Raw genomic sequence first — 110,406 nt, 5'->3', positions numbered from 1 at the left:
GTCGGTATCGCGCGTCGGTTCCTCGGCGCAGATCAAGGCGATGAAGCAGGTCGCCGGCTCGATCAAGGGCGAGCTTGCGCAGTACCGCGAAATGGCGGCCTTCGCGCAGTTCGGCTCCGATCTCGACGCCGCGACGCAGCGCCTGTTGAATCGCGGCTCGCGCTTGACGGAACTCTTGAAGCAGCCGCAGTTCTCGCCGCTCAAGGTCGAGGAGCAGGTTGCGGTGATCTTCGCCGGCGTCAACGGCTACCTCGACAAGCTGCAGCTCAACCAGGTCGGCAAGTTCGAGCATGGCCTGCTCAGCCACATGCGCTCGGCCGGCAAGGACGTGCTCGACGGCATCCGCAAGGAGAAGGCGCTGTCGGACGATTTGCGCGCCAAGCTCAAGGCCGAGATCGACGCCTTCGCCAAGACCTTCGCTTGAACGAAGTCGAACGGGATCGGGCTTGAAGCATGGCTTCGTTAAAAGACCTTCGTAACCGTATCGCCTCGGTCAAGGCGACGCAGAAGATCACCAAGGCGATGCAGATGGTCGCCGCGGCGAAGCTGCGTCGCGCGCAGGAAGCGGCGGAAGCGGCGCGTCCCTATTCCGAGCGCATGGGCGCGGTTCTGGCCAACATCACCCAGGCGATCGGCGGTGGCGGCGATGCCCCGGCGCTGATGACCGGCACCGGCAAGGACGACGTGCATCTGCTCATCGTCTGTACCGCCGAGCGCGGCCTGTGCGGCGGCTTCAACTCGCAGATCGCGCGTCTTGCCCGCGACCACATCCGCAGGCTTCTCGCCGACGGCAAGCAGGTCAAGATCATCTGCGTCGGCAAGAAGGGCTTTGACATCCTGCGTCGCGACTATGCCTCGCTGATCCTCGAGCGGGTCGACCTGCGCGAGGTCAAGACGCTCGGCTTCGTCAACGCCGATGCGATCGCGCGCAAGGTCATCCACCTCTTCAACGACGGCAGCTTCGACATCTGCACGCTGTTCTATTCCCAGTTCAAGTCGGTGATCAGCCAGATTCCGACGGCACAGCAGATCATTCCGGCGGGGCAGGCTTCAGCCACTGCCGAGACGGACAACGGCGCCGGCGGCGCTGTCTACGAATACGAGCCGGAGCCGGGCGAAATCCTCTCCGACCTCATCCCGCGCAACATCGCGGTGCAGATCTTCCGCGCGCTGCTGGAAAACGCGGCCGGCGAGATGGGCGCCAAGATGAGCGCGATGGACAATGCGACGCGCAACGCCGGCGACATGATCAACAAGCTGTCGATCACCTACAACCGCCAGCGGCAGGCGCAGATCACCAAGGAACTGATCGAAATCATTTCGGGCGCCGAGGCGCTCTAGGCGCGCCGCGCGGGATCTCCCGGCGGGCAGCGTGAACAACGGATAGACGAGAAGGGCAAAGACGATGGCGAAAGCAGCTACCCCGAAGACCGCCGCCAAGGCGGCACCGGCCTCCAAGGCGGCACCGGCCGCGAAGGCCGCCGCTCCGGCGAAGAAGGCTGCGGCTCCGGCCAAGGCGGCGAGCGTTGCGACGAAGCGTGTCGGCGCCGCCGGCAAGGTTCGCCAGGTCATCGGCGCCGTCGTCGACGTGCAGTTCGAAGACCATCTGCCGGCCATTCTGAACGCGCTGGAAACCCAAAATGTCGGCAACCGCCTGGTGCTCGAGGTCGCCCAGCATCTCGGCGAGAACACGGTGCGCTGCATCGCCATGGACTCGACCGAAGGCCTGGTCCGCGGCCAGGACGTCTACGACACCGGCGCGCCGATCACCGTGCCGGTCGGTCCGGGCATGCTTGGCCGCATCATCAACGTCATCGGCGAACCGGTCGATGAGGAAGGCCCGGTCGACGGCATCGAAATGCGCGCCATCCACCAGCCAGCTCCGTCCTATGTCGAGCAGTCGACGGAAGCGCAGATCCTGGTCACCGGCATCAAGGTTCTCGACCTTCTGGCGCCCTACGCTCGCGGTGGCAAGATCGGCCTGTTCGGTGGCGCCGGCGTCGGCAAGACGGTGCTGATCCAGGAACTGATCAACAACGTCGCCAAGGCCCACGGCGGCTTCTCGGTGTTCGCCGGCGTTGGCGAGCGCACCCGCGAAGGCAACGATCTCTATCACGAGTTCATCGAGTCCGGCGTCAACAAGAAGGGCGGCGGCGAAGGCTCCAAGGCGGCACTGGTCTATGGCCAGATGAACGAACCGCCGGGCGCGCGTGCCCGCGTCGGCCTGACCGGCCTGACGGTCGCCGAATATTTCCGCGACCAGGGCCAGGACGTGCTGTTCTTCGTCGACAACATCTTCCGCTTCACGCAGGCGGGCTCGGAAGTGTCGGCGCTGCTCGGCCGCATTCCTTCGGCCGTGGGTTACCAGCCGACCTTGGCCACCGACATGGGCGCGCTGCAGGAACGCATCACGACGACGACCAAGGGTTCGATCACCTCGGTGCAGGCCATCTACGTTCCGGCCGACGACTTGACCGACCCGGCGCCGGCGACGTCGTTCGCCCACCTCGACGCCACGACCGTGCTCAACCGCGCGATCTCGGAAAAGGGCATCTACCCGGCCGTCGATCCGCTCGATTCCACCTCGCGCATGCTCGACCCGATGGTCGTCGGCGAAGAGCACTACCAGGTCGCCCGCCAGGTGCAGTCGATCCTGCAGCGCTACAAGTCGCTGCAGGACATCATCGCCATCCTGGGCATGGACGAGCTTTCGGAAGAGGACAAGCAGACGGTTGCCCGTGCCCGCAAGATCGAGCGCTTCCTGTCGCAGCCGTTCTTCGTCGCCGAAGTGTTCACCGGCGCGCCGGGCAAGCTGGTCGACCTCACCGACACCATCAAGGGCTTCAAGGGTCTCTGCGCCGGCGATTACGACCACCTGCCGGAAGCCGCCTTCTACATGGTCGGCGGCATCGACGAAGCGGTCGAAAAGGCGCAGCGCCTGGCGGCTGAAGCGGCATAATGAACAGCAACGGACCCGGATACGCTTCCGGCGATCGGGTCCGACTACTCCGGCTTAGCGACGAGTTCCTTTCGGATTTACCGGAGGCAGACACTGCAGCGCTGAAAACACTTGTCGGCCGGGAGTGGATTGTAGACGAATGGCACGAAACGCTTGGACAGGTGGAGATATCCAACTGCACGAGCCGGACGAGCAAGACGGCAACTATACACTCGGTGTGGGTGCCGCCCGAATGGGTTGAGCGGGTAGAATAATGGCTGAAGCTTTCAAGTTTGAACTGGTCTCGCCGGAGCGGCTGCTCGTTTCCGAGCAGGTCGAATCCGTCGTCATCCCGGGCGCCGAGGGCGAGATGACTGTCCTGGCCCAGCACGCTCCGGTCATGACCATGATCAAGCCCGGCGTCGTCACGGTGAAGACCGCGGCCGGCCAGGAAGCGCGCTACGTCGTGTTCGGCGGCTTCGCCGACATCCTGCCTTCCGGCTGCACGCTGCTCGCCGAATCGGCGGTGGCCGTCGGCGATATCGACCGCGCCGACCTCACCCGCCGTATCCAGGAGGCCAGGGAAGACGCCGCCGACGCCAAGGACGACGAGAGCCGCAGCAAGGCCGAGCAGTTCCTCAGCCAGCTCACCACGCTGGAAGCCGCGCTGCTGCCGGCCTGACGGGGCTCCCGACGATGGATTGAAAAGGCGGGGCTTGCCCCGCTTTTTTGTTTGCCCGTTCGGCTTGGAGACAAGTCCGCGCTGCTTTGCGAGAGCGTCTCGTTGTTTGCGCTGAAAACGGCGAGCCGCTCCGTCTCGTTGTCTGGCCTCAAGTCCTACGGAAACCGCTACTCGGCTGTACCGTTCTTGTCGCCGATCCCCAAGGCCGCAAAGGCAAGCACCGGGCCGCCCTGCTTGAAACAGGCGAGGTGAGTGGCGACAAATTCGACCAATCTCTGTCGTTCCGCATGGCCTTTAGCAAAGCCGGCGAGGTCGAACACGGCCGCCGCCATCTCTGCCGTCGGCAGATTGCGGCCAAAAAGGTCGTCGAGGGCGGCATCGAGCGGGTCGGTGAAGTGGCCCTCGGGCAGAGTTCTGCCGCGCGCGGCGCATGCGGCGATCCAGGCGGCGACAACCAGCGACAGATGTTCCGGCAGCAGGCCCGCCTCCAGCCGGGCAAGGGCGGAGGCAACAATGCGCTGCGGCAATTTCTGGCTGCCGTCATTGGCGATCTGCGCGGTGCGGTGGGCGAGCGCCGTGTTGGAAAAGCGCGCGGCGAGTTCGGCCGTGTAGGCGCTTGTGGCGAGCCCGGCATCTTGCGGCAGCGTTGGGATGGCCTCGGCCCAAAGCCTGTCGACGAATTGCCGGATCGCCGGATCGGCAAAGGCTCGGTCGACGGTGGCGTGGCCGCTGAGCAGGCCGAGATAGGCGATGCCCGAATGCGCGCCGTTGAGCAGCCTGAGCTTCATGTCCTCGAAGGGACCGACATCCTCGACCATGGCGACGCCGAATTTTTCCCAGGCCGGCCGGCCGGCCGGAAAGCGATCCTCGACCACCCATTGCCGGAACGGCTCGGTCATCACCGGCCAGGCGTCCTCGAGGCCGAGCTGTTGCGCGATGCGCGCCCGGTCGGCATCCGTGGTCGCCGGCACGATGCGGTCGACCATAGAAGACGGGAAGGCAACATCGTCGGCGACATAGCCGGCTAAAGCCTGGTCGCCAGCGATGGCATGGGCGTCGCGCAGCTTCGCGAACTCGATCAGCAGCCGGTGCAGCGTGGCGCCGTTGGCCGGCAGGTTGTCGCAGCAGAGCACGGTAAAGGGAGGCGTGCCGGCAGCGCGGCGGCGCGCGGCCGACTCGGCGAGAAAGCCATGCGCCGTCTTCGGCGATCCGGGGTTGGCGAGGTCGTGGACGATATCGGGATGGGCGTCGTCCAGCGTGCCATCGGCGGCACGAAGATATGCCTTTTCCGTGATGGTCAGCGTGACGATGCGAATGCGCGGATCGGTCAGCGCGGCAAGCACCGCGCCTGGGTCCTCGGGGGCGACGAGCAAGGACTGGATCGAGCCGACGACCTGCAGCTGTTCGCCCGCGCTGTCCCTGATTGCCAGCGTATAGAGCCCATCCTGCGGCGCCAGCGCATCGCGCGTGTCGGGGCTGCGCAGCGACACGCCGATAATACCCCAATCGGTTTCGTCGTCGGCCAGGCAAGCGTCGACATAGGCCGCCTGGTGGGCGCGGTGAAAGGCACCGACACCGAGATGGACGATGCCTGGCGTCACTGTAGCGCGATCGTAGCGTGGTATGGCTATGGCGCCCGGCAGCTTTGCGATCGTGGTGCTGGAAAGACGGCAGTTCATCGGCGTGTGAGTCTCCGGTCGGCGCGTCAAACCGTTAGCCTGGCAGCAACGGGACGGCAGCGGGTTACCATCCCCGCTATCCTCGCACAATGGCCGGAGTTTATGCAAAAGTCATCATACAACAGACTAATTTTTGTATGTTGACATTACATCCAAGCGATCTACCAATAGTGCAGCCTGGGAGGAGCTGAGTGGCTGCATTGACCGATCCGGACCTGCTGTTCGCGCCGGAAACGCGATCATTGGCGCGTGCCCTTTACGCGAGTGTGAAGGACCTGCCGATCGTCAGCCCGCATGGCCACACGGACCCGCGCTGGTATGCGCTCAACGAGCCGTTTCCCGATCCGGCGCAATTGCTGATCGTGCCGGATCATTACATTTTCCGCATGCTGTTCAGCCAGGGCGTGCGGCTGGAGGAGCTCGGCGTTCCGACGCTCGATGGGGCGCCGGCCGAGACCGACGGCCGGACGATCTGGCGGCGTTTCGCGGAGCATTATTATCTCTTTCGCGGCACGCCGACGCGGCTGTGGCTCGACCATGTGCTCGAGCATCTGTTCGGCATCGACGAGCCGCTCAGCCCAAACACCGCCGATCGTTGCTACGACACGATCGCGATGCTGCTGCAGCGCGACGACTATCGCCCGCGCGCGCTGTTCGAGCGCTTCAACATCGAGGCGATCGCCACCACCGAGGGTGCGCTCGACGACCTCAAATGGCACCGGATGATCCGCGACAGCGGCTGGAACGGCCGCGTCGTCACGGCCTATCGGCCGGACAGTGTGGTCGATCCCGATTTCGAAGGGTTCTCGGCCAATCTCGATCGCCTCGGCGAAATCGCCGGATGCGACACCGGCACATGGGCCGGCTATCTCGATGCGCACCGCAAGCGCCGCGCCTATTTCAAGGAATTCGGCGCGACTTCCACCGACCACGGCCATCCGACCGCCGAGACCGCCAATCTATCCGACGCGGCTGCCGAGGAGCTGTTCAACCGCATCCGCCGCGGCTCCGGCGATGAGCGCGAGCGGCGGCTGTTCCGCGCCCAGATGCTGACCGAGATGGCCAAGATGAGCCGCGACGACGGCCTGGTGATGCAGATCCATCCGGGCTCCTGGCGCAATCATTCGCCTTCTGTTTTCCAGAAGTTCGGCCGCGACAAGGGTTTCGATATCCCGACCAGGACCGATTATGTGACGGCGCTGAAGCCGCTGCTCGACTGCGTCGGGCTGGAGCGCGATCTTACGGTCATCCTGTTCACGCTGGACGAGACGAGCTACGCGCGCGAGCTGGCGCCGCTCGCCGGCGTCTATCCGGCGCTGAAGCTCGGGCCGGCCTGGTGGTTCCACGACAGCCCGGAAGGCATGCGCCGCTTCCGCGAGATGACCACCGAGACGGCCGGCTTCTACAACACCGTCGGCTTCAATGACGATACCCGCGCCTTTCCGTCGATCCCGGCGCGCCACGACGTCGCGCGCCGCGTCGACTGCGCGTTCCTGGCGCGGCTGGTCGCCGAACATCGACTGCGCGAGGAGGAGGCGCATGAGCTGGCGCGGGAGCTTGCCTACACACTTGCCAAGAAAGCGTACCGGCTTTGAGCCGGCGCCGACGATTTTTCAAGGGAGGAAGTCATGTTGCATTTTTCGAAGTTGATGGCGGCGACATTCGCCATTGGAACTCTGATGATCGGGGCGGCAAATGCCGAAACGGTCTTGCGCTCTTCGGACACGCATCCGGACGGCTATCCGACCGTCGAGGCGGTCAAATACATGGGCGATCTGATCAAGCAGCGGACGAACGGACGCTACTCGATCGAGGTCTATCATTCGGCCCAGCTCGGTGAGGAGAAGGACACGATCGAGCAGACGCAGGCCGGCGTCATCGATCTCAATCGCGTCTCCATGGGGCCGTTCAACGGCATCGTGCCGGAAACCGCCGTGCCGTCGCTGCCTTACATCTTCCGGTCGGTCGATCACATGCGCCATGTCATGGACGGGCCGGTCGGCGAGCAGATCCTGAAAGCCTTCGAGGCGCATGACCTCGTCGGCCTCGCCTTCTACGATTCCGGCGCGCGCTCCTTCTACAACACCAAGAAGGACATTACCTCGCTCGCCGACCTGAAGGGCATGAAGTTCCGCGTCATCCAGTCCGACGTGTTCGTCGACATGGTCAACGCGCTCGGCGCCAACGCCACGCCGATGGCCTATGGCGAAGTCTATTCGGCGCTGCAGACCGGCGTCATCGACGGCGCCGAGAACAACTGGCCGAGCTTCGAATCCGCCAAGCACTACGAGGTCGCCAAGCACTACACGATGGACCAGCACCAGATCGTGCCGGAGGTGCTGGTGATGTCGAAGGCGAGTTGGGACAAGCTGTCGCCCGAAGACCAGGCGATCGTCAGGCAGGCAGCCAAGGACAGCGTCGGCAAGATGCGCGAATTGTGGGACGCGCAGGAGAAGAAGTCGCGCGACATCGTCGAGAAGGCCGGCGTCAAGGTCAGCGAGATCGATAAGCAGCCGCTGATCGACGCGATGAAGCCGGTCTATGAAAAGTATCTGGCGACACCGGAGCTCAAGGACCTCGCCGCACGCATCCAGGCCGAGAAATGAGCAGGATGGACGAGACATCGGGTGGCGCGGGCATGTCCGCGCCACCTGCCAGGGCGCTGAACGCCTTCTGGCTGCGCGTCGAGCGGATGCTGGCGGCTCTCGCCCGGCTGTCGCTGTGGATCAGCGGCGCAGGGCTGACGCTGATGACGATCATCATCTTCTGGCAGGTGTTCTCGCGCTATCTGCTCAACCGCTCGCCAAGCTGGACCGAAGCCTTCTCGGTGCTGCTGATGGGCTGGTTCATCTTTCTTGGCGCCGCGGTCGGCGTGCGCGAGCGCACCCATCTCGGCTTCGACGTGCTGCTCTATTTCCTGCCGGGTTCGGCAAAGGCGGTGCTGCGCAGCATCTCCGACATCGTCGTGCTGGCGTTCGGCGCCGGCATGATCATCTACGGCGTGCAATTGGCGAGACTGACCTGGAACACGGTGATGCCTTCGCTCTCGCTGCCCGGCGGCGTCAGCTTCCTGCCGGTCATCCTGGGCGGCGCGCTCGTCTGCCTGTTTTCGCTCGAGCGACTGGCGGGACGCTTTGCCGGCCTGCCAGTCGATGCTGACCAGTATGCCACGGGCGAGGAGGGTCTTTAATGGCACTGATGGTTCTGTTCGGCGTCTTCGTCTTCCTGCTGATCATCGGCACGCCGATCGCCTTCTGCCTCGGCGTGGCGAGTTTCGCGACGATCATCGTGCTCGGCCTGCCGCCGGTGGTCGTGTTCCAGCGGCTGAATTCAGGCGTCAGCGTCTTTTCGCTGATGGCCATCCCATTCTTCATCTTCGCCGGCGACCTGATGGTGCGCGGCGGTATCGCGGCGCGCCTGGTGGCGCTCGCCGGCTCGCTGGTCGGGCATCTGCGCGGCGGGCTCGGTCAGGTCAACATAGCGGCATCGACCATGTTCGGCGGCATTTCGGGCTCGGCCGTGGCCGATGCGTCCGCCGTTGGCGGGCTGATGATCCCGCAGATGAAAGCGCGCGGCTACGGCATCGACTATGCCGTCAACATCACCTCGGTTGGCGCCATCATCGCCCTGCTGATCCCGCCGTCGCACAACATGATCATCTATTCGATCTCGGCCGGCGGCCGCATCTCGATCGCCGACCTGTTCACCGCCGGCGTCATACCAGGCCTGCTGCTGGCGCTGTCGCTGATGGTCACCGCCTACTGGGTTGCCAGCCGGCGCGGCTATCCCACCGAGCCCTTCGCCGGCTTCGGGCGCGCCTTGCAGCTGCTCGTTGCCGCCGTTCCCGGTCTTATCCTGATTGCGATCATCTTCGGCGGCGTCCGGTCCGGCATCTTCACCGCCACGGAAAGCTCCTGCATCGCCATCGTCTACGCTTTCCTGGTGACGCTCATCATCTACCGCTCGATGAGCTGGAGCGACTTCGTCGCCGCAACCACCGCGGCGGTGCGCACCACGGCGATGGTGCTGATGATCATCGGCTGCGCGGCGGCCTTCGGCTGGCTGCTCGCCTATCTCAGGGTCCCGGCGGCGCTCGTCGCGTTCCTGCAATCGGTGTCGGACAACAGGCTGGTGATCCTGCTGTTGATCAACGTCGTGCTTTTGATCCTCGGCACCTTCATGGACATGTCGCCGCTGATCATCATCACCACGCCTATCTTCCTGCCGGTGGTCATGGCCTATGGCGTCGACCCGGTGCATTTCGGCGTCATCCTGATCCTCAATCTCGGCATCGGCCTGTGCACGCCGCCGGTGGGCGCGGTGCTTTTCGTCAGCTGCGCCATCGGCCGCATCCCGATCTGGACGGCGATGCGGTCGATCTGGCCGTTCTACGGGGCGGCCTTCGCGGTGCTGATGCTTGTCACCTATGTGCCGGAAATATCACTGTGGCTGCCAAGCCTTTTCCACTAACGGGGCCTTTTCCATCAGGAGTCACTCAGGTGTCCACGGTCGCAACGGATCTCAGGATCGAACGGAAGCCGAAACTGTCGGAGACGGTGGTCGCGGCGATCCGCAAGCAGCTGTTGGCGGGCGGGATCCCGCCCGGCAACAAGCTGCCGACCGAGGGCCAGCTGACCGAGACGTTCGGGGTCAGCCGCACCGTCATCCGCGAGGCGCTGGCCAAGCTTGCCGCCGATGGCCTGGTCGAACCGCGGCAAGGCGCCGGCGTCTTCGTCAGCGAGCATATTTCCACGACCTTGGGCGTTTTGGCCGCCGACATGGGCAGCAAGGATTCGATCGCGCTCAATGTGCTCGAGGTACGGCTCGCCATCGAGATCGAATCGGCAGGCCTTGCCGCCATCCGCCGCAATGCCGCGCAGGAGGCCGCGATCCAGGAGGCTTTCTTCGAGTTCGAGCGGCTCCTGCTCGCCAGCCAGCCGACCGGCCCGGCCGATCTCGCTTTCCACCGGGCGATCGCCAGCGCCACCAACAACCCGTTCTATGTCGAGATGCTCGACGTGCTTGGACGCCGGGCCATTCCCTGCGACGTGACCTCGCCCTGGTCGACCGAGCTCGTCCAGTCGGACGACTACCAACGCGGCCTGCAGCGCGAGCATCTCGTCATCCTCGATGCGATCTCGGCCGGAGATGCCGGTGCCGCGCGCGAGGCGATGCGCGCGCATCTCACCCGCAGCCAGCAGCGCTATCGCGAGCGGCTGCAGGCACGACAGGCCTATTACGCCAAATCGGTGAAAGCCGCGGCGACCGAGTGATCATTCGAGCAAGGTAAAATGGCGAGCAAGGTAAAATGGACCACAAACACACCGAATTTTCGTCGCGCTTCGCCATCGATCCCACCGCCGCCGCAGCCATGGGCACCGACGAGCTGCGCCACCATTTCCATATCGAAGGGCTGTTCCAGTCCGATGCCGTCAGCCTGACCTACACCCATTACGACCGCATGATCGTTGGCGGCGCCATGCCGACCGATAAGATCCTGCCGCTCGAAGCGATCAAGCCGACCGGCACCGAGGCATTTCTCGACCGCCGCGAGCTGATCGCCGTCAATATCGGCGGCGCAGGAACGGTGACGGCGGATGGCCTGCCTTATGAGATGGCGGCGCGCGACATGGTCTATCTCGGCATGGGTACGAAGGAAGTCTCGTTCGCCTCGGCGGACCCGGACAAGCCGGCAAAATTCTATTTGCTGAGCGCGCCGGCGCATCAGACCTATCCCGGCCAGCTGATCCGCATCGGCGACGCCAAGCGGCTCGACCTCGGCAGCCAGGCGACCAGCAACGAACGCTCGATCTTCCAGTTCATCCATGCCGATGGCGTCAAGACGTGCCAACTCGTCGTCGGCATGACGCAACTCGCGCCCGGCTCGGTGTGGAACACCATGCCTTGCCATGTGCATGACCGGCGCATGGAAGCCTATCTCTATTTCGATCTGGCGGAGGGCCAGCGCGTCTTCCATTTCATGGGGGAGCCGGACGAGACGCGGCATATCGTCATGCGCAACGAGGAGGCGGTGCTGTCGCCCGGCTGGTCGATCCATTCCGGCGCCGGCACATCCAACTATGCCTTCATCTGGGCGATGGCAGGCGACAATGTCGACTACACCGACGTCGACCCGGTGACGATGGACCAGCTCCGGTGAGCGATCTTTCCGCCTTCAGTCTCACCGGAAAGCGCATCCTCATCACTGGCGCCAACACCGGTATCGGGCAAGGCATCGCCGTGTCGGTGGCGCGCGCCGGTGGCCTTGTCGTCGGCGTCGGCCGCTCGCCCATGGACGATACGGCACAAAAAGTCGCGGCGGCGGGCGGCAGCTTCGAGGCGGTCAAGGCCGATCTTGGCGATCCGGCCGCGGCAGCCGCCATGCTCGACCGGGTCTGGGCGCAGAGCGGCCCGCTCGACGGACTGGTCAACAATGCCGGCATCATCCGGCGCGCGGACGCGGTCGACCTTACCGAAGCCGATTGGGACGAGGTGATGGAGATCAACCTGAAGACGGTGTTTCGCCTTTGCCAGGGTTTTGCCAGGCGCGTGCTGGCGCAACCAGGGCGGCGCGGCAAGATCGTCAACGTCGCCTCGGTGCTGAGCTTCCAGGGCGGCATCCGCGTCGCCTCCTATACGGCCTCGAAACATGGCGTGCTCGGCCTCACAAGGCTGCTCGCCTGCGAGTGGGCGGCGAAAGGCATCAATGTCAACGGGATCGCGCCGGGCTATATCGAGACCAACAACACCGAAGCCCTGCGCGCCGATCCCGATCGGAGCGCCGCCATCCTCGGGCGCATCCCGGCCGGGCGTTGGGGCCAGCCCGGCGATATAGGCGACGCGGCGGTGTTCCTGCTCGCTCCAGCGTCGGACTACGTGCACGGCACGGCGATGCCGGTCGACGGCGGCTGGCTGGCGCGGTGACCGTTTCCTGCCAACTTCGAATGGAAGCCAAGCGATGACCGAGATTTTTTCCCATGCAGGCGAGAAGGCCTGGGAGCCGACGCCGGACGGCAACCGACGGCGCGTGCTGGTGCATACCGATGAACTGATGATGGTCGAGTTCGCCTTCGAAAAGGGCGGCGTCGGCGCTCTGCATTCGCATCCGCATGTGCAGGCAAGCTATGTCGCCGAGGGCCGCTTCGAGGTCACTATCGACGGCCGATCGGAGGTGCTGGAAACAGGAAGCAGCTTCATCGTGCCGTCCAATCTCGTGCATGGCGTCAAGGCGCTGGAGGCCGGGCGGCTGGTCGACAGCTTTGCGCCTTGCCGGGCGGACTTCCTCGGTTGAGGGTCAGCCATTCAAAGGAAAACCCGCGCCGTTAAGCGCGGGTTTGTTGCCTGGGCGCTTGTGGCGCCGCTGCGGTACTCAAAACACCGCCGCAGAGAAGAGCGACGGTGCCGCAGCAGGGTAAAGATAAGTTTAACGGCCGGATATCGCCAAGCCCGTGCAAGTTCAGCGCTGCTGCAGGGCAAGCCGAACGCCGAGCCCACAATAGATGCCGCCGACCACCTTGCCCTGCCATTTCAGCACTGCCGGATTGCGGCGCAGGAAGGAACCCAGGCCGCCCGCGCTGACGGCGAAGACGACCGTGCTGAAGAGCCCGAGCAGGACGAAGATGATGCCCAACGCCATCAGCTGCAGCATCACGAAACCGCCTTGCGGGTGCACGAACTGCGGCAGGAAGGCCAGGAAGAACAAAGCGGTCTTCGGATTGAGCACCTCGGTCAGGATCGCCTGCCGGAAGGCCCTGCCGGCCGAGATGGGCAGCGATCTGCCCGCCAGATCGGCCGGCGCCTTTTCGAGAATGGCGCGGATGCCGAGATAAACGAGATAGGCCGCGCCGATATATTTGATGATGCTGAACAACATCGCCGACGCGGCGATTATGGCCGAGATGCCGACAATGGCCATGATGGTGTGGATCACGTCGCCCGCGGCGACACCGGCGCCGGTGGCAATGCCGACCTTCGTGCCCGAGCTGGTCGCGCGCGCGACCGTAAGCAGCGTGGCGGGTCCCGGGATGAAGACAAAGCCGAACACGACCGCGACGTAGGTGACGAGCGTGGCGGGGTCGATCATGCGAAGTCTCCTTTTGCGTCGACCGCCGCGGTGTCAGGCGGCTGGACGTTGTAGCATCGGAGAATACGCCGGCGGGACTCTCAGGCCGATATGCCAGCGATGGCTTTCCGATGACGACATAAAGCGTGTCGCGCTGAAACGGATTCAGGCGACACGCTTTAAGTTTTTGTTCTTATGCATGTCGTTGTCCCAGAACCGCTGCACACTTCGGGGCGACATGCATTGGCGCGAGGCGACAGGTTCCCGCAAAGCGCGGTTGTGGCCGGATGACGGCTGCGCTACTCCAAGGCATCACGCGGTGAATCACTTGGCTGGTCTTAACATCCTCCCGAAAACGAATTCCTCGGTGTCAGCCTGATGCCGGCACAGGCAGCCGGCATGCGGGCCGAGGATCACGAGCGGCGTGTCCTGAAGGACGTGTTCGGTTTCGACGACTTCCGCCCCGGACAGGCCGCTGTCATCGAGGCGTTGCTTGCCGGGCGCCATGTGCTGGCGGTCATGCCGACCGGTGCGGGCAAATCGCTCTGCTATCAGGTTCCGGCGCTGGTCAAAGGCGGGCTTACCATCGTGGTTTCGCCGCTGGTGGCGCTGATGCAGGACCAGGTCGCCGCCTTGCGCCTTGCCGGCGTGGCCGCCGAGACGATCAATTCCGCGCTCGACCGCGAGGCCAATGTCGCGGCCTGGCGCCGCGTGGCGGCCGGGCAGACGCGGCTGCTCTACATGGCGCCGGAGCGATTGATGACGGATCGGATGCTCGAGGCGCTGTCGCGGCTCGACGTCGGCCTGATCGCCATCGACGAGGCGCATTGCATCTCGCAATGGGGACCGGCCTTCCGGCGCGAATATGAGGATCTGTCGCGATTGCGCGGGCTGTTTGCCGACGTACCGATCATTGCGCTGACGGCGACGGCCGACGAAGCGACGCGCGCCGATATCGAAGCGCGGCTGTTTGCCGGGCGCGCCGAGACCCTGGTGCTGGGTTTCGACCGGCCCAACATCAAGCTGGCGATGGAGGCCAAGCAGGACAGCAAGCGCCAGCTGCTGCGCTTCGTCGAGCGTCACCAGGGCAAGAGCGGCATCATCTATTGCCTGTCGCGCCGCAAGACGGAGGAGATGGAGGCTTTCCTGGAGAAGAACGGCGTGCGCGCGCTTGCCTATCATGCCGGCATGAGCAAGGAGGCGCGTGAAGCGAACCAGAACGCGTTCATGACGCTCTCCGGCGTCGTCATGGTCGCGACCATCGCTTTCGGCATGGGTATCGACAAGCCCGATGTCGCCTATGTCTTCCATACCGATCTGCCGGGCAGCCTGGAGGCGTATTACCAGGAGATCGGCCGCGCCGGACGCGACGGACGGGCGGCGGAGGCGCATATGCTCTACGGCCCCGGCGACATCCGCACGCGCCGGATGTTCATCGACGACGAGAATACCTCGCCCGAGCACAAAAGGCGGGCGCATCGCCGGCTCGACACGCTGATCGGCTATTGCGAGACGGCGCAGTGCCGGCGCCAGGTGCTGCTCGGCTATTTCGGCGAGGAGGCGCAGGCCTGCGGCAATTGCGACAACTGCCTCGACCAGGCGCCGCGCGCGGATGGCGGGACGGAGGCGCGGATCATCCTTGCCGCGGTCGCGCAGAGCGGCGAGCGCTTCGGCGCCGCCCATGTCATCGACATCCTGCTTGGCCATGAGACCGAAAAGGTGCTGGCGAGAGGCCATCAAAAGCTCGCCAGCTTCAGAACCGGCATCGCGCACAGGAAGGCGGTGTGGATGTCGCTGATGAGGCAACTTGTCGCCGGCGGCTTCCTGGTGCCTGATCCCGACGGCCATGGCGGGCTCGCCATCTCCGAAAGCGGCCGCGCGCTCGGCCGTGGCGAGGTGGCATTCCAGTACCGCGTCGAGACGCGAGATCCGCTGGCGCGCGGCAGGAAGCGCGCCGCGCAGGGCTCCGCCACGGGCGGCGAGGGCGTGGACGCTTCCTTGCTGGCAGCGCTCAAGACGCTGCGGCTGCGGCTCGCCAAGGAGCGCCAGGTTCCGGCCTATGTGGTGTTCTCCGACCGCACGCTGATCGACATGGCCGAGCGCCGCCCGCGCGACCTCGACGATTTCGCCGAGGTGAATGGCGTCGGTGCGGCGAAGCTGAAGGAGTTCGGGGAGGTTTTTCTCGCAGCGATCGCGACGCATCAATCCGGGGGACCAGGTTAAGGCAGACGCGGCCGGCGCATCATGCTCGTTCTATTGTTGGCTTGCGAGGCAGCATTTCTTGAATTTCTTGCCGCTGCCGCAAGGGCACGGATCGTTGCGCCCGACGTCGCGCCAAGGATTGACCACCGATTCCGTCGGGCTCGCCCACGCCAGCGGCAAAGGCGGCTGCCGTCTTCGGACCGCGCGCAACGCGGGACCGGATTCTTCGATCCTGATCGTGCACAGGCCGATTGCGAGATCCGGCACCTGTCGTCGCTACGGCATGAAGGCAGTCTTCTATCGGGAACAGTTCGAAGTTGTCGCTGCCATTGGCGAGGAGTTTTTCCAAGTCTTCTTTTTTTATGGTGCCTCAATCGTCAAACCTCACCGAAAATTCTACGCGAAACCATCCAGCTTTCAACAGCTAGCGCTAATATACCTGACACGTAAAGCTTTAGTTACCTTCCGGTGCCTGTTGCCCGCAGGCAACATGCTTGATGAAAAGCGGAATGGCGCGGGGACAACTCTTGCCCTCGACTATAGTTGGCCTCTCTATTGCAAGTGGCGCACGGGTTCTCTTTCAAAGCCTTCATAATCGTGATGAGACACGCCTTGGGTCGTTGCAGTCGGCGCAGCTTGCCGATGTTGTTGCGCCGGTAGGGCGCGCGACGGTCTTTTGTGAGGGCAAGGCATGTCTGGCGTGATATTTTCGGGCGCGGCTCGTCGAGCGGCTCGTGCGAAAGTTCTTCTTGCCTCAACCTCCATGGCGGCCGTGCTGGCGGCCTCACTGCCGGCGGCGGCTGACAGCACCTGGATTACCACCAATGGCAATGGAAACTGGAGCGATTCGGCGAACTGGAATCCGGCCAGCTTTCCCAATGCGTCCGATGTAACCGCGACTTTCAACGCGGTCGTTCCAAACTGGAACTACGCCGTTGTTCTGACCGGCGGTCCGTACAAGGTCGGCACGCTAAACCTCGATAGTTCCATCGCCAACAGCGGTTATAACCTGCAAGCGGGAACACTGACCATGGAGGTCAGTTCGGGGTCGGCTGCGATCAATGTGCAGAGCGTCAATTTCGCAGCCGATTTTGCGACCACGGCAACGCTGCTACTGAATTCCAATACGGTGGTCACCACCGCCAGCTTCGCGGCACATCTGACGGTCGACGGCCTGGTCACTGGCGCCGGCGCACTGACCGTGGCCGGCCCCGGTTCTGTCGTTCTCAATCACACCAACAACACCTATGCCGGCGGGACCAATATCGCCGGCGGCGCGCTGCGCATCGGGGCCAGCGGAGCGCTCGGAACCGGCACTGTGACGTTCACCAGTAGCGGCACGCTCGGCGCGAATGCCACGGCGACGCTGACGAACGACATCGCGATAAACGATGGGGCTACCGCGACGTTCGGTGCGGCGGCGGGACAGACGCTGACGCTGGATGGCTTTCTTGGCATCGGCGGCGACGCGAACATGAAGATCGGCTCCGCGACCGACACCGGCACGGTGGTGTTCGCGCCGACGTCGGTGGGCTTCGGCCAACTTTTTAGCAACACCTATGAGGTGGCCGGCGGCACCTTACGCGTTGGCAGTCTCGCATTCAGCACCGGATTCCTCGCCGACGGAGTCTCGACGACGGTCGACAGCGGCGCCACGCTCGACCTGAACGGTTTCAACACAAGCGTGAACACCCTCCTCGGCAGCGGCACGATCACAACCGGGGGCGCCACACTGTACCTGAGCGGAGGGACCAACTTCGCCGGCGCCATCACCGGAACTGGTGCGCTCCATGTGTTTCCCAGCGCACAGACGCAGATACTCTCGGGCGCCAACACCTATACCGGCGGCACCACGATCGATGCCGGGGCCAGACTGCAACTCGGCAACGGCGGCGCCAGCGGATCGATCGTCGGCGACGTGCTCGACAACGGCTTGCTGGCCTTCAATCGGTCCGACACCAATACGTTCGCCGGCGCCATCAGCGGCACCGGCGCGCTCGCTCAAAACGGCACCGGCACGACGATCCTCACCGGCGCCAACACCTATTCGGGCGGGACGACGATCGCAGCCGGCGCGCTGCAACTCGGCAATGGCGGCGCCGGCGGTTCGATCCTCGGCGACGTCGCCGACAATGGGACGCTGATCTTCAACCGGTCGGACAGCTATACCTTCGCCGGCGCGATCTCGGGAACTGGTTCGGTTGCGCAAATCGGCACCGGCACCACGATCCTCACCGGCGCCAACACCTATTCCGGCGGGACGACAATCGCTGCCGGCGCGCTGCAGCTCGGCAATGGCGGGGCCGGCGGGTCGATCGTCGGCAACGTTGTCGACAACGGCCTGCTGGCGTTCAACCGGTCCGACGCCTACACCTTCGCCGGTGCGATCTCGGGAATCGGTTCTGTTGCGCAAAATGGCACCGGCATCACAACCCTTACCGGGACCAGCACCTACACCGGCGGCACGACGATCTCGGCCGGCACCCTGCAGCTCGGCGACACCGGCAATACCGGCAAAATCGTCGGCGCCGTGGTCAACAATGCCATATTCAGCATCGTCAATGCCGACACGACAGGCATCACTTCGATCGCCAACAACGGCTCGACGAGCTTCTTCAACGCAACAAACGCCGGCAGCGCCCACATCACCAACGATGGCGGCCTCGCCTTCTTCGGCACCAGCACGGCCGGCGGCGCCCACATCACCAACAATGGCGGCCTCGCCTTCACCAGCACCAGCACGGCCGGTAGCGCCAGCATCATCACCAACGGCGGCGGCCAGGCCTATATAGCCGAGAGTGCCAGCGGCGGGACTGCCCGCTTCACCCTGAACGGCAGCGGGTTGCTGGATATTTCAGGGCTCACGACCGGCGGCACCACAGTCGGTTCGATCGGGGGTGACGGCAGTGTCTTTCTCGGCGCGGCGGATCTCGCGGTCGGCGGCAACAATCTCTCGACCATTTTTTCGGGCGTGATCCAGGACGGTGGTTTCTCCGGCGGCGTCCACGGCTCGTTGACCAAGACCGGCACCGGCACGCTCGTTCTCTCCGGCACCAACACCTATACCGGCGCGACCACGATCGACGGCGGCGTGTTGGAGGTCGACGGCGCGATCACCAGCTCATCGAGCGTGACCGTGAACGCCGGCGGCACCTTGACCGGCACCGGCCTTGTCGATCCTCCCAACACCGTGACCATCGCGTCCGGCGGCATTCTGGCGCCAGGCAATGGCACGCCCGGCACGTCGATGACGATATCGGGCGATCTGACGTTCCAGTCCGGCGCGCAATATCTGGTGCAGCTCGATCCGGCGACCTCGTCGTTCGCCAACGTCACCGGCACGGCGACGCTCGACGGGGCGACGGTGAATGCCGTCTACGCCAATGGCGGTTATGTCGCCAAGCAATACACCATCCTGACCGCGGCCAGTGTCAAAGACGCCTTTGGCTCGCTCGTCGACACCAACCTGCCTTCCGGTTTCAAGGCGGATTTGAGCTACGACGACACCCACGCCTATCTCGATCTGTCGCTGGCGTTCGTTCCGCCGCCAGGCACAGGGCTTTCCGGCAACCAGCAAGCCGTCGGTGACGCCATCATCGACGCCTTCGACACCAATGGCAGCATTCCGCTGGCGTTCGGCGGCCTGACGGCGGAAGGGCTTTCCCAGCTCTCCGGCGAGGTGGCGGCCGGTGTTGCCAATGCCGGCATCGACAGCGCCGACCAGTTCATCAACGCGCTCGATGCCCAGGCAGGCCAGGGCGAGGCGGCTACGGCCGGCGGCGGTGCGGCGACGGCCTATACGGCAGAAGAGGCGGCCGGCGGCAAGGACCAGTTCGCCGCGCTCGGCATGAAGGCCAGCCACAATGCCGACCTGCTGGGGGCCGACCTGGTGGGCTCCGTCTTCGCCAGCCGCTGGCAGGCATGGGGCGCCGTCTATGGCGGTGCGCAGAAGATCGGCGGCGATGCCGTCGTCGGCTCGCACGACACGAATGCGGATATTTTTGGCGTCGCCGGCGGCATCGTCAGGAACTGGGGCGACAGCCGCCTCGGCGTGGCGATCGGCGGCGGCTCGTCCAGCTTCTCATTGTCTGATGATCTCGGCTCCGGCCACGCCGGCACGTTCAATCTCGGCGTCTTCGGCCGGCAGGGTTTTGGCGACGCCTATGTCGCCGGCGCGCTGGCCTACGGGTTCCACGACACCGACACCAGCCGGGCCGTGCCGGGCGACACGCTGAAGGCTTCCTTCAACGCGCAGACCTGGTCGGGACGCGTCGAGGGCGGCTACAGCTTCGCCACGCCGGTCGCCGCGCTGACGCCCTACGCCGCCTTCCAGGCCACGGCCTATCACCTGCCGGGCTATGCCGAGACCAGCGCCGGCTCCGGCGACTTCGCGCTCGGCTACGCATCCCAGACGACCACCGCCACGCGCTTCGAGCTGGGCCTCAACCTCGACAAGGACATCGCGCTGCAGGATGGCGCGAAGCTGACGCTGTCGGGCCGCGCCGCCTGGGCGATCAACGGCAGCACCGACCGCAAGGTGACGGCGACGTTCCAAAGCCTGCCCGGCGCGACATTCACCATCGACGGCGCCGAGCCGGACACCAACGCCGCGCTCGTCAATGCCAGCGCGACATACACATCCCGCTCCGGCCTGTTTGCCTCGCTCGGCTTCCAGGGTGAGTTCTCGGGCAATGTCCAGAGCTATGCCGGCAAGGCGAAAGTCGGGATCAGCTGGTAATGGTGGCTCGACGGCGGGACGCACCAATAATGCGTGTAGCCGCTCAAGGGTTTCCGACGCATCAGTCCGGGGGACCAGGTTGAGGTCGAATCGGCCGGCGCGTCATGCTCGTCCTATTGTTGGCTTGCGAGGCAGCATTTCTTGAATTTCTTGCCGCTCCCACAAGGGCACGGATCGTTGCGCCCGACGTCGCGCCAGGTATTTGTGGCCGGCTTCGCGTGCGACCAGATCGACTCTGGCAATGAGGGTTGCCAGTCCTCATCAAGCTCGAAATCGTCCTCATCAAGCTCGAAATCGTCGTCATCGCCAAGGCCGCGAGTCCAGTCCAGCGACTCAAGGACATCCTCGATGTAACTCAGCCTGGCGCGGTCGAACCGGCCGATGTCGCCCGGTTCCTGCTCGGCCTCCTGCAGATCGCGTTCGAAGTCGCTGCGATCAAACGCATCTTCCGGTATGCGGTCCTCGTCCCAGGCGCTGTCGACAAGCGGAACGAGGTCGCGCAGGGCAAGCATGGCGATCGCCTCCAGCCAGCCGACCCAGGCGCAATCCCAGTCGTCGGCCAGCCTTTCGTGGTAGAACCGCTCAAGGAACTGCCGTGTGCGGCCGCGCTCGATACGGCCGTCCCAGGTCAAAAAGGTCACAGCGCCAAGCACTGCGTCGCGGATGAATTCGTCGACGGAGCGGTCGGCTATCATATCGAACAGCGCGTCGGCATCGCCGTCGAAGACGCCCGCGACGATGCTCGACAAGGTTTCGGTCACGGCATCGCCAAGCAGCCCGTCGGTTTCCTCCATGGGGCGGCGCAACAGGCGCAGCAGGGATTGGCATGCCTGGCTGTCGCGGGCGCCGCCAAGAATATGCAGGCCCCTGAAGACCAGCATCTCGTCCTCGTCCGACAGAGGCTCTCCATCGGCGGCGCGATCAAGGATCGCGCGCAGCAGGGGAGCAGACTCCTCAATCCGGATCGTGCACAGGACCATCGCCACATCCGGCACGTCGCGCTCGGTCGCTATGGCATGCAGATAGTCTTCTATCGGGCCAAGCTCGAAGTCGTCCCTGCCGCGGCCGAGGAGCTTTTCGGCCTCTTCCTTCTTCATGTCATCCTCACGCGCCCGCCGCAGCCCAATTTATGGCGGATCATTCGCCTTGCAAACCTCATCCAGGGCGAACGCGCTCCGCACCCACAATTTTGATGACGTGCTCCTGTTTCCGAAGATACGCGGACTGCAGAGGTTGGCGTTCGCAGTGATAGGCGCGCCTACGACTATCTTCCCAAGGCGATGCATGGCGCAATGTACGAAGGGTAGCACCGAAGATTTTGACAAAATTTGTCAAAATCTGCCATACTGTCTGCATGGAGGCCGATGTGGCGACGATGAACGTATCATTGCCCGATCCCATGAAGGAATGGGTAGAGGCTCAGACCCAAACGGGGCGCTATGCCAATGCGAGCGACTATGTGCGCGACCTGATCCGCAGGGATCAAGAGCGCAACGACAAGATCGCGGCCATGCAGCGCTTTGTCGATGACGGCCTGAAGAGCGGAGTCGGCAGGCGCTCCAAGGACACGCTTTTTGCAGAGGCGGTCAAACGGGCAGAGGCATCGCGCGGCGATCGATAATGGGGTTCCGCCTTTCAATAGCGGCGGAAGAGGACATTATCGGGATTGCCGAGCAGGGTGTCCGCCTGTTCGGCCCAGAGCAGGCCAGACAATATCATGATGAATTGTTTGCCATCTTCGATCTGATCGCCGCCAGCCCGCGCATCGCGCGGGAGCGATTTGAGTTGTCGCCGCCGATGCGGGTCCATCTGTGCAAGGCCCATCTCGTCGTCTACCGGATCGAGGAAGACGGTGACATCCTCATTATCCGCGTGCGCCATGGACACGAGGATTGGGCGAGAAACTGATGGGCGGGAACGGTTTTGGGTGATTCCGCAGTCCGCCACGGCATTCAATAATGCGCGTAGCCGCTCAACGGACATCTCTGCGACGCGGGGACCTCGAAGGTGCCGTCTATGCCGCTGCAGGTGCGGAACCGGGACTTTCGTGCCGTCTTTGATTTCGGCGCCGGTCTTGGATTGGCTGCCTCGCGTTGTTGTCTCGGCTTCGCACGGACGGCGGGCCGCGGCTTCTCGGTCTTTTGCGATGCGGCGCTTTCCGGTTTCTTCGCTTCCGCTTCCGGCGCCGGCTGGGCGCGGTAGCTCTTCAGGGCATCGTCCGTGTCGAGTTTCAGGCGAGCGTATTGCCCCGGGGTCAGAAAGGTGGTCGGGGGCAACCGGTTTTCTTCCTGCCAACGGCCGATGGCGCGGCGCGTCTTGACGCCGAAGTCGCCGTCGGCCTCGTCCAGGTCGTAACCGATCGCCAGCAGCCTTTCCTGCACATCGATCTTTTCCTGACGATCAAGGCCGATCAAGCCTTCCGTCAGATCGGTCCCGACGTCGGTTTCCGGATTGCTGGCCGCGGCAGGAGGTTGCGCCGCAGTGGCCAATCGCGCCGCGTCGCTCTCAGTATTGGCGACAACGGTCGGTGTATTGCTGATGGGGGGCTTCTTGAGCTGATCGATGTTGAGGCGGGCGAGATCGGCGAACGCGCCCTTCGGAAATTGCTGCAGATAGGCCTCGTAATGCGCCAGCGTGTTGCGCTTCGAGGCCTCGTCCCAGACACGCTGCTCGATTTCCCATCCGCGCGCGTCTGAGCTTGGGGGCTGGGCCGGATTCTCCGTGGCCGACGGTTGCGGAGCTGGGGCGGCCGATGGCGGCGCTTGCGGGCCGATAAAGACCTCGCGGCCGAGCGAGGCATTGTGCCAAGGTCGCTGGCGCCCGTCCGTTTCAGCCGTCACTTCACCGCGAACTCGGGTCAGCGCGCTCTGGATCTCCACGCCCGGTTCGGCAAGATGCCTGGCCAGCGACATCGTGTAGGGGCTGTTGGCGCCATTGCCGTCGTAGGACACGGCTCCAGGGTCTGTCGCAAAGGCGATCAGCACGCCGCCGGTGCCGACATCCGCCGTGACGTCGATGGGTGCCAGGCCCGGCGCGGTGGTCGAGCGGCTCTTCGGCAACGAAGCCGCCAGGGTCCTCGCCAGCGGATTGTCCCGGCAGGCATCGAGGATGACGATGCCGACGGCCGGGTCCGTCGGGAGAGCTGAGAGCAACTCGTCGATCTGGATGGTGCGGGTCTTGAGATGCGCGGGCGCCGTGAGCTCCGCATCGACGGGGATCAGATAATTCTTGCCGTTCACCTGCATGCCGTGGCCGGCGTAGTAGATCAGTGCCGTGTTCGCGTCGTACGAGGCTTCGGTGAACTTGTTCAACCGATCACGCATTCCGGCATAGTCGAGATCGACGCCTTCGATGACGTTGAACCCCGCCTTGCGCAAGACTTCGGCCATCAGGCGAGCATCGCCGGCGGGATTGGGAAGGGCCGGCGCGTAGACATATTTGCTGTTGCCGATGACCAGGGCGACTCGGTTGTTGCCGGCAGCAAGGGCACCTGCCTGCAGCAGATCGGCTGCAGCCAGGAAAAACAAACCGACAATGGCGGCCCAGAACCTCATCGCGCGCACTTTCAACGCACTCTCAATTCAATCAAGTCGCGGCTTTGCCTGCCAGTCGCAATTTCATGTGGCCCCTTCCATGAAATACATAACACATTAGCGCCGTCGAATGCGCAAACCGTCGCGCTTTGAGCCGTTGCCAGATTGCCCGGCGAGCCGGCCCAGCGGGATGCGCTCGGAAGGCAGCGTACTCGTCAAACGAAGGCCGCCGCCGAAGGTGTGGCTGCTGTCTCAAATCCCGCGCCGGGTCATCGCCGTCGCTGTGGGAACATTCCTTATTGCAATCATCGAGAGAAGAGGATTCGAATAAGTCTTCGGGAGAGACGCAATAGGTGAACAGGGGTGTGGGCACGGCTTGTTCCAAAGCCGAAAGCTTCCATATTTATCTGTGGTTTTGGCCATACCGGCTCGACCTTGTTCGCCCGGATATTGGCCGCCCATCCCGATGTCTTCAGCGTGCCACGGGAGACAAGCGCCTTTGTCTCGGACAAAGGCGCCAGATGGACGAAGCTAGGGATAGCCGTTCTAAAATGGAGTGGGCACGCGGATTATTCCGAGGCAAAGAGACCTTAGACCGGAGACTCAAGCGGCAACAACATCAGTCGTTGGGTCTGGCGCAAACGCGCCGGCAAAGACCGCAGCTTGGTCGCAACGTCCGCCGTGAACATGTGGGATGCCATCGCGAGGCACGCAGTTGATCAGGGCAGGGGCGAGGCTGGTCGACGAGCGGGAGAAGAAGGCAGAAGCTAATTGCGGTCTTCCTGAAGCTCCGTCGGCGATCCGACCCAACGAATGGAACTACGATATTCGCGGCGCGTGGGCGGGAGGGCGATGCCGGTTCATGCAACGCTATCGGTCGGGCATGGAACACAATCGCGGCGAGGAGTTTGATGCGCCGTTCACCAGGCTCGATCGAATCGGACCAGATCGGTTTGACGTCTACTGGATGCGGCACACGGGCAAATGGCGGCGGCTCCATACGGACCTAACTCTCGTCGAAGCCCTGAGAATCCTTGAAGCTGACGAACTCCTGCATCCGGTCTGAGCGGCAATGAGCGAATACCAATATTACGAATTTCAGGCGATCGACAAAACCCTCGGCGACGCGGATCGCCGGGCACTGCGCGAGCTGTCGTCGCGGGCGCGGATCACAGCCACCAGCTTCACCAATTTCTATGAGTGGGGAGACTTCGGTGGCGACCCGGACCAGCTCATGGAGCGCTGGTTCGATCTTCACCTCTACTTGGCAAACTGGGGCTCGCGCCGCCTGATGATGAAGCTGCCGGCCCGGCTGGTCGACCGCGACCGCGTAGGCGCTTTTCTCGGCAACGAGGAATCGTCGACGCTCAGGGTTGCCGGTGAGAACGTCATCTTGAGCATCTGGCGCGACGAGCTGGAGCCCGGCAGCTGGGATAACGGCGAAAATTGGCTGGCGATCCTATCGTCGCTTCGAGCCGATGCGCTCGCGGGCGACCTCAGGCTGTTTTATCTGATTTGGCTCATGGATGTCGAAGTCGAAGCGGTAGGATCGGATGAACCGGAGCCGATGCCCGGACTCGGGCCGTTGACCGAGGCGCTCGAGGCCTTCGCCCAATTCTTCTGCATCAACCAGGACCTCGTCCAGGCAGCGGCGGAGCGAGGCGAGGCCGCAGCTCTTGATGGGGTGCCGCCGGGGACGGCCGAGCGAATAATCGCGGCAATGAGCGACGCGGAGAAGAACGGCCTGCTGATGCAGATGTTCAATGGCGAGCCGCACGTATCCGCCGAGTTGCGAGCCTTGGTACGGGCGCGCTCCGACCGCCAGACGGCTATCCCGTCCGGCGTTCCGCGCACAGCTGCCGATCTGCTGACCCGCGCCCGCGAGATCCGTCTTGCCCGAGAGCGCGCCGAGGCCGAACGCGCGGAAGCGCAGCGGCGGCTGGAGGCGGAGGCGGCCGAGAAGGCGCGCGAGCTGCGGCTTGTGGCCATTCGCCAGCGCGGCGAAAGCATCTGGCGGGACGTCGAGGATGAAATCATGCGGCGCAACCCCGCGGGATATGACAAGGCGACAGCCCTACTTTCCGATCTCCAGGCGCTCGCCGAAAAACAGGGCACCGTCGAGGAATTCCGCCTCCGGCTTCAATCGATCCGGGAGCGTCATGCCGGCAAGGGCCGCTTTATCGAACGCGTGGTGACGCTGGGATAGGGGGGACCATCGCAGCACGGCAAGCGAGGCGATTGATTTTCCCCTACAAGGATCGGCATCACCATGTCTGCCTATCTTGTCAAAACAATAGAAAACACCGCCGCTTTGCCGACGCGGAATAGAGAGGTTTCCGAGCGCGCGCCGGGCGAGGCAGAGGGGTGGGTTAGGTCTGCGGTGCGGAGACATCCGGCTCGTGGCGCCCTCTTAGCCGCGACAATCTTCCGCTTGTTGTGTAAAACTGGACTTGGGTAGGGAGGAGCCATCATCTTGTGCGTTTGTTGCTCGCGGTTGGACAGTGCTGATTTGTCGATGGCGCGACGCACGTTGAGCGGCAAAAATGGCTGAAAATCCGTCTCCCCAGTCGAGCATGCGCGATCTTATGGCGGCTGTCGCATATGTGCTCATGCATTGGGGATGGCTTGAGGAAGAAGTCCGCACGCGTATCGAGGCGATCGAGCCAGATCACCAGTTGCCCGAGGGATCATCACTGTGGGCCCACTGGCGCGAAGTTGAGCCAGAGGCTTGCCAGCGGGTCCGGAATGACATCCGAACGCTGGCCGATATCCGAAATTGCCTTGCACATGGGCTATGCGGTGCTAAGGCGGACCCGCGCTCCGGCAGTGAGCCACATGTGGTTTGCCGCACGGCGACGGGCCAGCGAACGATCAAAATATCCGAGTTGGAGAGCGTGGCTGACGCGCTTCACGTCGCAAGGAACGACGTGCGCGACAGCCGCGTTTGACCGCCCTGGTGGGAAAGAACACGCTGCCTACGCAAGAACCGCAGAAATCTGGGTTTTTCGGGGCTTGACTGGCGGAGAGGGAGGGATTCGAACCCCCGATACCCTTGCGAGTATGCCGCATTTCGAGTGCGGTGCATTCGACCACTCTGCCACCTCTCCGCGAGGTCTTGGTCGGCCGTTGCCGGCGCGGCGCACTAGATAACGGCTGGCTGCTTCAGTTACAAGGCCCTATTCGCGCGATTCCCGGCTTCTTCGAATGTGGTCGCGACGCGATGGCCGGAGCCTCGCCGGCTTGCGGCTCACCGTGCATTCGCTATCGGGCCGACCGGGAACGCAATGCGGCCCGGTGACGGCGGCGAACCGCTGGCAAGCGGCGCGGTTCGTTCCTGCACCAGTCGCGAAAGCCGGGCTTGCCTTGACTCCGACGCAACCTTCGGTTAGGGACAGCCCGCAATCGGCGTGGAGGCTCTTCCGCGCCGCTTGTTTATTAAACCCGCAGACTGACAAAAAGACGGCCGAACCGCCTGAGGCGGCTCATCGAGGCCGACCGAACAGCGAAAGGCAAAAAATGTTCGCAGTCATCAAAACGGGCGGCAAGCAGTATCGCGTCGCCGCCAATGATCTGTTGAAGATCGAGAAAGTCGAAGCCAAGGTCGGCGACATCGTCGAGATCGGCAATGTGCTCGCGCATGGCGAGGGCGAGAATGTCACCTTCGGCGCACCCTTCGTCGATGGCGCCATGGTCACGGCGGAAGTCGTCGAGCAGGGCAAGAACCGCACCGTCATCGCTTTCAAGAAGCGCCGCCGCCAGAATTCGCGCCGCAAGATCGGCCACCGCCAGCTTTTGACCACCGTCAGGATCGCCGAGATCCTGCTGGGTGGCGCCAAGCCGGCGAAGAAGGCCGCCGCAAAGCCGGAAGCCAAGGCTGAGGCCAAGGCGCCAGAAGCCAAGGCGGAAGTCGCCGCCGAGGCGAAGGCCGAGGCCGCGCCGAAGGAAGCCAAGGCCAAGAAGGAACCCAAGGCAGAGGCCGCCCCCAAGGAGGCCGCTGCGAGCGAAGAGGCAAAGGCCGCGCCGCTGTTCAAGGCGCCGAAGGGCGAGCCGGACGACCTGACCGTGATCAAGGGCATCGGCCCGGTCGCGGCGAAGGACCTCGCCGAGCAGGGCATCGTCACCTTCGCGCAGCTCGCCAAGCTGACCGACAAGGATGTCGCCAAGATCGACGAGCACATGCCGTTCAGCGCCGACCAGATCAAGGACTGGCGCGAGCAAGCCAAGGAACTGGCGAAGAAGTAAAAACGAACCGGCGACAAGGTCGCCGGATCGGACTTGAAACGGAACGCGAACGCGTTCATAAGACCATTCAAGCGCCCCCAGGGCGCATCGGAGTTAGTTAGATGGCACACAAGAAAGCTGGCGGCTCGTCGCGCAACGGTCGCGACTCGCATTCCAAGCGTCTGGGCGTGAAGAAGTTCGGCGGCGAAGCCGTCATCCCGGGCAACATCATCATCCGTCAACGCGGCACGACCTGGCATCCCGGCGTCAATGTCGGCATGGGCACGGACCACACCCTTTTTGCGCTCGAGACCGGCGCAGTCACCTTCAACAAAAAAGCCAACGGTCGAACCTACGTATCGGTCAACCCGATTACCAAAGCCGCGGAGTAGCCGGTTCCGCACCATAACACCGGCGCCCATCTCGGGAACCGGTGTCTGGCCAGGCCAGAAAAGGATCAGGAGAGATGGGCTTGCCCTCTCTCCTTTTTCATTTTTCTTGCCCTGGAGGACTAAAATGGTTGCCGAAGCGGAAGACACCGACGACGAAAGTTACGCGATCGATTGCCCGGCGCTTGCCACCGAGCGTCTGGTCATGCGCGCCCCGCGCCACGACGATCTCGAGCAGCTCGTTGCGCTTGCCGACAACCGTCACGTTGCCGAGATGCTGGCCCGCATGCCGCATCCATATGGCGAAGCCGAAGCCAGGGCGTTCCTGGCCATGGCAGCCTCGCGCCGCGCCGGCATCGTCTATGCGCTGACGCTTGCCGGCACCGGCACCTTCGTTGGCTGCGCGGGGCTCAACACCACCGATCGCGGGCTGGAACTGGGCTACTGGATCGGCGAACCCTATTGGAAGCGCGGCTATGCCACCGAGGCCGCGCATGCGCTGGTCGACCTCGCCTTCCAGAAGACCTCGATCCAGGTGCTGCATGCCTCGACCAGGGTGATCAACCCGGCCTCGCGCCGCGTCATCCACAAATGCGGCTTCCAGTATGCCGGCCAGGGCATGCTGAACTCGATCGTCGCCGGCCAGGTGCCGGTCGAGCGCTATCGCCTGGATCGCAAGACCTGGACGAGCCTGCGCAACTGGGTGCATTTTTGATGGTTGGCGGCGGTCAAGCTAATGGTTGATGAGAGCAGCCATATGAAGACGATCGAGATCGAGCCGTTGACGTTGGCGCACGTTGAAAGCTTTCATCACGCGCTCGATCTCGTTTCGCGTGAGCGAAAATACCTGTCCTTCCTAGAGGCGCCGCCGCTGGCTCAAACCCAAAGATTTATGGAGGAACGTATCGCGAGAGGCGATCCAGGGTTCGTGGCCGTTGTTCGTGGCGACGTTGTCGGTTGGTGCGATATCACCCGCCATGATCGGCCCATACATGCTCATCGCGGCACGCTCGGAATGGGGATTGTTCACGCTTATCGGGGGCGTGGCCTCGGGCTGCGGCTTATCGATGCTACCTTGAGGCAAGCGCGCAAGGCCGGCTTTGTCCGTGTCGAGCTTTCGGTGCACTCCGACAATGCTCGCGCTATCTCTCTTTACGACAAGGTCGGGTTCGTGAGGGAAGGTGTGCAGCGCGACGCCGTCTATATCGATGGGGAATACCGCGATGCGATCATGATGGCGATCGTCGAACGCAAGAACGCCGACAGATAGCCATCAGTCCAGTTCGGCCCAGAGCGGCAGGTGGTCGGAGCCGATCGCCTGGCGGTCGGACCACAGGCGCTTCAGCGATCTGGCGAGCGAGGCGCTGGTGAAGATGTAGTCGATGCATTTGTGGCGGCTTTTGTCTTCGGGACGGTCGGGGTCGACCCAGGTGATCAGGTCGGTGACGGCAAGACGCTGGGCGATGTCGACGGCGAGATCGGCGGTCAACGGCATGCCGAACTCATGGTCGGGGCGGCCGGCGAGCTCGACATATTCGGGCGAGCCCGGCAGCATGTTGAAGTCGCCCATGACGATGAAGGCTTCCGGATAGGGCAGGTCCGGCAGGCCGATTTCGGGAATGCCAGACAAGCCGCCGCCTTCCAGCGCGTAGTTCAATAGGCGCTGGCGCAGGAAGCGGATCTGGCCCTGTCGTTCTACCGGGCTGCGGTGGTCGAGATGGGTCGAGTAGAAGCGGATGAAGCCGAGCGGCGTTTCGATCAGCGCTTCGAGCGCGCCGCGCTGGAAGTTCATCGTCTCGAGGCTGCGGCTGCGCGGCAAAAGGAGATTGCGCGACAAATGAATGGGCGTCTTCGACAGCACCATGTTGCCGAGCTGGAAGGTCCTGGTGACGGCGCGGCCGGCATCCAGCCGCGAGCCGACATTGACTTCGAAATTGCTGCCATAGGCGACAAAGTAGTCCGGCAGCGCCTCACCGATCTCGGCCACCATGTCGCGGTCGCCGTTGCGCGGGTTGTTGCGGGTCACCTCCTGCAGGGCGACGACATCGGCGCCGCGCACGGCGTCGGCGATGCGGCCGACATCATATTTTCCATCGAGGCCGATGCCGTACTGGATGTTGTAGGTGACGAGCTTCATTCCGGTACTCCAACACCAACGCGGAATCACGAGAACCGGAGACGATCGTCGCGCAGGTTCGGTCGCAATCGGCCAGTGCTAGCGTGTTCCCCGTATGCGCAAAAGCGTGTGCCAGCGCTTTCGTCACAAAACAGCCTCGCCCTTGGCCCCGCCTTGGTTTAGAGCAATCGCGCAAGGCAATCAGCAGAAACCTCGAAAATCCAATGAAATTCCTCGACCAGGCTAAAGTTTACATTCGTTCCGGCGACGGCGGCGCCGGATCGGTGTCGTTCCGGCGCGAGAAGTTCATCGAGTTCGGCGGACCGGACGGAGGCGATGGCGGCCGCGGCGGCGATGTCTGGGCGGAAGCGGTCAACGGGCTGAACACGCTGATCGACTACCGCTACCAACAGCATTTCAAGGCCAAGACCGGCACGCACGGCATGGGCCGCAACATGACCGGCGCCAAGGGCGCCGACATCACGCTGAAAGTGCCGGCCGGCACCCAGATCTTTGCCGAGGACAACGAGACGCTGATCTGCGACCTGACCGTCGTCGGCCAGCGCTTCCTGCTCGCCAAGGGCGGCAATGGCGGCTTCGGCAACCAGCATTTCAAGACCTCGACCAACCAGGCGCCGCGCCGCGCCAATCCCGGCCTGCCCGGCGAAGAGCTCAGCATCTGGCTGAGACTGAAGCTGATCGCGGATGCCGGCCTCGTTGGCCTGCCCAATGCCGGCAAGTCGACCTTCCTTGCCGCTGTGACCGCCGCCAAGCCGAAGATCGCCGATTATCCGTTCACGACGCTCTATCCCGGGCTGGGCGTTGCCCGCATCGACGGCCGCGAATTCGTGCTCGCCGATATCCCGGGCCTGATCGAGGGCGCGCATGAGGGCGTCGGCATCGGCGACCGCTTCCTCGGCCATGTCGAGCGCACGCGCGTGCTGCTGCATCTGGTCTCAGCCCAGGAGGAAAATCCCGGCAAGGCCTACAAGACCGTGCGCGCCGAGCTCGACGCCTACGGCAATGGCCTGACCGACAAGGTCGAGATCGTCGCGCTCAGCCAGATCGACATCCTCGACGCGGATCAACGCAAGAAGAAGGCGGCGTCGCTGAAGCGCGCCGCCGGCCGCGCGCCGATGCTCGTCTCGGCCGTCACCGGCGAAGGCGTCGAAGCGGTGCTGCGGGCGCTGATGGCGGTGGTCGCGGAAGCGCGCGATGCCGTTCCGGCCCCCGTCGACACGCGCTGGCGGTAAGATCGATGAAATCGCTGAAATCATACCGGCGCATCACCGTGAAGATCGGTTCGGCGCTGCTCGTCGACCGCGCGACTGGCCTCAAGCGCGACTGGCTGAGCTCTCTGGCCGACGACATCGCGGTGCTCGCCAATGCCGGCGCGGAAGTGCTCGTCGTCTCGTCGGGCGCGATCGCGCTCGGCCGCACCATTCTCGGCCTCGGCAAGCGCGCGCTGAAGCTCGAGGAGAGCCAGGCGGCAGCGGCCGTCGGCCAGATCGCGCTTGCCGGCGCCTGGTCGGACGCGCTCGGCAAGGACGGGCTGAAATCGGGCCAGATCCTTTTGACCCTCGGCGACACCGAGGAGCGCCGCCGCTACCTCAACGCGCGGGCGACGATCTCGACCCTGCTCAAGATGAAGGCGGTGCCGGTCATCAACGAGAACGACACGGTGGCGACGTCGGAAATCCGCTACGGCGACAACGACCGGCTGGCGGCGCGGGTGGCGACGATGATGGGCGCCGATCTGCTGGTGCTGCTTTCCGACATTGACGGGCTCTATACGGCGCCGCCGGCCAAGGACCCGCAGGCAAAGTTCATCCCGGTGGTCGATCGCATCACCGCCGAGATCGAGGCGATGGCGGGGGCGGCGGCTTCAGAGCTGTCGCGCGGCGGCATGCGCACGAAGCTCGATGCCGGCAAGATTGCCAACGCCGCCGGCACCGCCATGATCATCACGTCCGGCACCAGGCTGTCGCCGCTGATGGCGATCGAGCGCGGCGAGCGCGCGACCTTCTTCAAGCCGAGCGCCAATCCGGTGAAGGGCTACAAGACCTGGATTGCCGGGCAGCTCGAGCCGGCCGGCCGGCTCACCGTCGATGCCGGCGCCGTCGGGGCGCTGAAATCGGGCAAGTCGCTACTGCCGGCCGGGGTGAAGCTGGTCAGCGGCAATTTCTCGCGCGGCGACACGGTGGCGATCCTGTCGCCCGAGGGTCGCGAGATCGCGCGCGGCCTGGTTGCCTATGATGCCGCCGATGCCGTAAGGATCGCGGGCTTGAAGACGGCCGAGATCGAAAACGTGCTCGGCTACGAGGCGCGTTCGGCGATGATCCATCGCGACGACCTTGTGGTAAGCGTTGCCGGCGACCACGTATTGGCCGACGACTAGTGCAATTCCAGGAAAGTGTGGAAACGGTTTTCCGTTCGGAATTGCATAGGAACAACAGGTAGGGCGGAGGATCAACCATGCTGAAGCTGCATGAAAAGTCCGGCGAAGATACCGTGGCGCTGATGGCCGATATCGGCCGTGGTGCCCGCGCCGCCGCCCGACCATTGGCCGTCGCTTCCACCAGGGCCAAGAACGACGCGCTTGCCGCCATGGCCGATGCAATCCTGCGCAACGAGCAGGCAATCCTCGACGCCAATGCCGTCGATATGTCGAATGGCGAGGAGGCTGGGCTGTCCGGCTCCTTCATGGACCGGCTGAAACTCACCCCGTCGCGCATCAAGGCTATGGCCGACGGCATTCGCGAAATCGCCGCGCTCAAGGATCCGGTGGGCGACGTCATTGCCGAATGGGACCGGCCGAACGGGCTCCATATCGAGCGCGTGCGCACGCCGCTCGGCGTCATCGGCGTCATCTACGAAAGCCGCCCGAATGTGACGGCGGACGCCGGCGCGCTCTGTCTCAAGGCGGGCAATCCGGTCATCCTGCGCGGCGGCTCGGATTCGATCAATTCGTCGTCGGCGATCCATGCCTGCATGGTCGAGGGACTGAAGACGGCCGGCCTGCCGCAAGACGCCATCCAGATGGTGCCGACCACCGACCGCGCCGCTGTCGGCGAGATGCTCAAAGGTCTTGACGGCAATCTCGACGTCATCATCCCGCGCGGCGGCAAAAGCCTGGTCGGGCGCGTGCAGACGGAGGCGCGGGTGCCGGTCTTCGCGCATCTCGAAGGCATCTGCCATCTCTATGTCGACCGCTCGGCCAGGCTCGACATGGCGGTGGAGATCGCCGTCAACGCCAAGATGCGGCGCACTGGCGTTTGCGGCTCCGCCGAGACCTTGCTGGTCGATCGCGCCGTGGCCTCCACGCATCTGGTGCCGATCCTGGAAGCGCTGCGCGCCGCCGGCTGCGAGATCCATGCCGACGCCGAGGTGATGAAAGCTTTCGCCGCCGCCCTCCCGGCGACCGATGCGGACTGGGTGACGGAATATCTCGACGCCATCATCGCGGTGAAGCTGGTCGACGGCGTCGCCGGCGCGATCGAACATATCGAGACCTTCTCCTCGCATCACACCGAGGCGATCATCGCCGAGGATCAGCAAGCGGCCGAGAAATTCTTCGACGAGATCGACTCCGCGATCCTCCTGCACAACGCCTCGACGCAGTTCGCCGATGGCGGCGAGTTCGGCATGGGCGCCGAGATCGGCATCGCCACCGGCAAGATGCATGCGCGCGGGCCGGTCGGCGTCGAGCAGCTCACCTCGTTCAAATACCGCGTGCGCGGGTCGGGACAGGTGCGGCCTTGAAGCCGTTTGCCTTAAGGGGTTGACGTTTGCGCCCAGGCCCCCCTCTGTGGCCTGCCCGTCCTTCGCAGCAGCTGCGCTGCAGCTTCGGAGGGTGGACCGGGCGTCTCTCCCTCAAGGGGGGAGATTGGATGTCGCCTTGGCTTTCGCCAATCGCCGACGTTGAAGATTGGGTGCCGTCGGCGCAACTGCTGATCTCCCCCCTTGAGGGGGAGATGCCCGGTAGGGCAGAGGGGGGGGCCTAGCACCATGCTTTCCCAATCTGAGCAACCCGTCCCTACCCCCTATCTCCGCATGCCGCATGCCGCCAAGGGCCTGACCGTCGGCCTGTTCGGGGGCTCGTTCAATCCGCCGCATGCCGGTCATGCGCTGGTCGCCGAGATTGCGCTGAGAAGGCTTGCGCTCGACCAGCTCTGGTGGATGGTGACGCCCGGCAACCCGCTGAAAAGCGTGAGGGAACTGGCGCCGCTCGCCGAGCGTATCGCGCTTTCCGAAAAGATCGCCAGGAATCCCAAGATCAAGGTCACCGCCTTCGAGGCGGCGCAGCATGTGCGCTTCACCGCCGACACGCTTGCCCTGGTCAAGGCGCGCAACCCGGGCGTCGATTTCGTCTGGATCATGGGCGCGGACAGTTTGCGCGACTTCCACCGCTGGCAGCGCTGGCGCGAGATCGTGCTGACCTTCCCGATCGCGATCATCGACCGTCCGGGCGCCACGCTCTCCTTCCTGTCGTCGGTGGTCGCCAAGACCTTCGACTATGCCCGGGTCGACGAGGGCGACGCGCCGATGCTTGCCCGCATGCAGGCGCCGGCCTGGACCTTCATCCACGGTCCGCGCTCCTCGCTGTCCTCCACCGCGATCCGCAAGGCGGCGAAGGGATAAGCTTCTTTCCTTCTCCCCCTGTGGGAGAAGGTGGATCGGCGCGCAGCGCCGAGACGGATGAGGGGTGCTCCAGATGCCACCAGCGTCTCACTCCGCTGGAACACCCCTCATCCGTCTTGCCGCTTCGCCAATCCACCTTCCCCCACAAGGGGGAAAGGGAAGTCCGGCCATGTCGCTTTTACGGCGGCGTTTCACCTGCCGGTAAGCCAAGCTGCGAATGCATGCTGGAGAAAAACCCCACCACGACCGACCCAGGCCGCGCCGCGCAATCGGCGCCGTTGGTCGCCATTGCCAGCGTCATCGTGTCGATGGCGCTGATCGCGATCGGCAACGGGCTGATGTTCGCCTATATCCCGGTGCGCCTCGGCGCCGACGGCTTCGACCCCACCTGGGCCGGGCTGATCGTCACCGGGCTTTCGGCCGGCGGACTGGCCGGCTGCATCCTGACCGGGCCGCTCGTCAAAAGAGTGGGCCACGCCCGCGCCTTCATGGTGCTCTCGGCGCTGATCGCGCTTTCCAACGCCGCGATCGGCGCCAGCCCGATCCCGCTGCTGTGGATCGCCGCGCGCGCGCTTTACGGTTTCGCCATATGCGGCCTGTTCATCGTCGCGCAGAGCTGGCTGAACGATGCCTTGCCGAATGCGATACGCGGCCGGGTGATGGCGGTGTTCTATGTCGCCTATATCGGCGGGCTGGGCGTCGGCTATGCCACGCTCGCCGCGATCGACATCCACACGGCCGCCGCGGCGCTGATCGGCATTGCCTTCACCGCGCTGTCGATCCTGCCGGTGGGGATGACGCGGCTTGCCCAGCCGCCCGCGCCGCAGGCTGCGTCGATCGCGCTCCGCCGGGCCTGGCGAATCTCGCCGGTCGGCGTCGCCGGCATGCTGGCCGTCGGCGGCCTGTCGATGATCGTCTCCGGCTTCGCGCCGATCCACGCCACGGCCAAGGGCTACAGCCAAACGGATGTGGCGCTGCTGTTGTCGGCGATGCCGGTCGGCACGCTGATCCTGCAGATACCTCTCGGCTGGATCTCGGACCGCACCGACCGGCGCTATGTGCTGGCGGGCGCGGCAGCGCTCGCGACCGTTGCCAGCGTGCTCGCCATCGTCTTCGACGGCGGCGCGCTGATGGTGCTGCTGGTGATCTACCTGATCTGGGACGGAGCGTCGGAATCGATCTATGCGCTTTCCAGCGCCCATGCCGCCGACCGCGCCGGCAAGGACGAGCTTTTGGCGCTGTCGAGCTCGATGCTGTTTGCCTGGTCGCTGGCCGGCTTCATCGTGCCCGGCATCGTGACGGCGCTTTCGGCAGTCTTCGGTACCGCGACCTTCATCTATGTCGGCATCGTCATCGCTTCGGCCTTCTGCCTGTTCGTTCTGTGGCGCGTGATGGCGGGTCGGCCGACACCTGCCGCCACAAGCGGCAATTTCGCGCCGATGTCGGCGCAGACGCCGCTGCCGGTAGAGCTTGCCTTCGCGCCGGACGATCAGCAGCGCCACGCGAAGGACTGACAAGGTAAGAATCCAAGATGGCGAAAAGCTATGATCCCCCAACGGTGTGGAAGCCTTTCGGCGCGTTCTGCATGGTGAAAATCAACGAGGATGGGCAACTCGTTCATCTCAAGGGTCAGGTTTCGCTCGATCGCGAGGGGCAGGTTGTCGGCAAGGGCGATATGCGGGCCCAGGTCCGGCAAACGCTCGAAAACATCAAGGCTGTGCTGGCGGCCATCGGCGGTGAGATGGCCGATATCGTGTCGCTGACCCAATATGCGACCGATATCGAGCGCTTCATGGCATCGGGCGATATCCGCAAGGAATTCTTTTCGGAACCCTATCCCGTGACGACAACCGTCCAGATCGTGCGCCTTTATCATCCGGACTTGCAGATCGAAATCACAGCGATAGCCGAGATACCCCGAGACCGGTTCAGAATGCCGGCTGATTGAAACCGCTGGCGCGACGGGCCCGCTACTGCTTGCGCGCCTCTGGCGCTGGCGCTTCGGGCGGCGGCAGCGGGATCGAGATGCCCTCGCTGTCAAAAGCCTGCTTAGCGCGCTTGGTCATGTCGGTCTGGGTGGAGAAGTAGTCGGAGGCGGAGGTCCAGTAGCGCAAGGTAAGCGAAACGGTCGTGTCGCCGAGATTGGCCACGAAGGCGATCGGCGCCGGTTCGCGCCGGATGCGCTTTTCGGCGCCGGCGATGACCAGCAGCGTCTTTTGCGCGCGGTCGATATCGTTCCAGGAGCCGATGCTCAAGGTGACGTCGGTGCGGCGCACGCCGTTGCGGGTGAAGTTGCGCACCGGCTGGTTCCACAGTGTCGAATTGGGCGCCAGGATGTAGACGCCTTCGACAGTGCGCAGCTTGGTCGCGAACAGGCCGATCTCCTCGATCGTGCCGGCGATCGAGCCGACCTCGACATGTTCGCCGATGCGGAAGGGCCTGAGCGCCAGAAGCATGATGCCGGCGGCGATGTTCTGCAGCGTACCCTGCAGCGCCAGCCCGATGGCCAGGCCAATGGCGCCTATTGCCGCGATGATGGAGGCGGTCTGCACCCCGAACTGGCCGAGCACCATGATGGTGACCAGGATCAGGATTGCGTAGCGGACGATCTTGGAGAAGAAGTGACGCAAGGTCGCGTCGAAGCCGTGGATATGGCCGAGACCGGCGGAGATCGAGCGCTCGGCGACACCGGCGACGAAATAGCCGACAACCAGGAGGATGATGGCGCCGATGGCCGAGAAGGAATAGGAAACGATCAAGGTGCTGAGCTGCGCGAGCCCGGCCTGGATGGTGATGAGGGCGCTTTGCGGGTCGGTTGGCATGGTTGTCCCCTTTGTCCGGTGAGCCGATAACCCATGCCGCGAGCATCAGTTCCCATCTTTTCCAGCCTGTTTCCGGCTTACCGCAGAGCCATCCGGGCGACCATTCCGCAACCGGTCTTTGGGCCCTCGTCTTGAAACTGCAATGGAACTCTGCCTATCTAAGTGGTGTCACCTGATTTGCCTGGTGATTTGGTTGTTCTTGTTTGGAAAGGAAACACACTGAGAACAGCACTGCGGAAGAAGGCTGACGTCATGCCTTCGCCGGCAGGGATCAGCGGAAACGTTGCCGCGTCTCTCGCCATCGACACAGTCCTTGCCAGTCTGGAAGACTCCAAGGCCGAAAACATCGTCTCAATCGACATCCAGGGAAAATCGAGCCTAGGCGACTATATGGTCATCGCCTCGGGCCGATCGCACCGTCATGTCTCGGCTGTCGCCGATCATCTCCTCAAGGCGCTGAAGGATGCCGGCCTCGGCACTGCGCGCGTCGAGGGGCTGGCAGGCGCCGACTGGGTCCTGATCGATTCCGGCGACATCATCGTCCATGTCTTCCGCCCCGAAGTCCGCGAATTCTACAATCTCGAAAAGATGTGGCAGGCGCCGGATCTCGAGGAAGAGACCTTGCACTGAGCCTTGATCCGTATGCCGTGAACCGTCACGGTATGCGTTAGGACAAGCTCGCCGGGGCGAGGATGAAGATCACCGTTCATGCCGTGGGCCGGATGAAGACCGGCCCCGAGAGAGAACTCGCCGACCGCTATTTCGAGCGCTTCGCCAAAAGCGGGCCGGCGGTCGGGCTGGAGTTCGCCGGCATTGTCGAAATCCCCGAGAGCCGCGGGCAGAGCGCCGATGAGCGTCGCCGCGAGGAAGCCCAGAAGCTGCAAGCCCAGTTGCAGCCGGGCACCGTTCTCATCCTGCTCGACGAACGCGGCAAGTCGCTCACCTCGGAGGATCTGGCCGCCCGCATTGGCCAGTTGCGCGACAGCGGCCGCAAGGCGCTGGTCGTCGCCATCGGCGGCGCCGACGGCCATGACAAACCCCTGCGCGAGCAAGCGGAGCTGGTGCTGTCGTTCGGCGCGCTGACCTGGCCGCACCAGCTGGCGCGCGTCATGCTGGGCGAGCAGCTCTACCGGATCGCCACGATCCTGTCCGGCCATCCCTACCATCGGTCGTGAATGACGGCTCGTCGTCATCCGAAAAGCTAGGGATTGCCGGCTTGCGCCGGGAATTCCGCCTCAATCGCGCGGCAACCGGTTATAGCGGCGCTTCCCAATATGGTTGATGGTTCGTTAACGATGCGGCGGATAGAGTCTAGGCCTGATGTCTGAAGGCTGGAATTCGAGAATGCGAGCCTGGCGCAGCCGCTGCGGTTTGACCCTCGTCGCCGCTCTGGTCGCGCTCGGTCCGGCCCGGGCGGCCGAAAACACGCTCGATGCGACCCCCGATCCAGACCAGAGCCGGGCCGAATACCAGCAGGTTTCCAAGGAAATCACCCTGTCGTCGGAGCGGCTGGCCAAGCTTGCCGCCGACATCGCTTCGGTCCGCAAGGATTATGCCTCGATCACCGCCGCGCTCATCCAGTCGGCGATGACGGAACAGAAGCTCGGCCAGGACATCGAAGACATCGGCGCCAAGCTCGAAGGGCTGAAGACCGAGGAAAAGAAGCTGCGCGCGTCGCTCATGGCGCGGCGTGACGTGCTGGCCGAGGTGCTCGGCGCGCTGCAGCGCATGGGGCTCAATCCGCCGCCCGCGATCCTGGTCAAGCCGGAAGATGCGCTGTCGTCGGTGCGCAGCGCCATCCTGCTGGGAGCCGTGGTGCCGGAACTGCGCCAGCAGACCGACAGGCTGATGGCCGATCTCAAGGAGCAGACCCGGGTGACGGCCTCGATCGAGGCCGAGCGGGCCAGGCTTACCGCCGCCGTCACCGACCAAACGGCGGAGAAGAAGCGGCTCACCATGCTGCTCGAGGCCAAGAAAAAGCTGCAGGCCGATACCCAAACGGCGATCGCGGCCGAGCAGCAGCGCTCGCAGCAGCTAGCGGCGAAGGCCAGCAGCCTCAAGGACCTGATCGCCTCGCTCGAAGCCGACAAGGCGCGCAAGGCGCAGGACCAGGTCAAGGCGGGCGACCAGAAATCGAGCGATGGCGACACGACGGCCTCGACGACGGAACTTGCCGCATTGCCGGTGCCTGAGGCCAATCGCCTCACGGGGTCAGCCCCATTTTCGGCATTGCAAGGCCAGATCGCCCTACCGGTCATCGGCAAGATAAAACGGCGTTTCGGTACCGACGACGGCAATGGCGCGGCGATGCAGGGCGACATGGTTGCGACACAATCGGGAGCCATCGTCACCGCACCGGCGGATGGAAACGTGCTTTATGCGGGGCCGTTTCGCTCGTATGGTCAGCTCTTGATCCTCAATGCGGGCGACGGGTATCATGTCGTTCTCGCGGGGATGAGCAGAATCAGCGTCGCGACCGGACAGTCGGTGCTCGCAGGAGAGCCGATCGGCGCGATGGGAGAGGCCCGGGTGGCAAGCACCTCGGCCTCGCGGAATGAAAATTCGACGTCGGAACTCTATGTCGAGTTCCGAAAGGATGGAAAACCCGTCGATCCGGCCCCATGGTGGGCGGACCGATTTTCTGGAAGGACGTGAAATGATGCGGAAACTGTCGCTTCTGTTTGCCGGCGCGCTGATGGGCGCATCGGCAATGAGCCTGGTCTACGGCGCACCGGGTTCGGCGGCGAATGCTGCGGGTTCGGAAACCTACAAGCAGCTGGCGATCTTCGGCGACATCTTCGAGCGCGTGCGCGCGAACTATGTGACGCCGCCGGACGACAAGTCGCTGGTCGAGAACGCCATCAACGGCATGCTGGCCTCGCTTGATCCGCACTCCTCCTACATGAACGCCGAGCAGGCGCAGGACATGCGCGTGCAGACCAAGGGCGAGTTCGGCGGCCTCGGCATCGAGGTCACCATGGAGAACGACCTCGTCAAGGTGATCACGCCGATCGACGACACGCCGGCCGCCAAGGCGGGCGTGCTTGCCGGCGACTATATCGCCAAGATCGACGGCGAGGAGGTTCGCGGCCTCACGCTCAACGACGCCGTCGAGAAGATGCGCGGGCCGGTCAACACGCCGATCAAGCTGACCATCCTGCGCCAGGGCGCCGACAAGCCGATCGAGCTGTCGGTGGTGCGCGACATCATCAAGGTCAAGGCGGTGAAGTACCGGGTCGAGAACGACATCGGCTATATGAAGATCACCTCGTTCACCGAAAAGACCTATGACGATCTCGAGAGCGCCATCGAGAACATCAAGAAGCAGGTGCCGAACGACAAGCTGAAGGGCTATGTGCTCGATCTGCGCCTCAATCCGGGCGGCCTGCTCGATCAGGCGGTGAGCGTGTCGGACGCCTTCCTCAAGCGGGGCGAGATCGTTTCGACCCGCGGCCGCGACCCGAAGGACGTCACCCGCTTCGACGCCAAGCCGAAGCAGATCGACGACATCAACGGCAAGCCGATGATCGTGCTGGTCAACGGTGGTTCGGCGAGCGCCTCGGAAATCGTCGCCGGCGCGCTGCAGGACCTGCGCCGCGTCACCGTGGTCGGCACGCAGTCCTTCGGCAAGGGCTCGGTGCAGACCATCATCCCGCTAGGCGAGAATGGCGCGCTGAGGCTGACGACGGCGCTCTATTACACGCCGTCGGGCAAGTCGATCCAGGGCAAGGGCATCACGCCCGACATCAAGGTCGACCAGCCGCTGCCGCCGGATCTGCAGGGCCGCGACCTGACCCGCGGTGAATCCGACCTCAAGGGCCACATCAAGGGCGCCGACGAGGGCGCCAATGGTTCGGGCTCGGCCGCCTATGTGCCGCCGGAGCCGAAGGACGACCTGCAGCTGATCTATGCCGAGCAGCTGCTGCGCGGCCAAAAAACCGACCCGTCGTTCCCGCCGAACCCGGACAAGGCCGTAATGAACCAGTAATGCGGCCTGGCTGGAGCGAAGCTCTGGCCGACCGGACGAAGCAATGCAATGCTGCCGGGACCGCGAGGTTCCGGCAGTTTGATTCGGGACCGAGGCTGGGGCGCCACGCGTCTGGGGTATAGCGCCGACGATTGCGAAGTTTGCGCAGGATTCACGTAAGACGTGACATTCGCTTAGGCGGCGTGCTGGGAACATAAGTTGGCTGACATCGGCAAGGACATCGAACGTCCGCTGGGACAGAAGCTCCAGCCCAAGCGGCCTGCTCGGCGTGGCGTCAGTGGCGGTGCGCTTGCCGCAGTGGTCGCCGTGCTTGCCGTGATCGGCGTTTCCGGCGCGATCGCCTTTCGTGAAAAGCCGTTCCGCAAGCCGGAAGAAGTGGCGGTGTCGACGCCAAAGATCGCTGCCGCGCCTGCCACACCCGCGTCTGCTCCCGCTCCGGCGCCGGTGGCGGCCGCACCACCGGCCGCAACGCCGATGAAGAGCGGCGGCCCGCAGATCATCCACGTCCAGACCGAAGGGGGTGACGGCCCGCCGAAAGCTGCGATCGTCATCCGCGATCCATCGACGCTCGGCCAGAACCTCAAGGTTGCGCATATTCCGGACAGGGCGCTGATCGAGGCCAGCGACACCGGTCCGCTGCCGATGCGCTCAGCCGACGGCAGGCGGCCGTTCGACGTCTATGCGCGGCCGTGGTCCGGCGCGCGCGGCGCGCGCGTGGCGATCGTCATCGGCGGGCTCGCCGTCTCGCAAACCGGTACGCAAGCCGCCATCGCCAAGCTGCCGGCCGAAGTGACGCTGGCGTTCGCGCCGCAAGGCAACAGCATCGGCCGCTGGATGCAGGCTGCAAGGCAGAGCGGGCACGAGGTCGTCATGCAGGTGCCGCTCGAGCCGTTCGACTATCCGAACGTCAATCCCGGCCGCAACACGCTGACGGTCTCGGCCAGCCCGGACGAGAACCTGAAGAACCTGCACTGGGCGCTCTCGCGGACCACCAACTATACCGGGGTCATGAACTATATGGGCGCGCGTTTCTCGGCCGACGCCTCGGCGATGGAGCCGTTCATGGCCGAGCTCGGCAAGCGGGGGCTCGCCTATATCGACGACGGTTCTTCGGCGCGCAGCGTCGCCCCCGATCTCGCGCTGAAGGATGGCGTGCCGTTCGCTGCCGGCGACATGGCGATCGATGCCGTGCAGGACCGCGGCGAAATCCTCAAGAAGCTGGACAGCCTCGAAGCGACGGCGCGGGCCAAGGGCAGCGCGGTCGGCATCGGCTCGGCCTTCGACATCACCGTCGACACGGTGACGTCCTGGATTGCCGAAGCGAAGAAGCGCGGCATCGAGATCGTGCCGATCTCGGCGGTGGCCATAGATCCGCAAAAAGGCTAACGCTACCCGCCTCGCCGGAGCGAATTCCCTAAGCGGCTGGACACCTTCATTTATGGCTAAAAAGATCGATCCTGAAACGCTGCCTTACCGTCCCTGCGTCGGGCTGATGATCCTCAACAAGGCAGGCCTGGTCTGGGTCGGGCACCGCATCGCCGAACCGGACAGCGAATTCGCGGGCACGACGCAGCTTTGGCAGATGCCGCAGGGCGGCATCGACAAGGGCGAAGAGCCGGTCGCGGCCGCCGGCCGCGAACTCTACGAGGAAACCGGCATGCGTAGCGTGACGCTGCTTGCCGAAGCGCCGCACTGGATCAACTACGATCTGCCGCCGCATCTGGTCGGCGTCGCCTTCAAGGGCCGCTATCGCGGACAGACGCAGAAATGGTTCGCCTACCGCTTCGAGGGCGATGAAGGTGAGATCGAGATCAACCCGCCGCCCGGCGGCCACACGGCCGAGTTCGATGAATGGGCATGGCGGCCGATGCGGGAGCTGCCTGAACTGATCGTGCCGTTCAAGCGCAAGGTCTACGAGCAGGTTGTCGCGGCATTCCAGCACCTGGCTCGCTAGTGGCGCCATCCGTCCCGGTTGTCGCGGCCGTCCCATGGCCGTATTGATTGCCGATGCAATGAGCGGGGGTCGCCATGGACGACGACACCGGACGCGGGTTTCCGGCAAATGATGTGGATAGCAGCTCGCCTGTGAGCGAGGCGGCCGCCGGCGCGATCCTGACGATCGACCTCGGCGCCATCCGGGAAAACTACCGCCGGCTGAAGGCGCGGCTGGCGGGCGTGCGCTGCGCCGGCGTGCTCAAGGCAGACGGCTATGGGCTCGGCGCCGCCCAGGTGGCGGCGGCGCTGGCGAAAGAGGGCTGCGATATCTTCTTTGTCGCGCTGCTTGGCGAGGGCATCGCGCTGCGCGAGGCGGTCGGCCCCGGGTTCGACATTTTCGTGCTGAACGGACTGCCTCCGGGCTCGGAGCCGGAAGCCGTGGCGGCTGGTCTTTGCCCGGTCATCAACAGCGCCATTCAGTTGAAGGCCTGGCGCGAGACGGCGCGAGGCATGGGGCGGAGTCTGCTCGCCGCCATCCAGGTCGACAGCGGCATGGCCAGGCTTGGCATGGCACCGGCGGAAGTCGAGGCGGTCGCGGGCGAGGCCGGCGCTTTCGACGGCATCGACATCCGTTTCGTGATGAGCCACCTCGCCCGTGCCGACGAGCCGCAGCAGGCGGCGAACGAAAAGCAGCGGCGCGAATTCGACCGACTGCGCGGGATGCTGCCCGCGGCGCCCGCCTCTTTAGCCAATTCGTCCGGCATCTTTCTCGGACCGGCCTATCACTACGACCTTGCCCGCCCCGGAGCAGCGCTCTACGGCGTCAATCCGACCCCCCACGAACCCAACCCGATGCTGCCGGTGATAAGGCTGCAAGCCAAGGTGGCGCAGACGCGGCGGGTCGGCCCCGGCGCCGGCATCGGCTATGGCCACGCCCACCATGCGGACGGGCCGCTCGATCTCGCGACCATTTCGCTGGGCTATGGCGACGGCTGGCACCGGCGCGCGGCCTCGGCCGCCTGGTTCGAAGGTGTACGGTTGCCCTTCATCGGGCGCGTGTCGATGGACTCGATCATCCTCGACATCTCGGCGCTCCCGGCCGGCAGGCTCAGCGAGGGCGACCTCGTCGAGCTCATCGGTCCGTCGCAAAGCGTCGATGACGCGGCCGGCCACGCCGGCACCATTGGCTATGAAATATTGACCAGCCTGGGTGCGCGCTTTCACCGCCGCCACGTCGGCGGATGATGCACTTGGCGGGTGCTGCAAAATCCGGCAGACAGGGGAATGCCCATGCCTGGTGCGGCATGATCGGCGTTTGAGGGAGCATAGAATGAAAGTCATCGTGCTGGGCGGCGGCGTGATCGGGGTCACCACCGCCTACTTCCTCGCCGAGGCCGGTCATGAAGTGACCGTCTACGATCGCCAGCCGGGGCCGGCGCTCGAAACCAGCTTCGCCAATGCCGGCGAAGTGTCGCCGGGCTACGCCTCGCCATGGGCCGGGCCCGGCATCCCGGTCAAAGCCGTCAAATGGCTGTTGATGAAATACGGCCCGCTCGTCGTGCGGCCGGCCTTCGATCCGAATATGTGGACGTGGCTGCTCAAGATGCTGCGCAACTGCACGGCCGAGCGCTACGCGCTCAACAAGTCGCGCATGGTGCCGCTTGCCGAATACAGCCGCGACACGCTGAAGGCGCTACGCGAGGCTACCGGCATCACCTACGACGAACGAACCAAAGGCACGCTGCAGCTTTTCCGCAAGCAGAAGCAGCTCGACGGCACCGGCGGCGACGTCGAGGTGTTGAAGAAATACGGCGTGCCTTACGAGATCCTCGACCGCGACGGCTGTATCGCGGCCGAGCCGGCCCTTGCGGCGGTGCGTGAAAAATTCGTCGGCGGCCTCAGGCTTCCCGGCGACGAGACCGGCGATTGCAAGATGTTCACCGACAAGCTCGCCGAACTCTGCGTGGCACGCGGCGTGACCTTCGAATACGGCTCGACCATCCGGCGCATCGTCAGGAACCGCAATCGCCTCACCAATGTGCTGACGGATCACGGGTGGAAATCCGCGGACGCCTTCGTGATGGCGATGGGCAGCTATTCGCCGCAATTCATGCGCGAGTTGGGGCGGCCAATTCCGGTCTATCCGGTGAAGGGATATTCGATCACGGTGCCGATCAGCAATGCCGACGCGGCGCCGGTGTCGACGGTCATGGACGAGACCTACAAGGTGGCGATCACCCGGCTCGGCGACCGCATCCGTGTCGGCGGCACCGCGGAGATTTCAGGCTACGATCTTCGCCTGCATGAATCGCGGCGCCGCACCCTCGAACATTCGGTCGGCGATCTCTTCCCCGGCGGCGGCGACCTCAAGGCGGCAAGCTTCTGGTGCGGCTTGCGGCCGATGACGCCGGACGGACCGCCCTTGATCGGGCAAAGCGAGGTTGCCAACCTCTATCTCAACACCGGCCACGGCACGCTCGGCTGGACCATGGCCTGCGGCTCGGCCAAGGTGCTCGCCGATATCATGTCGAACCGGGTGCCCGAGATCAACGCGCGCGACCTCAGCCCGGAACGCTACCTGAAGCCCGTTTAATGCATGTCGCCCAGAAGTGTGCAGCGGTTCTGGGACAACGACATGCATAAAAACAAAGACTTAAAGCGTGTCGCCTGAATCCTTTTCAGCGCGACACGCTTTAAGATGCTGAGAGCGGCGGCTTTTAAAACGCCTCCCTGACCCAGCTGTCGCTGAACAGCAGCCGGTAGGCCCAGCCGATCGTGACATTGGCGGCGACGGGGCGCGAATGGGCGAGGTAATCGTCATAGACCGGCTCCATGCGGCGATAGAAAGCCGGGTCGAGCACGACCATGCCGTTTTCCGAGTCATGGAAGAAGCTGCGGTTGTTGAGGTTGACCGAGGATATGGCGACAAGCCTTTCGTCGATCATCATGATCTTGGAATGCAGCACGACGTCAGGCGCCTTGAACTCGCGGATGTCGATGCGGTCGCCGTATTTCTCGACGAACAGCTTGTTGAGCGCGGTGAGGAACCGGCCGCCAATATCGCCCTTGAGGTCGATGCGGCCGACGACGTCGATCTTCACGCCCCTGGCCAGCGCCCGGTCGAAGGCCCGGGCGATATCGGGCGTCAGGTTAAGGTAGGGGTTGACGATCTGGATGCGGTGCTTGGCGGTGTCGATCAGTTCGACGAAATAGGCCTCCAGGGCATGGCCGTCCTCATAAGGCACGGAAATGAAATGCCGCGCCACGCCCTGCAGGGGCCGGCCGCCTGGCCGCGCGGGAATCGAAAACGGCCGCGACAGGTTGGTGTCGGCATCGCGCAGCCAGATGGTCGACAGATGCGCGGCCAATGTCTCGACGGTCGCCCGGTCGGCGATCTCGATGTCGAAGTCGCTCCAGTTGGAATAGTAGTTCAGCGAGAAGCCGTCGGTCTTGCCGTATTGCTCCAGGTCCGGATAGTGGGTCAAGTCAACCGGCTTGTGGAACAGGAAACCGTCATGGATGTTGCGGCCGCCGATGATGACGCGCGAGCGTCCGGGCTCCTCGGCCAACGTCGCCAGCATCTTGATGTGATGGGTCTTGTGCAGCTGTGAGATCTGCTCGTCGAATGGCGCGCCGTGATCGGCCTGCCAGCGATATTCCTGCAGCTCGACATTGGGGAATTCCGATGCCAGACGGTGCAGCATGGCGTCGTCCTTGTCCCGTTCCAGCACGTCGGTCACCAGGATGCGCACCTTGGTGCCCTGCGCCGCGTGATGGCGGATCAGCCGCTCCATGATGCGGCCTGAGAAATCCGCCTTGAACTCCAGCGACGACAGGTAGATCAGCCGGAGTCTCGGGGCGTTGGAGAAATCGAGCGGCAGTTCGGGATCGGCCTTGTCGAAGGCGCTGTCCGGCAGCGTCCTGCCGAGCAGGGCCTCGACCTTGGCGTTGAAGCCGTCGCGCGACTTGCGCAGCAGGATCGGCGACCCGAGCGGCAGCGCGCAGGTCTGCGACAGCCAGCGGCCGGCGTAAAAGACGCGGTCGAGTTCCTCCAGCCCCGCCGGATCAGGCACCGGGCAGCGGTCATAGCGGCTGTCGAGCGCTGTGATCCATGGATCGGCAGTCTCCTCGCGCAGCAAGGTCAGCGACGCGCGGGTCGGCGCGAGCGTCGAGGCGACGCGCAGGTAGCAGCGGCTGAGCGCCTGATCCGGAAACAGGCTGACGGAGGTCTCCGTGACCGGCAGGCTCAGATGGAATGGCGAAGCCCTGGCGACGGTGGTGGATCGGCCCGATGCGCGGATCGCGAGCGGGCCGTCGCAGGTGCCGCTGACATCGACAGGCTGCCGGCCCGCCTGACGCAGCACGATCTCGACCGAGCGCGCCTGCAGGCCGGAGAAGCTGAAGGTCTTGGGCGCCGAGGGTCGCGCGGCGGCATCGAGATAGAGGGTCTGCCGCGACATGCGCCAAGGTCCGGTGAAATGGTCTTCGCCCGGCTTGTCGCGCGTAGGCGCCAGCTCGGTGTCGTCGAGCGGTTTGGCCAACCGTTGCAGCGCCTGGTAGGTGGCGTGGAAGCCGCTGTTCTGGACATCGCGCCAGTCGCGGCCGAAACGACCGGTTCCATTGGCGCGGTCGAGCGCATCGAGCCGGCTTTGGGCGAGCAGCGCCTTGAATTGTTTTTCGTAGGCGCTGTGGCCGTCGCTGGCGAAGTAGTGCGCCGTGGCGATCTCAGCACCGCTGCTATCGGCCGAGACGGGCAGGCGGCTGCAGGCGTCGTCGCCCGGAAAGAGGGCGCAGGCCGAATGTCCGGGCATGCCGGCGCAACTGGCAAGTGCTGCCAGCGCCAGACCAAGCAACGCCTTGGTGGCGACAGACCCGACGCTCATCCGGCCGCCCCGTTGATGGCCCTGAGTTGGGCGGGGTCGCGCGGCGGCATGAAGCCCTGCGGAAAGATCCTGCAGACGGGAAACGCGAAGGTGGCGATCAGCAATTCAGCCTCGCTGCGCATTTTGCGCGGCGCCGTCCGGTCGTCGCGGATCTTCCTCGCGGAGGCGACGAGCGCGCCGTCGCAGTCGCAATGATCGTGCCGGGCAATGTAGCAGGCGTCATTGGTCCGGCAGGCGGCATCGAGACGGTCGACCGGCCTTGCCGAGAGATCGCCGGTGCGCGTGCCCGGGCCGCAATAATTGCCGATGACGAAAGGCGAGGGCCGCGACATGGCATAGCGGATCGGCTTCGGCAACTCCGCTTCCGGGGCCTTCGTCCAGGGATTGGCGCAGTCCGACAGAAAAAGCAGCGGCAGAATGGCAAGAACGGCTCGCATTTCCCCGCCGGCGTTCCGAAGATTGGCCCCTCACGCTCCGGCCAAGGCATGGCGAAGCGCGTTCTGCCACACTCGCTGAATTTGTGGCGCAGGCAAGGCGGCAACGACCAACTGCCCGTGATAGGATCGGCCGCAGCGAGGAGACTATGGGATGCGCCTGTTTCCTTTGGCGATGGCGACCGCGTATGTGATCGGCGCTTCGTTCGTGCTCGACCCCGACTAGACGAAAAGGCTGCGCTCCCGCTCCACCGCCCTGGTGATGAAGTTGGCGACGAGCTGGACGCGGCGCAGCGGCCGCACCGATTCATGATAGACCAGCCAGTAGGCGCGGCGGATGGGCGCGACGATGTCGACGGGCACCAGCTCCGGCATCGAGCGGGCGACGAACGTATGCAGGATGCCGATGCCGGCGCCGGAGCGCACCGCTTCGGCCTGGCCGAGCGCCGAGGAGATGGCGAAGCTGGTGCGCCAGTCAGCGCTGAACTCGGCGGCATAGTCGAGCGAGGGGCTGACGATGAGGTCCGGCACATAGCCGATCAGCGTGTGCCGGCCGAGCTCGGCCGGCGCTTTGGGCAGGCCGTTGGCCTCGGCATAGGCGAGGGACGCGAACAGGCCGAGCGTGTAGTCGACCAGCTTGCCAGCCACTAGCCGCCCTTCGGTCGGCCGCTCGACGGTGATCGCAATGTCGGCCTCGCGCCGTGACAGGGAGAATGAACGCGGCACCGGCACCAGCTGGATGGTGAGCTCGCGGTGAAGGGCGGTCAGCTCGCCCAAACGCTTTGCCAGGAAAGCGACGCCGAATCCGTCGGGCGCGCCGATGCGCACGGTGCCGGAAACATCGTCGCCCTCGCCGGCAATGGTCGAGCGCGCGGCGATCATGTCGCCTTCCATGCGCTCGGCGATGTCGAGGAAGCGCTCGCCGGCCGGCGTCAATTCGCTGCCGGTGGTCAGGCGGCGGAAGAGTTTTGTGCGCAATGCCTCCTCGAGCGCGGCGATGCGGCGCGAGACGGTGGCGTGGTTGAGCTCCAGGCGCTTCGCCGCGCCGAGGATCTGCCCGGCGCGCGCCACGGCGAGAAAGATACGGACGTCATCCCAGTTCATGGGGATGGTCCGGATTGTGATTGTCAACGTCGCGTTCCTTCGCGCCCCCCTCTGTCCTGCCGGACATCTCCCCCTCTAGGGGGGAGATTAGCAGCTTCGCCGGCAACGCCTTCTCCTGCATCGGCGATTGGCGAAAACCGGCGCGACATCTGATCTCCCCCCTAGAGGGGGAGATGTCCGGTAGGACAGAGGGGGGCGCGAAGGAACTCAACCTATCGTCCTTGAGCGGATATTTTGCAGCACCGCTATTTGCGGGAATTGATGCTCTTTCGTCAATCGTTGTCTATTTTCCGCACAACGGTTGCGATCTTCCTCGCGTTGCCATCGCCACCGCAAAGGCGGACAATGGGATCATCATCAAGCAGGGAGAGAAACCATGATCGAATACGGTCATTTCATCGGCGGCAAGCGTGTCGCCGGCACCAGCGGCCGCAAGCAGGATGTGATGCAGCCGATGGACGGTTCCGTGCGCGGCACGGTGGCTTTGGCCTCGCAGGCTGAGCTGCGCGCCGCGGTCGAGAACGCCAAGGCGGCGCAGCCGAAATGGGCCGCCACCAACCCGCAGCGCCGCGTGCGCGTGCTGATGAAGTTTCTCGAGCTGGTCGCCCGCGACTATGACGAACTGGCCGACATCCTGGCGCGCGAGCACGGCAAGACGATCGCCGACGCGCGCGGCGACATCCAGCGCGGCCTCGAAGTGGTCGAAGTCTGCATCGGCGCGCCGCACATGATGAAGGGCGAGTTCACCGACGGTGCCGGCCCCGGCATCGACGTCTATTCGATGCGCCAGCCGCTCGGCGTCGTCGCCGGCATTACGCCGTTCAACTTCCCGGCCATGATCCCGCTGTGGAAGATCGCCCCGGCCATCGCCTGCGGCAACGCCTTCATCCTCAAGCCGTCGGAACGCGATCCGGGCGTGCCGATCCGCATCGCCGAGCTGTTCATCGAAGCCGGCCTGCCTGCCGGCATCCTCAACGTCGTCAACGGCGACAAGGAAGTGGTCGACGCCATCCTCGACGATCCGGATATCAAGGCCATCGGCTTTGTCGGCTCGACGCCGATCGCCCACTACATCTATTCGCGCGGCACCGCTTCCGGCAAGCGCGTGCAGTGCTTCGGCGGCGCCAAGAACCACATGATCATCATGCCCGACGCCGACTTGGACCAGACAGTCGATGCCCTCATCGGCGCCGGCTACGGCTCGGCCGGCGAACGCTGCATGGCGATCTCGGTGGCCGTACCGGTCGGAAACGACACTGCCAACCGGCTGATGGAAAAGCTGGTGCCGCGTGTCGAGAGCCTGAAGGTCGGCCCGTCGACGGACTCTGCCGCCGATTTCGGCCCGCTGGTGACGGCGCAGGCGCTGGAGCGCGTCAAGGGCTATGTCGATATCGGCGTCAAGGAAGGCGCCAAGCTCGTCGTCGACGGTCGCGGCTTCAAGATGCAGGGCTATGAGAACGGCTACTATATGGGCGGCTGCCTGTTCGACAATGTGACGGCCGACATGCGCATCTACAAGGAAGAGATCTTTGGGCCGGTGCTCTCGGTGGTGCGCGCGCCGACCTATGAGAGCGCGATCAAGCTTGCCAACGACCACGAGATGGGCAATGGCGTGGCCATCTACACCCGCGACGGTGACGCCGCGCGTGACTTTGCTTCCAGGGTCCAGGTCGGCATGGTCGGCGTCAACGTGCCGATCCCGGTGCCGATCGCCTATTATACGTTCGGTGGCTGGAAGGCGTCGTCCTTCGGCGATCTCAACCAGCACGGCCCGGACGCGTTCCGCTTCTACACCAAGACCAAGACGGTCACCTCGCGCTGGCCGTCCGGCATCAAGGACGGCGCGGAATTCGTGATCCCGACGATGAACTGATTGGACGGTTCTCCGAGAGTCATTAGTAGAAAGCGCGGTGCAAACCGCGCTTTCTTTTTATTGGCGCGGAGGAACGCGTCGTGGGGTCATACGCATCCCGGATGTGGCGATCAACTTGTCGCCTTGCGGGGCTCGCAGCGGCGCGCAGTGCAATTCCAGGCGCATGATTCCCGGTGTGCACCCTGAGGAAACATCGGCACATTCTAATAATTCCATCGCCGTGTGATGGAACCAACAGACCACTTTCTGCCTTAGGTTTTATTCCTGCCATGCGTGCAGGCAATCGAACAGCGCCGGTGGCAGCCGGGGTTCTCGTCTGGCGCGAGGAGGTGTCGGATGGCACGATTTCTTATGGCGACAATGTTGGTGGCGGCGGCGATGACCAGCGGAGCAGCGCCCGCGAACGCGGCAGCGCAATGCGCGGCGCGCGCGGACATCATCAAGGCCCTCGGCGACAAGTTCCACGAAAGCGAAGCCGGGCGCGGCCTGATCAACCCGAACGTCGTGCTCGAAATCTTCGTCTCCGATCAGGGCAGCTGGACCGTTCTTGCTTCCGACACCAAGGGGCAAAGCTGCATCCTGTCCGTCGGCGAGGGCTGGGACAGCCCGACGATCACCGCGTCGATGCCGGGCGCCTGAACCACCAGGGAACTGGGCACCAAGGCGCTTTCCGCGGCACCGCTTGTTTAGCGGGCGAAGCTTCACCATATCGAATCCAGGGAATCATAATTTCCCTAGGACAGACCGGAAACCAGAAGGAGTGACGTGATGAAGACGTCGAATCCGGCCTGGAGCCTTCCGGCATACTGAGGCGGCCGAATGTGCCTCCCTTGCCGGAACGCGAAGGCGAAGGAGGTGCCAGATGGCACGCGAATTTTCGTTTCGATGGATCAAGCTGGCGGCCTTTGGCGTCATGATGGCGCTGTCGGCAATTCCGGCGCGGGCGCAAGTCATCTGCGGCGGCCATGACTATCTGGTCGCGAGGCTGGCGGAGGCATTCGAGGAGAAGCGGCTCGGCTACGGCTTGGCCGGAGAAGCCACCATCTTCGAGGTGTTCGTCTCGGCAAGCGGAACCTGGACCATCCTGATGACCGACGTCAAAGGCCAGAGCTGCATCCTGGCCGCCGGCGAGGGGTGGGAAGATACGCTGGCCACCGCGGTCGGGCAGCCGGGCGGCTGAACCGCCTCGACCAGGTGCTGAGCCGCTCCGCTCAACGCGTGGCAGCCACCTGGGCATGGCCGCGCAGCAGTGATATCAATTTCTTGGCATCCTTGGCCGCGCCTTCCTCGTCGCCATCGAGGATGGAGCGGATCAGCGCGACGTGGTGTTCGGCCGACTCGGCCAAGCCCGTGTCGGCCTTGTAGCGATACCAGAAGCGGCGGCTGTGCGTCTGCAAGGGAGCGGCCACACGCGCCGCGAAGGGATTGTCGGCGGCGATGGCCAGCGCTTCATCAAGCGCCTTGTCGGCCTGGATGAAGGCAAGCACGCTGCCCGAGATCACCGCCTTCTGCATGGCCAAAGCCGCCTCGTGGAACAGGTCGGCGGCCTCGCGGGTGACGAAGCGGGCGGCCGAGCGGGCGAGCACCACCTCGATGCCGCGCCGTGCATCCAGCACCCGCAGCCAGTCGCCGGCGTGAAGCGGCGCGACCGCGATACCCGCGCGGGGTCTTATGTCGAGAAGCCCTTCCCAAGCCAGCCGCTGGATCGCTTCACGCACGGGGGTGCGCCCGAGGCCCAGCCGCTCGATCAGCGCGCCTTCGGTGACGAAGCTCGATGGCGCCAGTTCGAGTGTGACGATCATGTGCTCCAGCGCGCGATAGGCCTTGGTCGCAGCCGGCTCGAAGGTCGTATTCGCCTCGATGGATATCAGTGGGGAGATCAACGGCAGGCTCCTGATATATTTTTCATATATCATAACGGATTCAGCGTTGACAGGCCAATTCTTAATAGATATACGGCTGATATATCAGAGGAGAGACAGCCATGTGGACCGGAGTTTTCCCCGCCGTCACGACCAAATTCACCGCCGACGACCGCCTCGACCATACCGAGATGGAGCGCTGTTACGGACTGCAGATGGAGGCCGGCTGCGACGGCATCATCGTGTGCGGGTCGCTCGGCGAGGGCCCGATGCTGTCGCAAGACGAGAAGATCGAGGTACTGAAGACGGCGCGGAAGGTCGCGGGCAGGAAGCCGGTGCTGCTCACCGTCAACGAGCCCGGTACGCGCGAGGCGGCAGCCATCGCGCGGCGCGCCGCCAAGGAAGGCGCCGACGGCCTGATGGTGGTGCCGAGCCCGATCTACCACACCAATCCTGAGGAAACGGTCGCGGCCCTGCGTGCGGTGGCCGAAGCCGGCGACCTGCCGGTGATGATCTACTCCAACCGGCTCGCCTATCGTGTCGACGTCACCGTCGACCTGATGGAGGAACTCGCCTCGGACAAGCGCTTCGTCGCGATCAAGGAATCGTCCGACGACATCCGCCGCTCGACCGAGATCATCAACCGGTTCGGCGACCGCTACGATCTCTTCACCGGTGTCGATAACCTCGCTTTCGAAGCGCTGTCGGTCGGCGCCATCGGCTGGGTGGCTGGTCTCGTCACTGCCTTCCCGCGCGAGACGGTCGCGATCTACCAGCTGATGAGGCAGGGCCGCCGCGAAGAGGCGCTGGCAATCTATCGCTGGTTCCGGCCCTTGCTCGACCTCGATGTCTCCACCTATCTGGTCCAAAACATCAAGCTTGCCGAAGTGCTGGCGATCGGTACCAATGACCGCGTGCGCATGCCGCGCCAGCCGCTGTCGGGCGAACGCCGCAAGGCGGTCGAGAAGATCATTCGGGATGCGCTGGCGGTGCGGCCGAAGCTGCCGTCGCTCCAGGCTTCTCCTCGATCGGCGGACAAAATGGTGGCAGCCGAATAAAGGACAGCACGGACGTGCCAGGAAATTCCGACATCGCCATCATCGGTGGCGGCATCATCGGTATCTGCGCCGCGGCCCTGCTGTCCGAAGCGGGGCGCGGCGTCACCGTCTTCGACCGCACCGGCATCTGCGAGGAGACGAGTTCCGGCAATGCCGCCGCCTTCGCCTTCTCCGACGTGCTGCCGCTGGCGCATAAGGGGATGATCCGGCAATTGCCGAAATGGCTCGCCGATCCGCTCGGGCCCTTGACCATCCCGCCGGCCTATCTGCCGAAACTCCTGCCCTGGCTGATCCGCTTCTGGCGGGCGGGCGCGCCGAAGCATTACGAGGCGAGCCTCGCCACGCAGGCCGGCATGATGAAGCTCGCCGAGGCCGAATGGATGGGCTTGCTCGACCGCTCCGGCACGCGGCCGATGCTGCGCGAGAATGGTTCGCTGGAATTCTATGAAAGCGAGGCGGAGTTCCGTGCCTCGCTGCCCGGCTGGGCCGAGCGGGAGCGTTTCGGCATCGGCTTTCGCCATGTCGAGGGCGATGAGATGGCGTCGCTGCAGCCTGGTCTTGCGCCGCGCTTCGTCAAGGGCACCTTCGTGCCGGGATGGAAAACGGTCGCCGACCCGAAGCTGCTCGGCAAGGCGGTCTGGGCCCATGCGGAAAAACGCGGCGCCCGTTTCGAGCATGCGCGGGTCGAGCGCATAGAGGCGGGCGCAAACGGCGCCACGATCGTTCTGGCCGACGGCACAAGGCGGACGGCGAAGAAGCTTCTGATCGCAGCCGGGGCCTGGTCGCATCTCCTGGCAAGGAATCTCGGCGACCGCATCCCGCTCGAGACCGAGCGCGGTTACAACACGACGCTGCCGGTGTCGGCCTTCGACGTGAAGCGGCAGCTGATCTTTTCCGGGCATGGCTTCGTCATCACGCCACTGGAAACGGGCCTGCGCGTCGGCGGCGCCGTCGAGCTCGGCGGCATCGAGCGGCCGCCCAACTTCGCCCGTTCCAAGGCGATGCTGGAGAAGGCGAGGCGTTTCCTGCCCGGGCTCGATCCGTCAGGCGGCCGCGAATGGATGGGTTTTCGCCCGTCGCTGCCGGATTCGCTGCCGGTGATCGGCGCGACGCGAGCGCCAAATGTCTATTATGCTTTCGGCCACGGCCATCTCGGCCTGACCCAGGCGGCGGCGACCGGCCGCTTGATCCGCGATCTCGTTCTCGGGCAGACTCCGCCGCTCGATCTCAATCCTTTCCGCCCGCAACGGTTCTGACATTATCCGACATCAAGAGAGCATCATGGCCAAGAAATCCTTCTTCTGCATCGACGGCCACACCTGCGGCAATCCGGTGCGCCTCGTCGCCGGCGGCGGACCGCTGCTCGAAGGCAAGACGATGATGGAGCGGCGGGCGCATTTCCTCGCCGAGTATGACTGGATCCGCACCGGCCTTATGTTCGAGCCGCGCGGCCATGACGTGATGTCGGGCTCGATCCTCTATTCGCCGACGCGCGAGGACTGCGATATCGCCATCCTGTTCATCGAGACGTCGGGCTGCCTGCCGATGTGCGGCCACGGCACCATCGGCACGGTGACTTTTGCGATCGAGCACGGGCTGGTGAAGCCGAAGACGCCGGGCGTGCTCAGGCTCGATACGCCGGCAGGTCTTGTCATCGCCGAATACAAACAGGTCGGCGAATATGTCGAGGAGGTGCGCATCACCAACGTGCCGTCCTTCCTTTACGCCGAAGCGCTGACGGTGGACTGCCCGGTGCTTGGCGAGATCAGCGTCGACGTCGCCTATGGCGGCAATTTCTACGCCATCGTCGAGCCGCAGGAGAACTACCGCGACATGGCCGACTACTCGGCCGCCGATTTCATCGCATGGAGCCCGGTGGTGCGGCAACGCCTCAACGAGAAATACTCCTTCGTCCATCCGGAAAACCCCGGCATCAACCGGCTGTCGCACATGCTGTGGACCGGCAAGCCCAAGCACGAAGAGGCGGATGCGCGCAACGCCGTCTTCTATGGCGACAAGGCGATCGACCGCTCGCCTTGCGGCACCGGCACCTCGGCGCGCATGGCGCAGCTCCACGCCAAGGGCAAACTGAAAGCCGGCGACAGCTTCGTGCATGAATCGATCATCGGCTCGCTGTTCAAGGGCAGGGTCGAAAAAGAGGTCAGCGTCGCCGGCAAGCCGGCGATCATCCCTTCGATCGGCGGCTGGGCGCGCATGACCGGGTTGAACACCATCTTCATTGACGACCGCGATCCGTTCGCGCATGGGTTCATCGTGACGTAGCTTCGTCCGATGAAGCAAGCGGACTGGCGTCCGAGGGGCCGCCAGGCCGAGCTTCCGAAGCCGTGCAAGGGTGGTCGTTCAATGGCCGCCTTCTATTTGATCGATGGCAGTAAAGGATATCCCATGCTTTCCGGCCCCAAACCCGAATGGCTGACCTTCGATTGCTACGGCACTCTCATCCAATGGGATGAAGGTTTGCTTGCCGCCGTCAACACGATCCTTGCCAACCATCCAGGATCCAATGTCGAGCCGCAGACGCTGATCCGCGTTTACGACAAGCATGAACACGCCCTGGAGGCCGAGCGGCCGCACAAATCGTTCCGCCGCGTGGCCGGCGAAGGGCTGCGGCTGGCGATGGATGAGCTGAAGCTCGCCTCCTCGCCGGACGACATCGAGGTGCTGACCGGCAGCATCTCCCGAATGCCGCCCTTCCCGGAAGTCGTCTCGGCGCTCCACGCGCTCAAGGCCCAGGGGTTCAAGCTTTGCATCATTTCCAACACCGACGATGACATCATTGCCGGCAATGTCGCCCAACTCGGCGGGCACATCGATCGCGTCGTCACGGCGCGGCAGGCCGGCGCCTACAAGCCCACGCAGCAGATCTTCGATTTTGCCCACAATGCGCTTGGCGTCGGCCGCGGCGAGGTCGTGCATATTTGTGCCAGCCCGCATCTCGATCTCGCGGCCGCCCGCGATCTCGGCTTCCGCTGCATCTGGATCGACAGAGGAACCGGCCGCGAACCTCTGCCCGACTACGCCCCGAATGCCGTCTTCCCGACGCTCGATCGGGTGCCGCCCTTTCTCAGGTCGACGGTCTGGGGTTGAAGCGAACGAGGGTACTCACGGTGTCGGCGCGCTGTCGCATGACCGTCACACAGCGAAGAATCCTGACCTAACGGAAGGCGCGGGACCGCAAAGCCAGCCACCTTCTTCGATGCAAGGAATCGCCTCATCAACTTATTTTGACGGCGATTCCTTCGACAGGAGGCTCATCATAAGGTTGAATCGTCAAAGACATTGCGTTGTGCCAATGGTAGGGTCCGCGATAGTCCAGGGGTCGGGTGCGAAAAAGACGGGCAATCGGACGGCGTGCTTCCAAACCACGCGGAGCGATTGAAAAATCACGTTGCAATCCGGGCTCGAAACTTTACGACTAGGGGAAATACGAAAAGGAGTGCGTCCGCAAAGGCGACATTCCAGGGGAGCCGCGTAAATATGCAGTATTTCGTCCAGCAGCTTATCAATGGGCTGACGCTGGGATCTATCTATGGGCTGATCGCGATCGGCTACACGATGGTCTACGGCATCGTCGGCATGATCAATTTCGCCCATGGCGACATCTTCATGGTCGGTGCCTTCACCGCGCTCATCGTCTTCCTGATCCTCGGCGCGCTGTTCTATTCGGTGCCGGTCGTGGTGGCGCTTCTGATCATGATGATCGTGGCGATGCTTCTGACCAGCCTCTACAACTGGACCATCGAGAAGGTGGCCTACCGGCCGCTGCGCGGATCGTTCCGGCTGGCGCCGCTGATCACCGCCATCGGCATGTCGATCGCGCTCTCCAACTTCGTGCAGGTCACGCAGGGTCCGCGCAACAAGCCGATCCCGCCGATGGTGAGCCAAGTCTACACGATCGACGGCATCAGCGTCTCGCTGAAGCAGATCATCATCGTGATCGTAACCGCGGCGCTGCTGGCGATCTTCTGGTACCTGGTCAACAGAACGTCGCTCGGCCGGGCGCAGCGCGCCTGCGAGCAGGACCGCAAGATGGCGGCGCTGCTGGGCATCGACGTCGACCGCACCATCTCCATCACCTTCATCATGGGCGCCGCGCTTGCCGCCGTCGCCGGCACGCTGTTCCTGATGTATTACGGCGTCGTGGTGTTCTCCGACGGCTTCGTGCCGGGCGTGAAAGCCTTCACTGCGGCAGTGCTCGGCGGCATCGGCTCGCTGCCTGGCGCCGTGCTCGGCGGACTCTTGATCGGCTTCATCGAGAGCATGTGGTCGGCCTATTTCTCCATCGACTACAAGGACGTCGCCGCCTTCTCGATCCTGGCGATCGTGCTCATCTTCCTGCCGTCCGGCATTCTGGGCCGGCCTGAAGTCGAAAAGGTCTGATCCTCATGGCCGCTACCGTGTCCTCGGAGCGCGACACAGTCGCTACTCCCATCCAGCGCGCTTTTCGCGAAGCGCTCTATGCCGGCGTCATCTCGCTTGGCCTGTTCGTGCTGTTCATTGGTCTCAGGACCGACCAGAACATCAGCAATGAATTGATCCTGGTGAAGCGTTGGGGTCTGCTCGCCATCGTGGTCATTGCCGTTGCCGTCGGCCGGTTCCTCTATGTCGCCTACGCGATCCCGGCGATGGAGCGGTCGAAGGCCGCGAGGGCCGCGGCGCCGGCGGTCGTCGCCGAGCCGGGCTTCGTCAAGCAGAACTTCAACAAGATCGGCCTCGTCGTCCTCATCCTCTATCCCGTAGCGATGGTGCTGCTGTTCGGCTTCCAGGGCTCGCTCAAATGGGTCGACAATTTCGGCATCCAGATCCTGATCTATGTGATGCTGGCCTGGGGCCTCAACATCGTCGTCGGGCTCGCCGGCCTGCTCGATCTCGGCTACGTCGCCTTCTACGCGGTCGGCGCCTATGCCTACGCGCTGCTCGGCACGCATTTCGGCCTGTCGTTCTGGATCCTGCTGCCGGCCGCCGGCTGCATGGCCGCTTTCTGGGGCGTCATGCTCGGCTTCCCGGTGCTGCGGCTGCGCGGCGACTATCTGGCGATCGTCACCCTTGCCTTCGGCGAGATCATCCGTCTTGTGCTCATCAACTGGCGCGAGGTCACCAACGGCTCGGCAGGCATCTCGGGCATTCCGAAGGTCTCTTTCTTCGGGTTGATATCGTTCAACGTCTCGGACCCGAACTACATCGCCAAGGTTCTGAACATCGCTCAATCGGGCGCCTACTATAAGATCTTCCTCTACTATCTCGCCCTGGCGCTCTGCTTGCTTACCGCCTTCGTCACCATCAGGCTTCGCCGCCTGCCAGTGGGCCGCGCCTGGGAAGCGCTGCGCGAGGACGAGATCGCCTGCCGCTCGCTCGGCATCAACACCACCACCACCAAGCTGACGGCGTTCGCCACCGGCGCCATGTTCGGCGGCTTCGCCGGCTCGTTCTTCGCCGCAAGGCAGGGCTTCGTCAGTCCCGAATCCTTCGTCTTCCTGGAATCGGCGATCATCCTTGCCATCGTCGTGCTCGGCGGCATGGGTTCGCTCGGCGGTATCGCGGTGGCGGCGCTGGTCATGATCGGCGGCACCGAGATCCTGCGCGAGCTCGACTTCCTCAAGGCCGTGTTCGGGCCAGACTTCACGCCTGAGCTCTACCGCATGCTTCTGTTCGGCATGGCCATGGTGATCGTCATGCTGTGGAAGCCGCGCGGCTTCGTCGGCAGCCGGGAACCGACGGCCTTCCTCAAGAAGCGAAGAGCGGTCTCAGCCTCCTTCACCAAGGAGGGTCACGGTTGATGAACGCGGAAGCTTCGATGAACGATATCATCCTGCAGGTCGAGCACCTGTCGATGAAGTTCGGCGGCCTCGTCGCCATCGGCGACCTCTCGTTCCAGGCCAGGCGCGGCGAGATCACCGCGCTGATCGGGCCGAACGGCGCCGGCAAGACGACGGTGTTCAACTGCATCACCGGCTTCTACAAGCCGTCGGAAGGCATGATCACCCTCAACCGGAACGACGGCTCGACCTACTTGCTCGAGCGGCTGCCCAATCATGAGATCCCGGCGCGCGCGAAAGTGGCGCGTACCTTCCAGAATATCCGCCTGTTCTCCGGCATGACGCTGCTGGAAAACCTGTTGGTGGCTCAGCACAACAAGCTGATGAAGGCTTCGGGCTACACGTTGCTCGGCTTGTTCGGCGTCCCCAGCTACCGGCGGGCCTCGGCCGAGTCGATCGAACTCGCCAGGCACTGGCTGGAGAAAGCCGACCTCGTCGATCGCGCCGACGACCCGGCCGGCGACCTGCCCTATGGTGCGCAGCGCCGCCTGGAGATCGCACGTGCCATGTGCACGGGGCCGGAGCTTCTGTGCCTCGACGAACCGGCCGCCGGCCTCAATCCGAAGGAGTCGGCCGCGCTCAATGCCCTGCTGATGGGCATCAAGGCCACCGGCACCTCGATCCTGCTCATTGAGCACGACATGTCTGTGGTCATGCAGATTTCCGACCACGTCGTGGTGCTCGAATACGGCCGCAAGATCTCCGACGGCAATCCGCAATCGGTGCGGACCGATCCGCGCGTCATCGCCGCCTATCTCGGCGTCGACGACGAGGAGGTCGAGACTGTGCTGACCGAAGTCGGCGACGAGGACGTGATCGAGCAGCTCGATACGGGGCCCGACTCAGCGCATGGCCCCGGCTCGTCGTCCTCCTATCTTGCCGGACCGGTGAGTGACACGGTCGGCCACAGCGAAGGTGAGCACGTCACAGTTTCGAAAGGTGCTTCGAAAGCGGCTCAGGTCGACGCGCGCGCCGCCTCCGTTGCCAGCAGGCCTGTCGCCCCGCCGGCGGCAAAATCCGCCCCGCCGGCAAAGCCGGCCCGAAAGGCGGGCACTGCGAAAGCCGGGACCAAAAAGCCGGCAGCAAAAGCACCGGCAAAGGCCGGAAGTATTTCCAATCGCCTGGATGCGCCTCGTGGCGGCAAGGCGGACAGCCTGGTCCGCATCAAGGGCATCGGACCGGTCAACGAGCGCAAGCTGAACGAGCACGGCATTTTCCATTTCGACCAGATCGCGGCCTGGAAGAAGGCCGATATCGAAGCGGTGGAAGCCTATCTCGCCTTTGACGGGCGCATCGCTCGCGAAGACTGGATCGGCCAGGCGAAGACGCTGGCGAAGGAAGTGGCGGCCAAGCCCGCGACGCGGGGAGGGCGCAAATAATGGCCGGCACAACGCTGCTCGACATCAAGAGCGTCGAAACCTACTACGGCAACATCCGGGCGCTGAACGGCGTCAACGTACATGTCAACCAGGGTGAGATCGTGGCGCTGATCGGCGCCAACGGCGCCGGCAAGTCGACGCTGATGATGACCATCTTCGGCGCTCCGCGCGCTCGCGCCGGCAACATCACCTTCGCCGGCACCGACATCACCCAGATGCCGACGCACGAGATCGCCCGCCTGCGCATCGCCCAGTCGCCGGAAGGACGCCGCATCTTCCCGCGCATGACGGTGATGGAAAATCTGCAAATGGGCGCCAGTATCGACAACCTCAAGCATTTTGACGAGGACGCCGAAAAGGTGTTCACGCTGTTTCCGCGGCTGAAGGAACGCATCGCCCAGCGCGGCGGCACGTTGTCGGGCGGCGAGCAGCAGATGCTGTCGATCGGGCGCGCGCTGATGGCGCGGCCGAAGCTGCTTCTGCTCGACGAGCCGTCGCTTGGTCTTGCGCCGCTGATCGTCAAGCAGATCTTCGACGCCATTCGCGAATTGAACAAGTCGCAAGGGCTGACAGTGTTCCTGGTCGAGCAGAACGCGTTCGGCGCGCTCAAGCTCGCCACGCGCGGCTATGTCATGGTCAACGGCAATGTGACGATGAGCGGCACCGGCAAGGAACTGCTCGCCAATCCGGAAGTGCGCGCCGCCTATCTCGAAGGCGGACATCACTGAGAGAGGTCTTCATCATGCAGGGTATTATCTACGAAGAACCCTCGATCTGGCATTTTCTCTTTGTCACCGGGCTGCTCGGGGGCGGGGCCGCATGGATGACCGGCAAGGCCGTGGCCCAGACCTGGGGCACTCACGTTCGGCTGTTCCTCTACATGCTCGGTCTCGGAATCGGCATCAGGTTCATCCATCACGCTTTGTTCTGGAGCACGATGTTCTCACTGCATTACTATATCGTCGACACCATCGTCCTGATGATATTGGGCTTCCTCGGCTATCAATACACGCGCACCAACCAAATGGTCACACAGTATAACTGGCTCTATGAAAGAGCTTCCTTATTAAGCTGGAAACCGAAAGGTTGACGTTCACCATTGCGCCGTTTCGGGGATGAATCGGCGTGACAAGTGCCCGAAAATCGGCATTCTATGCTTTCTGCGATAAGGGTGGGCATCGCATGAAAGTATCATCCACGCCCACTCCGTAAATGGGAGCGTTTCAATGAAAAAGTCACTTTTGTCCGCCGTTGCGCTGACCGCGTTCGTCGCGTTCAGCGGCAGCGCGTGGGCCGCTGACATCCTGATCGGCGTTGCCGGTCCGATCACCGGCCCGAACGCCGCGTTCGGCGCACAGTTGCAGAAGGGCGCGGAACAGGCGATCGCCGACATCAACGCGGCGGGCGGCGTCAATGGCCAGCAGCTCAAGCTCGAGATCGGCGACGACGTCTCCGATCCCAAGCAGGGTATCTCGGTCGCCAACAAGTTCGTCGCCGACGGCGTCAAGTATGTCGACGGCCACTTCAACTCGGGCGTCTCGATCCCGGCCTCGGAAGTCTATCAGGAAAACGGCATGCTGGAGATCACTCCGGCCGCGACCAACCCGAAGTTCACCGAGCGCGGCATGTGGAACACCTTCCGTACCTGCGGTCGTGACGACCAGCAGGGCAAGGTGGCCGGCGACTACATCGCCAAGAACTTCAAGGACGCCAAGATCGCCATAGTCCACGACAAGACCCCTTATGGTCAGGGCCTCGCCGACGAGACCAAGAAGAACCTGAACGCCAACGGCATCACGGAAGTGATGTATGAAGGCGTCAATGTCGGCGACAAGGACTTCTCGGCCCTCATCGCCAAGATGAAGGAAAGCGGCGTCACGCTCATCTACTGGGGCGGCTTGCACACCGAAGCCGGCCTGATCATCCGTCAGTCGGCTGACCAGGGCCTGAAGGCGCCGCTGTTCTCGGGCGACGGCATCGTCTCCAACGAACTGGCCTCGATCGCCGGCGACGCCGTTGCCGGCACGCTCAACACCTTCGCTCCGGATCCGCGCAAGAATCCGGCCGCCAAGGAAGTCGTGGAGAAGTTCCGCGCCGCCGGCTTCGAGCCGGAAGCCTACACGCTCTACTCCTACGCCGCCGTGCAGATCATCGCCCAGGCCATTGCCAAGACCGGCTCGGCTGACGACGCACAGAAGGTTGCGGAGACGATCCGGGCCAACACGTGGAAGACGGCCATCGGCGACATCGGCTACGACGCCAAGGGCGACATCACCCGCCCGGACTACGTCATCTACGAATGGAAGAAGGGCGACGACGGCAAGTACAGCTACTTCGAGAAATAAGCCGGCAAACCCTGAAGCAGGTCGCGAGACCTGCTTTTAGCCGACACGTAATGGATGCCCGGCGCTTTGCGCCGGGCATTTTTGTTTGCGGGTTCGCGGTCGGTCAGAAAGCTCCGCGCTGCGGTTGGAATACGCTCTCACCGCACCGTCGCCGTCGCTGGAAGAACAACCGCGGCGCGTTTGCCGCAAACAAGCGACCTAAATCGTTTTAGGTGTCGCGCAAATTCGTTTGCACTGCAGCATTTTCAAGCTAATCATTGCGCCGGTTCAACGTCCCTTCCGCTGCTGGAGCCCAGTCCTTGGCAATCACGAAGATCCTCGTCGCCAACCGGTCCGAAATCGCCATCCGTGTGTTCCGCGCGGCCAACGAGCTCGGCCTCAAAACCGTGGCGATCTGGGCGGAGGAGGACAAATATTCGCTGCATCGCTTCAAGGCCGACGAGAGCTATCAGGTCGGGCGCGGCCCGCATCTTGCCAAGGACATGGGTCCGATCGAGAGCTATCTGTCGATCGAAGAGGTGATCCGCGTCGCCAGGCTGTCCGGCGCCGACGCCATCCACCCTGGCTATGGCCTGCTGTCGGAAAGCCCGGAATTCGCCGAGGCCTGCGCCGAGGCCGGCGTCACCTTCATCGGCCCGAAGCCGGAAACGATGCGCAGGCTGGGCAACAAGGTCGCCGCGCGCAACCTGGCGATCGAGGTCGGCGTGCCGGTCGTGCCGGCAACCGACCCGCTGCCGGACGACATGGATGTGGTGAAGAAACTCGCCGCACAGATCGGCTATCCGGTAATGCTCAAGGCCTCGTGGGGCGGCGGCGGCCGCGGCATGCGCGCCATCCGCGCCGAAGCCGACCTGGCGCGCGAGGTGATGGAAGGCAAGCGCGAGGCCAAGGCCGCCTTTGGCAAGGACGAGGTCTATCTCGAAAAGCTGATCGAACGCGCCCGCCATGTCGAGGTGCAGGTGTTGGGCGACACCCACGGCAACGCGGTGCACCTGTTCGAGCGCGACTGCTCGATCCAGCGCCGCAACCAGAAGGTCGTCGAGCGCGCGCCGGCGCCGTATCTCAGCGAAGACCTGCGCCAGGAGCTTTGCGGCCATGCGCTCAAGATCGCGCGCGAGACCAGCTATATCGGCGCCGGCACGGTCGAGTTCCTGCAGGACGCCGACACCGGCAAGTTCTACTTCATCGAGGTCAATCCGCGCATCCAGGTCGAGCACACCGTCACCGAGCAGGTGACCGGCATCGACATCGTCAAGGCGCAGATCCATATCCTCGACGGTTTCGCCATCGGCACGAAGGCATCGGGCGTGCCGGCGCAGAAGGACATCCGGCTCAACGGCCACGCCCTGCAGTGCCGCATCACCACCGAGGATCCGGAGCACAATTTCATCCCGGACTATGGCCGCATCACCGCCTATCGCGAGGCGGCCGGCTTCGGCATCCGGCTCGACGGCGGCACCGCCTATTCGGGCGCCGTCATCACCCGCTTCTACGATCCGCTGCTCGAAAAGATAACGGCCTGGGCGCCGACGCCCGGCGAGGCGATCTCACGCATGAACCGGGCGCTGCGCGAGTTCCGCATCCGCGGCGTGGCCACCAACCTCACCTTCCTCGAAGCGATCATCAACCACCCGCGCTTCGCCGACAATTCCTACACGACCAGGTTCATCGACACGACGCCGGAACTGTTCGAGCAGGTGAAGCGGCAGGACCGCGCCACCAAGCTGCTCAACTATCTGGCCGACGTCAGCGTCAACGGCCATCCCGAGACCCGCGGCCGGCCGATGCCGAAGGCCAATGCGGCCGCACCGGTGGTGCCCTATCTCAACGGCCATGTCCCGGACGGCAGCAAGCAGAGGCTCGATGCGCTGGGCCCCGAGAAATTCGCGGCCTGGATGCGGGAGCAGCGCCAGGTGCTGGTCACCGATACGACGATGCGCGACGGCCACCAGTCGCTGCTGGCCACGCGCATGCGCACGCATGACATCGTCGGCATCGCCGGCACCTATGCGCGGGCGCTGCCGCAGCTCCTGTCGCTGGAATGCTGGGGCGGCGCCACCTTCGACGTCGCCATGCGCTTCCTCACCGAGGACCCATGGGAGCGGCTGAGCAAAGTGCGCGAGGCGGCGCCCAACCTTCTGCTGCAGATGCTGCTGCGCGGCGCCAACGGCGTCGGCTACACCAACTATCCCGACAATGTCGTCCAGCATTTCGTCCGCCAGGCTGCAAGCGGCGGCGTCGACCTGTTCCGCGTCTTCGACTGCCTGAACTGGGTGGAGAACATGCGCGTCGCCATGGACGCGGTCGGCGCCGAGGGCAAGCTGGTCGAGGCGGCGATATGCTACACCGGCGACATCCTCGATCCGGCGCGCGCCAAATACGACCTCAAATATTATGTCGGGCTCGCCAAGGAGCTGGAAGCCGCCGGGGCGCACATCATCGCCGTCAAGGACATGGCCGGCCTGTTGAAGCCGGCTGCGGCACGCGTGCTGTTCAAGGCGCTGCGCGAGGCGACCGACCGGCCGATCCATTTCCACACGCACGACACGTCGGGGCTCTCGGCGGCGACGGTGCTTGCGGCGGTGGAAAGCGGCGCCGACGCCATCGACGCGGCGATGGATTCCTTCTCCGGCAATACCTCGCAGCCCTGCCTCGGCTCGATCGTCGAGGCGCTGAAGGGCACCGAGCGCGACCCTGGTCTCGATCCGCAGTGGATCCGCCGCATTTCCTTCTACTGGGAAGCGGTCCGCAACCAGTACGCCGCCTTCGAAAGCGACCTCAAGGGGCCGGCCTCGGAGGTCTACCTGCATGAAATGCCGGGCGGCCAGTTCACCAACCTCAAGGAACAGGCGCGCTCGCTCGGCCTCGAGACGCGCTGGCACGAGGTCGCGCAGGCCTATCACGACGTCAATTTGATGTTCGGCGACATCGTCAAGGTCACGCCTTCGTCCAAGGTGGTCGGCGACATGGCGCTGATGATGGTCAGCCAGGATCTCACCGTCGCCGATGTCGAGAACCCGGCCAAGGACATCGCCTTCCCGGACTCGGTCGTGTCGATGCTGCGCGGCGATCTCGGCCAGTCGCCCGGCGGCTGGCCGGCGGCGCTGCAGAAAAAGGCGCTGAAGGGCGAGAAGCCGATCACGGTACGACCGGGCTCGCTGTTGAAGCCCGCCGACCTCAAGGCCAGCCGCAAGGACATCGAGACGAAGCTCGATCGCAAGCTCTCGGAGCACGAATTCGCCTCGTGGCTGATGTATCCGAAGGTGTTCACCGACTTCGCCGCGGCGCAGGAGACATACGGGCCGGTGAGCGTGCTGCCGACACCGACCTATTTCTACGGCATGAAGTCAGAGGAGGAGATCTTCCTCGACATCGAGAAGGGCAAGACCCTGGTGGTTCGCTGCCAGGCGTTCGGCGATGTCGACGACAACGGCATGGTCACCGTGTTCTTCGAGCTCAACGGCCAGCCGCGCCGCGTCAAGGTGCCGGACAGGGCGCATGGCGCTTCCGCCGCCAAGGCCCGCCGCAAGGCCGAGCCCGGCAATGAGGGGCATGTCGGCGCACCGATGCCGGGCGTCGTGTCGGCGCTTGCCGTAGCGACCGGACAGGCGGTCAAGGCGGGCGACGTGCTGCTGTCGATCGAGGCCATGAAGATGGAAACCGCGCTGCATGCCGAGCGCGACGGCGAGATCGCCGAAGTGCTGGTCAAGGCCGGAGACCAGATCGATGCGAAGGATCTCTTGATCGCCTTCAAGTAGGTGCGCCGATATTCAGGTGAGGCCGGCCTGCAAACGCCGGCTTCCTGCGCTTCCGGTGCTCACGTACTTAAGTACGCTCCGCTCCGGTTCTCGGATCCCGTCGTTTTCGACTCGGCCTGACCTGAATCTCGACGCACCTTAAGATGTGCCTGGCCGTCCACAACCGCTCGATAAGTGTCTTGACCCGCCGCGCCGGCTCGGGCAGGGAACCCGCTCCAATTCGCCGTGGCGGGAATCGCCTTGGCCTCAGAAGACGCGGAGAGAAAAAATGGCCGACGAAATCACCGAGACCAGCCAGACTGTAGCCGCCGGCCAGCTGCGCGCCATCATCGAGCGCATCGAGCGGCTCGAGGAAGAGAAGAAGACGATCTCCGACGACATCAAGGATGTTTATGCCGAGGCCAAGGGCACCGGCTTCGACACCAAGGCGGTCCGCACCATCGTGCGGCTGCGCAAGAAGGACCAGGCCGAGCGCCAGGAGGAAGAAACCATCCTCGACCTCTACAAGGCGGCTCTCGGCATGGTGTGAGACTGTTTGGAAATTCTACTCCGGCGGCCATCTGATGGCGGTTTCTGCGCTTCCGTTGCTCACGGACCAATGTCCGCTCCGCTACGGTTCTCGAAACCGCCACCATATGACTCGCCGGAGCGAATTTCGAAACAGTCTCGGCCACGATGTATGAGCATTTGGCCATGAACGAGTTCGGCTTCGGCGGCCGCCGCGCTTCGGAGTTCCGCCATCGCGGCTTCTGGGCGCTGTTCGCAGAGCGCCACCCGGAAGAAAGAGCCAGGCTCGCGCGGCGCGGGCCTTGGTTCTGGCAGCGCGGGCTGCCGGATTTCGCCCTGGTGCTTTCGATGTATGTCGCGCCGGCGCAGAACCATGTCGGCGTCTTCTTCGGGCGCAACGAGAAATTCGGCGCCACGGAGTCCTGGTCGCGGCTGAAACCATTCCAGCCGGCGATCGAGGCGAGGCTGAAGCTCAAGCCCGAACAGAGTTGCGAGGGTCTCGGCATCAACTCGATGTGGCGGGTGAATTGCTATGCCGAGGACAACTGGCCGGCCATGGCCGACTGGCTGGTGACGGAGTGCTCGCGGTTCGAAGAAGCCGTTCTCGCCGTGCTGGGGCAGGGGTAGGCCCGTGATGGCTGGCTTCTTCCGCAGACGCTGGAAAGGCGAAACGCCGCTCGACCTCCTGTTCTGGCGCGACATGCTGCTCATCGGCACCGTCCTGAACATTGCCTCTTCGGCTCTGGCGCTGATCCTGCTTGGCTTGAAGCTGCCGCTCTGGCTGGTGCTGGCGGTGCATTTCCTGCCGGTGCCCTACAACATCTTCCTCACGATCGCCGTCTGGCGGACGGCGGAGAAGACAAGCGGAGCCAAGGGCGGGCTCAAGGCGCAGCTGATGCTGCTGGGCTCGGCGCTCTGGCTGATCGCGACGGCTGTCGCCTGAAAATTCGCATGAAAAAAGGGCGGCCCGAAGCCGCCCTTGCGAAATCAAATCAAGTACCAGTCAGGCCGTCGGCTCGAAGCGCAACGCCACGCCGTTGATGCAATAGCGCAGGCGAGTTGGCGGCGGGCCGTCCTCGAAGACATGGCCGAGATGGCTGCCGCAGCGCGCGCAGTGGCATTCGGTGCGGACCATGCCGTAGCTGCGGTCAACGGTGGTCTCGATCGAGCCCGGGACCGGGTCGTTGAAGCTCGGCCAGCCGGTGCCGCTCTCGAATTTCAGCTTGGATTCAAACAGCGGCTGGTCGCAGCCTACGCAATAGAAGGTGCCGGCGCGCTTCTCGTAGAGCAGGGCACAGCTGCCGGGACGCTCGGTGCCGTGGTTGCGCATGACGGCATACTGCTCCGGCGTCAGCCGGGCGCGCCACTCGGCGTCGGTGCGGGTGACGGGATAGGCGTGGGTGTCCATGATGGGGGTCTCCTTGGCCTTGGCGGCTCATTGTTGATTGCAGCTGAATATTCGCTCCAACATAGGTATTTGTTACAGACCTGCCCAGCCTGAAGGAAGGTCAGTGCTTGCGCGACAGCTGCCTTGTCGCGGCTTCGAGCCCGGCCAGCGTCAGCGGGAACATGCGGCCGCCGAAGATATCGCTGATCATCGCAGTCGAGTGCGTGTAGCGCCAGTTCTTCTCGGCTTCGGGGTTGAGCCAGATAGCATTCGGCCATTGCTGCAAGAGGCGCGCCAGCCACACGCTGCCGGCCTCCGGATTCCAATGCTCGACCGAACCGCCGGGATGGGCGATCTCGTAAGGGCTCATCGAGGCGTCGCCGACGACGATCACCTTGTAGTCCGGCCCGTATTTGTGGATGAGGTCGAAGGTCGGGATCGTCTCGGCAAGCCGGCGGCGATTGTCCTTCCAGACGCGCTCGTAGAGGCAGTTGTGGAAATAGAAATATTCGAGCTGCCGGAACTCGGCGCGCGCGGCTGAAAACAATTCCTCGACACCGCGGATATGGTCGTCCATCGAGCCGCCAACATCGAAGAACATCAGCAACTTCACGGCATTGCGTCGTTCGGGCCGGGTTTTCACATCGAGATAGCCATGCTCGGCGGTGGCGTGGATGGTGCCGGGCAGGTCGAATTCTTCCTCGGCGCCTTCGCGCACCCAGCGGCGCAGCCGCTTCAGCGCTACCTTGATGTTGCGGGTGCCGAGTTCGACGGTATCGTCGAAATTCTTGAACTCGCGCTTGTCCCAGACTTTCACCGCGCGGCGATGCCGGCTCTCATGCTGGCCGATGCGTACGCCTTCCGGGTTGTAGCCATAGGCGCCGAAGGGCGAGGTGCCGCCAGTGCCGATCCATTTCGAGCCGCCCTGGTGGCGGCCTTTCTGCTCCTCAAGCCGCTGCTTCAGCGTCTCCATCAACTTTTCGAAGCCGCCGAGCGCCTCGACGAGCTTTTTCTCCTCCTCGGTCAGGTGCTTCTCGGCGAGCCTGCGCAGCCATTCCTCCGGGATATTGGCGACATCGACGACATCGGGGCCGCCGAGCGCCTCGACACCCTTGAAGACATGCGCGAACACCTGGTCGAAGCGGTCAATATGGCGCTCATCCTTCACCAGCGCGGAACGGGCGAGGTAGTAAAAACCCTCGACATCATAGTCGACCAGCCCGGCTTCCACGCCTTCCAGCAGCGACAGATATTCCCGGAGCGAAACGGGAACCCGCGCGGCCTTCAGTTCGAGGAAGAAGGGGATGAACATCGGCTATCGCTAACCAATAATCACGGCGGACTCACCCGCGCTGTTGTCGATTTCGCCGGATCGCAGCAGATCAGCCAATGTACGTGGGCTGGGAACGGGCAGACGCTTAGCAATGTGTATCTCGATCCATTCGCGCGCCGCGAGTGCTGCGTCGGCAACCGCTTCATCAGGGCTCGCGCCGCCTCCATGGCAACCTGGAAGATCGGGTATCCGAACCCCCCAGGCGTCACCAGCGCCGTCCAAAATTCCTACATAGCAGGTCATTCAGCTCGTTCCGGGCTTTCAAATCGCGTTATAGCAAATCGTACTCGATGAAGCCTGTCCGCCTTGCAACATGATCGTAGAGCTTGCGCGCAGTGGCGTTGGTCTCGTGGGTCATCCAGTAGACGTTTTTCACGCCGATCTTGCCTGCCTCGTCCTGCACCGCTTTGATCAGCGCGGCGCCCACGCCCTTGCCTCGCACCTGAGGGTCGGCGAACAGGTCCTGCAGGTAGCAGTTGTTTTTTTCGGACCAGCCGGAGCGGTGGTAGAGATAGTGGGTGAGGCCGATGGCCTTGCCGTCGAGCGTGGCAATGAAACCCCTGGGCTCGAACTCGCCGTCCGTGAACAGCCGCCTCCAGGTCACCGCGTAGACCTCTTCCGGCAGCTTGGTCTCGTAGAAGGTCAGATAGTCGGTCCACAGCCGGCGCCAGTCGGCATGGTCGGACTGCGCGAGCGGACGGATGGTGATCTCGGTCATTTTTTCCTCCAATGCATTGCCCGGAAGCTGGGGCGGAGATCGCTTGCCGGCAAGGGTCCACAGCCATGGAAAGCGCTGTTGCTGCGAGCCCAAAGCGCGTCGCGCTTCAGCTCCTGTTTTATGCATGCCGTTGTCCCAGAACCGCTCCACACTTCTGGGCGACATGCATTATTGCTGGCGTCTCGCCATGAAGGCCAGCCGCTCGAACAGGTGCACGTCCTGCTCGTTCTTCAACAGCGCGCCATGCAGCTTCGGCAGCATGTTCTTCGGATCGGCGCGCAGATCCTCCGGCGCGATATCGTCGGCGACCAGCAGACGGATCCAGTCGAGCGCCTCGGACGTCGAAGGCTTCTTCTTGAGGCCCGGCACATCGCGGATTTCATAGAATTGGGTGAGTGCAGCCCGCACCAGGTTCTGCTTGATGCCGGGATAGTGCACCTCGACGATGCGGTGCAGCGTGTCGATATCGGGGAAGCGGATGTAGTGGAAGAAGCAGCGGCGCAGGAAGGCGTCCGGCAGTTCCTTCTCATTGTTCGAGGTGATGATGACGATCGGCCTGAACTCGGCGCGGATCGTCTCGCCCGTTTCGTAGACGAAGAACTCCATCCGGTCGAGCTCCTGCAGGAGGTCGTTGGGGAATTCGATGTCGGCCTTGTCGATCTCGTCGATCAAAAGCACGACTTTCTTGTGCGCCGCGAAGGCGTCCCACAGCTTGCCGCGCTTGATGTAGTTGGCGATGTCGTTGAAGCGTTCGTCGCCAAGCTGGCTGTCGCGCAGCCGCGAGACGGCGTCATATTCGTAAAGGCCCTGTTGCGCCTTGGTGGTCGACTTGACGTTCCACTCGATGAACTCCAGCCCGAGTGCCGCCGCCACCTGGCGGGCGAGTTCCGTCTTGCCGGTGCCGGGCTCGCCCTTGACCAGCAACGGCCGCTCCAGCGCGATCGCGGCGTTGACCGCAACCATCAGATCCTTATCGGCGACATAGGCCGCGGTGCCTTCGAAACGCATTTTTTCTCCTGGCCGTTTGCGGCGACCGTAAGGAGGCTGACCGGAGCGCGCAAGACCGAGCTGTCGAGGCTACGAATAACGCTCTCCGCGATGCCGGTATCTCTGGCGCTCGGCCAGCCATCGGCCTATATTTACTCTTGGCGGTCTGCGCTTCCCGGCAGGAGATACTTTTCCCCGGGGCCTTATCGATCCTTAGGGAGCTGTCCCTGGGAAGACCCGTGGGTTTTCTCACACGGCACCCACCTACTTTGTAGGCACCCGGGATCGACCTCTCCACCGGTTGTGTGGATCGTCACTCTCCCGTTTTCGGGAGACTTGCGCTAGAAAACGTCGCTTCTGCAACGCCGTTCAACCCCACCCTTTTCTAGCGTCCGGGCATGACTTCTTCAAAAGACCTGAAAAAACAGCTTCGCAAGGAAGCGCTGGCGCGCCGCGATGCGCTCGACGAATTCTGGCGCGTCGAGATCGCGCTCGAAATGGCCGAGACTGCGAAGGAGAAAATCGACTTCGAGCCTGGCCGGGTCGTCTCGGGCTTCTGGCCGATGCGCTCGGAGGTCGATGTCCGGCCGCTGATGTTCGCATTGCGCGAAAAGGGCGCCAGGCTCTGCCTGCCTGCGATCCTCGACAAGACCACGATCGTGTTCCGCGAATTGGTGCGCGGCGCGCCGATGGTCGAGATGGGATTCGGCACGGTCGGGCCGCATGAAGAGGCGGAAGTGCTCGACCCCACGCTCATGCTGGTGCCGCTCGCCGCCTTCGACGCCCGCGGCCACCGCATCGGCTACGGCGCCGGCTATTACGACCGCGCCATTGCCAGGCTGGCCGACAACGGCATCACGCCAAGGCTTGTCGGCATCGCCTTCGACTGCCAGGAAGTCGGACGGGTGCCGGAAGAGGACCATGACGTCATCATTCCGGAAATACTGACCGAAAGCGGGTTGCGCCGCTTCGATATCGTTTAACTAGCGCGATCTGCTTAACGCGTTTCAAACACACGCCGGCTATATTCCTGCGAAATAGTCCGAGCCGACGGGGGTCGTTGTGTTTGTTCTTGCGCGCTATTTGCTGATGCCGTTCGCGCTGATCGCGGCGATCCTGTTCTTGATGGCATCGCACATTATCGCAACGTCCCTGCATCACCAGGCCACCTGGCAGCGTACGGTCGCCACCGTGACGGATGTCAGTCCCTATAGCGAAATGCAGGTGAATGGCCTTGCCACGGAAGGCATCAATGTCGCCGTCACCTATGTCGCCAATGATGCGCCGATGACATGGTCCGGCAAGGGAAAGGACATCGGTCTCTACAAGGCGGCCCAGGGCGGCCAGGTGGAGTTCTACTACGACCCCGCCGATCCATCGAAGCTCGATACCGCGGCCATGAAAGGCTGGAGCGGCGGCCTGTTGCTACTTGCGGCTACTGGCGGGTTCACCGCTTTCTATGTGTGGTTCTTCTGGCTGCACGGACGCAGAGCGCCGCCGACGTCGCCCATGACGCTATCGACCGTTCGCGTTGCCGGCGCTGGCGCCAAGCCAGCCGAACAGCAGCGCGGCACTTTCGGCCGACACTAAGACCTCCGTGCCGCTTGCCTAGCGTCCACAGCTCTGGATAGAAGTGGCTATGAGACTCCTTTTCCTCGGCGACATGGTTGGCAAGACGGGACGCACGGCAGTGTGGGAACAGCTGCCGGGGCTGATTTCCGACTTCAAGCTCGATTTCGTCATCGTCAATGGCGAGAACGCCGCCGGCGGCTTCGGCATCACGGAAGAAATCTTTCGCGAGACGCTCGCGGCGGGCGCGGATGTCGTCACCACCGGCAATCATGTCTGGGACCAGCGCGATGCGCTGATCTTCGCGCCGCGCGAGGAGCGCTTCCTGCGGCCCTCCAATTTTCCCAAGGGTACGCCGGGGCGCGGCTCGGGCGTCTACATCGCGCGCAACGGCGCGCGCGTGCTGGTCGCCAACATCATGGGCCGCGTTTTCATGCACCCCGAGCTTGACGATCCATTCCAGGCCGGCGAGCGCGAGCTGGCCGCCTGTCCGCTCGGCGAGCAGGCCGATGCGGCGGTGATCGATTTCCATGCCGAGGCGACGTCGGAGAAAATGTGCTTCGCGCATTTCGTCGACGGCCGTGCCAGCCTGGTGGTCGGCACGCATACGCATCAGCCGACCGCCGACCATCAGATCCTCAATGGCGGCACAGCCTATATCTCGGATGCCGGCATGTGCGGCGATTATGATTCCTCGCTAGGGATGGACAAGGAAGAGCCTCTCAACCGCTTCCTCTCCAAAGTGCCGAAAGGCCGCTTCGAAGCGTCGACTGGCCCGGCAACGCTCTGTGGCGTCGGCATCGATATATCCGACCGCACCGGGCTTGCCGAGAAGATCGCGCCGTTTCGTCGCGGGCCGCGGCTGGAAGAAACGGCGCCGTCTTTCTGGTCGTGACATTGATACAGGTGTGCGCACTACCTAACTGCCGGCAACACTGCTCCAGATCGTAGAGGGGACGACCTCCATGCAGCTTGTCGAATTCCTGGCGCCGCACTTTGCCTTTGTTTCCGATCCGACCGCCTGGGTAGCGCTTTTGACCCTGGTGGTGCTCGAGATCGTGCTCGGCATCGACAATCTGATCTTCATCTCGATCCTGACCAACAAATTGCCGGAAGCGCAGCGCGCCCGTGCGCGCCGGCTGGGCATCTCGGCCGCGCTGGTCATGCGCCTTGTCCTGCTCGCCACGGTCTCGATCATCGTGCAACTGACGACGCCGGTGTTCACCGCGTTCGGCCACGGTTTTTCCTGGCGCGACCTGATCCTGATCGCCGGCGGCCTGTTCCTGGTCTGGAAGGCGACCAGGGAAATCCATCACACGGTCGACCCGCAGGATCACCAGGACACGATGGTGGGCACGCTGCAGATGAGCCTTGCAGGCGCCATCTTCCAGATCCTCCTGCTCGACCTCGTCTTCTCGATCGATTCCATCATCACCGCCGTCGGCATGACCGACGAGATCGCCATCATGTATATCGCGGTGATCGTGGCGGTGAGCGTGATGATGCTGGCGGCGACGCCGCTCGCCAATTTCATCGCCAAGAACCCCAGCATCGTCATGCTGGCGCTGGGCTTCCTGTTGATGATCGGCATGACGCTGATCGCCGACGGCATGGGCTACCATGTACCCAAGGGCTACATCTACGCGGCGATGGGCTTTTCCGCTCTCGTGGAGGGCCTCAACATGCTGGCACGGCGGCGTAGGAAGCAGGGGTCCGGCGAAGGGCATTGAATGCTTCGTCATTCCAGGGCGCAGCGCCGTGAAGCGGCGCGCAGACCCTAGAATCCATGCCGTTACCCATGCCGAAGATTGCAGCGAAGCAGAATTCTGCACCGTTGCAACGCGTTGAGGTCACGGCATGGATTCTATGGTCTGCGCCGCGTCGCTACGCTCCTTGCTCCGCCATAGAATGACGAATTCATTTTAGGCCCTTTGGGTGGCGGTCGCCAATCAGGCCGAGCGTGAGGCCCTGTTCCAGCCACGCCTTGGCGCCGGCGAGAACCAGCGCGAAGCCGCCGGTCGAGCCGATCGCCTGGTTGACCTGCTCGTCGCCGGAGCCGGCGAAGCCGAAATTGCGGACCTCGAGAAAGGTCGTATCGCCAGGCATCCTCGTGAAGGTCCAGGCGACCGTTGTCGGCGGATCGCTCCACTGCATCACGATCTTTTCGTTGCGAACGATCTCGCTGACCTCGACCCTGGCCGAGACGCCATACATGCGCCATTCCCACTCAATCGGCTTGCCCTCGTCCAGCCGGCCGCTGGAATGCGTGAACCAGAATTTCGTGGTGACCGCCGGATCGACGATCGCCTCGAAGACTTCGGCGACCGGCCGGCGGATCAGCATGGCGGTTTCGGCAGCGGGAGCTTCCTTGAGTTCCACGTAGTCCTCCTTGAATTGGCTAGGGCAGGTTGATCTGCCAGGAGACGCCGAAGCGGTCGTTGAGCCAGGCGAAACGCTGGCTGAAGCCGTAATTGCCGGGCGGCATCAGGAAACTGCCGTCCCTGGAAAGAACGTCGACGATCCGCTCCAGTTCCTCCCCGGACGAGCAGTCGACAAAGAAGGAAAAGGACGGCGTGAAGGTGAAGGCGTGATGCACCGGACTGTTGTAGATCCTGACCTCGACGCCGCCGATGGACGCGCGCGCCAGCTTGAGCGTTCCTTCGGGTCCGTCTTCGCCGAAGCCGTAGCGCGTGATGTCGAGGACCTGGCTATCGGGAATGGTCTCGCAATAGAGGGTCATGGCCTCCTCGGCCTTTCCCTCGAACATCAGGAGCGGCGTTGCTTTCGTCATTCGGCGACCTCCGTTGCTTCAAATACCAGGCTTGAAAATATCGGGCTCAGACGTTGCTCTCATTGGCCGGCTCGCCGCGCAGCTCGCTGCGGTAATAGCCGTCGCGCAGGTTGATGCCGTATTCGAGATAGGCCTTCATGCAGGCCAGCATCTGCGACCAGCCCTCGCAGTTGAGGTAGGATTTCTTCAGCCCGACCTTGCCTTCGTCCCAGCCTTGCTCGGCGATGGTGACGAAGGTGCCGCCGTCGTCCAGCGGCTCGAAATTCATCTCGATGCGGGTCTTGTAGGCGGGCTTGCCATCGGCATCGGTAGCGTCCCAGCGCAGCACTATGCGCTTGTCCTTGGTCACTTCGTCGACCTCGACCGGCACCGTCTTCCACCAGGTGACGGTGGTGCCCGCGGCCAGCGGCGCCGAGGCGCCGCCGATGGTGGTGAAGTAGCCGCTGAGCTTCGCCGGATTGACGACGGCGTCGAAGACCTCGGCGACCGGTTTGCCGATGCGTCCGGAAATCCTGAATCCAAGGGACATATCCACAGCTCCTTCCTTGCTCGCCCAAACGATATGTTATAGAAACATAACATGTCAAGTCAAACCGTGGACGATCATGTTTTCAAGGCCTTGGCGCATCCGCGCCGGCGCGAATTGCTGGACCGGCTGAAGGATCAGCCGCAGACCACCGGCGCGCTGTGCGAAGCCTTTCCTGACATGGACCGCTGCACGGTGATGATGCATCTCAAAGTGCTGGAGGAGGCCGATCTGGTGGTGGCGAAGCGCGAGGGGCGCGAGCGCTGGAACCATCTCAATGCCTTGCCGATCAAGCAGATCCACGATCGCTGGATCAGCCAGTATGCCGGCCACGCCATCAGCATTCTCGACCGGCTGAAGTCGGATCTGGAGGGGTGAACGGGCCCCTTCAGCGCCTTTGTCTCTACGCAATTCCGGACAGAAAACCGCAGCGCACTTTTCCTGGACTTGCTCCAGCCACGGCGCGGCTGGACGAATTGAGCCGATTTATCTATAAGCCGCCCATTCCGACAAAGAGCGCCGCGTGCCTTCGCAGGCATGCCCGGAGCGTTCTGGAGAATTTGAATTCGAGCATTTGCCGATGCCAGGTGATCGCGCCCGGCCGAAAAATGCTCTAGCCGAACACGACAGGGGTGCCATGGCTGGCCATTCGCAGTTCAAGAACATCATGCACCGCAAGGGCCGCCAGGACGCGGTGCGGTCGAAAATGTTTTCCAAGCTGGCGCGCGAAATCACCGTCGCCGCCAAGACCGGCACGCCGGACCCGGCGATGAATCCGCGGCTGCGCCTGGCGATACAGAACGCCAAAGCCGTGTCGATGCCGAAGGACAACATTCAGCGCGCCATCAACAAGGCGTCCGCGGGCGATGCCGAGAACTATGAGGCGGTGCGCTACGAGGGCTACGGCCCCGGCGGTGTCGCGCTGATCGTCGAGGCGCTGACCGACAACCGCAACCGCTCGGCCTCCAATGTACGCGCTGCCTTCACCAAGGCCGGCGGGGCGCTCGGCGAAACCGGCTCGGTGTCGTTCATGTGGAACCGCGTCGGCGAGATCTACTACCCGGCCTCGGCCGGCAGCGCCGACAAGGTCATGGAAGCGGCGATCGAGGCCGGCGCCGACGACGTCGAATCCGACGAGGAAGGCCACACCATCTACTGCAGCTTCGAGAATCTCGGCGACGTGTCGAAGTCGCTTGAAGCCGCGCTCGGCGAGGCGGAATCGGTGAAGCCGATCTGGCAGCCACAGAACAATGTTCCAGTCGACGAAGAGCGGGCGCAGTCGCTGATGAAGCTGGTCGCCACCCTCGAGGACGATGACGACGTGCAGAGCGTCTATGCCAATTTCGAGGTCGACGACGAGACCATGGCCAAGCTCAGCGCGGCCTGATCGGCCAGGATATGAGCAAAGCTCAATCCGATATGACCGGAGCGCAATCCGATATGAGCGAGAACCTACTTCCGACCATCCGCATCACCTACTGCACGCAATGCCTGTGGCTGCTGCGTGCCGGCTGGATGGCGCAGGAATTGCTCTCGACGTTCGGCACCGATCTCGGCGAGGTTACGCTGGTGCCGGGCACCGGCGGCATCTTCACCATCACCTGCAACGACGAGCTTGTCTGGGATCGCAAGCGCGACGGCGGTTTTCCGGACGCGGCGAAGTTGAAGCAGCTGGTGCGCGACGTCATCGACCCGGAGCGGGATCTCGGTCACGCCGACCGCAAGTCTCATAAAAAAGACCCCGCCTGAGGCGGAGTCCTTTTGCATTCTCGGCCGTTGATCTTCAGATCAACGCCAGGATGAAGCAGGCCATCGCCACGATCGCGGTGATGGTCCTCACATGGTTCCACATCACCCATTGGCTCAGATGGTTCGCCCACACGGCGGCGCCGTTGGCGCTTGCCGGGTCGACGGCGGCTAAAGCATCGTTGAGCGGCACGTTGAAGACCATGGTCACGATCGGGTTGCCGACGAGATAGATCACGGCGCCGGCAAGCAGCCAATACGAGCCCGACTGGCTCCAGCCAAAGAGAATGGCGGCAATCAACACCAGGCAGATGAGGCCGGTGCCGAAAAGCGCCGTCATGAACGTCGGGGTGATCACCGTGATGTTGATTGAATTCATCGCCGCGATGCCGCTTGGGACGGGCAGCCGGGCAAGCGCCGCCATGACGAAATTGGAAAAGGCGAAGAAGACGCCGCCGACCACGCCGGAGCCGATCGCGGCGATGAAGGTGAGGGTGGGAAGAAGTTTCATCATCTCAGTGCTCCAGATGTCGGGGTTCGACACAAATGTGATAGATCCTCACATTTGCAAAACGTGATAAACCCTCGTATTTTGTGAGTCAAGCCTGTTTTCAAAAACCTCGCCCGGAGAAAGCCATGGATGGAAAAACCGCCGCGAAGCCGGACCAAGCCACCATCGCTTCGCCGCGCCGCGCGCCGAGCCAGCAGCGCAGCCGCGAGCGGGTCGAGCGCATGCTTGCCGCCGCCTCGGCGCTGATTGCCGAGCAAGGCAGCGATGCCATGCGCATGGGCGAGGTGGCGGAACGGGCGGGGGTGTCGATCGGCTCGCTCTACCAGTTCTTTCCGGACAAGCGGGCGATCGTCTGGGCACTGGCCGAGCGCTACACCGCCGAAAGCCAGGCCTGCATTGCGGCGGCGCTGAAAGATGTCGGCGACGCCGAAGGTCTGAAACGGGCGTTTTCGGAGCTGGTGGACATCTACTACCGGCTGTTCCTGGCCGAGCCGGTGATGCGCGACATCTGGTCGGGCACGCAGGCCGACAAGGCGCTGCGCGAACTGGAACTGGCCGACAGCCGGGCCAATGCCGAATTCCTGGTCGCAGTGCTCAAGCGGCTGCGGCCGGCCGCTGACCCGGTCCAGCTGGAGACGACCGCGTTTCTGGTCTGGCAGATGGGCGAGGCTGCCGTGCGGCTGGCAATTTCGGTCGACCGGCAGGAGGGCGACAGGCTGGTCGCGGCCTACAAGCGCATGGCGCTGAGGGAACTGGTTGGCGAGTAGAGACGAACCGGCTTGGCGCTTTTCCGGCTGACCGTGGCCTAGCCGCCGATGAGGCGACCGTCACGGCCATAAGGAAGCGCATCGGCGCCTGCATAAAGGTCTGCGTCATCCAAGGGCTTATCGAGGAATGCGGCTGGACGGACGATCACGACGCATTCGGGCCGTACAAGCTCTGGAAACTGAAAAGGGGCGACCAATAGGCCGCCCCTGTATTCCATCGCTTAAGCCGCCGCCGATCCCGGCAAGGGGAAGTCGGCGGGGAGTCCTGCGGCCGGCGGGATTTCGGGGAACAAGCGCCCCGCCATCACATCGGCAATCCGGCCAAAGTTGAGGCCGGGGAAATAGCCCGAAATCCACGAGTACGGGATGTCCAAGTGGCGGGCCAACTTAATCACCGGAACCATATCCGGCGTCACCTTACGGTCGTTCACGTGTCTTTCCTTTCTGGAAAGGGTGCGACCGAATATCGGTTGACGTTGATTCTAAGATGAATCATTGTCGTTGCGTTCATGTGTGCCGATATTCGGCCACGGTTTATGATCCGGAACCATTCCGGATCAGTGTGGCACCGGGCATTCGCGCCCGGCACCTACCGCCCAGCGGCGGCTGCTGAAATGACCAGGTGGTTCAGACCTCGTCAGATCAGGAAGCGGTCATATAGGTTCCATCGCATCTCCAATGCTCGAATCGCCGGGGTTCTTCCCCGGCGGCTCGCAGCATATTGAAATCGAGCCGCTTGGCAAGCCATCGGAGCTATAATTGCCAATTAGCCCCACATGGGCTATATACGGGCCATCGTAAGGAGAATCGCGATGAGCCGTATGCGGAGCCCAGCCTACCCTGCTCTCAGCCTGTCAGATGCCGTTGATATGATCCGCAAGGTTCATGCTAAGCAGCAGACGAAGCCCGAACCCCGCCTAGTTGTCATGCAGCACATGGGGTACTCTAGCGACAACGGGCGTGCGCTGAAAGCAATTAGTGCTTTGATTAAATATGGATTTTTGACCAAGGAAGGCGACGACGGGTTACGCGTCAGCAAACGGGCGATGTCGATCCTCTTTCCAGGCGACGAAGAGGACCGACGCCAAGCGTTGCGCGCCGCAGCCAATGAACCCGCACTGTTCGAAGCCATCTTTCAAAAGTGGGGAAAAGACCGCCCATCGCCTGAAAGCCTCAAGCACTATCTTATCCACCGTGGGTTCAACATGAACTCTGTCGAAAGTGTAGCTCGCGCGTTTTATGAGACCTTCGACCTTGTGTCGGACGGCGTTGATTCGTATGATTCCTCTGCCTCAGATGAGGATGAGGAACACGATAAAGAAGAGGCAGTCATGCCGGAGACGATGTCAGACAAGCCGGAACCCAAAAAGGGGCCGTTCAGCTTTATTCGCGAAATGAAAGACGTGCAGCGTGCCAACTGGCGCAATGTCACAAATCCGGTTTTTGACTTTGAGACCGTGCAAGTGCACACCGAAATCGACAATCAGGATGATCTAGACGAGTTGATCGAGCGCTTGCAGAAAATCAGGCCCATGCTGCCCCCCAAAGGCCTCTAAGCAGAGCGGCGCTGCCAATATCCGCACATCCTATCTGATTTCGGCGCGACGCCTACCGCGCTGACAACCATTGCATACTGGTTGCCGTTGGCTTCGCGCCACGCCATTTCAGACGCGTATGCGTCCAGATAGTCGCCGGCGATGCGGTGGTGAATGCCGATCTCGGCACGACGCAGGCGCGAGAAAAAGCTCTCGGCGGCGTTAGTGCATGCGCCATCCTTGGAATATGCTTCCTGATGGTTGATGCGCTTTATCGGGAAGTAGGCCGCCTGCTTGTCCCAATGCGAAGCTTCGTCGGCGTGAACGGTCGAGCCGTGTTTGACGTTGGCGGCCACGAACGCAACGCCGTCGGCTTCGATGCGAGCAACATGGGTGATGGTGCGATCATTGGTTTCACGGGCAACAATCACAGACTGGCGCTTGCCCGACTGGTTTTCGGCAAGGCGGCGGTCCTTGCGATCGCTCTTGTTGTTCGCCGGCTTCACGTACCCACCAAAGTATGCGCCATCCACAGCGACGCTACCCGACAAAGCGCCTTCGTCACGGGCAAGCTTTATCGCTTCGCGAACCTTGTGCAGCATCACGAAGGCGGTTTTGTAATCAACGGAAAGATCGCGGGAAAGTTGGAGGGCGCTGTAGCCCTTGGCGCCATTTATGAAGACGGCAATGGCGGCGAGGATGTCGCGCACCGCCAGCTTGCGGCTGGCGAAGGTCGTGCCGGACGTGATGCTAAACTGCTTTGAGCAAGCCTTGCATTTGTAAACCTGGCGCGTCTTAAGATCATAGGCATCGAGGCCGCCGCACACCGGGCAAACCGGCGCACCGTCCGTTTCCGACCAACGTATCTTGCGGAAAGCGGTGCGGGCTTCCTCGTCGGACATGCGCATGACCTTGACCAGCGAGAGGGTCTTGGCGGCGGGGGAAAGGAGGAAGTGCTGAGACATATCAAATACGATGATGTTGCACATCGGATATAGGACATTGTTTCTGCACATGCAATGGTATATATCATCGTTTATGAGGATTTTTCAGGAGAAACGATGATGGCGGGCAATTCCCCCACGGTCCACTATGAGGAACAGGCGAAAAACATACTGAAAGGCGAGCTAAAGCGCCGTGGCATAACGTACGCTATCCTTGCCGAGAAGCTGAAGGAAAAGGGTGCGCATGATACCGAGCGCAATCTGTCGAACAAGATAAGCCGAGGCAGCTTCACCGCCGCGTTCTTTATGATGTGCATGGACGTGATCGGCGTCCGACAGGTGAGTTTAGAGATCTAATCCTCTTTCAGTTCACCACCCGGAGGATGGCGCCTTTCACAGTCGTCGCCTCTTCCGTGACTTCGATTGTGATGCTGCCGTCCTCCAGAACTTCGTAAATGCGCGAACGGAAGCTGGGCAAGATCATGTTCTCTTCCCGAGCCTTGGCAATCACGCTTTCAATCATCCGAAGCTGCCCGTCCCTACCGCTTCCGCTCGGGATGATGATCAATCCGGCATGACCGGGCGTCTGCCTCGCCAGCCGGCGAAAATCGCCAGCATTGATGGTTACAACTGTTCGATCTTCACCTTGCGCCAATCGCCAGATGATGTGGTCGCCAGCCGAAAGCAATCCGCGATCTCGCACGGTAACCGTATCGATTCCGCGCTCCCAAAGCGGGCGGCTTAGGGCTGGCGAGATATTTTCATCCAACAAGGTTTTCATCATCATGGGCCGGCTCGCTGCTTGCGCGAGGCCGGCCTGTCGGCGGATGCGCGCGGAAGTACAAGGACGCAAATTTGATGTCGTCCTCGTTCAAGTATGGATAGTCTTCCAGAATGTTTTCAACGCGCTCCCCGCCATCAACCATCTTGCCGATATGCAAGACTGAAAGCCGAGACCCCGTGAAAACCGCTTCACCCCCCAAGACGTCTTCTTTTTCTTCCACGCGCGAAAGACCTGTGCAGTAAACCTCCACGCGCGGCGAAACGCGGTGGACAACCCTGCCTAGGTCGATGCTCAAGTATCGATCGATGTCGACCGATCCCTTATCTTCAAAAGCGCATATCCAGCGCGCAACTTGTCCGTCGGCGCTTGACGATGCGACGGTCCAATTGACGGATCTGAGTTGGTCTAGCTTGCAAAGCGCTCGCTTACGAAGTTTGCCGGTAAGAAAATCATTTCCGTACACGGCGGCCAAAACGACTACGTAGTTCCAGGTAAATGCCAGCCGAGAATCTTCCAGCCGAATAAAGCGAGGCGCGGCAAGAACTCCAGTTTCGATGTCCTTGCGCACACGCTTTTCCGGCACCCCGGCCAGCGTCACAACCTCCTTGAGCGAGAGCAGATTGCGCGAGACCAACGAGACAGTTGTATCCTCGTGTTTCGTGCAAACGTGATTCATGATTTGACTCCTTCAGGGAAACCATTCCCCGAATAGGGAATAGTTTTATGCCTTTTAAGTTCCGGATTCAAGGCCGAATTATGAAATGCTTATTTCACGACATCGTTAGCGGCTTGAGACGGGCTACTTTTCTCGGCATCATTTTCCCCAGATGAGGCGATTCTCGTAGGAGGTCGCAATGGTCCGGCGCAACAAGCCCAAGCAGCTATCAGAGGCAGACGTAGAGCGGTTTCTGGCGGCAGCAGAGGCAATGCACCTCAGCATCGTCAATCCGCTGATATCGACCCAATGCGACCATTACCGAGCAATGGGTAATCTACATGAGGCGCTGCTAAAGGCAGTGAAGGACATCACAGGGAAGGATGCCGCATTCATCCGCTGGAACAGCACCGGGCCAGTGAAATGCAAGCCCTGACGGTTTCTTCAAGAAAGGTGGCCGGATGACTACCCTCCAAATGAAGGCAAACATCATCGTTTATGGTGAGATTGCTCCATAATGCCGCGCTTTTCAGCAGCGTTGACAGTTGGCGAAACCGCTGGCGACAGAGCCCTCTCCCCGTGACTATACAGTCACTATACGGGGAGAGGATGCCGGCAGGCAGGTGAGGGGCAGTGCGAACTTGTGATAGTTGGCGGCCGCTTTGTCGCGGAATTTGTCCGGTCCATCTCCGTAATCAACCAACTTGCCGATGCAGGCGCCGCCCTCATCCGCCCTTCGGGCACCTTCTCCCCGTAAACGGGGAGAAGGACGAAACTGGCCAACAAAAAACCCGCCTCGAGGCGGGTTTTTCAAATCCTGCAGATGTATCCGGCTTAGAGGCCGAAACCCTCGAAGCGCTTCTTGAACTTCGACAGGCGGCCGCCGCGGTCGAGCAGGGTCTGCTGGCCGCCGGTCCAGGCCGGGTGCGTGGTCGGGTCGATGTCGAGGTTCATCGTGTCGCCTTCCTTGCCCCAGGTCGAGCGGGTCTGGTATTCGGTGCCATCGGTCATGACGACCTTGATGGTGTGGTAGTCGGGATGGATATCGGCCTTCATCGTCGTGTTTCCTGGCTGCCGGCGCTGGTGACGGGCCTATGGCCTGCGTCGATGCGCCCCTTTTTAAAACTCGAAGCCGCAGCTAATGAAAAGCCACGGCTTCTAAAACGGTCGGCGAGCCTATACATCAGCCGGAATTGAATCACAAGGCCGCGGCAGGCGCATATTGAAGCGCAGTACCGGCAAGCGGCCAGAGGAAACGCTCATGGCGGACATCGGTGCCAGTCTTGACGAGCGCAGGCGCTCGATCCGACCGCTCAGACGCCTTTTTCCCTATCTCACCCGCTACAGGAAACTGGTCTTTGGCGCCATCATCTCGCTGGTCGTGGCGGCGGTGACGACACTGGCGCTGCCGATGGCCGTGCGCCGCATGATCGACCACGGTTTCCAGGCTGCGGGCTCCACCTTCATCGCGGAGTATTTCGCGGCATTGGTTCTGATGGCGGCTTTGCTGGCGGCGGCCTCCGCCAGCCGCTACTATTTCGTCATCACGCTCGGCGAGCGGGTCGTCGCCGATATCCGCCGCGACGTCTTTTCCCATGTCACGACGCTGTCACCGGCCTTTTTCGACACTGCGCATTCCGGTGAGATCGTGTCGCGGCTTGCCGCCGACACGACGCAGGTGAAATCGGCGGTCGGCGCCACGGCGTCGGTGGCGTTGCGCAATGTCATCCTCTGCCTTGGTGCGGTGGCGATGATGGTCGTCACCAGCCCGAAACTTTCCGGCCTGGTGATTGCGGCCATCCCGGTGATCGTGCTGCCGCTGGTCGCTTTCGGCCGTTCAGTGCGGCGCAAGTCCCGGCAAGCGCAAGACACGCTCGCCGAAGCCACCGCCTATGCCAGCGAACAGATCGGCGCGGTGCGCACGCTGCAGGCCTTCACCAACGAAAAGCTGGTCACCGGCCATTTCGCCGCTGCCGTCGACGCTGCCTTCGAAGCGGCGCGGGCTTCGGTGTTCGCGCGCTCCTTCCTCACCTTCTTCGCCATTTTCATGATCTTTTCCTCGGTCGTGGCGGTGCTCTGGTTCGGCTCGCGCGACGTGCTTGCCGGCACGCTGTCGCCGGGCACGCTCGGCCAGTTCCTGCTCTATTCGGTGTTTGCCGCCGGCGCGCTCGGCGCGCTGTCGGAGGTGTGGAGCGAGCTGTCGCAGGCGGCGGGCGCCGCCGAGCGGCTGACGGAGATCTTGGCCGAGACGCCGGCGATCCAGGCGCCCGTCAATCCGCAGCCGCTACCGGCCAAGGTAAAGGGCGCGATCAGCTTCGACGATGTTTCCTTTTCCTATCCGGCCAGGCCCGATCGCTCCGCCGTCCATGGCCTCAGCTTCCAGGTGAAACCGGGCGAGACATTGGCGATTGTCGGACCCTCGGGCGCGGGAAAAAGCACCGTCTTTTCGCTGATCCTGCGCTTCTACGATCCGGAGAGCGGCCGCATCGTCATCGACGGCGTCGACGTGCGCGAGGCCGATCCGGCCGCCATCCGCCAGCGCATCGCGATCGTGCCGCAGGACGTCACCATCTTCGCGGCAAGTGCTGCCGACAATATCGGGTTCGGCCGACCGGACGCCAGCGAGGCCGAGATCGAGGCGGCGGCCAAGGCGGCGCTTGCCGACGAGTTCATCCTCAAGCTCGAAAAAGGCTACGACAGCCAGGTCGGCGAGCGCGGCGTGACGCTCTCAGGCGGCCAGCGCCAGCGCGTGGCGATCGCCCGCGCTATCCTGCGCGACGCGCCGATCCTGCTTCTCGACGAGGCCACCTCGGCGCTCGACGCCGAAAGCGAGACGCTGGTGCAGACCGCGCTCGAACGGCTGATGAAGGGCCGCACCACCATCGTCATCGCGCACCGGCTGGCGACGGTGCTTAAGGCCGACCGCATCCTCGTCATGGAAGGCGGCCGCATCGTCGAGGAAGGCACCCATCAGAGCCTGGTCGCCAAGGGCGGCATCTACGCGCGGCTCGCCAAGCTACAGTTCGAGACGGGAGCGAACGCCTTCAGGGGTGCTGCAGAGTAGCGCACCGCGTCTGTCCGGCCGCCTGCGCCAGATAACCTCCGTCGATGGTCAGGCTTGAACAGTGATGAAGCGGATTCCGGCCCCACAAGATGAGCGACCAGTCCGGCGATCTCGTGATCTTCGCCCGGGCATCCAAGCGATATCAAAGAGCGGACCTTGTCCGCGATAGCCCCGTCGCGCCGGGCGTCTTGATGTCGCGCAGGCCCAGATCGGGAGCGAGGCCGCGCGTTATTCCGGCAATCGCCACCTTATTGAGCCAGCCAGCCGAAAAACGAATGCTTCGACCATCCGCCCGCCGGAGTAGCAGGCCTTGCGGGGCGCGGGGGCCTTGCCGGGCGCGCAGGTCTTGCAGGACGAGCGGCCCTGGTAGCCCTGGCGGGGCGGGCAGGCCTGGCCGTTCCCTGCACGGTCTCCTTCGGATTCCACGCTACAGGTGCTCCGCTTTGATCGAGGCAGAGCAGGCCCTTAACGGCGCCAAGCCAGTTGCCTGTTCCGGATGACCGCGCGTGACCGTTCGCGATGTACGCCACCCAATCCATGTCCGTGTTGAAAATATGATGGCCAGGATCGATCCAGGCCACCAGGTCGCAATCGCTGTCAAATAGAGCATACATGCAAATTCCTCCGATTATCGTTGGTTGAAAGTTGCGGCATTAGACCAAGTGCTCGGCTTCCAGGGCTTCGCGCACACTGTCGGGAAGACGCCACTGCCATGCCGACGCTGTATGGTCCCACTGGTATTCGAAAAAGCTCGCTTGATCGTCGTAGCCCGAGGTGTTGGCCATGCGACGGCCGAACGCACCCATCAACCCGGAGAACTGCTTATTGTTGTAACCGCTGGCTGCGTACAGGTCCGCACTCGAAGCCCAACCGGGGTGGGCCTCATAAACCTTTCTGAGAACGGCCAGCATACCCTCCGAGAGAGGGATACGCGTCAGGACGCGGCGGGCAAACTCAACGGTCACAAACTTAGAGCCGTCGCCGCCGCCTAGCGGCAAGGGCGGCTCCGGGCCTTCTTGGGCAGGAACGGACGCGACGCGCTGACCGGGTTGCATTGTCTGCATAACCTGACTGATTTCCTCAGGCGTTCCTTCAAACATGTATAGCTTCATGGGAGACTCCTCTGGTCCTGCTCCAAGCGAGCCGGTAGGCCATACTTAGTCCTGCTCCGAGAAATATTCAAGGGCGAGGCGGCTCGTTTTTAAATTATGTAAAGCTTAAAGGCTGCTATGCCTCCACCCTGCTCATGCCTCGTGCCAATTGTGATCCTGGAGCAGCCGCAGGATGAGGCGAGCGGTGAGCACTTAACTTCCGGGAAAGATGGGACGAGCCCCGTCTCATCGCGTCTGGCCCGTCGACAAGCTGCTGCTCAAGACGGGGGCGGCGCTTTCAGAGGCGCGGCTGGCCGAAAACATCCCAGGCAACCATAGCGCCGCGCGGCTACCAGCGCCGCAAGGCCATGAAAAGCGGTACGCCTACAAAAAGCGAGACCAGCAGTAACCCGCCAATGACCTGCTGTTTGGATCTGTCAGGTGGGGCGGCGACGGGCGCGGGATCTTCGGGCGCATCCTGATAGGCAAAGTTGAAGGACCAGTCGATGTTGTCGCCGACGTCCTTGACCGACTTCAAATAGTCGCCGATCGCCTTGGCCGGAACCTCACTCGCCAGCGTCCGGAAGTCCCACTTCACCTCGAAGGTGGTCGGCGTGTTGTTCCACGACGATTTCAGCGACAGATAGGGCGTCACGACATTCTTCATGTCCTCGCCGGAAAACCTTGCCTTCAGATTGCTCACCGTTACGGCGTGGCTGCGATAGACCGGCGAGCCCAGCGCGATCGGGCCGACGCGGTCCACCATGGTCGGTGTCGGCAGGTCGGTGCTGAGATCGGCCGCCTTGATCGGAAAATTCTTGGCGAGGTGGTTGGCAGCCAGCGCCTGCGACGGCAACCGGTAGCTCTCCCGCACATTGATGATGTTACCGTCGCGATTGTCGAAGATCTCCAGCTTGGCTGCGCTCTCGATGCCCGGATAGCGCTTGCTGTAATACTTCAGATAAGAGTCCGACAGATCGCTCAGCGATCGGCTGGCGAGGCTGCTGCGCATGTCGTCGGCGTCGGCGCCCTCATAGGTCGAAAGCACCGCCAGCGTCAGATGGCCATTGGGCTTGTCGGGAAAGGAAAAGTCCTCGGCGACCTTGATCGATGGGCCAGTCAGCTCCGGACCGGGCATCTTCTCCAGTTGACCATTGCCGAACAGCGGCAGCGCAAAGCCATAGTCCGGCTGCCAGAAGTCGCTGGCATCGCCGCCCTGCAGGTAATTGGTGGCGTCGAGCCAATAGGTCCTTGCGCCGATCGTTGCCTTGACGATGGCATGGTCGAAAGCGCGTATTGCCGGCAGATGCTGGTCCAGCGCCCGGCCCTTGTCTAGGTCGGCCAACGCCACCTGCGCCGAGATGCCCAGCCGCTGAAGCGCCGAAGCCAGCAGCAGGGCCTTGTCCTTGCAATCGCCAAAGCCGCTCTGGACGACCGTCGCCGGATCGCGCGGAATGTAGGAGCCTGAGCCCATCGAGAGGCTGACATAGCGGATTTCATCCTGGACGAGACGCATCGCCTGGATCAAGCGATCCGCGGGCTGCGGATGCTTCGCCGCGATCTCGTCCAGTTTGGCCGCGAAAGCGGCGGGGAAGGTGGTCACCGGCCTGTAATAGGGCTGGACGGCATCGACCACGCTCTGCCAGCTGGCGGTCGAGGAGACGTCGATCGATCCCCATGCCGGAAACTCCGCCGGCAGGTTCTCCTCGACCTTGATCGGCTTCGGATCGGCGATCTCCCAGAGATAGACGGCGTCCGATCCTGAGGCGGTGACGACGGGTTTGACCCCGGTGCCGCGCGGCTTGATCGCAAGTGGTTGCGCGGCAGGCCAGATGACGCTGGTGCGGATCAGCCCGACCGGCTCGTCCCATTCGGTCGAGAAAGTATCGAAGAACAGATCCTTGCCGATGAGCGGCGTGGTCTCATAGGTCTCGCCATAATCGACGATATCGCCGACGCGCACGTCGTCGATATTGACGTGAGCGGTCAGCCAGCCGTCATAGACGCCTTTTTCTGCGTCCTTCTCCTGTCGGAAAATGTCGAATTTGACGTCGGCCAGCCGGTCCAGCACCTGGCCGTCGCGGATGATGTGCAGGTGATTGAGCGTGACCCCGTGGCGCGAGGGATCGAACTGCAGGTCGATGCTGGCGCCTCGCTCCAGGCCTGGGCGGTCGACTATTCTGTAGACCGAGCGCGAATAGTCGTCGTAGCCATGATCGCGATGGATGATCTGCTCGTCCGCCAGAAGCCATGAAATGCCGTTCTTGATCCGGTCGGCGCGCGCCGGATCGGCCGTCGGGATATCGACCGTCTTTATCCAGTCTGCGGCCGGCCCCTTGCGGACGATCTCATCGGCGCCTGCTGGCGAGACCATGCCGGCCAGCAAGACCAAAAAGAGCAAGAGGCTGCGGAAAGGCCTGACCCCGCGAAAACTGCTACCCACCAACAATCCAAGCCCGTTGACGCACAGAGCTCTTTGTCAGAGCCTTTGCCGTCAAAGTAAAGCCCGGCCGCGCATGTTTTGCGCGTCTGGCTCAACAGTCGTCGATGGACGTGTCAGTTGCCGTAGCGCCTGCGCAAGTGCTCCGTGAAGTAAGCCGCGTTCAGCTTCTCACCGGTGGCGCGCTCCAGCAGGTCCGGCGTCGACCAGCGCGAGCCCTGCGACCAGATCCTGTCACGCCGCCATCCGTTCACGGCGCTGAAATCGCCCTTGGCAAGATCCTCGTCGGCGGACGGATGTTCCCTGGTCAAGGCCGCCCATTGCTGCGCCGCCATCATGGCGCCCAGCGTGTAGGAGGGGAAATAGCCGAAGGCGGCTCCCGGCCAATGCACGTCCTGCATCGGCCCGTCGGCCGGATTGTCGATGGTCGAGAGGCCGAGATAATCGCGCATCTTGGCATCCCAGGCCTCCGGCAGGTCGGCGACCTCCAGCCGGCCGGACACGAGCTCCTGTTCGAGCTCGTAGCGCAAGATGACATGCAGCGGATAGGTGACCTCGTCGGCGTCGACGCGGATCAGGCCGCGCTCGACATGATGGACATGCGGCAGGATGTCGTCCAGCGACCAGGCTTCACCGAGATGCTTTTCGACCACCGGCAGCGCCCAGCGCCAGAAGGCCGGGTTGCGGCCGATCTGCTTTTCGACGAACAGGCTCTGGCTCTCATGTACGGCCATGCCGCGCGCCTTGCCGAGCGGCCAATGCGACCAGGCTTTCGGCAGGTTCTGCTCGTAGAGCGCATGGCCGGTCTCGTGCAGCACACCCATCAGCGCCGACAGGAAGTCGGAGGTCTTGTAGCGGGTGGTGATGCGCACGTCCGTCGGCACGCCACCGCAGAAGGGATGGTGCGACACCGAGAGCGAGCCATGGGTGAGGTCGAAGCCGACGGCCGCCATCATGGCGAGGCCAAGCTCGCGCTGCTTCTCGATGGCATAGCTGCCCGACAGCGGCTTCAACGGATGTCTTGCCAGCCGAGCATCCTGCACGGCCAGCGCATGCGGCAGGAAATCCTTGAGAAAGGCCTTCAGCTCGGTGAACACCGGTGTGATCTCGGCGGCGCGGTTGCCGGGGTCATACTGCTCCATCAGCGCGTCATAGGGGGCGAGGCCAAGCGCGTCGGCGCGCAAGGCGGCTTCCTCACGCACCAGGGTCACCACGCCTTCCAGCGCCGGCACGAAGCCGGCCCAGTCGTTCTTGGCGCGCAAGTCGCGCCAGAGCTGCTCGGAACGCATCCGCGCCACCGTCTGGCGTTCGACGAATTCAGCCGGCAGGCAGGTGAGGTTGGTGTATTGGCGGCGCAATTCCCGCACCGCTGCCTGTTGCTCTTCGCCCAGGGGCTCGGCTTCGGCGGCGTCGATCCAATCGCCGATCTCGGGCGCGGTCGCCTGGCGGTGCAACATGCCGGCAAGCGAGGACATCGCCTCGGCGCGCTTCTCGCCGCCGCCGACCGCCATATGCGTCGCCTCGTCGGCGCCGAGGATGGCTAAAGCATGCTCAAGCGCTTCGAGCTTGTGGCCGAGTTCGTCGAGTTTCTGGAAGGACATGGATATACCTGGCTGCGAGTTGGCTGGCGCGAAAAGATACCATGGCGCCGGGCTTGGCAACCCTGATCGGCCGGACCGGCGTCAACCTGTCTTGCCTATGGATGGCGGGGCGTGATCAATGCTGGGACGAATGGTTGGAGGGGACAATGGTCGGCAATATCCTGGTCGGGCTGGTGGCGCTGATCCACTGCTATATCGTCTATCTGGAGATGGTGTTGTGGGATACGCCGCGCGGCCGCAAGGCGTTCAGGCTGACGCCGGAGTTCGCCAGCGCCTCGAAGGTGCTTGCCGCCAATCAGGGGCTCTATAACGGCTTTCTCGCCGCAGGCCTGATCTGGGGGCTCTATCTCGGCGCCGGCGGGTTTCAGATCAAGATGTTCTTCCTGCTCTGCGTCGCCGTCGCGGGCCTCTACGGCGCGGCGACCGTCGGCCGCAAGATACTCTTCATCCAGACGGTGCCCGCGGTGCTCGCCATCATCGCGCTCTTGTTAGGCCTTTGAGCCAAAAGGCGCCCTCGGGACTGAGGCCCCCGCGGGCGCCAGGCGGTCCCTTCCGCCGTGGCCGGAGCAATTCCTAAAGCGCGTCGCGCTGAAACGGATTCAGGCGACGCGCTTCAGGTCTTTGTTTGATGCATGTCGTTGTCCCAAAACCGCTGCGCACTTTTGGGCGACATGCATTAGCCGTTGGGGTAATTCCCGCCGTCGGAGCCGTCGCCGATCATGAAACCGCTGCCGGTATCGTTCATCAACTTCTGGTCGATATTGTCGAGCCTCCGCAACAGGTCATGGTATTGCGGCGACGGGATCCTGCCATGATCCGATGCGGCGACCCGCTCGGCCGCCTGGCTGATACGCGCGGCGCGCATATGCAGTTGCTGCGCTTCGGAAGCCGAGATGTTGTTGGCCTCGCGGGCGTCGGTGATGCCCTGGTCGACGCCCTGAACCTGCTCGACCAGGCTGGTCACGCGCGGGCCGGTGAAATCGGTTGGGGCGGTCGCGTCGAGGAGCCCCTTGTGGTGCCCGGCGGCGTAGGCGCCGGCCAGCGGGGCCGCGATCAGCGCCGCAGCCAGGGTTGCAGTCTTGAGAGATGTTGAAGCGCGCATGGCGGCGCATCCTCCTGCCAGGGAAGGGAGCGGCCGCGCCGCTTGATCTTCCGACTTTCCGGGCCGTCCGGTTCCGTCGCGTCGCGATGGGCGGCATCGCCGGCGGTCCCCAGCCCTGCGCGGCACGTTAGGAGCGTCAATTTGTGATGTGTAATTAAAAAAAGATAATGTTTTCAGGCCTTGCCGGCAGGCTTTTGCGCCCTTAAGCGTGTCGCGCTGAAACGGATTCAGACGACACGCTTTAAGTTTTTGTTTTTATGCATGTCGTTGTCCCAGAACCGCTGCGCACTTCTGGGCGACATGTATTAGGGTTGAGCCGGCAAACAAATTCGCGTGAGTTTTCGTGATCCTAAAGCGCGTCGCGATCTTTCAGATTCGCTCCATGCGCTTTAGGTGTTTGATTCTGCGCATGTCTTTGTCCCGAAACCGGTTCCCATTTTCGGGAGACATGCTTTAAATCACCGTTCGGTGAGCTTCAGTTCAATGCGGCGGTTCTTGCTTCGCGCCTCGTCGGTGTCGGCCGGATCGAGCGGCTGGAACTCGCCGAAGCCGGCGGCCACCAGCCGGTTGGCAGGCACGCCGTTCTCGATCAGGAACTTCACGACGGAAGTCGCGCGCGCGGTCGACAATTCCCAATTGTCGCGATAGCGGCCCGCGCCGGAAAGCGGCTTGTTGTCGGTGTGGCCGTCGACGCGCAGCACCCAGCTGATCTCGGGCGGGATTTCCTTCTGCAATTCGATGATGGCGTCGGCGAGCTTCTTCATCTCGACCTTGCCGGCATCGTTGATCACGTCGGAGCCGGTCGGGAACAGCACCTCCGACTGGAAGACGAAGCGGTCGCCGACGATGCGGATGTTCTCGCGGTCGGCGAGGATCTCGCGCAACCGGCCGAAGAAGTCGGAGCGGTAGCGGTTGAGCTCCTGGACGCGCTGCGCCAGTGCGACGTTCAGACGGCGGCCGAGATCGGCGATCTTGGTGTTGGAGTCGTGATCACGCTGCTCGGAGACATTGAGCGCGTCTTCTAGCGCCCCGATCTGCTTGCGCAGCGCGGCGATCTGCTGGTTGAGGATCTCGACCTGGCTCAGCGCCTGCTGGCTGATCTGGCGCTGGTTGCTGAGCTCGCCAGTCAGCTGCTCGGCGCGCTGGTTGGCCGCGTCGCCGGCGCCGGCGCCCTGCGCCAGCAGTTGCTGGAGGCGGCTCTTTTCCGCCTCCGAGGCCGACAGCGAGGCCTGCAAATTGGCGAGGGAATCTTCCTTGTCCTGTGTCGACGAGCGCTCCAGCGCCAGAAGCTGGGTCAATTCGTTGATCTGCGAATTAAGGCGGTTGAGCACCGTGTCCTTGCCGGAGATCTCGCGGCTGAGCAGGAACTGCGCCAGCACGAAAACGGTGAGCAGGAACATGATCGCCAGAAGCAGCGTCGACAGCGCGTCGACGAAGCCCGGCCAGTAGTCGATGCGGCGGTCGGCGCGCCGTCTTGCCAGCGCCACGTCAGTGGACCCCTTGCTTCTTCAGCGCGTCGGCGATCTTCTCCAGCGTGTTGCGCATCGCCTTCTGCTCGTCGGACTGGGCCTCGACCCAGTCGCGCATGATCTGCTGCTCGGAGCGCATGTTCTTGACCAGGCCCGAGATGCCGTCGGCAAGGTTGGCCATGGCGGTGGCGACGCGCGGATTGGAGCCGCCGCCATTCTCCTGCAGGCTGCGCAGCCGTTCCGACAAGAGCCGGATGTCCTCCGAGGATTCGGCGGCCTTCGACGTGTCGGCGACGACGATATCGGACGACAGGTCGGTGACCGAGGACAGCCAGTTCTCGAGTTCGGTGTAGAAGCGGGTCTGGGCGCGGCCGGCCTGCAGGTCGAGAAAGCCGAGGACCAGCGAGCCGGAAAGGCCGAACAGCGAGGACGAGAAGGCGGTGCCCATGCCGGCGAGCGGCGCCGACAGGCCCTGCTTCAGCGCATCGAGGACGGCCGCCGCATCGCCGGTGCCCGGGTCCAGCGCCTCGATCGTCTCGCGGATCGAGGCGATGGTGTTGAGCAGGCCCCAGAAGGTGCCGAGCAGGCCGAGGAACACCAGGAGGCCGACCAGATAGCGCGAGGTGTCACGGCTTTCGTCGAGGCGGGTGGCGATGGAATCGAGCATCGTGCGCATCGAAGAGGTCGAGAAGGCCATCGAGGCCGAACGGCCGATCATCGCCTTCATCGGCGCCAGCAGAACCGGCTCGGTGGTTTCGGAGCCGGCGCGGAAGGAATTGACCCAGCGCACCTCGCGGAACAGCCGTCCCACCTGCGTGAAGGCAAGCAGGATGCCGACCGCCAGCACGCCGACGATCAATCCGTTGAGGCCGGGATTGCTGGAGAAGGCCGTCGATATCTGGCGGGTGAGGATGGCGGCGATGAAAGCGACGATGATCAGGAAGATCACCATGGTGAGCAGGAAGACCTGCGGGCTCGACAGCTTGTGCGGATCATAGACCAGGACGTCCGATCGCTTGCCGAAGGATCTGAGAAAAGCCATCCGTGCCCCGTTTCCGATGCCACCGCCGCAGAATTGCCGCGACTCTAAACGGAATTGTGACCAAATTGAATGGCGCTTGGCAATATGGCCCGCACCAAAGGCTCAGAACCGGTTGACGACCAGGCAGTCGACCATGGCGGCCAGGTGCAGGCCGGCGCCGGTGACGACGAAGCCGTGCCAGACGGCATTGTGGAAGCGCAGGCCTTTCCAGGCGAAGAAGATGACGCCGCAGGAATAGACTACGCCGCCGGCGACAAGCAGTGCGATCGAGGTCGTCGGCAGCGTCTCGACCAGCGGTCCGGCCAACACCACGCCGCTCCAGCCGATGGCGAGATAGAAGACGATGGCCAGCCGGTCGTAGCGGCCGGGCAGGAACATCTTGATTGCGATGCCGGCCAGCGCGGCGCTCCACACGACGACGATCATGGGCAGCGCTAGCAGCGAGTTGTTGATCTGGGCGAGGAAGGGTGTGTAGGTGGCGGCGATCAGCAGATAGATCGCGGCATGATCGAAGCGGCGCAGGATCCATTTCGCCGGCCACGAGACCGGCCACAGATTATAGGCCAGCGATACCGAGAGCACGGTGAGCAGCGACACGACATAGAACACCGCGGCGACATATTCGCCCGGACCGGAATGGAACGCGGCTAGAGCCAGGAAGGCAGAGCCTGCCGCGATCGCCAGCACGATGCCCACGGCATGGACGATACCGTCGGCGATCATTTCGGCGCGCGAATAATGCCAGCGCCCCACGAAGGGGATATCAAGCTGGGTATTTGGCCGCGCGTCGTTCATCAATGATCCTGCAATGCCTTAATCTGGGCACCTGCGGACTAGTATTTCAAGCTTCGGTTGCGGTTTTGCGACCGCAGCCGCGCGTCCTTTCGACGCGCAAAGGACATTTTAGCACTTTGATCTGCATGAAGAGCGCCTAGGCGCTACGTCTTTCAGCGTGGCGACAGCGGCTTCTTGACGGTCTTGAGAAGGGCGCGCTGGATGAGTTCATTGCCGGCGACGATCTCGCCATTGTCGAGCATGCCCTGTGCGCCATCCATGTCGGAGACGAAGCCGCCGGCTTCGCGCACCAAAAGGATGCCGGCGGCGATGTCCCAGGACGACAGGCCGGTCTCCCAGAAACCATCCATGCGTCCGGCCGCGACATAGGCGAGATCGAGCGCGGCGGAGCCGAGGCGGCGGACGCCGGAGACCTCCGCCATGACGTTGCGCAGCTCTATCAGGAAATTGCCGTGCTGGCCGCGGCCGAGATGCGGCATGCCGCAGCCGATCACCGCGTCGGTCAGCTTGGCGCGCCCGGCGACGCGCAGCCGGCGATCGTTCATGAAGGCGCCGCCGCCGCGCTCGGCCGTGTAGAGCTCGTCCATCGCCGGATTGTAGATGACGCCGGCGACGATCTGGCCCTGGCGCTCGAGCGCGATCGACACCGAGAAGATCGGGATGCCGTGCAGGAAATTGGTTGTGCCGTCGAGCGGATCGACGATCCAGCGGTGCTGGGCGTCCTCGCCCTCGACCGCGCCGCGCTCCTCCATCAGGAAGGCATAGCCCGGCCGCGCCTTGGAAAGCTCGGCAAAGACGATCTCTTCCGCCTTGCGGTCGGCCTGGCTGACATAGTCGCCCGGTCCCTTCAGGGAGACCTGCAGGTTCTGCACCTCGCCGAAGTCGCGCGACAGCGAGCGGCCGGCCTTCATCGCAGCCTGGACCATGACGTTGAGGAGAGCGGAACGCGCCATCTCTGTGTTTCTTTCTGCCGTTGCCTACTGCTCTGCGCGGCGCACGTAGGTGATTTCGTTGGTGTCGACGATGATGCGCTCGCCGGCCGAGATGAAGGGCGGTACCAGCACACGAACGCCGTTCTCCAGCACCGCCGGCTTGTAGGAGGAGGCGGCCGTCTGGCCCCGCACCACCGGGTCGGCCTCGGTGATGGTCAGCGTCACCTGGTCGGGCAGCGAAATGCCGATCGGCCGTTCCTCGTAAAGCTGGACGGTCACCATCATGCCGTCCTGCAGGAAGGCGGCGCGCTCGCCGACGAAGTCCTTGGCCAGCTCGAGCTGCTCGTAGCTTTCGGTGTCCATGAACACCAGTGCCTCGCCCTGCTCGTAGAGGAAGGAGAAGTCCTTCAGGTCGAGCCGGATATGCTCGACGGTTTCGGCCGAGCGGAAGCGTTCGTTGAGCTTGGTGCCGTTGATCAGGTTCTTCAACTCGACCTGGTTGTAGGCGCCGCCCTTGCCTGGCTTGACGGTGTTGGTCTTGACCGCCACCCACAGCCCGCCATCGTGCTCGATGACATAGCCGGGACGGATTTCGTTGCCATTGATCTTGGCCATGATGAACTGATCCGAATGAGATTTTTCGGCGCGGGCCGCGCTTTGGCGCCTCCAAGACCACAAATCGCCTGGGGAGGCAAGGGAGGGAACCAAAGCAGGATGGCCGTGCCGTCCAAGACGAAGCGGCGTCAGCGCAGGCGATTTGCCTTCTGCAGCGCCTGCTTGGTCTGGTCGTCGTCGAGGCCTTGCAGGAAATCGTCCATCTGCGGGTCGATCAGTCCGGCGCGGCGGGCGACGATGTACCAGGCGCCGGCAAGGATCAGGTCCGGTTCGGTGCCGATGCCGCCCATATAGAGCTTGGCGAGGCGGTTCTGGGCGGCGACATTGCCGCCTTCCGCCGCTCGCTTCATCCAGGCAAAGCCCGATTTCAGGTCGCGTGCGCCGCCGCGCCCCTCGATCATCCAGGCGGCGAGGTCGATCTGCGCGGTGTCGTAGTTCTGCTTCGCGGCCTGCGCCAGCAGCATGCGCGCCTGGGCGTCGTCATGCGGCTTGCCGCCGACACCGTTGGCATAGAGCTGCGCCATAGCGTATTGCGCATCGGCGAGGCCGGTGGCGGCCGCGCGCTCATAGTAGACGGCGGCCTTTGAAAGCCCGTCATCGCTCGGATCCCGCTGGACGAGCAGCTGCGCGAAGTTGAACTGCGCCAGCCGGTTGCCGGCCTCGGCCGCGGCCTGCATCAGCGCGAAGGCGCCCTTTTCGTCCTTCTTCGCATAGCGGCCATCGAGCAGCATCAGCGCATATTGGAACTGTGCTTCCGGCACCCCTTGCTCGGCGGCGAGCGCATACCATTTGCTGGCCTCCGCCGGATTGAGCGGCACACCCAGTCCGCGCGACAGGATTTCGGCCACGAGCGTTTCGGCCGCCGGATCGCCGTTCTTGGCGCGCTCCATGGCAAAGTTGTAGGCGGTCTTGTAGAGCCCGCGCTGGAAGGCGCCGTAGGCGGCATCCGGCTGCTTGGCGCCGAAGCGGTCGGGATTGACGGTGTCGGCCGATGGCGGCGTCATGGTGGACGGCTGCGGCAAGATGTTCTGGATCGGCTTGTCGATATGCGGAGCGGCGCCGAACCTGCTCGCATCCGGAGCGCCGGGGTCCGGCGTGCCTGCGTTCGGTGTGGCCATATTCGGTGTGCCCGCTTTTGGGGTACCGGCATCCGGCCGCGGCTGCGGCAGCGGGATGGTCTCAGCCGCCATCGCGGCCTGCGCAAGCAAGCCGGCCAGAACCGCCAGACAAGGGACACGCAAGCGCATGTCAGCCCTCGAAACGCGGCGCAGTTTCATCGAGCAGCGCGTTGGCGGCGGCGATCGCCGCCCGCGGGTCGCGCCCGTCGGCAAAGACGGCGCTGGAAAGCGCCACGAACTCGGCGCCGGTCGCGGCCACCGTCGCGACAGACGCAAGCTCGGAGCCGGCCATGACGATGCAAGGGATCGAAATCATCTCCGCCCACCATTCGCCGAGAGCGAGGTTGCGGTGGTGCGGCTCCGGCTTGTTGTCGTAGCCGAAGCGGCCGAAGAACATGTAGTCCGGCCGTGCCTCGCCTAGCGCCAGCGCCTCGTCGCGGGTCTTGGCGCCGCCGACGCCGACCATCATCTTGCCGGCCACGCGCTCCATCGTCTCGACCAGCTCCTGGGGCCTCACTTCGACATGGATGCCGTCGGCCTGGACGCGCCCGGCTATGCGGCTGTCGCCGGCGATGATCACGGCTATGCCTGCGCCCTGAGCGACCGGCACGATCCTTTCGGCGAAGGCCTGGAAGGAGGCATCGTCCATGCCGTTGTCGGGCAGGATCAGCGAGGCGACGTCGCCACCATCGAATGCCGCGCAGATATGCTCCGCCGGTACAAGCGGCGGCGCGATCAACACGATGCGGCAGCGGTTGGGCGGGGTTGCTTCGTTCATTGGCCTTCGATCCGGTTTCGCCTATGCCGGGCGAAGATGGTTGCATTGCGGCATAGAGCAAAGCGCCCGGCTTGAACAGCGGGCGTGCGGGCCAAGGCCAAAATGCTTAACCGCGGCCATGGCTTGCGCTGTCCATTCGGGTTTCGCAGATGGCGTTGGAAGCCGAGGGGAGGTCCGCTAGATTTGCCGGCAGAAGGAGCAGACAGGCACATAGCGCAGAATATCTACGACCGTCCGGATTTCTTCGAAGGCTATAGCCGGCTCGGCCGCTCGGTCGAGGGCCTGGACGGCGCGCCCGAATGGCCGGCGCTGCGTGCCATGCTGCCCGATATCGATGGCTTGAGCATCGTCGACCTCGGCTGCGGGTTCGGCTGGTTCTGCCGCTGGGCGCGCCTACATGGCGCCAGGGAGGTCCTCGGCCTCGACCTGTCGGAGAGGATGCTTGCCCGCGCACGCGCCGCCGGCTCGGACGAGGCCATCACCTATCGGCGCGCCGATCTCGATGAGCTCAGCTTGCCCAAGGCGCGGTTCGATCTCGCCTACAGCTCGCTTGCCTTGCATTATGTCAGCGATGCCGCGCGCCTGTTCGCGACCATCCACCAGGCCCTGGTTCCCGGCGGCACCTTCGTGTTCTCGACGGAACATCCGATCTACATGGCTCCGACCAGTCCAGGCTGGTCGGTCGACGCCAAGGGCAGGAAGACGTGGCCGGTCGACCGGTATCTCGTCGAAGGACCGCGCACGACCGACTGGTTCACCAAGGGTGTTGTGAAATATCACCGCACTGTCGGCACCACGCTCAATTTGCTGATCCGGGCCGGATTCACCATCGGCCATGTCGAGGAATTCCGACCGACGGACGAGCAGATCGCCGCCAGGCCGGAACTGGCCGAGGAGCTTGAGCGGCCAATGTTCCTGCTGGTCCAAGCGCGGCAGTGAGTGGTTGGACGCCGTCTCCAGGGGAGTAGAGCATGATCTTTTCCGAGAACCGGTTCCCACTTTTCGGGATCATGCTCTAGAGTTCCAGCTTGCAGCCGACCTGGCTGGCCTTGAAGCCAAGGCGCTCGTAGAAGCGGTGCGCGTCGGCCCGGCTCTTGTTGGTTGGCAGCGGCGCTCGCGGCATTTGTCGATCGCCCACTCGAACAGGAGCTGGCCCCAGCCCTTAGCCGCGCCGGTCCGGCATTAATGACTATGCCGACGGCGGTATTCTGCGCTATGGCTGAATTCCCGCCTTGTTCAACCTTCCTTTGCCGATGTCAGGCCTGCTCAACGATCCGTGGTTCTATGTCGCCGCCATTCCGGCGGTGATCCTTGTCGGCCTGTCGAAAGGCGGCTTCGGCGGCGCCGTCGGCTTCGTCGGCGTGCCGCTGATGGCGCTGACCATCCCGCCGGTTCAGGCGGCCGCGATCCTGCTGCCGATCCTGTGCCTGATGGATGTGGTTTCGGTGTGGACCTGGTGGGGCGTTTACGACCGCAAGATGTTGGTCGACATGATGCCCGGCGCCGTCATCGGCATTGGGCTGGGCTGGCTGACCGCGGCCCTGGTCACCGAGGAGATGGTGCGGCTGATCGTCGGCGCCGTCGCGCTGGTCTTCGTGCTGCGCTGGATCTACCTGCAGTTCCGCCATGGCGCCGACCATGCGGCGGAGCCGAACCGCATTGCCGCCGCCTTCTGGGGCACGGTCGCCGGCTTCACCAGCTTCGTCGCCCATGTCGGCGGTCCGCCCTTCCAGGTCTATGCGCTGCCGATCCGGCTCGATCCGAAAGTGCTGTCGGGAACGGCGGCGATCTTCTTTGCCGCCACGAATGCGCTGAAGCTCATCCCCTATTTCGCGCTCGGCCAGTTCGACACCACCAACTTGACCGCCTCGGCGGTGCTGATGCCGCTGGCGCCGCTGTCGACCATCGCCGGCGCCTGGCTGGTGCGCCGCATGCGGCCGGAGGTCTTCTATCCGTTCACTTACGCCACCGTCGCGGTGGTCGCCGTGAAGCTCGTATGGGACGGCATTGCCGGCCTGCTGTAGAGCGGGCGGCATTTGGCCGCCCGTCTTCAAATATCAAGCAGCGCCGGGCACCATCTGGCGACTGCCGCCGAAGGCGAGCGCGGCGCCGAGGGCGATGACCATGACCATGCCGGCAAGAATGCCGATGTCGTGCAAAGTGGGCTTCAGCACCATGTCGGCGATGATCACCAGCATCACCGCATAGTCGAGGCGCGCCCAGCTCATCATGCGCTGGCCGATGGCAAGGACCGCCGGCGTCACGCCCTCCTTGGCGACCATGGCGCCGATACGCTCGCCGGCCGGCTTGAAGATCAACATGCCGATCGAGAAGGTGGTGGCGTATCCGGCGAGGCCGATGACGATCCACAGATCGGAGAAGCCGACCCAGAAGCCGCACATGACGAGGCCGAAGACGAGGGTGAGCATCGACATTGGCGCGAAATAGCGGCCGCCGAGCTCTCCGCTGGCGCGCATCGCCTGCAGCTTGTCATCGATGTTGCCGGCGCGCTCGGCAAGCGCGCCGAGCAGGAATAGCGCGAAGCCGCCGCCGACCCACAGAATGGCCGAGACGACGTGAAGGAATTTGACGATCGAGTACCAGTCCATGCCGTGCTCCTTGATATCTTTCTTGACCTGCGGGCGGCGTCGATTTGCGCCGGCCGCTGCGAGGAGCGCGCGTTTTGCGCGGGGCGCGTTTCGGAACGATGTCGCGAAAGACGAAATTCTGTTTCATTTGGAACCTGGAGCGGCTGGTGGCGACATCACCCGAAAACATCGTCGAGGCATCGACGCCGGGACCGGCGCGGATCGCCTGACGATCGATCCGGTTCGGCACCGCAACAGCTATTGGAGAGACCAATGCAAGGGGTAGCCCGAAATTTCTTTACGCTCGCCATCATCTATTCCCTGTGCGGAATGGCGCTGGGCATCCACATGGCGATCAGCCAGGATCACGGCCAGATGCCGACCCACGCCCACACGATGGTGGCTGGCTGGCTCATGTCGGCGGTGTTCGCGTTCTTCTATCACCTGTTCCCGGCTGTCGCGCATAAGAGGCTCGCGGTCATCCATTTCTGGCTGACCGCGATCAGCGGCATCGGCCTGCTTGTCGGCCTCTATACCCTGCTTGCCGGCAATCCGGCGATCGAGCCGCTGCTCGGCATATCCTCGCTCGCGTTCTACGCGGGCATGCTGCTGTTCGCCTTCATCGCCTTGCCCGCGATCTGGAGAAGTTGAGCCGGTACCCGGTCGCCTCAGCCGTCCCGATCCGGCACAGCAAGGGCCGTTCGGTCAAAAATTCCGCGCCACGTTAAGGGTTCATTAAGCTTTACGGGCGTTTACTATGCCCATCCAGTTTTGCTGGATTCTTACCGAGTGGTTGGAGCCACTTTGTTTGACGCCTCCCTGTTAAACTCCTGAGAGCCGCCTTATCCGCGGCTCTTTTTTTATCCGCGGGCGGCCGGCTGGAGCGCGGCTGGCGTTAACCGTTTGTTAAACATGCGCTTGCCTTCACGGGCGTCGAAGCGCATTTTCAAGCCTCAGTCATTTAGGGTGCGGGCCACCTCGGCAAGGATAGCCGAATCGGCTTGCGGCAGTGCAGGGGCGTATCGATGAACGAGCCTTCGAAGGGCAGCGCGAAAACCATCAAACTGGCGGAGCGCCGGGTTTTCTCCCAATCCTTCAAGCCGCTCTACCAGGAAGGCATGGGGCTGGTCGAACAGGCAGCCGAATATCTCGATGGCAAGGGCAGGCTCGAAGCCAAGAAATTGTCGCGCACGGCGGCGACGCTCTATGCGGCCGAATCGATGCGGCTCACCACCAGGCTGATGCAGGTTGCTTCCTGGCTTCTGCTGCAGCGGGCTGCGAATTCCGGCGAGATGACGCGCGACCAGGTGGCCTCGGAGAAATCCAAGGTGCGTCTCGACACCGCATCCGCGCATGACGAAGCGCTCGGCTGGAACGAACTGCCCAAGGATTTTCTGGAACTCGTGACGCACTCGCTGCGCCTGCAGGCGCTGGTGCGGCGCATGGACGAGGAAATCTACGGCGGCGTCGTCAGCGACACGCACGTGCCCGGCCGCAGGGCCAACCCGGTGTCCGACCAGATCAGTCTCTTGAATACGGCGTTCGCGCGCGGCTGAAACCGCGTTTGCGACAAACGCCGCGATAGCGGCGTCCAGGAACGGGGGCCGGCATACTCTTAATCGAGCCGTGGTTTTGGTCGCGAGTCGAACGACTGTGACCCGCTCTTCGATATTGCGGTAGCCGTCATCGCATTGAAGGCCATGCCAGCCTTCGCGAGAAATTCACCCTTGCCTTGAAGGAATAGGCCCCTAGTTGGAGCCGTTCGCCGCAGCCGGGTCGACCCGAGCCGGTTTTGCAGAAATCACCGTCACTGTGACCAAAGCAGATTGCGAGGCTTGATCCGTGCATTCGCCATTGGACCGCATCCCGGTATCGATCATCATCCCCAACTATAACTACGAACAGTTTCTAGGACGCGCCATCGACAGCGCGTTGGAGCAGGACCACCGAAATGTCGAGGTCGTGGTTGTCGACGACGCATCGACGGATGCGTCGGTGGCCGTCATCGAATCCTACGGCGACAAAATCCGTCCGTGCCTGAGGCGCAGGAATGGCGGACATGCCGCCGCGTTCAACACCGGGTTCGAGGCGAGCACGGGGGAGATCATTCTTTTCCTCGACGCCGACGATTATCTCTATCCGAACGCCGTCTCCGAGGTCCTGGACGAGTGGGACTCGGATGTCGCGCAGGCTCAATTCAGATTGCATCTCGTTGATGAGGACCAGCGTATCAAGGATGTTTTTCCACCCCCGGAACAGCCGTTCGACTCGGGAGACGTCGTGCCGGAATTGCTGCGCAAGGGGCGGTACCGTACGACGGTGACGAGCGGGCTGGCGTTTGACCGTGAGGCGCTGGAGACGATAATGCCGATGCCGGAAAGCGATTTCCGGCAAGGCGCCGATGGCTATCTCGCGACGCTCGCGCCGCTTCATGGAGAGGTGAAATCCATCGACACCTGCCTTGGCGCCTACCGCATCCACGGTTCCAACCATTCGGTTTTTGGGGAAAAACTTGCCGAGCGCGCGCGTTGGCGCGTGCAGCATGATTTCCGTCGGCTGGAGGCTCTGTCGGGTCAGGCTGCCGAAATCGGTCTGACGGTGCCGCCGGATGCCGGTCTGCACGATCCGGTCCATCTGGAAGAGCGCTTGGCCTCGCTCTGCGTCGACGAGCCCCAGCATCCAGTTACGACCGACTCCCGGCTGGGACTGGCAAGAGCGGGCGCCGCCGCCAGTCTGGAAATGAACGCGTCCTGGCGGCGGCGCGCTGCCCTGGCGGCATGGTTCCTTTCCATCGGGCTTCTCCCGCGTCGCATGGGGAACGCAGTCCTGGCATGGAAGCTGGTCGCATCGTCCAGGCCGGCATTTCTCTCGCGGCTGTCGAAAACTATCCGTCGCGTGACGAACTAGGGCACTTTAATGCAACTCCGGACGGAAGGGCCACGGCGAAGTCGCCGAGCCCTAAACCGCTACGCACTTTCCTGGATTGCTCTGGGTCCGAGATTGGACATGCCGGCTCGCGAATGCCGGTTCGACGGGATTTTCGGGTGCGTTCTCAACATCGCAATTGTTTCTGGTTTGTTCACATTTTGCTGACATCGCTTGCCACCACGGCTAGACTTGGCGCATGGGGGAAGCGATTCGCATCATCGGCATCGATCCGGGCCTGAGGCGCACGGGCTGGGGCATCGTCGAAAGCCTCGGCAATTCGCTGCGCTTCGTCGCATCCGGCACCGTGCGTTCGGACGACAAGGCGCCGCTGGCGACACGGCTCTTACAACTGCATGACGGGCTGGCCGAGATCCTGCATCAGGCCATGCCGCACGAGGCGGCGGTCGAGCAGACCTTCGTCAACAAGGATGCGGTGGCAACGCTGAAGCTCGGGCAGGCGCGCGGCATCGCCATGCTGGTGCCGGCGCGCGCCGGGCTGGTGGTCGCCGAATACGCACCCAATGCAGTCAAGAAGGCGGTGATCGGCGTCGGCCACGGCGAAAAGAAGCAGATCCATATGATGGTGAAGGTGCTGATGCCGAAGGCTGTCTTTGATACCGACGACGCCGCCGACGCGCTGGCCATCGCCATCTGCCATGCGCATCACCGCCAGAGTGTCGCTTATCGAATGGCGGTTGCGGGCTGAGGGAAAATCATGATCGGCAAGCTCAAGGGCACGCTGGACGAGATCGACGAGGACTCCTGTCTCGTCGACGTACACGGCATCGGCTATGTCGCCCATTGCTCGACGCGCACGCTGGCATCGCTGCCGTCGCCCGGCGAAGCGGTTGTGCTGTTCATCGAGACCTATGTGCGCGAGGACATGATCCGGCTCTACGGCTTCCAGTCCGCGCTTGAGCGCGAGTGGTTTCGTCTGCTGATGAGCAACGTGCAGGGCGTCGGCGCCAAGGTGGCGCTGGCTATCCTGTCGACGCTGGCCCCGGCCGACCTCGCAAACGCAATCGCGTTGCGCGACATCGCCATGGTCTCCAGAGCGCCCGGCGTCGGCAAGAAGGTGGCCGAGCGCATCGTCACCGAACTGCGCACCAAGGCGCCGGCCTATGCTGGCGCGGCCACCGGCACGATCGGCCTCAAGCAGGAGCTCGGCGAAGGTGTCGCGGCAGCACCGATCACCGATGCCGTCTCCGCGCTGGTCAATCTCGGCTATTCGCGCGACATCGCCGCCAATGCCGTGGCGGCCGCGCTGAGATCGGCCGGCGAGGGCGCCGATGCGCCCAAGCTGATCCGCTTCGGGCTGAAGGAACTGGCGCGGTGAGGCAGCGCTTGTTCCGCCATCGGTCCTATGCAAGGAAGGCGGCATGAACCTTTCGCCCCGCCTCATTGCCCCCGACAAGCGCGGCGAGGACGCCGACCAGACCTTGCGGCCGCAGTCGCTCGACGAGTTCGTCGGCCAGGCCGCGGTGCGCGCCAACCTCAAGGTTTTCGTCGATGCCGCCAAGGGCCGCGGCGAGGCGCTCGACCATGTGCTGTTCGTCGGCCCGCCCGGACTCGGCAAGACGACGCTGGCGCAGATCATGGCGCGCGAGCTCGGCGTCAATTTCCGCTCTACCTCCGGCCCGGTCATCGCCAAGGCCGGCGATCTCGCGGCGCTGCTCACCAATCTGGAGGAGCGCGATGTGCTCTTCATCGACGAGATCCATCGCCTCAATCCGGCGGTCGAGGAAATTCTCTATCCGGCAATGGAGGATTTCCAGCTCGACCTGATCATCGGCGAGGGGCCGGCGGCGCGCTCGGTCAAGATCGACCTTGCCCGCTTCACCCTGGTCGCGGCGACGACAAGGCTGGGGCTTTTGACCAATCCGCTGCGCGATCGTTTCGGCATTCCGGTCCGGCTCAATTTCTACACGGTCGAGGAGCTGGAGCAGATCGTGCGCCGCGGCGCCCGCATCCTGCAGATGCCGCTCGGCGACGACGGCGCGCTGGAGATCGCGCGTCGCGCGCGCGGCACGCCGCGCATCGCCGGCAGGCTTTTGCGCCGTGTGCGCGATTTCGCCTCCGTCGCCGGCGACGGCCATGTCGACCGCCGGATCGCCGACGAGGCGCTGACCCGGCTGGAGGTCGACGCGCTCGGCCTCGACGCGCTCGACCGCCGCTATTTGTCGATGATCGCGCGCAACTTCGGCGGCGGACCGGTCGGCATCGAGACGATCGCGGCCGGCCTTTCCGAGCCGCGCGACGCCATCGAGGACATCATCGAGCCCTATCTCATCCAGCAGGGCTTCATCCAGCGCACGCCACGCGGCCGCGTGCTGACGGCGAACGCCTGGCGCCATCTCGGGCTTGACCCGCCGAAGGATCTCGCCCAGCAGCAGATCAGCCTGTTCCAGGAAGAATAACGGAGATTTGTTCGCCATTTGGCCGTGCAATGGCCTGTCTGCGCAGAATCTGCGCGCCTCGGCCTAGGTGAGGGCGCAATTGCGGCCTTTAAGGCACGCTTACCGGATGCAATCCCAAGGGGCTTGGGGCGACCTATGATCACCAGACGTGGTTTCCTGCGCCTTGTCGGCAGCTCGGCCTTCACCCTGGTGTCGCTCGGCGCCTATGCGGTCGGCATCGAGCCAATGCTGCTGACCCATGTGAAGCGCTACACGCTGACCCCGCCGCACTGGCCGGCCGGGCTCAAGCTGCGCGTCGTGGCGCTTGCCGACATCCATGCCTGCCGGCCGTGGATGACGCCGGAACGGATCGCAGCGCTCACCGCGGAGGCCAATGCGCTGCAGCCGGACCTCATCGTGCTGCTGGGCGACTATACCGCCGGAACCAAGATCGTGACGGGCCGGGTGCGCGTGGCGGAATGGGCCGAGGCCTTGTCGGGGCTGAAGGCGCCGCTCGGCGTGCTTTCGATCCTCGGCAATCACGACTGGTGGACGGATTTTTTTGCCCAGCGCGCCGAAGCCGGGCCGACCCAGTCACGCAAGGCGCTCGAGCATGTCGGCATCCCGGTGCTGGAAAACGACGCCGTGCGGCTGGAAAAGGACGGACATGGTTTCTGGATCGCCGGGCTTGCCGATCAGCTGGCGCTGCTGCCGAACAAAACCAAGGGCCGCGACAGCTTCCAGGGCCTCGACGATCTCGACGGCACCTTGGCCAAGGTGCAAGGAAGCGAGCCGATCATCCTGCTCGCGCATGAGCCCGACATTTTTCCGAAGGTGCCATGGCGGGTTTCGCTGACATTGTCCGGGCACACGCATGGCGGACAGGTGCGGCTGCTCGGCTATTCGCCGGTGGTGCCTTCGGCCTATGGCAACCGCTATGCCTACGGCCATGTCGTGGAAAACGACCGCAACCTGATCGTGTCCGGCGGGCTGGGCTTCAGCATCGTCCCGGTGCGTTTCGGGGTACGGCCGGAGATCCTGCAGATCGATCTCGGCTAGTGGCACTGCACAGGGATTTTGACCGGTCGGCTCTGTTTGCGTTGGCAGGCGGCATGCCTTGGAGATTGGCCAAAACGCCCATCGCGATCGTCATTCTAGGGCGGAGCAGGAGCGAAGCTCCGTCGCGAAGACCCTAGAATCCATGCCGT

General features: G+C 63.6%; 116 protein-coding genes, 1 tRNA gene, 1 other RNA gene and 1 pseudogene (1 of these 119 only partly in view). 80 read left to right on the top strand and 39 right to left on the bottom strand.

Annotated features, from left to right (window positions below; translation table 11 throughout):
• From atpA to AC0L2L_RS24675, 4 genes are all read left to right on the top strand, one after another.
• Nucleotides 1-424 carry the 3' portion of a F0F1 ATP synthase subunit alpha gene (gene atpA / locus AC0L2L_RS24690; protein WP_473581932.1) on the top strand. The gene continues 1,106 nt to the left of window position 1, outside the view, so only the last 424 of its 1,530 coding nucleotides appear in the window; the start codon falls outside the window, past its left edge; the stop codon is at nt 422-424.
• A 29-nt stretch (nt 425-453) separates the two neighbouring features.
• Complete coding sequence (locus tag AC0L2L_RS24685) at nt 454-1,341, top strand: F0F1 ATP synthase subunit gamma (RefSeq protein WP_473581931.1); 888 nt, start codon at nt 454-456, stop codon at nt 1,339-1,341.
• Between the two features lie 64 nt (nt 1,342-1,405).
• The gene (atpD, locus tag AC0L2L_RS24680) at nt 1,406-2,959 is read left to right on the top strand and encodes a F0F1 ATP synthase subunit beta (protein WP_473581929.1); all 1,554 of its coding nucleotides are present in this window, start codon (nt 1,406-1,408) and stop codon (nt 2,957-2,959) included.
• Between the two features lie 253 nt (nt 2,960-3,212).
• Nucleotides 3,213-3,620, top strand: coding sequence for a F0F1 ATP synthase subunit epsilon (locus AC0L2L_RS24675; RefSeq protein ID WP_473581928.1), 408 nt, complete (start codon nt 3,213-3,215; stop codon nt 3,618-3,620).
• Between the two features lie 167 nt (nt 3,621-3,787).
• On the opposite strand, the gene AC0L2L_RS24670 is transcribed toward AC0L2L_RS24675, so the two are convergent.
• Nucleotides 3,788-5,299, bottom strand: a complete 1,512-nt coding sequence (locus tag AC0L2L_RS24670) for a mannitol dehydrogenase family protein (protein WP_473581926.1) — start codon at nt 5,297-5,299, stop codon at nt 3,788-3,790.
• Between the two features lie 191 nt (nt 5,300-5,490).
• Between AC0L2L_RS24670 and uxaC the strand changes: the two genes are divergently transcribed.
• The 8 genes from uxaC to AC0L2L_RS24630 are packed head-to-tail and all read left to right on the top strand — an operon-like array spanning nt 5,491 to nt 12,590.
• Nucleotides 5,491-6,894, top strand: a complete 1,404-nt coding sequence (uxaC, locus tag AC0L2L_RS24665) for a glucuronate isomerase (RefSeq protein WP_473581924.1) — start codon at nt 5,491-5,493, stop codon at nt 6,892-6,894.
• 33 nt (nt 6,895-6,927) lie between these two features.
• On the top strand, nt 6,928-7,905 hold the full coding sequence (locus AC0L2L_RS24660; RefSeq protein ID WP_473581922.1) for a TRAP transporter substrate-binding protein: 978 nt from the start codon (nt 6,928-6,930) through the stop codon (nt 7,903-7,905).
• Nucleotides 7,906-7,937: 32 nt separating this feature from the next.
• Nucleotides 7,938-8,489, top strand: a complete 552-nt coding sequence (locus AC0L2L_RS24655; protein ID WP_473581920.1) for a TRAP transporter small permease — start codon at nt 7,938-7,940, stop codon at nt 8,487-8,489.
• Complete coding sequence (locus tag AC0L2L_RS24650; protein WP_473581918.1) at nt 8,489-9,769, top strand: TRAP transporter large permease; 1,281 nt, start codon at nt 8,489-8,491, stop codon at nt 9,767-9,769. The genes AC0L2L_RS24655 and AC0L2L_RS24650 overlap by 1 nt, the downstream gene beginning before the upstream one ends.
• 29 nt (nt 9,770-9,798) lie before the next feature.
• On the top strand, nt 9,799-10,572 hold the full coding sequence (locus AC0L2L_RS24645) for a FadR/GntR family transcriptional regulator (RefSeq protein ID WP_473581916.1): 774 nt from the start codon (nt 9,799-9,801) through the stop codon (nt 10,570-10,572).
• A gap of 35 nt (nt 10,573-10,607) precedes the next feature.
• Nucleotides 10,608-11,459: a 5-dehydro-4-deoxy-D-glucuronate isomerase gene (gene kduI / locus AC0L2L_RS24640; protein WP_473581915.1), complete on the top strand. Its 852-nt coding sequence runs from the start codon at nt 10,608-10,610 to the stop codon at nt 11,457-11,459.
• Entirely contained in the window at nt 11,456-12,223 is a 768-nt protein-coding gene (kduD, locus tag AC0L2L_RS24635) for a 2-dehydro-3-deoxy-D-gluconate 5-dehydrogenase KduD (RefSeq protein ID WP_473581913.1), read from the top strand. Before kduI ends, kduD begins: the two co-directional genes overlap by 4 nt.
• Nucleotides 12,224-12,257: 34 nt before the next feature.
• On the top strand, nt 12,258-12,590 hold the full coding sequence (locus AC0L2L_RS24630) for a cupin domain-containing protein (RefSeq protein ID WP_473581912.1): 333 nt from the start codon (nt 12,258-12,260) through the stop codon (nt 12,588-12,590).
• A gap of 165 nt (nt 12,591-12,755) precedes the next feature.
• Here AC0L2L_RS24630 and AC0L2L_RS24625 read toward each other — a convergent pair whose 3' ends face one another.
• Nucleotides 12,756-13,382: a LysE family translocator gene (locus AC0L2L_RS24625; protein ID WP_473581910.1), complete on the bottom strand. Its 627-nt coding sequence runs from the start codon at nt 13,380-13,382 to the stop codon at nt 12,756-12,758.
• A gap of 357 nt (nt 13,383-13,739) precedes the next feature.
• On the opposite strand from AC0L2L_RS24625, the gene recQ reads away from it, so the two are divergent.
• A complete protein-coding gene (gene recQ / locus AC0L2L_RS24620; RefSeq protein ID WP_473581908.1) occupies nt 13,740-15,584 on the top strand; it encodes a DNA helicase RecQ in 1,845 nt (614 codons plus the stop codon).
• 30 nt (nt 15,585-15,614) lie between these two features.
• Here the strand turns inward: recQ and AC0L2L_RS24615 are convergent.
• Nucleotides 15,615-15,710, bottom strand: a pseudogene (locus AC0L2L_RS24615) (SEC-C metal-binding domain-containing protein); the annotation flags it as partial.
• A 616-nt stretch (nt 15,711-16,326) separates the two neighbouring features.
• On the opposite strand from AC0L2L_RS24615, the gene AC0L2L_RS24610 reads away from it, so the two are divergent.
• On the top strand, nt 16,327-20,301 hold the full coding sequence (locus AC0L2L_RS24610) for an autotransporter outer membrane beta-barrel domain-containing protein (RefSeq protein ID WP_473581907.1): 3,975 nt from the start codon (nt 16,327-16,329) through the stop codon (nt 20,299-20,301).
• A gap of 113 nt (nt 20,302-20,414) precedes the next feature.
• Here AC0L2L_RS24610 and AC0L2L_RS24605 read toward each other — a convergent pair whose 3' ends face one another.
• Nucleotides 20,415-21,296: a DUF1186 domain-containing protein gene (locus AC0L2L_RS24605; protein WP_473581906.1), complete on the bottom strand. Its 882-nt coding sequence runs from the start codon at nt 21,294-21,296 to the stop codon at nt 20,415-20,417.
• Nucleotides 21,297-21,317: 21 nt separating this feature from the next.
• On the opposite strand from AC0L2L_RS24605, the gene AC0L2L_RS24600 reads away from it, so the two are divergent.
• From AC0L2L_RS24600 to AC0L2L_RS24590, 3 genes are all read left to right on the top strand, one after another.
• Nucleotides 21,318-21,494: a hypothetical protein gene (locus AC0L2L_RS24600; protein ID WP_473581904.1), complete on the top strand. Its 177-nt coding sequence runs from the start codon at nt 21,318-21,320 to the stop codon at nt 21,492-21,494.
• Nucleotides 21,495-21,667: 173 nt separating this feature from the next.
• Entirely contained in the window at nt 21,668-21,922 is a 255-nt protein-coding gene (locus AC0L2L_RS24595) for a type II toxin-antitoxin system ParD family antitoxin (protein WP_473581902.1), read from the top strand.
• The gene (locus AC0L2L_RS24590; protein ID WP_473581901.1) at nt 21,922-22,209 is read left to right on the top strand and encodes a type II toxin-antitoxin system RelE/ParE family toxin; all 288 of its coding nucleotides are present in this window, start codon (nt 21,922-21,924) and stop codon (nt 22,207-22,209) included. The genes AC0L2L_RS24595 and AC0L2L_RS24590 overlap by 1 nt, the downstream gene beginning before the upstream one ends.
• Nucleotides 22,210-22,253: 44 nt before the next feature.
• On the opposite strand, the gene AC0L2L_RS24585 is transcribed toward AC0L2L_RS24590, so the two are convergent.
• Nucleotides 22,254-23,855 (bottom strand): caspase family protein, encoded by a 1,602-nt coding sequence (locus AC0L2L_RS24585; protein ID WP_473581899.1) that lies wholly within the window; start codon nt 23,853-23,855, stop codon nt 22,254-22,256.
• A gap of 342 nt (nt 23,856-24,197) precedes the next feature.
• Here AC0L2L_RS24585 and AC0L2L_RS24580 point away from each other — a divergent pair, with 342 nt between their 5' ends.
• The 4 genes from AC0L2L_RS24580 to AC0L2L_RS24565 all read left to right on the top strand — a co-directional run bounded on the left by AC0L2L_RS24580 (nt 24,198) and on the right by AC0L2L_RS24565 (nt 26,782).
• The gene (locus AC0L2L_RS24580) at nt 24,198-24,428 is read left to right on the top strand and encodes a sulfotransferase (RefSeq protein ID WP_473581897.1); all 231 of its coding nucleotides are present in this window, start codon (nt 24,198-24,200) and stop codon (nt 24,426-24,428) included.
• 121 nt (nt 24,429-24,549) lie between these two features.
• Entirely contained in the window at nt 24,550-24,900 is a 351-nt protein-coding gene (locus tag AC0L2L_RS24575; protein ID WP_473581895.1) for a DUF3024 domain-containing protein, read from the top strand.
• A 6-nt stretch (nt 24,901-24,906) separates the two neighbouring features.
• A complete protein-coding gene (locus tag AC0L2L_RS24570) occupies nt 24,907-26,040 on the top strand; it encodes a hypothetical protein (RefSeq protein WP_473581893.1) in 1,134 nt (377 codons plus the stop codon).
• Nucleotides 26,041-26,377: 337 nt separating this feature from the next.
• The gene (locus tag AC0L2L_RS24565; protein ID WP_473581891.1) at nt 26,378-26,782 is read left to right on the top strand and encodes a hypothetical protein; all 405 of its coding nucleotides are present in this window, start codon (nt 26,378-26,380) and stop codon (nt 26,780-26,782) included.
• A 69-nt stretch (nt 26,783-26,851) separates the two neighbouring features.
• Here AC0L2L_RS24565 and AC0L2L_RS24560 read toward each other — a convergent pair.
• Nucleotides 26,852-26,941, bottom strand: a tRNA-Ser gene (locus AC0L2L_RS24560).
• A gap of 409 nt (nt 26,942-27,350) precedes the next feature.
• Here AC0L2L_RS24560 and rplU point away from each other — a divergent pair.
• From rplU to AC0L2L_RS24540, 4 genes are all read left to right on the top strand, one after another.
• Nucleotides 27,351-28,076 (top strand): 50S ribosomal protein L21, encoded by a 726-nt coding sequence (gene rplU / locus AC0L2L_RS24555; RefSeq protein WP_027166799.1) that lies wholly within the window; start codon nt 27,351-27,353, stop codon nt 28,074-28,076.
• 101 nt (nt 28,077-28,177) lie between these two features.
• A complete protein-coding gene (gene rpmA / locus AC0L2L_RS24550) occupies nt 28,178-28,447 on the top strand; it encodes a 50S ribosomal protein L27 (protein ID WP_015315190.1) in 270 nt (89 codons plus the stop codon).
• A gap of 124 nt (nt 28,448-28,571) precedes the next feature.
• Nucleotides 28,572-29,159 (top strand): GNAT family N-acetyltransferase, encoded by a 588-nt coding sequence (locus AC0L2L_RS24545; protein ID WP_473581888.1) that lies wholly within the window; start codon nt 28,572-28,574, stop codon nt 29,157-29,159.
• 42 nt (nt 29,160-29,201) lie between these two features.
• On the top strand, nt 29,202-29,714 hold the full coding sequence (locus tag AC0L2L_RS24540; RefSeq protein WP_473581887.1) for a GNAT family N-acetyltransferase: 513 nt from the start codon (nt 29,202-29,204) through the stop codon (nt 29,712-29,714).
• Between the two features lie 3 nt (nt 29,715-29,717).
• On the opposite strand, the gene AC0L2L_RS24535 is transcribed toward AC0L2L_RS24540, so the two are convergent.
• Nucleotides 29,718-30,581 carry an endonuclease/exonuclease/phosphatase family protein gene (locus tag AC0L2L_RS24535; protein WP_473581885.1) on the bottom strand — a complete coding sequence of 288 codons (864 nt, stop codon included), beginning with the start codon at nt 30,579-30,581 and terminating at the stop codon, nt 29,718-29,720.
• 203 nt (nt 30,582-30,784) lie between these two features.
• Between AC0L2L_RS24535 and obgE the strand changes: the two genes are divergently transcribed.
• From obgE to AC0L2L_RS24505, 6 genes are all read left to right on the top strand, one after another.
• Nucleotides 30,785-31,813, top strand: a complete 1,029-nt coding sequence (gene obgE, locus AC0L2L_RS24530) for a GTPase ObgE (protein WP_473581883.1) — start codon at nt 30,785-30,787, stop codon at nt 31,811-31,813.
• A 5-nt stretch (nt 31,814-31,818) separates the two neighbouring features.
• Nucleotides 31,819-32,958 carry a glutamate 5-kinase gene (proB, locus tag AC0L2L_RS24525; protein WP_473581881.1) on the top strand — a complete coding sequence of 380 codons (1,140 nt, stop codon included), beginning with the start codon at nt 31,819-31,821 and terminating at the stop codon, nt 32,956-32,958.
• A gap of 77 nt (nt 32,959-33,035) precedes the next feature.
• Nucleotides 33,036-34,322 (top strand): glutamate-5-semialdehyde dehydrogenase, encoded by a 1,287-nt coding sequence (locus AC0L2L_RS24520; protein ID WP_473581880.1) that lies wholly within the window; start codon nt 33,036-33,038, stop codon nt 34,320-34,322.
• A gap of 246 nt (nt 34,323-34,568) precedes the next feature.
• Nucleotides 34,569-35,201, top strand: coding sequence for a nicotinate-nucleotide adenylyltransferase (locus AC0L2L_RS24515; RefSeq protein WP_473581878.1), 633 nt, complete (start codon nt 34,569-34,571; stop codon nt 35,199-35,201).
• 221 nt (nt 35,202-35,422) lie between these two features.
• On the top strand, nt 35,423-36,715 hold the full coding sequence (locus tag AC0L2L_RS24510; protein ID WP_473581876.1) for an MFS transporter: 1,293 nt from the start codon (nt 35,423-35,425) through the stop codon (nt 36,713-36,715).
• Between the two features lie 17 nt (nt 36,716-36,732).
• On the top strand, nt 36,733-37,149 hold the full coding sequence (locus AC0L2L_RS24505; RefSeq protein WP_027166790.1) for a RidA family protein: 417 nt from the start codon (nt 36,733-36,735) through the stop codon (nt 37,147-37,149).
• Nucleotides 37,150-37,171: 22 nt separating this feature from the next.
• Here the strand turns inward: AC0L2L_RS24505 and AC0L2L_RS24500 are convergent, their stop codons facing one another.
• Nucleotides 37,172-38,023, bottom strand: a complete 852-nt coding sequence (locus AC0L2L_RS24500; protein WP_473581874.1) for a mechanosensitive ion channel family protein — start codon at nt 38,021-38,023, stop codon at nt 37,172-37,174.
• Between the two features lie 252 nt (nt 38,024-38,275).
• Here AC0L2L_RS24500 and rsfS point away from each other — a divergent pair, with 252 nt between their 5' ends.
• The 8 genes from rsfS to AC0L2L_RS24460 all read left to right on the top strand — a co-directional run bounded on the left by rsfS (nt 38,276) and on the right by AC0L2L_RS24460 (nt 46,539).
• Nucleotides 38,276-38,653, top strand: a complete 378-nt coding sequence (rsfS, locus tag AC0L2L_RS24495; RefSeq protein WP_027166788.1) for a ribosome silencing factor — start codon at nt 38,276-38,278, stop codon at nt 38,651-38,653.
• Nucleotides 38,654-38,715: 62 nt separating this feature from the next.
• Entirely contained in the window at nt 38,716-39,198 is a 483-nt protein-coding gene (gene rlmH / locus AC0L2L_RS24490) for a 23S rRNA (pseudouridine(1915)-N(3))-methyltransferase RlmH (RefSeq protein ID WP_473581872.1), read from the top strand.
• Between the two features lie 145 nt (nt 39,199-39,343).
• A complete protein-coding gene (locus AC0L2L_RS24485; RefSeq protein ID WP_473581870.1) occupies nt 39,344-40,678 on the top strand; it encodes a murein hydrolase activator EnvC family protein in 1,335 nt (444 codons plus the stop codon).
• Nucleotide 40,679: 1 nt separating this feature from the next.
• Entirely contained in the window at nt 40,680-42,011 is a 1,332-nt protein-coding gene (locus AC0L2L_RS24480) for a S41 family peptidase (protein WP_027166785.1), read from the top strand.
• 198 nt (nt 42,012-42,209) lie between these two features.
• The gene (locus AC0L2L_RS24475) at nt 42,210-43,397 is read left to right on the top strand and encodes a divergent polysaccharide deacetylase family protein (RefSeq protein ID WP_473581867.1); all 1,188 of its coding nucleotides are present in this window, start codon (nt 42,210-42,212) and stop codon (nt 43,395-43,397) included.
• 52 nt (nt 43,398-43,449) lie between these two features.
• Nucleotides 43,450-43,965: an RNA pyrophosphohydrolase gene (locus tag AC0L2L_RS24470; protein WP_473581866.1), complete on the top strand. Its 516-nt coding sequence runs from the start codon at nt 43,450-43,452 to the stop codon at nt 43,963-43,965.
• Nucleotides 43,966-44,039: 74 nt separating this feature from the next.
• Nucleotides 44,040-45,191, top strand: coding sequence for an alanine racemase (alr, locus tag AC0L2L_RS24465; protein WP_473581864.1), 1,152 nt, complete (start codon nt 44,040-44,042; stop codon nt 45,189-45,191).
• 52 nt (nt 45,192-45,243) lie between these two features.
• Entirely contained in the window at nt 45,244-46,539 is a 1,296-nt protein-coding gene (locus AC0L2L_RS24460; protein ID WP_473581862.1) for a D-amino acid dehydrogenase, read from the top strand.
• 124 nt (nt 46,540-46,663) lie between these two features.
• On the opposite strand, the gene AC0L2L_RS24455 is transcribed toward AC0L2L_RS24460, so the two are convergent.
• From AC0L2L_RS24455 to AC0L2L_RS24445, 3 genes are all read right to left on the bottom strand, one after another.
• Nucleotides 46,664-48,829 carry a phospholipase D-like domain-containing protein gene (locus AC0L2L_RS24455; protein ID WP_473581860.1) on the bottom strand — a complete coding sequence of 722 codons (2,166 nt, stop codon included), beginning with the start codon at nt 48,827-48,829 and terminating at the stop codon, nt 46,664-46,666.
• Entirely contained in the window at nt 48,826-49,266 is a 441-nt protein-coding gene (locus AC0L2L_RS24450) for a hypothetical protein (protein WP_473581859.1), read from the bottom strand. The genes AC0L2L_RS24455 and AC0L2L_RS24450 overlap by 4 nt, the downstream gene beginning before the upstream one ends.
• Before the next feature lie 219 nt (nt 49,267-49,485).
• Nucleotides 49,486-50,367: a LysR family transcriptional regulator gene (locus tag AC0L2L_RS24445; protein ID WP_473581857.1), complete on the bottom strand. Its 882-nt coding sequence runs from the start codon at nt 50,365-50,367 to the stop codon at nt 49,486-49,488.
• A 173-nt stretch (nt 50,368-50,540) separates the two neighbouring features.
• On the opposite strand from AC0L2L_RS24445, the gene AC0L2L_RS24440 reads away from it, so the two are divergent.
• From AC0L2L_RS24440 to AC0L2L_RS24425, 4 genes are all read left to right on the top strand, one after another.
• A complete protein-coding gene (locus tag AC0L2L_RS24440; protein WP_473581855.1) occupies nt 50,541-50,747 on the top strand; it encodes a hypothetical protein in 207 nt (68 codons plus the stop codon).
• Nucleotides 50,744-52,240 carry a CoA-acylating methylmalonate-semialdehyde dehydrogenase gene (locus tag AC0L2L_RS24435; protein WP_027166777.1) on the top strand — a complete coding sequence of 499 codons (1,497 nt, stop codon included), beginning with the start codon at nt 50,744-50,746 and terminating at the stop codon, nt 52,238-52,240. The genes AC0L2L_RS24440 and AC0L2L_RS24435 overlap by 4 nt, the downstream gene beginning before the upstream one ends.
• Nucleotides 52,241-52,576: 336 nt before the next feature.
• On the top strand, nt 52,577-52,879 hold the full coding sequence (locus AC0L2L_RS24430; RefSeq protein ID WP_473581853.1) for a hypothetical protein: 303 nt from the start codon (nt 52,577-52,579) through the stop codon (nt 52,877-52,879).
• Nucleotides 52,880-53,102: 223 nt separating this feature from the next.
• The gene (locus tag AC0L2L_RS24425) at nt 53,103-53,420 is read left to right on the top strand and encodes a hypothetical protein (protein WP_473581852.1); all 318 of its coding nucleotides are present in this window, start codon (nt 53,103-53,105) and stop codon (nt 53,418-53,420) included.
• Between the two features lie 31 nt (nt 53,421-53,451).
• Here the strand turns inward: AC0L2L_RS24425 and AC0L2L_RS24420 are convergent, their stop codons facing one another.
• Entirely contained in the window at nt 53,452-54,156 is a 705-nt protein-coding gene (locus AC0L2L_RS24420) for a GntR family transcriptional regulator (protein ID WP_473581850.1), read from the bottom strand.
• 68 nt (nt 54,157-54,224) lie between these two features.
• On the opposite strand from AC0L2L_RS24420, the gene AC0L2L_RS24415 reads away from it, so the two are divergent.
• The 14 genes from AC0L2L_RS24415 to AC0L2L_RS24350 all read left to right on the top strand — a co-directional run bounded on the left by AC0L2L_RS24415 (nt 54,225) and on the right by AC0L2L_RS24350 (nt 69,929).
• Nucleotides 54,225-55,160 carry a dihydrodipicolinate synthase family protein gene (locus AC0L2L_RS24415; RefSeq protein ID WP_473581848.1) on the top strand — a complete coding sequence of 312 codons (936 nt, stop codon included), beginning with the start codon at nt 54,225-54,227 and terminating at the stop codon, nt 55,158-55,160.
• A gap of 14 nt (nt 55,161-55,174) precedes the next feature.
• Nucleotides 55,175-56,416, top strand: a complete 1,242-nt coding sequence (locus AC0L2L_RS24410) for an NAD(P)/FAD-dependent oxidoreductase (protein ID WP_473581846.1) — start codon at nt 55,175-55,177, stop codon at nt 56,414-56,416.
• Between the two features lie 25 nt (nt 56,417-56,441).
• Entirely contained in the window at nt 56,442-57,443 is a 1,002-nt protein-coding gene (locus AC0L2L_RS24405) for a 4-hydroxyproline epimerase (RefSeq protein ID WP_473581844.1), read from the top strand.
• A 123-nt stretch (nt 57,444-57,566) separates the two neighbouring features.
• Entirely contained in the window at nt 57,567-58,268 is a 702-nt protein-coding gene (locus AC0L2L_RS24400) for a haloacid dehalogenase type II (RefSeq protein ID WP_473581842.1), read from the top strand.
• A 390-nt stretch (nt 58,269-58,658) separates the two neighbouring features.
• Nucleotides 58,659-59,561: a branched-chain amino acid ABC transporter permease gene (locus AC0L2L_RS24395; protein WP_027166769.1), complete on the top strand. Its 903-nt coding sequence runs from the start codon at nt 58,659-58,661 to the stop codon at nt 59,559-59,561.
• A 5-nt stretch (nt 59,562-59,566) separates the two neighbouring features.
• Nucleotides 59,567-60,958: a high-affinity branched-chain amino acid ABC transporter permease LivM gene (gene livM, locus AC0L2L_RS24390; protein WP_473581840.1), complete on the top strand. Its 1,392-nt coding sequence runs from the start codon at nt 59,567-59,569 to the stop codon at nt 60,956-60,958.
• The gene (locus tag AC0L2L_RS24385) at nt 60,958-62,376 is read left to right on the top strand and encodes an ATP-binding cassette domain-containing protein (protein ID WP_473581838.1); all 1,419 of its coding nucleotides are present in this window, start codon (nt 60,958-60,960) and stop codon (nt 62,374-62,376) included. Before livM ends, AC0L2L_RS24385 begins: the two co-directional genes overlap by 1 nt.
• On the top strand, nt 62,376-63,104 hold the full coding sequence (locus AC0L2L_RS24380; RefSeq protein ID WP_473581836.1) for an ABC transporter ATP-binding protein: 729 nt from the start codon (nt 62,376-62,378) through the stop codon (nt 63,102-63,104). The genes AC0L2L_RS24385 and AC0L2L_RS24380 overlap by 1 nt, the downstream gene beginning before the upstream one ends.
• Nucleotides 63,105-63,118: 14 nt before the next feature.
• A complete protein-coding gene (locus AC0L2L_RS24375; protein ID WP_473581835.1) occupies nt 63,119-63,466 on the top strand; it encodes a DUF6867 family protein in 348 nt (115 codons plus the stop codon).
• 136 nt (nt 63,467-63,602) lie between these two features.
• Nucleotides 63,603-64,721 carry a branched-chain amino acid ABC transporter substrate-binding protein gene (locus tag AC0L2L_RS24370; protein ID WP_027166764.1) on the top strand — a complete coding sequence of 373 codons (1,119 nt, stop codon included), beginning with the start codon at nt 63,603-63,605 and terminating at the stop codon, nt 64,719-64,721.
• A gap of 299 nt (nt 64,722-65,020) precedes the next feature.
• Nucleotides 65,021-68,479 (top strand): pyruvate carboxylase, encoded by a 3,459-nt coding sequence (gene pyc, locus AC0L2L_RS24365; RefSeq protein WP_473581833.1) that lies wholly within the window; start codon nt 65,021-65,023, stop codon nt 68,477-68,479.
• Nucleotides 68,480-68,747: 268 nt separating this feature from the next.
• The gene (locus tag AC0L2L_RS24360; protein WP_027166762.1) at nt 68,748-69,008 is read left to right on the top strand and encodes a DUF2312 domain-containing protein; all 261 of its coding nucleotides are present in this window, start codon (nt 68,748-68,750) and stop codon (nt 69,006-69,008) included.
• Nucleotides 69,009-69,172: 164 nt separating this feature from the next.
• Nucleotides 69,173-69,613: a hypothetical protein gene (locus AC0L2L_RS24355; protein WP_473581831.1), complete on the top strand. Its 441-nt coding sequence runs from the start codon at nt 69,173-69,175 to the stop codon at nt 69,611-69,613.
• Between the two features lie 7 nt (nt 69,614-69,620).
• Nucleotides 69,621-69,929 (top strand): hypothetical protein, encoded by a 309-nt coding sequence (locus AC0L2L_RS24350; protein WP_473581829.1) that lies wholly within the window; start codon nt 69,621-69,623, stop codon nt 69,927-69,929.
• Nucleotides 69,930-69,989: 60 nt separating this feature from the next.
• Here the strand turns inward: AC0L2L_RS24350 and msrB are convergent, their stop codons facing one another.
• From msrB to AC0L2L_RS24325, 5 genes are all read right to left on the bottom strand, one after another.
• Nucleotides 69,990-70,394 carry a peptide-methionine (R)-S-oxide reductase MsrB gene (gene msrB, locus AC0L2L_RS24345; RefSeq protein WP_473581827.1) on the bottom strand — a complete coding sequence of 135 codons (405 nt, stop codon included), beginning with the start codon at nt 70,392-70,394 and terminating at the stop codon, nt 69,990-69,992.
• 100 nt (nt 70,395-70,494) lie between these two features.
• Nucleotides 70,495-71,685, bottom strand: coding sequence for a vWA domain-containing protein (locus AC0L2L_RS24340; RefSeq protein WP_473581825.1), 1,191 nt, complete (start codon nt 71,683-71,685; stop codon nt 70,495-70,497).
• 9 nt (nt 71,686-71,694) lie between these two features.
• A complete protein-coding gene (locus AC0L2L_RS24335) occupies nt 71,695-71,949 on the bottom strand; it encodes a type II toxin-antitoxin system HicB family antitoxin (protein ID WP_473581823.1) in 255 nt (84 codons plus the stop codon).
• A gap of 28 nt (nt 71,950-71,977) precedes the next feature.
• A complete protein-coding gene (locus AC0L2L_RS24330) occupies nt 71,978-72,424 on the bottom strand; it encodes a GNAT family N-acetyltransferase (protein ID WP_473581822.1) in 447 nt (148 codons plus the stop codon).
• A 168-nt stretch (nt 72,425-72,592) separates the two neighbouring features.
• Nucleotides 72,593-73,432: an AAA family ATPase gene (locus AC0L2L_RS24325; protein ID WP_473581820.1), complete on the bottom strand. Its 840-nt coding sequence runs from the start codon at nt 73,430-73,432 to the stop codon at nt 72,593-72,595.
• A 139-nt stretch (nt 73,433-73,571) separates the two neighbouring features.
• Between AC0L2L_RS24325 and ssrS the strand changes: the two genes are divergently transcribed.
• The 5 genes from ssrS to AC0L2L_RS24300 all read left to right on the top strand — a co-directional run bounded on the left by ssrS (nt 73,572) and on the right by AC0L2L_RS24300 (nt 76,710).
• Nucleotides 73,572-73,727, top strand: a non-coding RNA gene (gene ssrS, locus AC0L2L_RS24320) — 6S RNA.
• An 82-nt stretch (nt 73,728-73,809) separates the two neighbouring features.
• On the top strand, nt 73,810-74,394 hold the full coding sequence (locus AC0L2L_RS24315) for a 5-formyltetrahydrofolate cyclo-ligase (RefSeq protein ID WP_473581818.1): 585 nt from the start codon (nt 73,810-73,812) through the stop codon (nt 74,392-74,394).
• Between the two features lie 79 nt (nt 74,395-74,473).
• Nucleotides 74,474-75,001, top strand: a complete 528-nt coding sequence (locus AC0L2L_RS24310) for a hypothetical protein (RefSeq protein ID WP_473581816.1) — start codon at nt 74,474-74,476, stop codon at nt 74,999-75,001.
• A 49-nt stretch (nt 75,002-75,050) separates the two neighbouring features.
• A complete protein-coding gene (locus tag AC0L2L_RS24305; protein WP_027166753.1) occupies nt 75,051-75,875 on the top strand; it encodes a TIGR00282 family metallophosphoesterase in 825 nt (274 codons plus the stop codon).
• A 70-nt stretch (nt 75,876-75,945) separates the two neighbouring features.
• On the top strand, nt 75,946-76,710 hold the full coding sequence (locus AC0L2L_RS24300) for a TerC family protein (RefSeq protein WP_473581814.1): 765 nt from the start codon (nt 75,946-75,948) through the stop codon (nt 76,708-76,710).
• A gap of 187 nt (nt 76,711-76,897) precedes the next feature.
• Here the strand turns inward: AC0L2L_RS24300 and AC0L2L_RS24295 are convergent, their stop codons facing one another.
• The 3 genes from AC0L2L_RS24295 to AC0L2L_RS24285 are packed head-to-tail and all read right to left on the bottom strand — an operon-like array spanning nt 76,898 to nt 78,300.
• Nucleotides 76,898-77,359 (bottom strand): SRPBCC family protein, encoded by a 462-nt coding sequence (locus tag AC0L2L_RS24295; protein WP_473581813.1) that lies wholly within the window; start codon nt 77,357-77,359, stop codon nt 76,898-76,900.
• Between the two features lie 19 nt (nt 77,360-77,378).
• The gene (locus AC0L2L_RS24290) at nt 77,379-77,771 is read right to left on the bottom strand and encodes a VOC family protein (protein ID WP_473581811.1); all 393 of its coding nucleotides are present in this window, start codon (nt 77,769-77,771) and stop codon (nt 77,379-77,381) included.
• Nucleotides 77,772-77,817: 46 nt separating this feature from the next.
• Nucleotides 77,818-78,300: an SRPBCC domain-containing protein gene (locus AC0L2L_RS24285; RefSeq protein ID WP_473581809.1), complete on the bottom strand. Its 483-nt coding sequence runs from the start codon at nt 78,298-78,300 to the stop codon at nt 77,818-77,820.
• A 51-nt stretch (nt 78,301-78,351) separates the two neighbouring features.
• On the opposite strand from AC0L2L_RS24285, the gene AC0L2L_RS24280 reads away from it, so the two are divergent.
• From AC0L2L_RS24280 to AC0L2L_RS24270, 3 genes are all read left to right on the top strand, one after another.
• Entirely contained in the window at nt 78,352-78,675 is a 324-nt protein-coding gene (locus AC0L2L_RS24280; protein ID WP_473581807.1) for an ArsR/SmtB family transcription factor, read from the top strand.
• 259 nt (nt 78,676-78,934) lie between these two features.
• Nucleotides 78,935-79,684 carry a YebC/PmpR family DNA-binding transcriptional regulator gene (locus tag AC0L2L_RS24275; RefSeq protein ID WP_473581805.1) on the top strand — a complete coding sequence of 250 codons (750 nt, stop codon included), beginning with the start codon at nt 78,935-78,937 and terminating at the stop codon, nt 79,682-79,684.
• 53 nt (nt 79,685-79,737) lie between these two features.
• A complete protein-coding gene (locus AC0L2L_RS24270; protein WP_473581803.1) occupies nt 79,738-80,046 on the top strand; it encodes an Rdx family protein in 309 nt (102 codons plus the stop codon).
• A gap of 34 nt (nt 80,047-80,080) precedes the next feature.
• Here the strand turns inward: AC0L2L_RS24270 and AC0L2L_RS24265 are convergent, their stop codons facing one another.
• Complete coding sequence (locus AC0L2L_RS24265; protein WP_473581801.1) at nt 80,081-80,557, bottom strand: anthrone oxygenase family protein; 477 nt, start codon at nt 80,555-80,557, stop codon at nt 80,081-80,083.
• A 122-nt stretch (nt 80,558-80,679) separates the two neighbouring features.
• On the opposite strand from AC0L2L_RS24265, the gene AC0L2L_RS24260 reads away from it, so the two are divergent.
• Nucleotides 80,680-81,321, top strand: a complete 642-nt coding sequence (locus AC0L2L_RS24260; RefSeq protein WP_473581799.1) for a TetR/AcrR family transcriptional regulator — start codon at nt 80,680-80,682, stop codon at nt 81,319-81,321.
• Nucleotides 81,322-81,542: 221 nt separating this feature from the next.
• On the opposite strand, the gene AC0L2L_RS24255 is transcribed toward AC0L2L_RS24260, so the two are convergent.
• A complete protein-coding gene (locus AC0L2L_RS24255) occupies nt 81,543-81,752 on the bottom strand; it encodes a hypothetical protein (RefSeq protein WP_473581798.1) in 210 nt (69 codons plus the stop codon).
• Nucleotides 81,753-82,133: 381 nt separating this feature from the next.
• Between AC0L2L_RS24255 and AC0L2L_RS24250 the strand changes: the two genes are divergently transcribed.
• Entirely contained in the window at nt 82,134-82,877 is a 744-nt protein-coding gene (locus tag AC0L2L_RS24250; RefSeq protein WP_473581796.1) for a hypothetical protein, read from the top strand.
• Here the strand turns inward: AC0L2L_RS24250 and AC0L2L_RS24245 are convergent.
• A complete protein-coding gene (locus AC0L2L_RS24245; protein ID WP_473581998.1) occupies nt 82,874-83,821 on the bottom strand; it encodes an IS1595 family transposase in 948 nt (315 codons plus the stop codon). The two genes, AC0L2L_RS24250 and AC0L2L_RS24245, sit on opposite strands and share 4 nt — an antisense overlap.
• A 54-nt stretch (nt 83,822-83,875) precedes the next feature.
• On the opposite strand from AC0L2L_RS24245, the gene AC0L2L_RS24240 reads away from it, so the two are divergent.
• Complete coding sequence (locus tag AC0L2L_RS24240; protein WP_473581795.1) at nt 83,876-84,157, top strand: DUF6471 domain-containing protein; 282 nt, start codon at nt 83,876-83,878, stop codon at nt 84,155-84,157.
• 7 nt (nt 84,158-84,164) lie between these two features.
• Here AC0L2L_RS24240 and AC0L2L_RS24235 read toward each other — a convergent pair whose 3' ends face one another.
• Together AC0L2L_RS24235 and AC0L2L_RS24230 are read right to left on the bottom strand one after the other, a co-directional pair.
• On the bottom strand, nt 84,165-84,587 hold the full coding sequence (locus AC0L2L_RS24235; protein WP_473581793.1) for a DUF5615 family PIN-like protein: 423 nt from the start codon (nt 84,585-84,587) through the stop codon (nt 84,165-84,167).
• On the bottom strand, nt 84,562-85,260 hold the full coding sequence (locus AC0L2L_RS24230) for a DUF433 domain-containing protein (protein WP_473581791.1): 699 nt from the start codon (nt 85,258-85,260) through the stop codon (nt 84,562-84,564). The genes AC0L2L_RS24235 and AC0L2L_RS24230 overlap by 26 nt, the downstream gene beginning before the upstream one ends.
• 178 nt (nt 85,261-85,438) lie before the next feature.
• Here AC0L2L_RS24230 and AC0L2L_RS24225 point away from each other — a divergent pair, with 178 nt between their 5' ends.
• Entirely contained in the window at nt 85,439-85,675 is a 237-nt protein-coding gene (locus tag AC0L2L_RS24225) for a hypothetical protein (protein WP_473581789.1), read from the top strand.
• Between the two features lie 398 nt (nt 85,676-86,073).
• Here AC0L2L_RS24225 and rpmE read toward each other — a convergent pair whose 3' ends face one another.
• On the bottom strand, nt 86,074-86,295 hold the full coding sequence (gene rpmE, locus AC0L2L_RS24220; protein WP_027166741.1) for a 50S ribosomal protein L31: 222 nt from the start codon (nt 86,293-86,295) through the stop codon (nt 86,074-86,076).
• A 205-nt stretch (nt 86,296-86,500) separates the two neighbouring features.
• On the opposite strand from rpmE, the gene AC0L2L_RS24215 reads away from it, so the two are divergent.
• Complete coding sequence (locus AC0L2L_RS24215; RefSeq protein ID WP_473581787.1) at nt 86,501-88,303, top strand: ABC transporter transmembrane domain-containing protein; 1,803 nt, start codon at nt 86,501-86,503, stop codon at nt 88,301-88,303.
• Nucleotides 88,304-88,551: 248 nt separating this feature from the next.
• On the opposite strand, the gene AC0L2L_RS24210 is transcribed toward AC0L2L_RS24215, so the two are convergent.
• The 4 genes from AC0L2L_RS24210 to AC0L2L_RS24195 all read right to left on the bottom strand — a co-directional run bounded on the left by AC0L2L_RS24210 (nt 88,552) and on the right by AC0L2L_RS24195 (nt 93,435).
• On the bottom strand, nt 88,552-88,917 hold the full coding sequence (locus AC0L2L_RS24210; protein ID WP_473581785.1) for a 4-fold beta flower protein: 366 nt from the start codon (nt 88,915-88,917) through the stop codon (nt 88,552-88,554).
• 39 nt (nt 88,918-88,956) lie between these two features.
• Complete coding sequence (locus tag AC0L2L_RS24205) at nt 88,957-89,415, bottom strand: hypothetical protein (protein WP_473581784.1); 459 nt, start codon at nt 89,413-89,415, stop codon at nt 88,957-88,959.
• A 328-nt stretch (nt 89,416-89,743) separates the two neighbouring features.
• A complete protein-coding gene (locus tag AC0L2L_RS24200; RefSeq protein ID WP_473581782.1) occupies nt 89,744-91,768 on the bottom strand; it encodes a DUF3857 domain-containing transglutaminase family protein in 2,025 nt (674 codons plus the stop codon).
• 182 nt (nt 91,769-91,950) lie between these two features.
• Complete coding sequence (locus AC0L2L_RS24195; RefSeq protein WP_473581780.1) at nt 91,951-93,435, bottom strand: carboxypeptidase M32; 1,485 nt, start codon at nt 93,433-93,435, stop codon at nt 91,951-91,953.
• Nucleotides 93,436-93,581: 146 nt separating this feature from the next.
• On the opposite strand from AC0L2L_RS24195, the gene AC0L2L_RS24190 reads away from it, so the two are divergent.
• Nucleotides 93,582-93,935 (top strand): DUF1304 domain-containing protein, encoded by a 354-nt coding sequence (locus tag AC0L2L_RS24190; protein ID WP_473581778.1) that lies wholly within the window; start codon nt 93,582-93,584, stop codon nt 93,933-93,935.
• A gap of 176 nt (nt 93,936-94,111) precedes the next feature.
• On the opposite strand, the gene AC0L2L_RS24185 is transcribed toward AC0L2L_RS24190, so the two are convergent.
• From AC0L2L_RS24185 to AC0L2L_RS24150, 8 genes are all read right to left on the bottom strand, one after another.
• The gene (locus tag AC0L2L_RS24185; protein ID WP_473581776.1) at nt 94,112-94,537 is read right to left on the bottom strand and encodes a hypothetical protein; all 426 of its coding nucleotides are present in this window, start codon (nt 94,535-94,537) and stop codon (nt 94,112-94,114) included.
• A 458-nt stretch (nt 94,538-94,995) separates the two neighbouring features.
• A complete protein-coding gene (locus tag AC0L2L_RS24180; RefSeq protein ID WP_473581774.1) occupies nt 94,996-96,024 on the bottom strand; it encodes a peptidoglycan -binding protein in 1,029 nt (342 codons plus the stop codon).
• A gap of 1 nt (nt 96,025) precedes the next feature.
• On the bottom strand, nt 96,026-97,048 hold the full coding sequence (locus AC0L2L_RS24175) for a MotA/TolQ/ExbB proton channel family protein (RefSeq protein ID WP_473581772.1): 1,023 nt from the start codon (nt 97,046-97,048) through the stop codon (nt 96,026-96,028).
• A 102-nt stretch (nt 97,049-97,150) separates the two neighbouring features.
• On the bottom strand, nt 97,151-97,843 hold the full coding sequence (trhA, locus tag AC0L2L_RS24170) for a PAQR family membrane homeostasis protein TrhA (RefSeq protein WP_473581770.1): 693 nt from the start codon (nt 97,841-97,843) through the stop codon (nt 97,151-97,153).
• A gap of 152 nt (nt 97,844-97,995) precedes the next feature.
• Entirely contained in the window at nt 97,996-98,796 is an 801-nt protein-coding gene (locus AC0L2L_RS24165) for an inositol monophosphatase family protein (RefSeq protein WP_027166733.1), read from the bottom strand.
• A gap of 24 nt (nt 98,797-98,820) precedes the next feature.
• Entirely contained in the window at nt 98,821-99,390 is a 570-nt protein-coding gene (gene efp, locus AC0L2L_RS24160; protein WP_027166732.1) for an elongation factor P, read from the bottom strand.
• Nucleotides 99,391-99,518: 128 nt separating this feature from the next.
• Nucleotides 99,519-100,637, bottom strand: coding sequence for a tetratricopeptide repeat protein (locus tag AC0L2L_RS24155; RefSeq protein WP_473581767.1), 1,119 nt, complete (start codon nt 100,635-100,637; stop codon nt 99,519-99,521).
• Between the two features lies 1 nt (nt 100,638).
• Nucleotides 100,639-101,286 carry a thiamine phosphate synthase gene (locus tag AC0L2L_RS24150; protein ID WP_473581765.1) on the bottom strand — a complete coding sequence of 216 codons (648 nt, stop codon included), beginning with the start codon at nt 101,284-101,286 and terminating at the stop codon, nt 100,639-100,641.
• Nucleotides 101,287-101,496: 210 nt separating this feature from the next.
• On the opposite strand from AC0L2L_RS24150, the gene AC0L2L_RS24145 reads away from it, so the two are divergent.
• Both AC0L2L_RS24145 and AC0L2L_RS24140 read left to right on the top strand, forming a co-directional pair.
• Nucleotides 101,497-102,225, top strand: coding sequence for a class I SAM-dependent methyltransferase (locus tag AC0L2L_RS24145; RefSeq protein ID WP_473581996.1), 729 nt, complete (start codon nt 101,497-101,499; stop codon nt 102,223-102,225).
• A 314-nt stretch (nt 102,226-102,539) separates the two neighbouring features.
• Nucleotides 102,540-103,310 (top strand): sulfite exporter TauE/SafE family protein, encoded by a 771-nt coding sequence (locus AC0L2L_RS24140; protein WP_473581995.1) that lies wholly within the window; start codon nt 102,540-102,542, stop codon nt 103,308-103,310.
• Between the two features lie 33 nt (nt 103,311-103,343).
• Here AC0L2L_RS24140 and AC0L2L_RS24135 read toward each other — a convergent pair whose 3' ends face one another.
• Entirely contained in the window at nt 103,344-103,895 is a 552-nt protein-coding gene (locus AC0L2L_RS24135) for a DUF2269 family protein (RefSeq protein ID WP_473581763.1), read from the bottom strand.
• Between the two features lie 252 nt (nt 103,896-104,147).
• On the opposite strand from AC0L2L_RS24135, the gene AC0L2L_RS24130 reads away from it, so the two are divergent.
• From AC0L2L_RS24130 to AC0L2L_RS24100, 7 genes are all read left to right on the top strand, one after another.
• Nucleotides 104,148-104,525, top strand: coding sequence for a hypothetical protein (locus tag AC0L2L_RS24130; RefSeq protein WP_473581761.1), 378 nt, complete (start codon nt 104,148-104,150; stop codon nt 104,523-104,525).
• Nucleotides 104,526-104,899: 374 nt separating this feature from the next.
• Nucleotides 104,900-105,430 (top strand): protease adaptor protein RcdA, encoded by a 531-nt coding sequence (gene rcdA / locus AC0L2L_RS24125; RefSeq protein WP_473581759.1) that lies wholly within the window; start codon nt 104,900-104,902, stop codon nt 105,428-105,430.
• A 286-nt stretch (nt 105,431-105,716) separates the two neighbouring features.
• Entirely contained in the window at nt 105,717-106,781 is a 1,065-nt protein-coding gene (locus tag AC0L2L_RS24120) for a glycosyltransferase family 2 protein (protein ID WP_473581758.1), read from the top strand.
• A 217-nt stretch (nt 106,782-106,998) separates the two neighbouring features.
• Nucleotides 106,999-107,508, top strand: coding sequence for a crossover junction endodeoxyribonuclease RuvC (ruvC, locus tag AC0L2L_RS24115; protein ID WP_473581756.1), 510 nt, complete (start codon nt 106,999-107,001; stop codon nt 107,506-107,508).
• A gap of 9 nt (nt 107,509-107,517) precedes the next feature.
• A complete protein-coding gene (ruvA, locus tag AC0L2L_RS24110) occupies nt 107,518-108,138 on the top strand; it encodes a Holliday junction branch migration protein RuvA (protein ID WP_473581754.1) in 621 nt (206 codons plus the stop codon).
• A 43-nt stretch (nt 108,139-108,181) separates the two neighbouring features.
• Entirely contained in the window at nt 108,182-109,219 is a 1,038-nt protein-coding gene (ruvB, locus tag AC0L2L_RS24105; RefSeq protein ID WP_027166721.1) for a Holliday junction branch migration DNA helicase RuvB, read from the top strand.
• Nucleotides 109,220-109,354: 135 nt separating this feature from the next.
• On the top strand, nt 109,355-110,257 hold the full coding sequence (locus AC0L2L_RS24100; protein ID WP_473581752.1) for a metallophosphoesterase: 903 nt from the start codon (nt 109,355-109,357) through the stop codon (nt 110,255-110,257).
• Nucleotides 110,258-110,406 lie beyond the last annotated feature (149 nt).

It is taken from the genome of Mesorhizobium sp. WSM4832 (assembly GCF_055811115.1).
Note: the sequence above shows the minus strand (reverse complement) of the source record. Positions and strands in the feature narration are given on the sequence as shown.

Excerpts from the sequence above, each read along its gene's own strand:
- AC0L2L_RS24400 (WP_473581842.1), top strand. The coding sequence starts at position 57,567 with ATGCTTTCCGGCCCCAAACCCGAATGGCTGACCTTCGATTGCTACGGC.
- AC0L2L_RS24625 (WP_473581910.1), bottom strand. The coding sequence starts at position 13,382 with ATGATCGACCCCGCCACGCTCGTCACCTACGTCGCGGTCGTGTTCGGC.
- AC0L2L_RS24140 (WP_473581995.1), top strand. The coding sequence starts at position 102,540 with ATGTCAGGCCTGCTCAACGATCCGTGGTTCTATGTCGCCGCCATTCCG.
- AC0L2L_RS24480 (WP_027166785.1), top strand. The coding sequence starts at position 40,680 with ATGATGCGGAAACTGTCGCTTCTGTTTGCCGGCGCGCTGATGGGCGCA.
- rpmA (WP_015315190.1), top strand. The coding sequence starts at position 28,178 with ATGGCACACAAGAAAGCTGGCGGCTCGTCGCGCAACGGTCGCGACTCG.
- AC0L2L_RS24405 (WP_473581844.1), top strand. The coding sequence starts at position 56,442 with ATGGCCAAGAAATCCTTCTTCTGCATCGACGGCCACACCTGCGGCAAT.
- AC0L2L_RS24195 (WP_473581780.1), bottom strand. The coding sequence starts at position 93,435 with ATGTCCTTCCAGAAACTCGACGAACTCGGCCACAAGCTCGAAGCGCTT.
- AC0L2L_RS24215 (WP_473581787.1), top strand. The coding sequence starts at position 86,501 with ATGGCGGACATCGGTGCCAGTCTTGACGAGCGCAGGCGCTCGATCCGA.
- AC0L2L_RS24600 (WP_473581904.1), top strand. The coding sequence starts at position 21,318 with ATGCAGATAGTCTTCTATCGGGCCAAGCTCGAAGTCGTCCCTGCCGCG.
- AC0L2L_RS24210 (WP_473581785.1), bottom strand. The coding sequence starts at position 88,917 with ATGTATGCTCTATTTGACAGCGATTGCGACCTGGTGGCCTGGATCGAT.
- AC0L2L_RS24370 (WP_027166764.1), top strand. The coding sequence starts at position 63,603 with ATGAAAAAGTCACTTTTGTCCGCCGTTGCGCTGACCGCGTTCGTCGCG.
- AC0L2L_RS24610 (WP_473581907.1), top strand. The coding sequence starts at position 16,327 with ATGGCGGCCGTGCTGGCGGCCTCACTGCCGGCGGCGGCTGACAGCACC.
- AC0L2L_RS24275 (WP_473581805.1), top strand. The coding sequence starts at position 78,935 with ATGGCTGGCCATTCGCAGTTCAAGAACATCATGCACCGCAAGGGCCGC.
- AC0L2L_RS24150 (WP_473581765.1), bottom strand. The coding sequence starts at position 101,286 with ATGAACGAAGCAACCCCGCCCAACCGCTGCCGCATCGTGTTGATCGCG.
- AC0L2L_RS24240 (WP_473581795.1), top strand. The coding sequence starts at position 83,876 with ATGGTATATATCATCGTTTATGAGGATTTTTCAGGAGAAACGATGATG.
- AC0L2L_RS24455 (WP_473581860.1), bottom strand. The coding sequence starts at position 48,829 with ATGAGCGTCGGGTCTGTCGCCACCAAGGCGTTGCTTGGTCTGGCGCTG.
- AC0L2L_RS24435 (WP_027166777.1), top strand. The coding sequence starts at position 50,744 with ATGATCGAATACGGTCATTTCATCGGCGGCAAGCGTGTCGCCGGCACC.
- kduI (WP_473581915.1), top strand. The coding sequence starts at position 10,608 with ATGGACCACAAACACACCGAATTTTCGTCGCGCTTCGCCATCGATCCC.
- AC0L2L_RS24535 (WP_473581885.1), bottom strand. The coding sequence starts at position 30,581 with ATGAAGCTCGTCACCTACAACATCCAGTACGGCATCGGCCTCGATGGA.
- AC0L2L_RS24440 (WP_473581855.1), top strand. The coding sequence starts at position 50,541 with ATGTCCGGTAGGACAGAGGGGGGCGCGAAGGAACTCAACCTATCGTCC.
- ruvC (WP_473581756.1), top strand. The coding sequence starts at position 106,999 with ATGGGGGAAGCGATTCGCATCATCGGCATCGATCCGGGCCTGAGGCGC.
- AC0L2L_RS24185 (WP_473581776.1), bottom strand. The coding sequence starts at position 94,537 with ATGCGCGCTTCAACATCTCTCAAGACTGCAACCCTGGCTGCGGCGCTG.
- AC0L2L_RS24270 (WP_473581803.1), top strand. The coding sequence starts at position 79,738 with ATGAGCGAGAACCTACTTCCGACCATCCGCATCACCTACTGCACGCAA.
- AC0L2L_RS24290 (WP_473581811.1), bottom strand. The coding sequence starts at position 77,771 with ATGACGAAAGCAACGCCGCTCCTGATGTTCGAGGGAAAGGCCGAGGAG.
- AC0L2L_RS24245 (WP_473581998.1), bottom strand. The coding sequence starts at position 83,821 with ATGTCTCAGCACTTCCTCCTTTCCCCCGCCGCCAAGACCCTCTCGCTG.
- atpD (WP_473581929.1), top strand. The coding sequence starts at position 1,406 with ATGGCGAAAGCAGCTACCCCGAAGACCGCCGCCAAGGCGGCACCGGCC.
- msrB (WP_473581827.1), bottom strand. The coding sequence starts at position 70,394 with ATGGACACCCACGCCTATCCCGTCACCCGCACCGACGCCGAGTGGCGC.
- ruvB (WP_027166721.1), top strand. The coding sequence starts at position 108,182 with ATGAACCTTTCGCCCCGCCTCATTGCCCCCGACAAGCGCGGCGAGGAC.
- trhA (WP_473581770.1), bottom strand. The coding sequence starts at position 97,843 with ATGAACGACGCGCGGCCAAATACCCAGCTTGATATCCCCTTCGTGGGG.
- rcdA (WP_473581759.1), top strand. The coding sequence starts at position 104,900 with ATGAACGAGCCTTCGAAGGGCAGCGCGAAAACCATCAAACTGGCGGAG.
- rplU (WP_027166799.1), top strand. The coding sequence starts at position 27,351 with ATGTTCGCAGTCATCAAAACGGGCGGCAAGCAGTATCGCGTCGCCGCC.
- AC0L2L_RS24205 (WP_473581784.1), bottom strand. The coding sequence starts at position 89,415 with ATGAAGCTATACATGTTTGAAGGAACGCCTGAGGAAATCAGTCAGGTT.
- AC0L2L_RS24450 (WP_473581859.1), bottom strand. The coding sequence starts at position 49,266 with ATGCGAGCCGTTCTTGCCATTCTGCCGCTGCTTTTTCTGTCGGACTGC.
- AC0L2L_RS24660 (WP_473581922.1), top strand. The coding sequence starts at position 6,928 with ATGTTGCATTTTTCGAAGTTGATGGCGGCGACATTCGCCATTGGAACT.
- AC0L2L_RS24545 (WP_473581888.1), top strand. The coding sequence starts at position 28,572 with ATGGTTGCCGAAGCGGAAGACACCGACGACGAAAGTTACGCGATCGAT.
- alr (WP_473581864.1), top strand. The coding sequence starts at position 44,040 with ATGGACGACGACACCGGACGCGGGTTTCCGGCAAATGATGTGGATAGC.
- AC0L2L_RS24505 (WP_027166790.1), top strand. The coding sequence starts at position 36,733 with ATGGCGAAAAGCTATGATCCCCCAACGGTGTGGAAGCCTTTCGGCGCG.
- efp (WP_027166732.1), bottom strand. The coding sequence starts at position 99,390 with ATGGCCAAGATCAATGGCAACGAAATCCGTCCCGGCTATGTCATCGAG.
- AC0L2L_RS24350 (WP_473581829.1), top strand. The coding sequence starts at position 69,621 with ATGGCTGGCTTCTTCCGCAGACGCTGGAAAGGCGAAACGCCGCTCGAC.
- AC0L2L_RS24520 (WP_473581880.1), top strand. The coding sequence starts at position 33,036 with ATGCTGAAGCTGCATGAAAAGTCCGGCGAAGATACCGTGGCGCTGATG.
- livM (WP_473581840.1), top strand. The coding sequence starts at position 59,567 with ATGGCCGCTACCGTGTCCTCGGAGCGCGACACAGTCGCTACTCCCATC.
- AC0L2L_RS24230 (WP_473581791.1), bottom strand. The coding sequence starts at position 85,260 with ATGAATCACGTTTGCACGAAACACGAGGATACAACTGTCTCGTTGGTC.
- AC0L2L_RS24395 (WP_027166769.1), top strand. The coding sequence starts at position 58,659 with ATGCAGTATTTCGTCCAGCAGCTTATCAATGGGCTGACGCTGGGATCT.
- AC0L2L_RS24330 (WP_473581822.1), bottom strand. The coding sequence starts at position 72,424 with ATGACCGAGATCACCATCCGTCCGCTCGCGCAGTCCGACCATGCCGAC.
- AC0L2L_RS24305 (WP_027166753.1), top strand. The coding sequence starts at position 75,051 with ATGAGACTCCTTTTCCTCGGCGACATGGTTGGCAAGACGGGACGCACG.
- AC0L2L_RS24500 (WP_473581874.1), bottom strand. The coding sequence starts at position 38,023 with ATGCCAACCGACCCGCAAAGCGCCCTCATCACCATCCAGGCCGGGCTC.
- AC0L2L_RS24200 (WP_473581782.1), bottom strand. The coding sequence starts at position 91,768 with ATGGTCTCGCCAGCAGGCGCCGATGAGATCGTCCGCAAGGGGCCGGCC.
- AC0L2L_RS24155 (WP_473581767.1), bottom strand. The coding sequence starts at position 100,637 with ATGCGCTTGCGTGTCCCTTGTCTGGCGGTTCTGGCCGGCTTGCTTGCG.
- AC0L2L_RS24385 (WP_473581838.1), top strand. The coding sequence starts at position 60,958 with ATGAACGCGGAAGCTTCGATGAACGATATCATCCTGCAGGTCGAGCAC.
- AC0L2L_RS24445 (WP_473581857.1), bottom strand. The coding sequence starts at position 50,367 with ATGAACTGGGATGACGTCCGTATCTTTCTCGCCGTGGCGCGCGCCGGG.
- AC0L2L_RS24250 (WP_473581796.1), top strand. The coding sequence starts at position 82,134 with ATGAGCCGTATGCGGAGCCCAGCCTACCCTGCTCTCAGCCTGTCAGAT.
- AC0L2L_RS24415 (WP_473581848.1), top strand. The coding sequence starts at position 54,225 with ATGTGGACCGGAGTTTTCCCCGCCGTCACGACCAAATTCACCGCCGAC.
- rpmE (WP_027166741.1), bottom strand. The coding sequence starts at position 86,295 with ATGAAGGCCGATATCCATCCCGACTACCACACCATCAAGGTCGTCATG.
- AC0L2L_RS24540 (WP_473581887.1), top strand. The coding sequence starts at position 29,202 with ATGAAGACGATCGAGATCGAGCCGTTGACGTTGGCGCACGTTGAAAGC.
- AC0L2L_RS24420 (WP_473581850.1), bottom strand. The coding sequence starts at position 54,156 with ATGATATATGAAAAATATATCAGGAGCCTGCCGTTGATCTCCCCACTG.
- AC0L2L_RS24315 (WP_473581818.1), top strand. The coding sequence starts at position 73,810 with ATGACTTCTTCAAAAGACCTGAAAAAACAGCTTCGCAAGGAAGCGCTG.
- AC0L2L_RS24225 (WP_473581789.1), top strand. The coding sequence starts at position 85,439 with ATGGTCCGGCGCAACAAGCCCAAGCAGCTATCAGAGGCAGACGTAGAG.
- AC0L2L_RS24130 (WP_473581761.1), top strand. The coding sequence starts at position 104,148 with ATGCAAGGGGTAGCCCGAAATTTCTTTACGCTCGCCATCATCTATTCC.
- AC0L2L_RS24340 (WP_473581825.1), bottom strand. The coding sequence starts at position 71,685 with ATGTTCATCCCCTTCTTCCTCGAACTGAAGGCCGCGCGGGTTCCCGTT.
- AC0L2L_RS24280 (WP_473581807.1), top strand. The coding sequence starts at position 78,352 with ATGTCAAGTCAAACCGTGGACGATCATGTTTTCAAGGCCTTGGCGCAT.
- AC0L2L_RS24380 (WP_473581836.1), top strand. The coding sequence starts at position 62,376 with ATGGCCGGCACAACGCTGCTCGACATCAAGAGCGTCGAAACCTACTAC.
- AC0L2L_RS24175 (WP_473581772.1), bottom strand. The coding sequence starts at position 97,048 with ATGGCTTTTCTCAGATCCTTCGGCAAGCGATCGGACGTCCTGGTCTAT.
- AC0L2L_RS24565 (WP_473581891.1), top strand. The coding sequence starts at position 26,378 with ATGGCTGAAAATCCGTCTCCCCAGTCGAGCATGCGCGATCTTATGGCG.
- AC0L2L_RS24300 (WP_473581814.1), top strand. The coding sequence starts at position 75,946 with ATGCAGCTTGTCGAATTCCTGGCGCCGCACTTTGCCTTTGTTTCCGAT.
- AC0L2L_RS24260 (WP_473581799.1), top strand. The coding sequence starts at position 80,680 with ATGGATGGAAAAACCGCCGCGAAGCCGGACCAAGCCACCATCGCTTCG.
- AC0L2L_RS24425 (WP_473581852.1), top strand. The coding sequence starts at position 53,103 with ATGGCACGCGAATTTTCGTTTCGATGGATCAAGCTGGCGGCCTTTGGC.
- AC0L2L_RS24485 (WP_473581870.1), top strand. The coding sequence starts at position 39,344 with ATGTCTGAAGGCTGGAATTCGAGAATGCGAGCCTGGCGCAGCCGCTGC.
- AC0L2L_RS24510 (WP_473581876.1), top strand. The coding sequence starts at position 35,423 with ATGCTGGAGAAAAACCCCACCACGACCGACCCAGGCCGCGCCGCGCAA.
- recQ (WP_473581908.1), top strand. The coding sequence starts at position 13,740 with ATGCCGGCACAGGCAGCCGGCATGCGGGCCGAGGATCACGAGCGGCGT.
- AC0L2L_RS24570 (WP_473581893.1), top strand. The coding sequence starts at position 24,907 with ATGAGCGAATACCAATATTACGAATTTCAGGCGATCGACAAAACCCTC.
- AC0L2L_RS24650 (WP_473581918.1), top strand. The coding sequence starts at position 8,489 with ATGGCACTGATGGTTCTGTTCGGCGTCTTCGTCTTCCTGCTGATCATC.
- obgE (WP_473581883.1), top strand. The coding sequence starts at position 30,785 with ATGAAATTCCTCGACCAGGCTAAAGTTTACATTCGTTCCGGCGACGGC.
- AC0L2L_RS24430 (WP_473581853.1), top strand. The coding sequence starts at position 52,577 with ATGGCACGATTTCTTATGGCGACAATGTTGGTGGCGGCGGCGATGACC.
- AC0L2L_RS24630 (WP_473581912.1), top strand. The coding sequence starts at position 12,258 with ATGACCGAGATTTTTTCCCATGCAGGCGAGAAGGCCTGGGAGCCGACG.
- AC0L2L_RS24355 (WP_473581831.1), top strand. The coding sequence starts at position 69,173 with ATGAACGAGTTCGGCTTCGGCGGCCGCCGCGCTTCGGAGTTCCGCCAT.
- AC0L2L_RS24285 (WP_473581809.1), bottom strand. The coding sequence starts at position 78,300 with ATGTCCCTTGGATTCAGGATTTCCGGACGCATCGGCAAACCGGTCGCC.
- rsfS (WP_027166788.1), top strand. The coding sequence starts at position 38,276 with ATGCCTTCGCCGGCAGGGATCAGCGGAAACGTTGCCGCGTCTCTCGCC.
- AC0L2L_RS24590 (WP_473581901.1), top strand. The coding sequence starts at position 21,922 with ATGGGGTTCCGCCTTTCAATAGCGGCGGAAGAGGACATTATCGGGATT.
- AC0L2L_RS24325 (WP_473581820.1), bottom strand. The coding sequence starts at position 73,432 with ATGCGTTTCGAAGGCACCGCGGCCTATGTCGCCGATAAGGATCTGATG.
- AC0L2L_RS24585 (WP_473581899.1), bottom strand. The coding sequence starts at position 23,855 with ATGAGGTTCTGGGCCGCCATTGTCGGTTTGTTTTTCCTGGCTGCAGCC.
- AC0L2L_RS24100 (WP_473581752.1), top strand. The coding sequence starts at position 109,355 with ATGATCACCAGACGTGGTTTCCTGCGCCTTGTCGGCAGCTCGGCCTTC.
- ruvA (WP_473581754.1), top strand. The coding sequence starts at position 107,518 with ATGATCGGCAAGCTCAAGGGCACGCTGGACGAGATCGACGAGGACTCC.
- AC0L2L_RS24470 (WP_473581866.1), top strand. The coding sequence starts at position 43,450 with ATGGCTAAAAAGATCGATCCTGAAACGCTGCCTTACCGTCCCTGCGTC.
- AC0L2L_RS24670 (WP_473581926.1), bottom strand. The coding sequence starts at position 5,299 with ATGAACTGCCGTCTTTCCAGCACCACGATCGCAAAGCTGCCGGGCGCC.
- AC0L2L_RS24335 (WP_473581823.1), bottom strand. The coding sequence starts at position 71,949 with ATGACCTGCTATGTAGGAATTTTGGACGGCGCTGGTGACGCCTGGGGG.
- AC0L2L_RS24360 (WP_027166762.1), top strand. The coding sequence starts at position 68,748 with ATGGCCGACGAAATCACCGAGACCAGCCAGACTGTAGCCGCCGGCCAG.
- rlmH (WP_473581872.1), top strand. The coding sequence starts at position 38,716 with ATGAAGATCACCGTTCATGCCGTGGGCCGGATGAAGACCGGCCCCGAG.
- AC0L2L_RS24515 (WP_473581878.1), top strand. The coding sequence starts at position 34,569 with ATGCTTTCCCAATCTGAGCAACCCGTCCCTACCCCCTATCTCCGCATG.
- AC0L2L_RS24235 (WP_473581793.1), bottom strand. The coding sequence starts at position 84,587 with ATGATGATGAAAACCTTGTTGGATGAAAATATCTCGCCAGCCCTAAGC.
- AC0L2L_RS24265 (WP_473581801.1), bottom strand. The coding sequence starts at position 80,557 with ATGATGAAACTTCTTCCCACCCTCACCTTCATCGCCGCGATCGGCTCC.
- AC0L2L_RS24375 (WP_473581835.1), top strand. The coding sequence starts at position 63,119 with ATGCAGGGTATTATCTACGAAGAACCCTCGATCTGGCATTTTCTCTTT.
- AC0L2L_RS24655 (WP_473581920.1), top strand. The coding sequence starts at position 7,938 with ATGTCCGCGCCACCTGCCAGGGCGCTGAACGCCTTCTGGCTGCGCGTC.
- proB (WP_473581881.1), top strand. The coding sequence starts at position 31,819 with ATGAAATCGCTGAAATCATACCGGCGCATCACCGTGAAGATCGGTTCG.
- AC0L2L_RS24675 (WP_473581928.1), top strand. The coding sequence starts at position 3,213 with ATGGCTGAAGCTTTCAAGTTTGAACTGGTCTCGCCGGAGCGGCTGCTC.
- AC0L2L_RS24685 (WP_473581931.1), top strand. The coding sequence starts at position 454 with ATGGCTTCGTTAAAAGACCTTCGTAACCGTATCGCCTCGGTCAAGGCG.
- AC0L2L_RS24135 (WP_473581763.1), bottom strand. The coding sequence starts at position 103,895 with ATGGACTGGTACTCGATCGTCAAATTCCTTCACGTCGTCTCGGCCATT.
- AC0L2L_RS24190 (WP_473581778.1), top strand. The coding sequence starts at position 93,582 with ATGGTCGGCAATATCCTGGTCGGGCTGGTGGCGCTGATCCACTGCTAT.
- AC0L2L_RS24165 (WP_027166733.1), bottom strand. The coding sequence starts at position 98,796 with ATGGCGCGTTCCGCTCTCCTCAACGTCATGGTCCAGGCTGCGATGAAG.